Raw genomic sequence first — 113,296 nt, 5'->3', positions numbered from 1 at the left:
GGCGACAAGTCGGACGGATACAGCAGCCCGATGCTGGCCGCGCCGGACCCGCGCGGGGCGCAGGCCTGCGCCGAGGTGGCCGAAAAGCCCGTGTGCACCGGCCGGTTCGGATTGCCCGGCCGCTGACGACCGGACCGGCTTGCGCAACGCCCCCCGGCCGGCCCAAGGTCCGGAACATCCCCGCCTCCCCGATCGCTATACGGGCATGAGCGACTACCGCATCGAGCACGACTCCATGGGCGAGGTCCGCGTCCCCGCCGACGCCAAGTGGCGGGCCCAGACCCAGCGTGCCGTCGAGAACTTCCCGATCTCCGGCCAGCGCATCGAGCGCGCCCACATCGAGGCCCTCGCCCGGATCAAGGGCGCCGCGGCGAAGGTGAACGCGCGGCTGGGGGTGCTCGACAAGGACATCGCCGAGGCGATCCAGGAGGCGGCCGAGGAGGTCGCCCGGGGCGACTGGGACGAGCACTTCCCGATCGACGTCTTCCAGACCGGTTCCGGCACCTCGTCGAACATGAACACCAACGAGGTCATCGCCACCCTCGCGACCGAGCGGCTCGGCAAAGACGTACACCCCAATGACCATGTGAACGCCTCCCAGTCGTCCAACGACGTCTTCCCCTCCTCGATCCACATCGCCGCCACCGCCGCCGTCACCCGCGACCTGATCCCCGCCCTGGAACACCTCGCCGGCGCCCTCACCCGCAAGTCCGAGGAGTTCGCCGACGTCGTGAAGTCCGGGCGTACGCATCTGATGGACGCCACACCGGTCACCCTGGGGCAGGAGTTCGGCGGATACGCGGCCCAGATCAGCTACGGCGTCGAACGGCTGTACGCCGCGCTCCCCCGCCTCGCCGAGCTGCCCCTCGGCGGGACGGCGGTCGGCACCGGCATCAACACCCCGCCCGGTTTCTCCGCCGCCGTCATCGAGGAGGTCGCCCGTGTCACGGGGCTCCCGCTCACCGAGGCGCGCAACCACTTCGAGGCGCAGGGTGCACGGGACGGGATCGTCGAGACCAGCGGACAGCTGCGGACCGTCGCCGTCGGACTGACCAAGATCGCCAACGATCTGCGGTGGATGGCGTCCGGACCGCGGACCGGCCTCGCCGAGATCGCCCTGCCCGACCTCCAGCCCGGTTCGTCGATCATGCCCGGCAAGGTCAACCCGGTCATCCCGGAGGCCGTGCTCATGGTCGCCGCCCAGGTCGTGGGCAACGACGCCACCGTCGCCACCGCCGGAGCCGCCGGCAACTTCGAGCTGAATGTGATGCTGCCGGTCATCGCCAGGAACGTCCTGGAGTCGGTCCGGCTGCTCGCCAACGTCTCGCGGCTGCTCGCCGACCGGACCGTGGACGGCATCACCGCGAACCGGGAGCGGGCCCGCGAGTACGCCGAGTCCTCACCCTCCGTGGTCACCCCGCTCAACAAGTACATCGGCTACGAGGAGGCCGCCAAGGTCGCCAAGAAGGCGCTCGCGGAGCAGAAGACGATCCGCCAGGTCGTCCTGGAGAGCGGGTACGTGGAGCGCGGCGACCTCACGGTGGAGCAGCTGGACGAGGCCCTGGATGTCCTGCGGATGACGCATCCGTAACCATTCGCTGCACCGTCGCGAACCGTGACGCGCGCCGCAGCGTCGTATGCCCTGGGCACCTAATATCTGTTCATGGCAGAGGGTGGAGCGATGAGAGCGGAAGCGGACGCGGTTCCGGCGGTGCGGACGGGCTTCTGGGCCCCCGGGACACAGGTCCTGTGGCGCTACCGGGAGAACGCCGGCGAGCGCTTCCACATCGCACGCCCCGTCACCGTCGTCCGGGACGACGACGAGCTGCTCGCCGTCTGGCTGGCACCCGGCACCGAGTGCGTGCGGCCCGTCCTCGCCGACGGCACCCCGGTGCACGTCGAACCCCTCCAGTCCCGCTACACCAAGCCCCGTACCGTCCAGCTCGACCACTGGTTCGGCACCGGAGTGCTGAAGCTGGCCCGCCCCGGTGAGCCCTGGTCGGTGTGGCTGTTCTGGGAGCCGGGCTGGCAGTTCAAGAACTGGTACGTGAATCTTGAGTCGCCGCTGGTGCGTTGGGACGGCGGGGTCGACTCCGAGGATCACTTCCTTGACATCTCCGTGCACCCGGACCGCAGTTGGCACTGGCGTGACGAGGACGAGTTCGCGCAGGCCCAGCAGGACGGCCTGATGGACGCGCCGGCCGCCGAACAGGTGCGCAGGGCGGGCCGGTCCGCGGTGGAGGTGATCCGTGCCTGGGGCCCGCCGTTCAGCGACGGCTGGCAGCACTGGCGCCCGGATCCGTCCTGGGCTGTACCGTCTTTGCCGGAGGACTGGGACCGTACGCCCGCGCATGTGTCCACGTGAGACTCTTGATGCGCCCCCGGTCCACAACCGTAGGATCGTCCTCCGCAAGGTGCAGCAGCAACTGCCGGAGCATGCGCTGGGCTTGACCGATCGTCACCGAGGGGCGGCAGGACGTGAGCGAGGGGTACGAGGGCAACACCGCAGCGAGCCGTGAACGGTTCGCCGGTGGCACGACAACAGCCTCTGACCACGCGGGAATTCCGTTCCGGGGACACGTATTCCGGGTATCGGGATTCCTGCGGGACCAACTGCGCTCGCGATGCGCAGCCCCGGACGGACGGATTCGACACGCGTGACGGAGCACCCCATGTCCTTCGAGCGCCCGCAGCCGGGCGCCGACCCCGCGGACCCCCGCGGGGCGCTCCTGCACACCCAGACGCCCTCCCCCACGGCCGCTTTACCCGCACAGGCGCGCACCGGGGAGACGCCGTCGACACCGGGTACGGCCACGCCGTGCAGCAAGGGAAACAAGGGAAAGGACCCGGCCTCGCCCCCCTCGAACACCACCGGCCCCGAGCACTCGCAGCCCGCCGCCTCAGAAGCCGTGGAACCCGGCACACACCGCCCGCGCCCCGTCCCCGAGGCCATCCCGGACCAGCCGGACGGCGAGCAGGACCGGCCGCAGGGGGCCGGCGGCCAGGAGCGCCGTACCGGGCAGGGCATGACGACGCCCGGGCAGCCCACGCCGATGCGGCGGGACGGCGACCGGCTGCGGTTCGTCGGCGCCGCGACCCGGCGCATCGCCCGCGGCATCGACCTCGACGAGATCGTCATGGGCCTGTGCCGGGCCACCGTGCCGACCTTCTCCGACGCGATCCTCGTCTATCTGCGCGACCCGCTGCCCGTCGGCGACGAGCGGCCCACCGGCCCGCTCCTGCTGCGTCTGCGGCGCACCGACCGGATCCCGGCGGAGCGGGACACCGAGGGCGGCTTCTCGCCCGCCCTGCAGCCGGAGCCGCCGGAGATGACGGGGCTCGACGCGGTCGGCGCCGAACTGTGCGAGGTACGGCCGGGCAGCGCGCTCGCCGAGGTGCTGCGCGGGGTCCGCCCGGTCTTCACGGACGCGCCCGCAGCCCGTGCCGCCCTGCCCGAACTCCTGGGCGACGGCGGCGAGTTCGTCGTGCCCGGCGGACAGCGCGCGATCCTCGCCCCGCTGCGCGGCCGCCGCCGGGTGATCGGCGCCGCTCTCTTCCTGCGCCGCCCGGAGCGCATGGCCTTCGAGGCGGACGACCTGCTGGTCGCCGCCCAGCTCGCCACGCACAGCGCCCTCGGCATCGACAAGGCGGTGCTGTACGGCCGCGAGGCGTACATCGCCGACGAGCTGCAGCGCACCATGCTGCCGGAGACCCTCCCGCGGCCCACGGGCGTACGGCTGGCGTCCCGCTATCTGCCCGCTGCCGAGACCGCGCGGGTGGGCGGCGACTGGTACGACGCGATTCCGCTGCCCGGCAGCCGGGTCGCGCTGGTCGTGGGTGACGTGATGGGCCACTCCATGACGTCCGCGGCCATCATGGGCCAGCTGCGCACGACGGCCCAGACCCTGGCGGGCCTCGACCTGCCCCCGCAGGAGGTCCTGCACCACCTCGACGAACAGGCCCAGCGCCTGGGCACCGACCGCATGGCAACCTGCCTCTACGCCGTCTACGACCCGGTGTCGCACCGCATCACCATCGCCAACGCCGGCCATCCGCCGCCGGTGCTGCTGCACCTGGGCGGCCGCGCCGAGGTACTGCGGGTGCCGCCGGGGGCGCCGATCGGTGTGGGCGGCGTCGACTTCGAGGCCGTAGAACTGGACGCGCCAGCCGGAGCGACCCTGCTCCTGTACACCGATGGCCTGGTCGAGTCCCGGCTGCGCGACGTGTGGACCGGCATAGAGCAGCTGCGCGAGAAGCTCGCCGCGACCGCGCAGCTGACCGGCCCCGACCATCCGCCGCCCCTCGAAGCGCTCTGCGACGAGGTGCTCGACATGCTCGGCCCGGGCGACCGGGACGACGACATCGCGCTGCTCGCCGCCCGCTTCGACGGGATCGCGCCGAGCGACGTGGCGTACTGGTTCCTGGAGCCCGAGGACGCGGCACCCGGCCGCGCCCGCCGGCTGGCCCGGCGCGCGCTGTCCCGCTGGGGCATGGAGGATCTCAGCGACTCCGTGGAGCTCCTCGTCAGCGAGGTCGTCACCAACGCCGTCCGCTACGCGTCCCGCCCGGTCACGCTGCGGCTGCTGCGCACCGACGTGCTGCGCTGCGAGGTCGGCGACGACGTACCGCAGCTGCCGCGGCTGCGGCAGGCGCGGGCGACGGACGAGGGTGGTCGTGGGCTGTACCTGGTGAACAAGCTGGCCCGGCGGTGGGGGGCGACGCGGCTGAGCACCGGGAAGGTGGTCTGGTTCGAGCTGAACCAGAGCTGAGCGAGACACGCAAAGGGCGCCCGGTGACTGCCGGGCGCCCTTTGCTTTTGGCGGCTGTTACTGGCCGTTCGGGTCGAGCGGGTCCGCCGGGGGCGTCGGGGTCTGCGTCGGCGTCTGCGTGGGTGTTTGCGTCGGCGTCTGCGTGGGCGTCTGCGTCGGGGTCTGCGAGGGCGTCTGAGACGGCGTCTCGGACGGCTTCTGAGTGGTCGGTGACGAGCTGGGCGTCCGGCTCGGCGTCTGCGTGACCGTCGGCGTCCAGGTCGGCTGGACCGCCGCGCCCTGCGTGGTGTCCAGTTCGAACTTCAGACCGGTCTTGGAGACGCCGAAGGTGTACGCGGCCCAGATCCGCGCCGGGAAGGTACCACCGTTGACGCGGGGCAGTCCGCCCGCGTGGTACATCGAGACCTGTGCGAAGTTCTTGTGGTTCTCGCCGAACAGGCCCACCGAGGTGACCAGGTCGGGCGTGAAGCCGGTGAACCAGGCCGATCGGTTCTCGTCGGACGTACCCGTCTTGCCGGCGACCTTGCGGCCGTCACGGTTGGCGTTCTCCTGCACCGACTGTTTGGCCGTACCGTCGTCGACCACGCCCGTCAGCACCGAGGTGACCGTGTCGGCGGCCTCGGGGCTGATGACCTGGGCGCCGATCGGGTTCGGCAGGGTGACCGAATGCCTGCTGTTCTCCACGGACTTGATGATGCTCGGGGTGACCTGCTTGCCGTGGTTGTCGAGAGTCGCGTAGACCCCGGCCATCTGCAGCGGGCTCGCGCCCATGGTGCCGAGGGTCTGCGCGGGCACCGCCTTGAGGTCGGCGGTGTCCATGCCGAGCTGGCTCGCGACCTTGAGCACCTTGTCCATGCCGACGTCGACGCCCATCTGCGCGAAGACGGAGTTGACGGACTGGTTCATCGCCGTCTGGACGGTGATGGGGCCGTAGCTCTGGTCGTCCTCGTTCTCGGGGGCGAAGCCGACCTTGTTGCCGTTGCTGTCCACGACCTGGCGCTTGCTGGTGCCGTCGTAGATCGTGTTCGCGCCGATGGCCTTGCCGCTCTGTGTCTCGGCGGCCTCGTCCAGGGCGGCGGCGAGGATGACCGGCTTGAACGTCGAGGCGGGCTGGTAGTCCGTGCGGGTCGCGTTGTTGCGGAAGTGCTTGTAGTAGTCCTTGCCGCCGTACATCGCGACGACCGCGCCCGTCTTCGGGTTCACGGACGCGGCACCGGCCTGGACGTCCGCGTCGACCGAGCGCTTCTTCGGGTCGAGCTTGCTGGTCAGCTGCGCCTTGGCGGCCTTCTCCAGCGCCGCCTGCTTCTTCTTGTCGATGTTGAGCGTGATGGTCCAGCCGCCGGCCTTGACCATGTTCATGGCGTCGTTGAAGTTGTCGGCCGTGCCCTGGGTCACCAGCCGCTTCGCCAGCTGGTTGTTGGCCGCGTCCACCAGGTAGCCGGTCTGGCCGCCCATACCGGGCGCGGCCTTGGGGGCCTTCGGGGTCGGGAACGTCATGGCGTCGCGCTCGGCCTTGTTCAGCCAGTCCTCCTCGACCATGTTGTCGAGGACGTAGTTCCAGCGCGCCTTGACCATCCTCTTGCCGGTGTCGGACGCGATCGCCCAGTCGTACTGGTTCGGCGCCTGGAGGAGCGCGGCGAGGTAGGCGCCCTGCTGGACCGAGAGCTTCTGGGCGTCGACGTGGTAGTAGGCCTGCGCGGCGGCCTGGATGCCGTACGCACCGCGGCCGTAGTAGCTGGTGTTGATGTAGCCCGCGAGGATGAAGTCCTTGGACTTCGTGCGGTCCAGCTTCAGCGAGATGACCAGTTCCTTCAACTTGCGCGTGACGGTCTGGTTCTGCGTCAGGTAGTAGTTCTTGACGTACTGCTGGGTGATCGTCGAACCGCCCTGTGCGCCCTTGCCGGAGAGCGTGTTGAGGATGCCTCGGGCGGTGCCCTTGAGGTCGACGCCGTTGTCCTTGTAGAAGGTCTTGTTCTCGGCGGCGACGAAGGTGCGCTGGACGGGCTTGGGGACCTTGGAGAGGTCGACGATCTCGCGGTTCTTCTCGCCGTCGCGCGTCAGCATCGTGCCGTCGCTGTACTTGTAGACGTTGCTCTGCAGCGTCGCGTCGCCGTTGCCGACTTCGGGGACGGTGATCATCATGTACAGCGCGACGAAGGCGCCCATGCCGAGCAGGCACAGCGCGAAGAAGGTCCCGAGGATCTTCTTCCAGGTGAACAGCCGGCGTATGAAGCTCCTGCCGTCCTTGCCCGCCTTGCCCTTGCCCTTGCCCTTGTTCTTGCCCCGGCCCTGGGCCGCCCGGCGAGCCGCGGCCCGGCCGCCTATGACGGTGGGTTCGGTCCCGGACGACTCCATGCCGGACGAGCGCGTGGGGGGCGCCGCGCGGCGGCCACCACGCTGTCGCGCTCGTCTCTCTTCCGCTCGTCCCATGGGTCCGTTCCGCTCCGCTTCGTTCATGTGTGCTCTTCTGTCACACAGGTTCGCCGCACAAGTCAGCTCAGAAAGCTAACACCGGGAGATGTGACAAAGGTCGGTGGATCCGCTCTTTTGCGGACGTGACAATCAGCACCCGCCCCGATGGAACCGACGGCCGAGAAGGGTTCAGGGTTGCTCTGCGGGGTAAAGTGATATCACTTGGCTAGATACGTGCTTTCGCTTGAAGGCGCTGCCACCGGACCGCACCACGACAACGGGGGACCACCCATGCCCATGCACGACACCACTCCTGACGCCGACATACCGGAGATGCCCGCGCCCCGCGTCCGGGAGTTCACCGCGCACAGCATCGGCGGCGCGCTCGCACTGCTGCTCGGGCTGCTCGGACTCCTGGTCGCCGGCGCCCTGTTCGCGGCCGCGCAGGCAAATCCGGCCTTCGCGGCCGGCGGCGCCGTCGTCCTCGTCGCGGCGGTGATCTCGCTGCGGGGGCTGAACACCGTGGCGCCGGGCGAGGCCCGGGTCGTACAGCTCTTCGGACGCTACCGGGGGACGATCAGGCAGGACGGCCTGCGCTGGGTGAACCCCTTCACCTCGCGCACGAAGATCTCCACGCGGGTGCGCAACCACGAGACCGCCGTCCTCAAGGTCAACGACGCCTACGGCAACCCGATCGAGCTCGCCGCGGTCGTGGTGTGGAAGGTGCGGGACACCGCGCAGGCCACCTTCGAGGTGGACAACTACCTCGAGTTCGTCGCCACTCAGACCGAGGCGGCCGTGCGGCACATCGCCATCGAGTACCCCTACGACGCCCACGACGAGGGCGGGCTGTCGCTGCGCGGCAACGCGGAGGAGATCACCGAGAAGCTCGCCGCCGAACTGCACGCGCGCGTGGAGGCGGCCGGTGTGCAGATCATCGAGTCGCGCTTCACGCATCTCGCGTACGCTCCCGAGATCGCGTCGGCGATGCTTCAGCGACAGCAGGCCGGGGCGGTCGTCGCGGCCCGGCGGCAGATCGTCGACGGAGCGGTGGGGATGGTCGAGGCCGCGCTCGCCCGGATCGCGGAGCAGGACATCGTGGAACTGGACGAGGAGCGGAAGGCGGCGATGGTGTCCAACCTGATGGTGGTGCTGTGCGGGGACCGCGCCCCGCAGCCCGTGCTCAACACCGGGACCCTCTACCAGTGACGGATCCCTCCGAGGGGGCTTCGCCCCGGCGCCGGCCGCAGCAGCGCAAGCAGGTGCTGTTGCGGTTGGACCCGTCCGTCTATGAGGCGCTCGCCCGGTGGGCGGGGGACGAACTGCGTTCTGCCAACGCCCAGATCGAGTTCTTGCTGCGGCGCGCTCTCGCGGAGGCGGGGCGGCTGCCCGGGGAGGCGGGGCCGATTCCCCGTCGTGGGCGGCCACCTGGGGGCTCCGCCCCCAGACCCCCGTCGGCCTGAACGGCCTCGTCCTCAAACTCCCCCACTCTCGACTTCGCTCGAGCGGGGGGGACCCCCACGACGGGCTGAAAGACCAAACCCCGGGCAGGCTGGTGCACGGCGCGTGTAGCAGAACCGTGACAATCGGCCCCCACCTGCGAAGCTGTGCCCCGCCTGTACACCCCGCCATGATCTAAACACCGGGCGTATACACGAGGCGTATACACCCTGTGTAGAGTCGTGGACATGTCCATCGGTCACACCCTTCTAGGGCTCCTGGAGTCCGGGCCCCGCCACGGCTACGACCTGAAGCGGGCCTTCGACGACAAGTTCGGTCACGACCGGCCGCTGCACTACGGCCAGGTCTACTCGACGATGTCCCGCCTGCTGAAGAACGGGCTCGTCGAGGTCGACGGCATCGAGGCGGGCGGCGGGCCCGAGCGCAAGCGGTACGCCATCACCGACGCCGGGATCACCGACGTGGAGCGGTGGCTCGCGACGCCGGAGGCGCCCGAGCCGTATCTGCAGTCCACGCTGTACACCAAGGTCGTCCTCGCGCTGCTCACCCACCGCAACGCGGCCGACATCCTCGACACGCAGCGCTCCGAGCACCTGCGGATGATGCGGATCCTCACCGACCGGAAGCGGAAGGGGGACCTGGCCGACCAGCTCATCTGCGACCATGCCCTGTTCCATCTCGAGGCCGACCTGCGCTGGCTGGAGCTCACCGCCGCGCGCCTCGACAAGCTCGCGGAGGCGGTGGCCAAGTGACTCCCGCAGGTTCCCTGCTCGTCGCCGACGAGCTGCGCAAGTCGTACGGACCGACCACGGCGCTCGACGGCGCCGAGTTCTCCATCCACCCCGGTGAGGTCGTCGCCGTGATGGGCCCCTCCGGGTCCGGCAAGTCGACCCTGCTGCACTGTCTCGCGGGGATCGTGACGCCCGATTCGGGGTCGATCCTGTACGCCGGGCGCGAGATGGCGACCATGAGCGATGCGGAGCGCAGTGCGCTCAGGCGCTCCGAGTTCGGGTTCGTGTTCCAGTTCGGCCAGCTCGTACCGGAGCTGACCTGCGTCGAGAACGTCGCCCTGCCGCTCAGGCTGAACGGCACCTCCCGCAAGGAGGCCGAGCGAACCGCCCTGACATGGATGGAGCGGCTGGAGGTCGACGACCTCGCGAAGAAGCGGCCCGGTGAGGTCTCCGGCGGTCAGGGGCAGCGCGTCGCCGTCGCCCGGGCACTGGTCACCAACCCCCGTGTGCTCTTCGCGGACGAGCCCACCGGCGCGCTCGACTCGCTCAACGGCGAGCGTGTGATGGATCTGCTCACGGACGCCGCCCGGTCCACCAATGCCGCCGTCGTCCTCGTCACGCACGAGGCCCGGGTGGCCGCGTACTCGGACCGCGAGATCGTCGTACGGGACGGCAAGTCCCGGGACATGGAGCGCATCGTATGAGGATGCGGCAGTGGGCCGACGATCTGGCCATGGGGGTTCGGTTCGCCTTCACGGGCGGGCGCGAGGGATGGGTCCGGGCCCTGCTGACGGCCGTCGGCGTCGGGCTCGGGGTGGCGCTGCTGCTGCTCACGACGGCGATACCGAACGCACTGTCCCAGCGCGACCACCGCGGAAGCGCCCGGGACGACTTCACATACAGCCAGAAGCCGCTGAAGAAGGCGGACGACACGCTCGTCATCGCCGAAGTCGACACGGCGTTCCGCGGCAACGACGTGCGCGCGCGGCTCCTGGAGCCCGAGGGCGCGCGGGCGCCACTGCCGCCGGGCGTGGCGAAGTTCCCCGCGAAGGGCGACATGGTCGTCTCGCCGGCCCTGAAGAAGCTGCTCGAGTCCGGCTCCGGCAAGCTGCTGCGCGAGCGCATCCCCTACCGGATCACCGGCACCATCGCGCAGTCCGGACTGATCGGGCCCTCCGAACTCGCCTACTACGCGGGCGCCACGGGACTCCAGGACCATCTGGAAAGTGGCGTCGTCGAGCGCATCGACTACTTCGGGCCCGCCCACGGGAACCAGCAGGACTCGCTGGATCCGATCCTGATCCTGCTCATCATGATCATCTTCGTGGTGCTGCTGCTGCCGGTCAGCGTGTTCATCGCGGCGGCCGTCCGCTTCGGCGGCGAGCGACGGGACCGCCGGCTCGCGGCCCTCAGGCTGGTCGGCGCGGACGGCGGGATGGCGCGCCGGATCGCCGGCGGCGAGGCCCTCGCCGGGGCGCTGCTCGGGCTCGTCTTCGGCACCGGTTTCTTCCTGGTGGGGCGTCAGCTGGCCGCCCTGCTGAAGGTGCGGCAGATGAGCGTGTTCCCGAGCGACCTCAACCCGTCACCCGCGCTGGCCGCGCTCGTCGCCGTCGCCGTACCGGCCGCGGCCGTCCTGGTGACGCTGTTCGCACTGCGCGGGGTCGTCATCGAACCGCTCGGTGTGGTCCGTACGGCGAAGCCGCCGCGGCGCCGGCTGTGGTGGCGGCTGCTGCTGCCGCTGGGCGGCCTGGCGCTGCTGTACCCGATGATCGGGCAGGGCAGGAACAACGGCGACTTCAACCAGTGGATGGTCATCGGCGGCACCGTGCTGCTGCTGGTCGGCGTCACCGCCCTGCTGCCGTGGGTCGTCGAGGCCGTGGTGGCCCGGCTGGACTCCGGCTCGGTCTCCTGGCAACTCGCCGTACGCAGGCTGCAGTTGAGCAGCGGCTCGGCCGCCCGCATGGTCAACGGCATCGCGGTCGCGGTGGCCGGGGCGATCGCGCTGCAGATGCTGTTCGCCGGAGTCGAGCACGACTACACCAAGCAGACAGGCAACGACGTCAACCGGGCCCAGATGGACGTCTCCGTGAGCGGCGGCCACTCGCTGGCCGACGCCGGCCGGCAGCTCGCACAGACCAAGGGCGTACGCCGTGCCTCGGCCGTGGCCTTCGGCTCGGTCGGAGACCGGGCGAAGGATCCCAAGAACGAGCTGGAGGTGGCCGTCGGCAGCTGCGCCGAACTGCGCGAGGTGGCGCGTCTGACGTCCTGCCGGGACGGCGACACCTTCAAGATCGTCGGCGGTGAGTACGACAGCGAGACGGAGAAGATCACCAAGCCGGGCGGCACCGCGTACTTCGACCCGACCTACAGCGGGACGCAGCGCCACCCGGTGGCCTGGAAGGTGCCCGCCGGCATGAAGACGGCAGCGCAGCGCGAGGACCCGACCGGCTATGCGCGCAGCGGCCTGCTCGTCACCAGGGGTGCGCTGCCTCAGGCAGCGGCGGCCGGCCTGATCCAGAGGGTGTTCGTCTCGCTGGACCCGTCGGTGCCGGACGCCGGTGACTACGCGCGCAACACCGCCGCCCGGCTGGATCCGCTGGCCAATGTGTTCACCCTGGCGGCCAGCGAGCAGTCCAAGGAGTTCCGCTCCATCCGCAACGGACTGTTCGTCGGCGCGACCTGCGTCCTGCTGCTGATCGGCGCGAGCCTGCTGGTCTCCCAGCTGGAGCAGCTGCGGGAGCGCAAGAAGCTGCTGTCGTCACTGGTCGCCTTCGGCACCCGGCGGCGCACGCTGAGCCTCTCGGTGCTGTGGCAGACGGCGATCCCGATCGCCCTGGGCCTCGTACTGGCGTCGGTGGTCGGGCTGACGCTGGGCGCGGTCCTGCTGAAGATGACCGGCGAGACGGTGAGCGTGGACTGGGCGAGCGTGCTGTCGATGACAGCCATCGGCGCCACGGTCGTCTTCGCCGTGACCCTGCTCAGCCTGCCCCCGCTGCTGCGGCTGATGCGCCCGGACGGTCTGCGCACCGAGTGACCTCCGGTACGGCCCCTCCCCACGACGGGGAGGGGCCTTGCCGCGTTCACAGGCTGTATTCCCGCACCACCCGCCTCACCTGCGCGAACAGCATGCCCACATTGACCGACTTGCGGCAGACGACGACGGCGACGACGTCCTGCTGCTCATTCATGCGCACGAACAGGTGTGTGAGGTTCTCGCTGTTGACCAGGATCTCCTGGAAGAAGTGGTTGTCGCTCTGGATCCCGCGGCGCTCCTTGAAGACGTCCTCGATCATCGTGACCGTGCGTCCCTGGAACAGGTCGAGCGTCGCGCCGGCCAGCAGGTCCAGGACCTCGGGCGGGTGGTTGTCGACGGTCTCGTACGACAGCAGCATGCCGGTGGACATGTCGACGACGCCCGAGGCGACACAGTCGGGGGCATCGGTGCGGAGGGATTTGACCAGGCCCATCACCTGGTCGGAGAAACCTGGGGTCATGCGCTTCGTCGCCATCCCTTCAGACTCCTTCGGCTGTCTTGTTCTGGTGCATGAGGATCGAGCCGATCCGGTCCAGGGCGGGCCCGCTCGCCCGGTGCAGGAGATCCATGTCCATGCCCTCGTCGCCCAGCACGACCATCAGGGCGGTGTCGCCGACGGCGTAGAAGGCGGCACAGCCGTGGCTGCCGTACGTCACGGTCTGGCGCAGGGTGCCGCGGGCGGTCGCCTGGGCGGTGCGGCGGGCGAGACCGAGGCCGGCCGCGGCGAGGGCGGCGAGACCTTCCGGGTCGATGGAGTCGGCGGTGTCGGCGGCGATCAGCAGTCCGTCGGCCGCCGCGACCGCAGTGTCGGTGATTCCGGTCACCTGCTCCCGAAGGCCGCGCATTTCGAGCGCCAGGGCTTCGTGATCCATATGCTCAACTCCCCTATTCCTCTTCGCATTTCGCGTATCCGGCAACTGTTCGGCTGGTTCATTTCGGGGTTCCGTTCCGCAGCCGGAAGAAGCCGCCCGGTCTGCGGCGGGGCAGGTCGACGGGTGTCGGCGGCTGCGGTGGGGGTGGTGCGGGCGGTGGCGGGGTGCGGTGCCGGATACCGTCGGGGGCCACGCGAATCGGGATCGGCGCGGGCGCGGCGGGGCACTCCAGAAGCCCCTCGCCGAGCATCCGCGCGACCTCGACGGTGACGGTGTAGACACCGCGCCCGGCACGGAAGGCCAGATCGCGGGCGGTACGGCGGCCATCGGCGTGGTCGAGCAGCGCGCGTTGCAGCGCGGTGAGCGGGCCGTTGGACCGCCGGGCGGGGACGGGCCGTTCGCGGTCGGGGTGGACGGGGCGCGGCAGGGCCGCGAGGGCGGCGAGTTTGCGGGCAGCGTCCTCCAGGAGCCGGGCGGGCGGCTCGCCCACGGCGACCGGAGCGGGCGGCTCGGCGCCGTCCTCGGCGCGCTCGCAGCCGTCGACGCGGCCCGCGAGGATCGCGAACACCGCGTCCTGCAGCGCCAGCACGCACACCACCTTCAGCTGGGCGGCACCGGCGTACCCGTGGGCGATCAGCCCGGCGGCCGGCCAGCGTGCGCCCCCGGCCTCCCGGACAAGCCAGGCCCACTGCTCACCGTCCACCCTCCCGGACCGCAGCAGCAGCGTCTCGGGCCCCGGCGCCCCGGGCGACTCGGCGGCGACGACGAGCCCGTCCCTGAGGTGCAGGGCGCCGCCGGGCGCCCCGGACACGCGCAGGACACCGGTCCACCCTTCGCGCCCGCAGGCGGCGAGGGACCGCGCCAGCAGGTCGTAGCCCGACATCACGCGGAAGGTGTATCAGTCCGAACGCATATTCCGGACGCAGATTTCCGACCTGTCCCCAGGTGACGGAAGTTGAGCCATAGGCCCGTTCAAATCGCTTTGTTCGGTGCGCATTTGATCGAGCGGGGGGGCTCGTTTCAGCCGCCGTCACCGGGGGCTGCGCCCCCAGGCCCCCCTTCGGCCTGAACGACCTCGTCCTCGAACGCCGGAGGGGCTGGTTGTTGCTGATCGGCAGGGAGCAGTCCGGCCGAGTACGCCCTCAGGTACCCCACCACCGTGTTCGTCACGGCCACCAGCGGTACGGCGACCACCGCGCCGCCGATCCCTGCCACCATGCCGCCCGCCGCGACCGACAGGACCACCGCGAGGGGGTGGACGCGGACCGCCCGGCCGAGGATGAACGGCTGCAGGATGTGGCCCTCGATCTGCTGGACCGCGAGGACCACGAGGAGCGTCATCACGGCCGTGAACACGCCCTGGGTGACCAGTGCGACGACCACCGCCAGCGCTCCGGAGGCCACCGCGCCGACCAGCGGGATGAAGGAGAACAGGAAGATGAAGACGGCCAGCGGGACGGCCATGGGGACGTCGAGGAAGTAGATGCCCAGGCCGATGAAGATGGCGTCGATCAGGGCCACCAGCACCGTGCCGCGTACGTAGGCGGTCAGGGTGCGCCAGGCTCGCGGGCCCGCGCCCGCGACGCCGGGGCGGGCCGCCGCCGGCACCAGCTTCAGCGTCCACTCCCAGATGCGCCGGCCGTCGTAGAGGAGGAAGAGGGTCGAGAAGAAGGTCAGCAGGATGCCGGTGAGCGCCTCGACGACGACCTGGACGCCTTCCAGTCCCGCGGAGGTGATCTGGTCGGTGTTCGCGCCGACCGCCTCCCGCAGGTTCTTGGCGATCTGGTTGATCTGCTTGTCGGTGACGTGGAAGGGGCTCTTCAGCAGCCAGTTGCGCAGGTCGTCGATGCCGCTCTGGATCTGGTTGGAGAGGTTGTCGATGTTCTCCATGACCTGCCAGGTCACGAACCAGCCGATCAGCCCCATCACGACGAAGCCGAGGATCGCGGTGAGCGCGGTGGCGGGACCGCGCGGCACACCGTGCCGCTTCAGACGGGCCACCGTCGGCTGCAGCAGCGCCGTGATGAGCAGGGCGACGACGAAGGCGAACACGACGAGTTGTACGGCGCTGATGACCCGCATCAGCACCCAGACCGTGCCCGCGAGCACCAGCAGCCGCCAGCCGGCCTCGGCGGCGACGCGCACACTCCACGGCACGGCCTGCACGGGGTCGGGGCGGACGACGGGTGCGGGCGGCGGTGATTCGGCCGCGTGGTCCGGGGGCGGCGGATCCTCCGCGGCGGCCTTGCGGGGCGGACGCGGTGCGTCGTCCCCGGCGGCCTCCCGTTCCACCTCGGCGCGGCGCTCGTCCAACCGCTCACTCACCTCGGTCAGACCGGCGCCGATACGGCCGAGCCACCCTGGCACTCGCGACATGATCTGTCCTCTTCCCCCGCGTCCCCGGGTGCTCCACACCACTCCCCCCTGGAGTCGTCGAATCGACCGTACAGGGCAACAGCCCCTCCCCCTATGACGGGGAGGGGCTGCACAAGGTTGAGAGGCGAGACCGTGGGTCTCGGCGGCTGCGCGCCGGGCCTAGTACCAGTGGTTGGCGGCCCAGAAGGACTGCGCCGCGCACGGGCTGCCGTAGCGGCTGTTCATGTAGTTCAGGCCCCACTTGATCTGCGTGGCCGGGTTGGTCTGCCAGTCGGAGCCGGCCGAGGAGTACTTCGAGGCGGGCAGCGCCTGGAAGAGGCCGTAGGCGCCGGAGGAGGCGTTGACCGCGTGGTAGTTCCAGCTCGACTCGTGGTCCACGATGTAGCTGAAGCACTGGAACTGGCCGCTCGGCACCATCTGCCGCGCCATCGCCTGGATCTCGGCGATGGAGTACGAGCTCTGGACCGGGAAGTCGGCGCTGCTGCGGCTGGCCGCCTTCTTGGCCTCCGCGCGCTCCTTGGCTTCCTTGGCCGCCTTCTCCGCCGCTTCCTTCTTGGCAATGGCGGTGTCGGCGGCAGCCCTGCGGGCGGCCTCCTCGGCGTCCTTCTTGGCGCTCGCGTCGGCCTGGATCGCCTGGGCGTCGGCCTGCTGCGTCAGGGAGGCGGTCTGGACGTGGGCCTGCTGGCCCGCGGGTATGTCCGCCAGGAGCGTCGCGTCGCTTGCCGTCGCCTCGGCGTCGTTGGGCTGGGCGGTGCTGCCCGAGGCAACTCCGACAACGCTTCCGACGGCGGTGACCGCGGTGGCCGAGGCCACTGCGAATCCCCGGACCGAAATCCGGCTCACACGGTTTCCTTCCAGCATCGCCCGCTTCGGTGACCCTGGCGGACGCAATCGTGCCCCTGGCGCTGGCCTCCCAACTACGGGGTCACGGGAGGCGCGGGCCCGGTGGGCAACTCCCGCGAGGGGAGCGCCGCATGGTGCTCGGGCGGCATACGACGACGCTGTGGAGTTGGCTGTGGTGCTTCTGTGGTGCCGTACCGCTGGGGGTACAGATGTGTCGTATGCGGGGCCTGACAGGAGTGAGACTCTGCCGTAACCGGACGCCGGGTGGCAATTCTGAGTTGCGTGTGAAAGCTCACATCCCGTTTGACCCTAGGGATTTTGAGAAACAGCAACACGCGAAGGCGCCGCCCCGCTAGGCTCACAGCCTTTGCGGAACGGCGCCAACTGACCTGGAATTACCTCAGACTTGGCCGTCCACCTCAGATCTGTCCGTCTTCGAGCATTTCGGTCACAAGCGCCGCGATCTGGGACCTCTCGGACCTGGTCAGCGTCACGTGCGCGAAGAGCGGATGCCCCTTCAGTTTCTCGACCACGGCGACGACACCGTCGTATCGACCGACGCGCAGATTGTCCCTTTGTGCCACGTCATGGGTGAGAACCACCCGCGAATTGGCGCCGATTCGGGACAGAACGGTCAGCAGTACATTCCGTTCCAGTGACTGCGCCTCGTCCACGATCACGAATGCGTCGTGCAGCGAGCGTCCGCGGATGTGGGTGAGCGGAAGGACCTCGAGCATTCCGCGCGCGGTGACCTCTTCGATGACCTCGCGGCTGGTGACCGCGGACAGCGTGTCGAAGACCGCCTGCGCCCAGGGGCTCATCTTCTCGGACTCGGAGCCGGGCAGATAGCCGAGTTCCTGCCCGCCGACCGCGTACAGCGGACGGAAGACCATCACCTTCTGGTGCTGGCGCCGCTCCAGCACCGCCTCCAGACCCGCGCACAGCGCGAGCGCCGACTTGCCGGTGCCGGCCCGGCCGCCCATGGAGAGGATCCCGATGTCCGGGTCGAGGAGCAGATCGAGCGCGATGCGCTGCTCCGCGCTCCTCCCCTTGATACCGAAGGCCTCCCGGTCGCCGCGCACGAGGCGGATGTTGCCCTCGGCGGTGACCCGGCCGAGCGCCTTGCCGCGCTCCGACTGGATGGTCAGCCCCGTGTGCACGGGAAGGTCGGACGCTTCGGGCACATACACATGCCCTTCCTCGAAGAGGATGTCCACCTGCTCACCGGGCAGGGTCAGTTCGGACATTCCGGTCCAGCCGGAGGAGCCCGTGATGGCGAGCTCCGCGCGGTACTCCTCGGCGAGGAGACCGACGGAGGAGGCCTTGATCCTGAGTGGGAGGTCCTTCGACACGACGGTGACGTCGTACCCCTCGGCCTGCAGGTTGCGGGCGACCGCGAGGATGCGGGAGTCGTTGTCCCCCAGGCGGTAGCCGCTGGGCAGCACGCTGGGGTCCGAGTGGTTGAGCTCGACACGAACGGTTCCGCCCAGGTCCCCGATCGGGATGGGAGCGTCGAGACGGCCATGACGGACCCGGAAGTCGTCGAGCAGACGCAGGGCCTGCCGGGCGAAGTAGCCGAGTTCGGGATGGTGCCGCTTGGCCTCCAGTTCCGTCACCACGACGATGGGAAGCACGACCTCGTGCTCGTCGAAGCGGTTCAGAGCATTGGGGTCCGACAGCAGAACACTGGTGTCGAGAACATAAGTGCGCCGGTCTGGCTTGTGGCGCTTTGTGCTGGTCACCACGGAAGGACGTACCCCCTCGGATGAGGTCGGGGAGCGACGGAGTGGAGCTGGACCGGTCGACGGCCGCGATGCACGGGCCGAAAACCGGCCCTCCGCCTTGTCTTCCGTGCTGGAACCGCACGGTCGGGCTGGTGCAAAGGGCCTCCCGGGCGGACGGCCCCGTGCCGCCCGCTGAGATCCGACACCCGTGGTTCGGGCATCGACCTGACTGGCTTATGCCCTCGAACATGCGGTGCCATGCCGACGCATATGACGGCGCCCTGGTGAACTCCTCGTTACTTCCGCCCCAAGCGGGCAGGCCCGTCGCTCGTCAGCCGCCGTAACGGCGGTGGCGCGCCGCGTAGTCACGCAGGGCGCGCAGGAAGTCGACCTTGCGGAAGGCCGGCCAGAAGACCTCACAGAAGTAGTACTCGGAGTGCGCGGTCTGCCAGAGCATGAATCCGGACAACCTCTGCTCACCGCTGGTACGGATCACCAGGTCGGGGTCGGGCTGGGCGCCGGTGTAGAGGTGGCGGCCGATCATGTCGATGTCGACGGCCTCGGCGAGGTCCTCCATCGAGGTGCCCTTGTCGTGGGCGTCGAGGAGCATCGAGCGCACGGCGTCGGCGATCTCCTGGCGGCCGCCGTATCCGATGGCGACGTTGACCAGTATCCCGTCGATGCCTGCGGTGGCCTCCTCGGCCTCCTTCAGGGTGGTCTGCATCTGCGGCGGGAGCAGGTCGGGGGTGCCCACGTGGTGCACGCGCCAGCGGCCGTCGGCGGCGAGGGTCTTCACGACGTCCTCGATGATGCCGAGGAGCGGGCCGAGCTCGTCCTGGGGCCGGTCGAAGTTGTCCGTCGACAGCAGCCAGAGGGTGACGACCTCGACGTCCGTCTCGCTGCACCAGCCGAGGAACTCCTCGATCTTCTCGGCACCGGCCCGGTGGCCGTGCACCGTGGAGGAGCCGGCGGCCTTCGCCCAGCGTCGGTTGCCGTCCATGATGACGCCGATGTGCTTGGGCACCTGAGCGTGGTCCAGGTGGCCTTCCACCCGGCGTGCGTACAGCCTGACCAGCAGGCCGCGCAGCCTGTCGCGCAGGTTCACGTGATTGTCAGCCCCTCCGTACGGATCGGACAGGCGCGGCCCAGAAGTGTGGAGGGCGATCCTGTCCGTATGGCGGTCCCCGGGGGCGAAGCCTACCCCCGGCTCCGCCACGGCTCTCCCAAGGGTGGTTGGGGGCACAGAAAACGGGCCGGTCCGTGGGGGGGAGACGGACCGGCCCGAGGGGGGGTTTCCACCATAACCCTTCGTAAGTGCTGCTGGGTGCATCGGCGTGCCACAACTACTCTCCGAATTCGAACGGCGACGCGCCGATGGCCATGGAGAGGCGGTTTCATGGCGGGCTCATGGCCGGATCACGGCGGATTTCCAGGGGAAACGGGTGAGAAGCGGAGTGATCCGGAGGGTTTGCCGCGTCTTGGGTCCCGTTCGGCGAGTTGTCCCCGCATCCCCCAGCCGGGTGACCCGACCCGCGAACGCCGGTTTGACGTGGAGAGGGCACCGCGCAGCCCCCTCCACTGCGCGGTGCCGCCGCGCAGCTTTGCTCACGCGAATTACCTTGGTCTGAACTTACGTGACCGATGGGACTGAAATCGACTCGCGGGGATAACGATGTGAAAACCGCACACGTTCGCGCACGGAACGTCGATCTAGGACAGGAACTGTCCTGCTCCCGTCCTACGGTCGTCTCATGACCTTGAGGATCAGCTGGAACGAGGCGAGCGCGCGCCGACTGGAACGGCAGTTCCTGGCCAACCCTGCCGAGCCGGGTACGGCGGTCGCCGATGTCGTCGACGCGATGCTCGCCGCGCATGCGCAGGTGCTGTCGGCCGCCGAGGTGTCGGTGGGGGTGCGGACGGCCGGGACGACCCGCGCCGCGGTGCGCGCCGCCCTGTGGGAGGAGCGGACCCTGGTGAAGACGCACGGCCCGCGCGGGACCGTACATCTGCTGCCCGCGCGCGAACTGCCCCTGTGGTGCTCGGCATTGCCCGCTGTGCCGTCCAAGGCGAGCCCGTTCGCAGCGGACGCGCGGCTCACCGAGGAGCAGGCACAGCAGATCGTGGCGGCGATCGGGGACGCCCTGGAAGGCGCGTCCCTGACCGTCGACGAGCTGAGCGAGGAGGTCGTCGCCCGCACCGGCTCCTGGGCCGGCGACCGGGTGATGCCCGCGTTCCAGGACCTGTGGCCGCGCTGGCGGCAGGTGCTGCACCGGGCCGGCCAGTCCGGCGCCCTGTGCTTCGGCCCGAACCGGGGCCGCAAGGTGACGTACACCCGCCCGCCCCGCTTCACACCGCTGCCGCCGGACGAGGCGGTGAGCGAGCTTGCACGCCGCTACCTGCGCGCATACGGCCCGGCGACGCCGCAGGACTTCGCCAAGTGGCTGGCGGCGCCCGGAGGCTGGGCCGTCAAGCTGTTCGGCACGCTCGCCGGGGCCGGGGAGATCGAGGAGGTCGTCTTCGAGGGGGCCAGGGGGTGCTGGGTCGTGGCGGGCGACACGGAGTTCCCGGAGGGACGGGTGCGCGGGGTCCGGCTGCTGCCGTACTTCGACGCGTACGGCATCGCCGCGCAGCCCCGGGAGCTGCTGTTCCCGGGGGCCGCGTACCGACGTGCGCTGGCGGGCGGCCAGGCCGGCAACTACCCGGTGCTGCTGGTGGACGGCGTGGTGGCGGGGGTGTGGCACCAGCGGCGCCGGGGACGTCGTACGACCGTCACGGTGGAGCCGCTCGGGCGGCTGACGGCCCGGCAGGAGCGCGACTTGGGCGAGCAGGTGGAGCGGGTCGGGCAAGTGCTGGAGGCGGAGCCGGAGTTGGTGATCGGGGAGGTGACGGCGGGAGCGCACGCATAGGGCTCACCGGTGGTGCGGCCTGCGGGCCTCGACGAGGTGGCGGGTGCTGTGCGCGACGAACGGGCCCTCGGCCTCGATCTGTCCGTGCAGGGCGCGGAGCCGGTCCTCGTACGCCTCGACCGTGAAATCGGGGACCATCCAGATCACCTTGCGGAGGAAGTGGACGACGGCTGCGATGTCGTGGAACTCGATGCGGAGCCGTTCGGCGCGCAGGTCGACGATCTCCAGGCCGGCGGCTTCGGCGCGGGCGCGTTCGTGGTCGGGGTGGCGGTCGCAGCTCACCTCAGGCCCCAGGGGGCCGAGGAAGTGCTCGACGAGTTCGAAGACGCTGCGTGGGCCCACGTGCTGGGCGAAGTACGTGCCCCCGGGCTCCAGCACGCGCTGGATCTCCGCCCACCGGGGACTGACCGGATGCCGGCTGCTGACCAGGTCGAAAGCGCCGTCCGTGAAGGGCAGCGGCGCGTCCTCGGGCGCGGCGACGACCACCGTGCCGCGCGGGCGGAGCAGCGTGGTGGCCTTGGCGACGTTCGGCGGCCAGCCCTCGGTCGCGGCGGTGAGCACCGGCGCCTTCTCGGCCCGGCCGAGGGCGAAGTCCAGGACCTCCCCTCCCCCGGTCTGGATGTCCAGCGCTGCGGTGGCTCCGGCCAGACGGTCGGCGAGGGAGAGGGCGTATCCCCATGACGGCCGCTCCTCCGTGGCCCGGCCCTCGAACCAGGAGAAGTCCCAGCCCTCGGTGGGCACGGCGGTGCCTTCGGCCACGAGGTCCTCGAAGCGACGGTTTTCCCTACGGGGCATGAGTGATCTGTCCTGTCAGAGGTGGGGGGCATCTGCGGCGCCGTCGTGGCTGGTCGCGCCCACGCGGCGGAGCCGCACACCGATACGGCCCCGCGCCCCTTTCGGGGCGCTGCCGAACCGTCGTGGACTTGGCGAAACCTGCGGTCACGGGACCAGTGGCCTGACCTCTTGCGCTGCGAACCGTACGAAGCCCTCGGGGTCCGGCTCGTCGCCCGTCGGCTGGAGGATCACCCTGTCGGCGCCTGCGTCCGCCAGCCGCTGCACGGCCTTGGCGACGGCACCCGCGTCTCCGGCGACCCCCAGGTCGGGGACGGACTCGAGGCCCTCGTCGGCGAGTTCGGCGCGGAGGCGGGCAGCGGCGTCGGGGCCGGTGGCGGTGAGGAGGTACACGACCACCTGGTGCGGATCGGTCCGGCCGGCCGACTTCCGTCCCTCGTCGATGAGCCGACGGGCCCGCCGTACGCCGTCGGCCGTGGTCGACGCGGTGAGGATCGTGCCGTCGGCCGCCTCCCCGGCCAGCCGCAGCGAACGCGGCCCGGTGGCGCCGGCCAGAACGGGCACGGGCCCGGCGGGCGGCCAGTCGAGCGCGACGTCGTCGAGCCGGACGTAGCGCCCCTCGGTCGTCACCCGCTCACCGCCAAGGAGAGCCCGCAGCGCGACAAGGTGCTCACGGAGCAGCGTGACGGGCGACTCGACCCGCGCCCCCACCTGCCCCATCCAGTCCTGCACACCATGCCCGACGGCGAGGACGGCGCGCCCCGGGAACATCCGGTGCAGCGCGGCGGCCTCCATCGCGGTGATGGCGACGTTGCGCAGCGGCACGGGCAGCAGCCCGACGCCCACCCGCAGTCGCTCGGTCCAGGCGAGGGCGGCAGCGGCGGTGGAGATCCCGCCCTCCCGGAAACAGTCCTCCCAGAGCCAGAGCTCTTCGAGGCCGTTCTCGTCCGCGAGGCGGGCGACGTCCCTGAGGCGCTCGGGAGGCAGTTGGGGGCGGAACACGGCACCGAGTCCAGTCATGCCTTCTTCCTATCCGGGCGGGAACGAACCGGACAACTCCTTTATTCACCGCCTCCGTTGGTCTCCGGTGGTCTCCGGCTCGTAGTGCAGGAGTACGACGCCGTTGCCGAAGACACGGCTCTCGGCGAGCCGGAGCGACGCCGCGATGTCGGCCTCCGGGAAGAGCCGTGTGCCGTGCCCGACCAGGGCGGGATGGACGTACACCCGGTACGCGTCGACGAGTCCGAGCCGCAGGAACTCCTCGGCGATCGCCGCCCCGCCGAGCCAGAGATCCGCACCCGCCCGCTCCTTGAGCGCCCTGACCTCCTCGGGGACGACGTCCCGGTAGACGGTGGTGTTCCACCCGGCGTGCTCGATCGTCCGCGAGTACACGGCCTTGGGGATGTCCCGCCAGATCCCGGCGAACTCGACGGTGACGGCGGAGGCGTCGGGGTCCGCGTCCGCGGTGGGCCAGTAGGAGGCCATCCCCTCGTAGGTGCGGCGGCCGCTGAGCAGGCCGCCGAGTTGTCCGATGGTGTCGTTCATGTGCTGGTGGAGCTCGTCGTCGACCCTGTGCCAGGAGATGTCGTGGTCCGGGCCCTCGATATAGCCGTCGAGGGAGATGCCCATCGTCCACACGATCTTCGCCATCGGCCACCTCGCCCTGGTCAGTGCCCGGTGCGTCCCGCACAGGTCGTCGTGTTCACCGTACGCGCGGATCGTTCACCTGCGCGGTGTGCGCGCCGTCAGGCCGCCGCGAATGCGCCCAGCAGCAGCCCCGTGAACGCCCCGCCGATCATGAACGGGCCGAACGGAATGGCCGACTTGCGGCCCGCGCGGCGTGCGACGACCATCCCGAGGCCGTACACCGAGCCGTAGAGAAGGCCCGCGAAGGCCCCCGTCAGCAGGATCTGCCAGCCGTACCAGCCGAGGGCCGTGCCCAGGGCGAGGGCGAGTTTCACGTCGCCGAAGCCCATGCCGGACGGGTTGACGAGGAAGAGGACGAGGTAGGCGGCGCCCAGGGTCAGGCCGCCGAGGAGGGCCGTGGGCCAGGATCCCGTGGCGGAGGGGAGGCCGGTGGCGATACCGAGGAGGGCGGCGGTCGTGGCGGCCAGCGGCAGCGTGAGGACGTCGGGGAGGCGGTGGACCCGGTGGTCGACGAGGGTCAGCAGGACCGCCACCGGGGTGAGGATCACCCAGACCGCCGTCTCGGGGTGGGGCCCGGCTGCGGCGGCAAGGGCCGTACAGACGAGGGCCGTTGCCGTGGAGACGGCCACCGTGCTCGGGCCGTACGGACCGCACAACCCTGCTCCCTCGGCCCCTTCTGTCCCCCCGGTCTGCCGGCAGTCCGCTCGGCCCAGCCAGCCGGAGAAGGCGCCCGTGATCCGGTGGCCTCCGGGACAGCGGTCCCTCCACGGCCGACCCGGGTCCACCGAGAAGCGGTGGGCCGCGCGGGGCAGGAAGAGGCCCGTTCCCGCGCCCCACAGGGCCGCCACGAGGGTGAGGAGTGTGCGCACGGCGGGACCTTATGCCCGCCGTGGGCCGGGCGGCATGGGTCCCTGGGCCCACGGGGGGCCTACTGCCGTGCGGAGCGGATACGTTCAGTCCGGCAAGGAGACGGTGGCGGCGGTGGGAGGTGGCCTCGGGATGGGGCGGCAATGGCGGGACGGGCAGGGGAAGTTGATCGTGCGTACGGGGGGTGGTGCGGGCGCTTTCGCCGTTCCGCTGGAGATCGCCGCCTCCTACCGCGCCCGTACGAAGGGGTTGTTGGGGCGGGACTCGGTCGACGGGGCGATGCTGCTCTCCCCCGCCAACAGCGTGCACACGTTCCGGATGCGGATGCCCATCGATGTCGCCTACCTCGACCGCGACCTGACCGTCATCGCCGTACTCACCATGAAGCCCTGGCGGTTGGGGCTGCTCCGGGCCCGGGCGCGGCATGTGCTGGAGTCGGAGGCCGGGGCGATGGAGGGGTGGGGGCTGAGGGTGGGGGTGCGGGTGGAGGTGATTCCTGAGGTCCAGGCCGGGTCGTAGACGAGCCGTCCACGAGCCGTCACCAGGGAATGCTCGCGGGGCTCCGGTCCCGCCACCAGCGTTCGGTTTCCGTCGTCGGGGCGGCCTCGGTCGCTCTGCGGAAGTCGTCGTCCAGCCGGGCCAGGACCGCGCGCAGGCCATCCGTGTGCCGGTCGTCGACCTCGGTCACCAGCTGCGCCAGGTCGTCCCGGGCCTGGAGGTCGCGCTGGAAGAGGGCCTTGTGATAGCGCCCGCGCGGACCCCACCGGTCCGTGGCCACACGGCGCACGAGCCGCTCCCATACCCGCAGGCAATAGTGGACGCGCCCTTCGACACTCGCCGTCGTGCCCGTCGGGTACGTCGCCAGGAAGGCATCGGAGACAGGCGTCTCGATCCGTTCGTACTCGAGGACTTCGGGGAGGATCTCCACCCTCGCGCGGGGAAGATCGGCCACCTTCTCCTCCACCACGTCGACCCGGTACGTCGTGTCCTCGTCGGAGTCGACGGCCTCCAGGCGGCACCGGACGGCCCGTCCGTCCGGCGTCGCCACCCAGTAGGCGCTGTCCAGGTCGAGGTCCAGGGAGGGGTGGAGGACCGAGGCCGCCGCCCGGGCGGCGAGCCCGCGGGCCAGTTCCGCCTCGGTCAGGGCGCCGGACGTACCGTCCTCGACGGAGATGTCGAGTTCCAGCGCCAGATCACCGGGAGGCAGCACGCGGTAGGTGCACAGGACCCGTGAATCCCAGCGCCGCGCCTCCTGGTCCGCGTCCGTGTCGGCGACGTCGACCTCCTCCTCCGGCACGGCCAGCAGCTCTGCCAGTGCACTGCGGAGGCCGGCCTCCTCCACTTCCGCGACGGTGAAGAGATTCGCGATCACTTGTACGTCCCGTCGTACACCTGCTTGGCCTTCGCGACCTTGTCCGGGTTGTCGACGAACTTCGGATCGCGCCGCAACTGCTGCGACTTGCCGAGATCGCCCTTGTTCCGCACGATCTCCTTCAGGGCAGCGTATTCAATGCGGTCCATGTCGACCAAGCCAGGCCCCGACTTGGGGAAGACCGTCCCGGTGTCCTCGATTCCGTACTGCCGGCCGTTGATCTCGTACGTGTTTCCGTCCGGCAGGAGCTTGGCGCGGCCCTTCGCGATCGCCTCGATGTCCTCGCGGACCAGATCCTCGTTCCCCCGCAGGATCACGGTGTTGCGTTCCTTGACCAGACCGCTGCCCGCGCCGCCGACGGTGTGCCGTTTGTTGGGGAACCTCAGCGTCTTCCCGCCCGCCGGCCCGGCGACGTCGTCTCCCGCCTGCCAACGGTCCGCCGCCTTGTCCGCCTCGTCGGCCTGCCTGCGGGCCTCCTCGGCCTCCTTCTTGGCGTCCTCGTCGCATCCGTCCTCGGCGAGTACGACGTACGGGGAGCCGGAGGCTCCGGCGGCGAGGACGGTGGTGCCGGTGCCGGAGGAGCCGGTGAAGGTGGCCCCGCCGGTGGTGCCGTCGTACGGGACGCGGCGGCTCGGGGCGGAGATCGTGCAGCCGCTCTGCCTGGCCTTCTTCTCGGCCTCCTCCGCCGCGTCGTCGGCCTCTTTCGCCGCCTTCTCCGCGCCCGCCGCATCGCCTGCCCTGGCCGCCTTCTTGGCGTCCTCCGCCGCCTCGCCCGCCTTCTCCGCGAGCTCGCCGAGCTTTCCGAGCCGGCCCAGTTTGCCGAGGTCACCGACCTTCTCGCCGACCTTGGCAACGTCGTAGCCGGGGATGAAAAGGGAGCCGATGTTCCAGAGGACATGGCTGACGGCACGCGTCTGGTGGCCGTTCTTCCAGTCGCCCGCAGCGTCTTCGCCGATGAAAACGTCGTAGAGGACGGTCCCGCCGGTCTTCAGCGACGCGCCGCCCCAGCCCAGGACGGCGCCCAGGTAGTCGCCCCTGGACCACTTGTCCCGGGCGCCCTTGGAGTTCCCCATCCAGCCGTGGCCGAGCTGCTTGCCGTAGTCACCGATGCCCTTCACGGTGTCCAGCGGGTGGCGGACCAGGTCGTAGATGCCGGTGACGTCACCCCAGACGCCGTCGACGAACAGGCCCTGACCGGCCTGCTTGATCTGGTCGCCGGCGCAGCCGAAGAAAGCACCGACGCCGGAGAAGCAGCCGTCGTCGTTCTTGTCGCTGCTGTTGTCGGTCTTGTCGTCGGTCTTGTCGTCGGTCTTGTCGTCGGTCTTGTCGTCGGCGCCGTCGGTTTTCTGCTCCGGGGTGGCCGTGCCGTTGCCGTTCCCTGCCCTGACGTCCGTCCCGCCGCCCGACGGGGCCGGGCAGCCCATGCCGGTGACCTTGCAGACCTGGGTCTCGATGCCGCCGTAGATCTGAGTGCCGAGGCCGCTGACCAGCAACCCCGTGATGAGAGCGGCGACGATGGCGACGAGTCCGGCGTACTCGACGGCGGTCTGGCCGTCGTCACGGCGCCAGCGGATCATGCGGGGCAGGGAGAAGGGGCGGTGCTCTGCGCGGTCGGGTGCGGCGAGGTCGTACCACTGCCTGCTTTCCGGCTGGAGCAGGAAGCAGAGGGTGACGACCGGGAGGAAGAGCTGGAGACCGCCCCGGCCGGACCCGGCGGCGAGGTCTGCGAGGCCTCCGAGCACCAGCCACACCTGTACGGCGACGAGCCCGCGCCGCACCGGGGGCCCGCCCTGCCGGCTGCGCAGGGCGAGCCACCAGCCCAAGGTGCCGGGGGCGGCGGCGTACCCGACGAGGGCGATGACGCCGCCGTCGAGGGCGTCATACGAGGCGGCGGTGAGGAGGAGGCCGATACCGCCGAGAACGGTGAATGCGAACAGCGTGTGCACGAGCACCAGGGCCACTGACAGCGGCCGCGGCAGCTCCCGCCGTCCGCCACGCCCGGAGGGCCACACGGCCTCGGACTCCGGCACTCCCCCGATCGAGGCCATGGCCCCTCCTCAACTGCCTGTGGTCCCCTTGCTTTTGGTCCACGACATCGCCAGAGGGTAGGGAGGGCGGCCCGGCCTGAGATGGGTCCGTAGGCCCAATTGCGCACCCAATCGGGTCGTGGGCGGGAAGTCCTCCGAGTTGGTTGCCGTGCGTTGCTTGAGACGCAAACGACACTTGCCTTGCTGACACCGCGGCGTCGTGGGGGGGGAGCTCCGGGGTTATCCACAGGGGGGCGGGGTGCGTCGGTGGAAGCGTGGGGGTGTGCGGGAGTTGCGGGAGACGGCTGTGGGCGGGTTGTTGGTGGTGTCGGCCGCCGTGGGGGCGAGGTGGGGGCGGGCCACCCTCTTCCGGCGGTTGAGGGAGGAGGGTGGGCGTGTCTCGGTGGGGGTGTGTGGGCGCAGCCGGGGGTTCGGCCGGACTTTGCCGTACGGCTTCGGGCGGTGCAGCTTGCCGCGCCGGAGCTCGTCGTCAGTCACCGGGCTGCGGCCTGGGCTTGGCGGATCGAACTCCTCAGCGTCGAGGCGGAGTTCACCGACCTGGGGCGGGTTCGGCAGCGCAAGGGAGTGCGCGTGCACCGCGGTGCGCTCGGTGCCGAGGAGGTCGTCGAGATGGCCTCGTTCGGCGGGTTGCGCGTGACCGGCGCCGACCGCACGCTGGCCGACCTGCTGTTCTGCGGGCCTCGGGACGAGGCCTTGGTCGCCGTCGACTCCGCGCTCTCCTATCGCACGGTGACCGTCGGCGAGCGGCGTGTCCGCCGGGCGCCGCTCACCCGCCTCGACGCGCTCGCAGCCGCCCTCTCCTCTCGCTCGCGTGGCCTCGACCGGGCGCGCGCCTGGCTCACGCTCGCCGACCCCGCGTGCGGGTCCCCGGCAGAGACGGTCGCCCCGCTGCGGATGCACGACGCCGGGCTGCACCCCGAGACCCAGGGCGAACTCATCACCCACGGCGGACGCCTCCTGCGCCCCGACTTCCTCTTCCGGGCGCAGGGCGTCGCCGTGGAGATCGAGGGGTACGCCTACCACGGTCGCCGCGAGGACCATCGCCGTGACGTCGCCCGCTTCAACGAGTTCCAGCAGTGCGCCGAGGTGCGGATCACGCTGCGGTTCACGGCGGAGGAGGTCTTCCACTCGCCGACGACGATGATTAACACGGTGCGGCGGGCACTGGGTACCGCCGACCGTCGGTGGGCTTGATCGGCCGGGGGCCGACGGCCGGTTCACAGGCGCCCTTCCCTGGCTGTGACCTTCAGTTCTGCGGGACGGGCTCTCGCGTCCGAGGGGCTCGTTGCTCGTTCAGCTCTCCGTGCGCGGGAACGGGACCTCGACCTGGCGGTTCTTCCTGCGGCCGGCCTCCGTGGAGTTGTCGGCGATCGGGTACTGCTCGCCGTAGCCGCGTACCTCGAAGGTGATGTTCGGGTCGTGCAGTTTCTGGTCGCGGACGTCCTGTACGGCGTTGGCGTGTTGCCGCGAGAGGACGTCGCTTTGGGCCGCCGAGCCCAGGTTGTCCGTGAAGCCGAAGACGCGGACCTTTGTTGCCTTCTGCTTCTTGATCTCGTCGGCGATCGCGGCGATACGGGACTTCGACTCGCCGCTGAGTTTCGCGTTGTCCTTGCTGAACAGGGCCTCTGCTTGGAGGGCGAACTTGACGTCGGAGTTGGTGTCTTCGCCTGAGGAACAGGTCGTAGCGGTCGAGGGTGGCCAGGATGCCGTAGACCTGTCGCGCTGTCGTCTCCCGGTGCTCCCAGTTCGAGTCGAAGTCCCCGACGGCGCACAGCGAGTCGAACCACTCGAACGGCATGCCGTGGTCCGCCTCGTACTCGTGAGTGACCTACTTCGATCGCCACGTGCCCGAGGCTCGCCGCGTAGTCAATGAACTCGGCGCCCGCCAGTTCGAGGGGGACGGGACGGTTCTGCAGGCCGCGCCGACGTTGTCGAGGATGGGGCGTGAGGCTGACCGGGGTGAATGAAGACGTAGTGCTACGTGCTCACGTTTCGGGGAGCAGTCGGATAACGGGAAGCGCGGACGCTACGTCAATGGCACCCCAATCTCCTTCCAGGTGGAAGGCCGAACCAGTCCAGAAGAGCGCGTCGATGCCTCCATAGTCCTTGGATCCGGATGCGTCCACTGCGGGAGGGGTTCCCTGGCCGGACCACACGAGGTTGCGCACCTCCGGGAATTCGATAGTTGCTCGCGCATAGCAGGCCTGCTCACCAGGCGCGGGCGGATGGTAGGCCGGGTGCTGCGGGGTGAGGACCAGCTCGACATCGAAGGCCAGATACCCGGGAGTGGCCTTGACCTGCAGAACGAAACTGTCCTCCAGGTAGACGTTCGCGAACCCGTCCAGCTTCGGGTATTCGATCTTTTCAGCATTCATGGCAAGTCCCAGATGATCGATGTGTGGTTCCCTGGGCTCTTCCTTGCAACGAGATTGCCGGTCGGATCGATTCGCTCTCCCTGAGCATTACGGATTTCCACATGCGGCATGCCGCTTCCAGGTGCACGACTGCTTCCTTGCTTCAGCGTCACGCGGACGATCCCGTTCTCATCTATGAATTTCGGAGGACCATTTTCTGTCTGCGTCTCCGTCCATCCCTGTTCGCGGGCCCATTTTGCGATACCGGATGCCGTCCGGTGCCCCCCGATCGCGTCGCCCGAAGCCGAACCCTGCTGTGCGGGAGGGGGGTTCGCCCCCGGACCTGATCCGCCGCCCCCACCACCGGCACCCCCGCCGACGGCCCCGGCCGCCATGAGGGCAATACCCGCTGCACCAAGTCGCGCGGCAAGAGCAGACACCATTATCCCCTCGCCCGACACGGTGATGCCCGCGAATGCCAGTCCAGCTCCCGGCGGAAACAGTGCAAGCACGGAGAGGAGCAGCAGGGCGAAGCCGACGTAGGCCAGGAATTTGTCGAGGGCGTCAAGGAGATGTGCGACGGGGATGACCCGCCCCTCGGGTCCGGCGGGCCCGGTGCTCCGCCAGAGCAGGAGCGTTCCGATCGTCGCGGAAGCCAGCGCCGAGGAGAGGCGCAGGCGGTGGGCAGCGAGTTGCTCGCCCAGCGGATGGGCTGCTGTCTCCCGCCAGGTGCGCAGCAGGGTGGCCGACTGCCAGGCGATCCACACCAGGGCGGCCATCGCGAAACCCAGCAGGATCTTCGGGCCGACGCCGGTGGTGAAGTAATCCTGTAGCCCGGCTGTCGACTTGAACGAGCCGACGCAGAGGAAGAGGACAGACGGGAGCAGCAGGACGCAGGGGATCAGCGCCACTAGCCTTCTACGGCTTCCCACAGCGGATCTGGCCGCTCTCACGTGGGCGCGTATGTCGGCCGTACGCCAGGCCCGTTCATGGTCAGTGGCGTCGATCCGCGTGGCGATGTCAGCCACTGCCCGACGTAACGGCTCGAGGGCGGGCGAGAGGGTGCCGACCGCTGCGTAGCAGAGGGCACGCCGCAGGCGTACGAAGCGCAGCGCGATCAGGACGGTGCACGGGAGGCGTCGGCTTGCGTAGCGGATCAGCGCGGCCGCGCTGTCGCCGTCCTCCTGCTCGGCCGAAAGCAGCAGGCCGGGTATTCGCCGCTTCCCCCTACGCAGGCAGACCCAGTCGACGGTCATCGCCAGGAACAGCACCAGCAGGGGAGCGAGCCACAGCTTGCCGTCCAGGTGCTCCAGCCACTGCTTGGCCTGCCTGTCGGTCGGGTGCTGGACGACGTAGTTGTTCAGGGTGTGGTGCGCCACGGACGCGCCGAGCGGCACCATCGCCAGCGGCTTCACCCAACCCTTCGCCCGCCACAGGAGGCCAACTCCCAGTCCCGCCAGGGCCGTCCACGCCAAGTGGTTGAAGGTGGGGACGGTGATGTCACCGGTCTGTCCGAGGTCGAGTGAAGCCGCAGGGGAGGGCAGCCAGGAGGTGAGCACCTGGCCCGGGCCGGGGATGTAGGGCGGGGAGAGGCTGTCCGGGACGATCCAGCCGCCGTGGCGTGCGAGCGCCCGATCCGCGTCCAGGGAGTATCGCAAAAGCGACTCCAGCAGACCGAATCCGGCTCCCAGTGCCGCGCCCAGTACTGTGAAGTCGGCCAGCCCCCACTGCCGCCGTACTTTCGTGTACGCCCCGATCAGCAACAGCGGCGACACCTTGACCAGTTCCTCCACCCACGGAGCGGTGGTGAAGGATGTGGTGTTCACGACCTCGACCAGAGACTGGCCGGTCCGGTCGGCGATCGCCCTGGTGTACGTCACTTCCAGCAGGGCCGCGGCCGTTCCACAGACGTAGACACCCACGATGAGCGCCAGCAGCACCGTGGCAAGGCGCACCGAGCGCGTCGGATACGACAGCACGAACAGCTGGACGACCCCGTACACGGCCGCGACCATCATGAGTACGGTCACGCAAGCCCCGCTCCCCCCAAAGCAAAGTGTGCATTGCTAACGCGAACGACATGTTAGTTCGGCCAGCCAATGACTACAACGATTAACCAGCCTTTGCTTCAAGGGGATTAGCGGCGGGCTGACGACCTCAGAGCGGCAATCATTCGCTCACATGGACATGCATGTCAGCGAGAAGGCGATGGCACCACCGGTGCCGGCCGCCGACAACCCCGTCCCGGAGATGACCGCTGAACTTCGGAGACGGTCCTTACGAGTAGGAGTTCCCTGCTCCATACGTTCGTGCTCCTTCGTACGGCAACACCGCCCACATCCGCGTACCTCCGCCCGGCTCCCGCGCATCGCCGAAGCCCCAGTCCGCCAGGATGCCCACGGTGTCGCCATCGCGCACAGCGCACAGCACCGTCGTGGCGTCGTTCTCGAGGGCACGCACCCACATTTCCCGCCGTCTGGAACGTGCCTCACGAGTAATGAGCCCCGGCTCCGAGAATCCGCCTGCAAGGTAGTACGCGGTGCGTGCCTGAGTGTGCAGGTCGGTGATCCGGTCCAGGCCGTCGAGGCTCGCAGTTCGCAGCAGAGTCCGGGAAGGCGTCGTGATCGGACGACGCGGCTGGCTCGATGTGCGGTTCCGCTCTGAGTGGGTTGCCGTCGGGACCGCCTGACGGCAACGCAACAGACCGGCGGCCTCTCGGACGCCGCGGGTTACCTGCGATCGGGCCTGTCCAACTCGTCAGCGGTTCAGGTCCATGACTCCGACCCCGAGCCCGGAATAAGCCTCCGGCGCGACCGTGGCCACCACCGCTCCGTCAGGGAGCATCGGGTTCGGCCGTGCGGCATGTACGGCCGCCGCGACGCCGAAGCCGACGTCGTCGCGGCACAGCTCGGCCACAGTCACAGCCATTGCGTAGTCGTCATCGATGACGCGGAGTACATCCAGCAGCACACCGGCGTGGGCGACGATCCCCGCTCGTTCGCGCTCAGCCTCCAACAGACACAGGAGCGGCATCCACAGGTACACGTCATCACTGGCCGCCGCCGCATGGATGAGACCTGAGACCTGCTTGTTCCCGCCCATTGTCTGCAGCGTGGCGCTGTCGAGGCCATAGTGTTCGGTGAGGTTCAACGGGACGACTCCGCCTCCGCGAGCGCAGCCCGATGAGCAGCGGTGGCTTCACGCATCTTGCGCCGCATCTCCGCAGACTCCTCGTCCGTCACGTAATGCCCGAACCGCTCGGCAAGCAGGGCGCGGGTGCGGTCGGCCCGTTCCTTGATCTGCTCTGGAGTCAGTGTCTGAGCAGCTATCTCCTGTATGAGGGCACGGAGACTCGTCCCCCTTGCCTCGGCCACGGCGGCGAGCTGGTCACGGACTTCTGCGGGCACGCGGATCATGACGTCGGCCATACCCCGCGTATACGCGACGTATACGCCTCGTGCTCCCTGTCTGCAGTTGACCCGTCCCTCTCGGCATCCATCCGGGACGGGCTACGCCGTTCGAGGACTTGCTCAGCTCTCTGTGCGCGGGAACGTGACCTCGACCCGGCGGTTCTTCCTCCGTCCGGCCTCCGTCGAGTTGTCGGCGATCGGGTACTGCTCGCCGTAGCCGCGTACCTCGAAGGTGATGTTCGGGTCGTGCAGTTCCTGGTCCAGGACGTCCTGTACGGCGTTGGCGCGCTGCCGGGAGAGGACGTCGCCGTGGGCCGCGGAGCCCAGGTTGTCCGTGAAGCCGAAGACGCGGACCTTCGTCGCGTTCTGCTTCTTGATCTCGTCCGCGATCGCGGCGATACGGGACTTCGACTCGTCGCTCAGCTTCGCGCTGTCCTTGCTGAACAGGACCTCGGCCTGGAGGGCGAACGTGACGTCGGAGTTGGTGTCTTCACGGCGTTCCTCGCCGCCCTGGTCCTCCACGACGGACTTGATGTCCAGGACTTTGGCGGCGGCGAGGGTGGCACCCTCGGGGAGTTTGAGGTCGGGGTCGTTGGGGTCCACTTTGACCGGCGCCGAGGCTGTTGGTTCGGTGCCGGGTGGGACGCTCGGGGAGTCGTCCGCGTGGGCGGTCACGGCGCCGAAGAGGTTGGTGGCGACCATGAGGGAGGCGGCGGTGAAGGTGAGGGCGAGGCGGGGGGTGCTCGCTCGGGTCGGGGTTCGGGTGTTGGTCACGGCGAGCCTCACCCGGAGATGGTGATGGTGCCGGCAGCGAAGCCGGGGAGCTGGAAGCTGACCTCAGAGGTGTCGGTCGGCGGCGACGGGAACTGCATGAATACGGCCAGGCTCTCACCGGCCTTGACGGTCGAAAAACCCGTTGTCGTCAATGGGCGGCCGTCTGTGTCGCGCAGGACGTAGTACCGCTTCTTGCCCTTCGAGTCGACGAGTGTGGCGCCGCCGAGGGACCTTCCGTTCCTGGTGATCTCGGTTTCGTTGCCGCTCAACGCGGCCGGCACAACAATGGTCTTCGCCCCGTCGTTCTTCAGATTGCCGTTCACTGTGACGAAGCCACCGGAGTCACGTTGGGCCGAGGTGATCTGCAGAAGCAGACCGTCCGGCCCCTTCAACTCGGCCAGGGGCGTGTCCGACTGACCCTCCTGAGCACTCGGGTCGGAACCACTGCGCTTGGAAGCGGACGCCGACGTGTCCGGCTTCTTGTCGTCGCCACCACCACCGCTGCCGCAACCGGCCGCCCCGAGGGCCAAACCGGTCGCAACGGTCAACGCGACCATCCCCCTACGGGCCTTCGCAGTGAACCGAATGCTCATGACTCCGCTTCCTTCATCACTCGTCGTTCGCTTGTCAGTCGGCCAGATGGACATCGAAGAGGTCCTCGGGTCCCGGTAGACCGGTGGGGTCGTGCGGGTCCACGGGCCAGGTCCGGCCGTCCTTACAGGTGAGCTGCGGCAGCGTGGCGTCCCCGGCGCCCCCATGGAGGGGTGGGAACGTGCAGAGCGGATCGATCACGGCGGTGGCGGAGGCCTTTGAGTGCTTGCTCTCCGTGCCGGGAACGATGGACTCGCCGACGGACTTGTTCGTCCTCACCGTGACCGTGTAGGTCAGGGGTTCCGGACGCACGCAACCCTGACCGACCAGCGCTGCATCGTTCTGCTCGGCGAGTTGCGCGGCGCGCACACAGGCCCCGTCATCTGGCAGCTTGCCGTCGAAGATGTCCTGCCACTTGGTCGGGTCGAGTACGTCGTCCAGCCACTGGCCGGCGAGCTGGTGCCGGGTCTCCTGGGCGGCCGCAAGCGCGGCAGCGTCTGCCGCCGTCTGCGCACCGTTCCGATTCGCTGCGGCCTGGCCGACCGCAAGGTAAGCGAACGCGAGAAAGAGCAGGCCCCCCACCACCGTGATGTAGATGGGGAAAGCCTGCCCTGCGTCGTCGTACCTACCGAGTCTCATCAGCCACCGGTGACCTCGCCGATCTTCGCCGTGATGGCGTCGAAGATGGACTGACCGATGTCGGTACCCGTAATAGCCAACACGATCGCCACAACCACCGCGATGATCCCCAGATACTCCACCGCCGTCTGCCCCTTGTCGTTGCGGGCGGCGCGGGTCTGCAGGTATGCGACGGTGGTGTTGATCCAGTTGCTCATGGTGTTCCCCTCCGGGTCGGATCTCCGTGCCGCTCTCGGCACGAGAACCGTACGGCGCAACACCCCTCCCACCGAAGGGCCCCAGGGCCCAACCACGGGCCCAAAGAAAGACCCGGCCACGAGCTCGGTACTGCCCGTTCCCCCCTGCCACCACCTCAGGTCACCCCACCCCTCGGCCCGAACCGGGCGCCGTGCCGAGCCACTTGGCGGCTGCGTCCGAGCGGCTGGTGCTGTGGAGTTTCGCGAAGATGCGGTTGATGTGGTTCTTGACCGTCTTCTCGCTGATGAAGCAGGTGGCGGCGATCTGCTGGTTGTTCATGCCGGACGCGATGAGGTCCATGATCTCCGCCTCCCTCGTGCTCAGTTGGAACCTTGCCCTGTCGGGAGCAGCCACAGGACGGCCACTCGACCATCCAGACGACGACTGTCCCACATCCGGTTGCACCTGCGAAAGGTTTTCTGAAGAAATAGTGGAGGTGGGGGTGGGTGGAAGGCCAAAATCCGCTGGTGGAGTGCGGTGTTGAGTAGATGCATGCGAATGTGCGCGATTCTCATTTTCGTATGCAGTTGCACTACCCAGGCCCTCTGGGAGCGGAAGCCCTCCCTGCCCCTGGCGGAGCTGCGCCAGCAGCGCCCCCGCCGCCGTCGGCGTGAAGTGGGCCCTGCCCTCCTTGATGTCCCATACCGCTGATACGAGTTGCTCCGCGGTGAACTCGCCGTGGACCAGGTAGCCGCCCGCGCCCCGGCGCAGGGCCTCCTGAACGATCTCCGACTCCCTGCTGTACGTGAGCATCACGACCGGGGCGATCTGCACCAGGTACGGGAGCGCCGAGATGCCGTCCACGCCGGGCATGCGCACGTCCAGGAGGACTACGTCGGGGCGGTGTTGGAGGGCCGCTTCGTAGGCCTGGCGGCCGTCCGCCGCCTCCGCCACCACGGTGATGTCGGCGCGGCCGGAGAGGAGGGCCGTCAGGCCTGCGCGGACGACGGGGTTGTCGTCCGCCACCACGACCTTGAGCGGCGCAGGCGCCGGGGACGCCTCGAACGGGTTGTGGGGTGGCTGCTGTTGGGGGCCTGAGTGGGGAGTCGTGGGGTCCGGCATCGGGCGGCCTCCTCTCTGGGTGGAAGAACGGGACGGGGCGCGATGTCTCTACGTCGTCACTGCCGCCAGCGGGAGTTCCAGGCAGACCTCCGTGCCCTTGGGGTGGGCGCCGCGGCCGATGCGGATGCGGGCGCCCACCGACGCCGCGCGCTCCACCATTCCGACCAGGCCGAAGTGGCCTGCCCGGCGGAGCTGTTCGAGGGTGGTGCCGGAGGGCAGGCCGCGGCCGTCGTCGTACACGCTGATGCGGAGGAGGCCGCCGTGGACGCCTGCGTGTACGTCCACTCGAGTCGGGGCCGCGTGGCGGTGGGCGTTCTCCATCGCCTCCGCGGCGATGGTGAGGAGCTGGCGGGCCACCGCGGGTGGGACGGGCGGGACCGCGTCGTCGCCGGTGGGGCGATAGGCCGTCGGAACGCCGGTGCGGGTGGTGAAGTCCCTGGTGCGGGCGGCCAGTTCGGCCAGGACGTCGGTTGCGTGGTCCGGGTCGGATTCGCGGCGCAGGTCGGCCAGGAGCTCACGGGATTCGGCGGCGGCTCGGCGGGCCGAGCGGGCGACCAGTTCGGCTTGTTGTTTGACGAGCTTCGCGTCCAGTTGAGGGCTGCCCGCCGAGCCTGCGAGGCCGTCTGCGGCGAGGGCCACACCGTGGAGGGTTTTTGCCACGGAGTCGTGCATCTCCCTTGCGAGACGGGCGCGTTCGGCGCTGACCGCTTCCGTCACCGCCAGACGTGCCTGCACCGTGGTCAGGGCCTGTGTTGCGGCGCCGAAGCGGAACATGAGGTTGCGCAGGGCCGAGCCGACCGCGCCCGCGATCACGCACAGGCCGGGGAGGAGCAGGGTCTCTGCGGGACGGCCGGAGTGCAGGTCCCTCGACGCCGCGTGCACGAAGAAGAGGATCAGGGACTGGAGCGACGCGAAGACCGCGGCTCCTCGCCAGCCGTAGACGATGCCGGCCAGGAGCGGGGTGCAGACGCTGACGTAGGCGAGCGTGGTGTCCGGGCCCGCGGAGATGAGGAGCAGGGAGCCGAAGAGCATGTCCACGGCGAGGAGCGTGGGGTGCCTCAGGAGCAGGGGGCCGAAGCGCTCCCAGTCCCTGAAGAGGACGTAGGAGCCCATGAAGGTGACGACGACCGCGGCGCCCACGAGGCGGGTGGCCACGCCCGGTGCGGCATTGAGGAGGGCTGCGGGAGCGGCCAGGGCGATCATCGCGAGGCGGAAGCCGAAGACCTGGCGGCACATGGCCTGGAGGGCGTTGATCTGGATGGGGATCGTGGGGGATGTGCGGCTCTCGGTGCCCGGTGCGGGTGGTCCCGCCGACTCCACCAGAGCTGCCACCGGAGCGGAAACGGGTGCGGGTGCAGCCGAATGAGCGGGAGCCGGGGGGGCCGGCGGCCACACCCGGCCTCGGGGATCCGGCTGCGCCGGCAGACCCGGCAGACCCGGCAGCGGCGCGTCCGCCCGTTCCCACCCCGGCGGCAGCTGCGGTGTCGCCGACGTCACCGGGATGTCGGGCGCGCCCGTGCGGGCGTGGGGCGGCAGGACCGTGCCCGCCGGTGGGGTCGTGATCTCCGGGGTCCTCGGACGTCGTCGTAGCAGCCGGGTGCGTTCCTCGCGTCCCGCCCGTTCCTCTGTCGTCGCCATGGTCCTCGTCACCCCGTCCCTACTTGCCCGTGAGTGAGCCGAAGTCGGTGCCGGAGCCGAGGATCAGGCCGGCGCCGAGAAGGATCAACGTGGCCGGGACCATGAAGGTGGTGATCATCATGGTGGCCTTGGGGACCGCTCGGGCCGCCTTGCGGCGGGCGTTCTGCGCGTCCGTGCGGCGCATGTCCTTCGCCAGGGACACGAGGGTGTCGACGATCGGGGCGCCCAGTTCCTCGCCCTGCTGCAGCGCCGTCACGAACATCGCGACCTGTTCCGAGTCGTTCCTCCGCCTCAACTCCGCAAAGGCCTGTCGGCGGCTCATACCCAGGTCCATCTGGCGGAGGGTGATGCGCAGTTCGTCCGCCCAGGGGCCCTCGTACTTCGAGGCCACCCGGTCCAGGGCCTGGCGGAACCCGAGGCCCGCGCTCACCACGACCGCGAGCACGTCGAGGAAGTCCGGCAGTGTGCGCTCGATGACGTCCTTGCGGATGCGGATCGCCGACCAGATGCCGACCTCCGTCCAGAACGCGCCGAAGGCCAGCAGGAGCAGGGCGATGAGGTACTGGCCCCTCATCAGGAACACCAGGAAGCCGACGGCCCCCAGGAAGCCGTAGACCGCGCGGCGGGCCGCATAGCGGTCGATGGTCAGGCCGCCGGGGTTGCCCGCGAGGTCGATCTTGCGGCGGTACCTGGCGACCAGCTTCGGGCCCATCAGGCGCAGGACCGCGGGCGCGTACCGCATGCCGAGGCGGTCGATGAGCGAGTCGACCGCGCCCGTGCGGGTCGAGCCCACTTCCAGGGCGAGCACCAGGTCGCCGGGCAGTTTGGCGTCCGCGCGGTACATGCGGATGCCGGCGAAGATGCCCCAGACGCTGAGGCCCATCACCAGTGCCAGCAGAAGTCCCATGGTCGTCCTCCCTCCAGAGTTCTCGGAACGCTCGGGCGTCTCAGACGTCGATGCGGGACAGGCGGCGGATGAAAATGAATCCGACCGCGTAGAGCGCGAAGGCGATGATCACCGCCGCCTGGCCGACGGAGGAGCCCGTCATACGGTCCAGGGCGCCGTGCTTGACGCCGTTCATGAGGAACAGGGAGCCCACGCCGAGCACGGGGACGGCGTACGACGTCATGTTGACCTGGGAGAGCTGGGTGCGGACCTCGCGCCGCGTCTCCTTGCGTTCCTCCAGTGTGTCCGTGAGGTTGCGCAGTGCCGTGACCACCTGTCCGCCCGCCCGGTTCGACAGCACGAGCGTCGTCACGAGTACGACCAGTTCGCGCGACGGCAGCCGCTCGGCCAGTTCGCCCAGGGCGTCGTCCATGGACGCGCCCAGCGCCAACTGGTTGGCGACCTTGGCGAGTTCCTCCCCGGCCGGCGCCTCCAGTTCCTCCGCCGCCATCCCGATCGCGGTACGCAGCGCCAGGCCGGCCTGGGTGGCGTTGGCCATGATCCGTGCCAGCTCGGGCAGTTGGTTGATGAACTTCTCGATCCGCTTCTGCCGCTGCCAGTTCAGGAACTGCACCGCCACCCAGATGCCCAGCAGCCCGGCCAGCGGTCCGAAGAAGGGCGCCAGGGACGCCTGGCCGATCAGCCACAGGCCCGCCACCGTGGCGAGCATGTAGACGAAGAACTCACCCGGCGTGATGTCCAGGCCCGTTGCCGCCAGCCGCAGTTCCAGCTTCTTGCCCAGTGTCGTACGGCGCAGGCGGCGGTCCAGGTTGCGGAAGCGCCGGCGGCGGCCGCCCGCCGGTATCTGGCCGGCGGCCGAGAGGCGGTCGACGAGTGCCTGCCGCTGGGCCTTGCCCGTGGCGTAGGAGTGCAGGCCCATGACGGCCAGGACGCAGGTCAGCAGGGTGATGCCGGTGGTGAGCAGGACTAGGGTGTGCAGATCCATCGGGCGGTTCCTACCTGGGTTCCATGAGGACGGTTCCTACCTGGCTTCTCGGATGGCGAGCTGTGCTGTGGACTCGGCGACGCCGAACGCCTGAGGGACGGGCTGGCTCGCCATGTACAGGCGGTCCGCGGTACGGCGTGGGAGCGGGAAGTATTCGAAGGCGCCGTAGATGCGGCCGTCGGCGGCCATCGGCTGTGCGTTGAAACGGGCCACCGTCGCCAGGCGGTACGGCTCGCTGCCGTGGCTGTCGAGGATCGCGATCTCGGTGATGCGGCGGGCGCCGTCGGCGAAGCGGGTGAGCTGGATGATCACGTCGATGGCGCTGTTGATCTGGTCGTGGAGCGCCTCGAAGGGGACCTCGACCTCGGACATCGATGCCAGGGTCTTCAGCCGCATCAGCGCGTCCTCCGCGCTGTTCGCGTGCACCGTCGCCAGGGATCCGTCGTGGCCGGTCGACATCGCCTGGAGCATGTCGAGTGACTCGCCGCCGCGGACCTCACCGACGACGATGCGGTCGGGGCGCATACGGAGGGAGTTGCGCACCAGGTCGCGGATGGTGACCTGGCCCTTGCCCTCGACGTTCGGGGGGCGGGACTCCAGCCGGATCACATGGCTCTGCTGCAGCTGGAGTTCCGCCGAGTCCTCGATGGTGATGATGCGCTCGGTCTCGGGGATCAGGCCCGACAGTGCGTTCAGCAGCGTCGTCTTGCCCGTGCCCGTCGCCCCCGACACGATCACGTTGGACTTCGCCTGCACCAGCCCCGCCAGCAGGTACAGGATGGGCTCGTCCAGTGAGCCGAAGCCGATCATCTCCTGGAGCGTGAAGGAGCGCGGGAAGCGGCGGATGGTGAGGGTGGCGCCCGTGAGGGACAGGGGCGGGATGATCACGTTCACTCGCTCGCCGGACGGGAGACGGGCGTCGACCATCGGGTTCGACTCGTCCACTCGCCTGTTGACCGTCGAGACGATGCGCTCGATCGTCTGCATCAGCTGGTCGTGGGAGGGGAAGCGGAGGGGCAACTGCTCCACCCTGCCGCCTCGTTCGACGAAGATCGCGTCCGGGCCGTTCACCATGATCTCCGTGATCGACGCGTCCTCCAGGAGCGGTTCGAGGATGCCGAGGCCCAGGGCCTCGTCCACCACCCTGCGGATCAGCTGCGAGCGTTCGACCGTGGACAGCACCGGGCCCTCGCGGCTGATGATGTGCCCGAGCACCCGCTCCAGGCGGGCGCGGCGCTCGGCCGCGGCCAGCGCGCTCATCTCCGCGAGGTCGATCTCCTCCAGGAGCTTGGCACGGTACGAGGCGACCAGGTGGCCGTCCTCGCCCCGGTGGCCGTTCTCCTCGGGGGCGTTGATGCGTGCGCGCAGGCTCATCGTCGGTGCTCCTTGTTCCCGCGTCAGCCGGTGGTCGAGTCGGTCGAGTCGAGCGGCATGGTCGCGGTCTTCTTGGCGGGGCCGAAGTCCCAGCCGGGGACGATCTTCGGGATCTCGACGGTGGCGGTCACGGTGACGGTGTCGCCGTTCTGCGCGGGCACACACGCGACGGACAGCCAGTCGCTGATCGCGTTCACGCAGCCGTCCTGGGCCGTTCCCGGGTTCAGCGATTCCGCCCGCGCTCCGGCCCGGGCCGCCGTACCCGCCTGCTGTGCGGCGTAGGCGATCAGACCCAGCTGCACGACCGCCATGCCGACGATGAGCAGGATGGGCAGGAACCCCAGGTACTCGATGGCGACCTGGCCGCGGTCGCGGACCGTGCGGGCGTTCGGCATCTCAGTTCTTCGCCTCCTCTACGGCACCCGCATGGCCCCGCACGGTGAACGGGAGGCTGATCGCGCCCGGGAAGAGGACGGGGACGTGGATGGTGACGTCGGCTTTGACATAACCGTTCTCGGTCCCGCAGTGCGCGTCGGCACCCTCGCTCCATGCGCCCCCCAGCTTGTCGAGGCCCGCCTGCCGGCACTTGCCGTCACGGTCGTCCTTCGCCGCCGTCCCGGCCCGTACCGCCTCGTCCGCAGCATTCCCCGCCAGCGTGAACGCGTACCCCACCAGCACGAGCTGCCACAGCACCACCAGGGTGATGATGATCGTCGGCATCATGCCCAGGAACTCGATGGTGACCTGACCGCTGTCCCTCTCTTTCCAAGCCGTGCGCATCCCCATCCCCCTCAGTCCCTGCGCCGCCGGAAGCTCACCGACCCGCGGTCCCCCCGGAACCGCCCGCCGCCCCGCTGCGCCCCCTCGACCGCCTTGACCAGCCCCAGCTCCCCCGCCAGCGCCCACAGGGCCTGCTTCACCGCGCCCCTGCTGTCCAGCTCGTGGACCCGCCCCGCGTCCACCGCCCCCTGCAACTCCTTGAAGTTGGCGGGGATCACGGTCCCGGCGACCGCCGTACCCGTGATCTTCTGGATCAGTGGCGGCTGGATCTCGGTACTGCGCGAATGCCGGTTGACGACCACCGTGGTCTCCTCCGCCTTGCGGATCTGCAGCCGGTCCCACATCCGAACGGTCCGCTTGGCGCCGCGGACCGCGACCACGTCCGGTGTCGTGACCAGCAGGGCCGTGTCGGCCATCTCCACCGCGGCCGCTCCGGCCCCGCCGAGCTGCGCGCCACAGTCGATGACGACGACCTCGTAGCGGGAGCGCAGGGCGCTGACGATCTGCCGCGCGGCCCGGTCCGTCACCTCCTCGCCGCGCTCGCCCTCCCCCGGGGCGAGCAGCAGTGCAAGGCCCGTGTCGTGGCGGAAGACCGCGTCCGCGAGCACCCGCGGTGAGATGTCGGTGATCGCCGCCAGGTCCACCACCGACCGGCGGAACTGGACGTCCAGGTACGACGCCACGTCCCCCGTCTGCAGGTCCATGTCCACCAGCGCGGTGCTGCGCCCCGAGGCCTGTGCCGCCAGCGCCAGTTGGATGGCGGTCAGCGTCGCGCCCACGCCGCCCTTCGCGCCGCTCACCGTGACGGCGGTGCCGCCCACGCCGGTGAAGACGTCGCCGCCGGAGCCGAGATGGCGTCGTACGCCCACCGACCACTGCGCGACGGCCTGGACGCGGCTGGCCAGCTCCTCGTAGCTCAGCGGGAGCGCCACCAGGCCCCGCGCGCCGTAGTCCATCGCCGCCTGGAACAGGCCTGGGCTCGCGTCCGAGGTGACGAGGATGACCCCGACCGCGGGAAAGCGCAGGGCCACCTCGCGGATGAGCTCCAGCGCCGGGACCGGGCCGATCCGTTCGTGCACCACCACGACCTCGGGCAGCTCGTCGACGGACTCGGCGGCGAGCCGCGCGAGGGTGTCGACGAGCTGGGTCGAGTCGACGACCGGGGACACCGGCTCCGCGTCCGGGAGCTGGCTGAGCAGTGTCGTGATGGACCGGACCGCGTCCACGTCACCGACTGCCGGGAGGATCCTCGTGGGCATGGGGGCCTCTCACTTGTCCTTGGCGAGTTGGTACGTGCGGTCCTGCCCGGGGATGGTGCCGGTCTCGCCCGGCGCGACCAGCGCGAGCCGGACCCGCTTGGCGAAGGACTCCGCGTACGTCAGGCGCTGGGCGTCGAGCGCGGAGAGCGCGAAGGTGATGGGGACGGCCTTGGTGAGCTGGCCGGTGCGGTTGTCGGCATCGGGCTGGAGCGAGGTGAGGTCGCCGACGTCGAGGACCCTGGCGTTCGTTACGATGATCTTGGACAGGTCGGGGTCACCCTCCTTCTGTCCCTCGAAGGTGGCGTAGACGTTGACCTTGGAATCCGGCGTTATCTTGCCGGCGACGCCGGTCGCCGCATCGACCATGATGGCGACCTCCTGCTGCCCGGGCTGCAGAGCGGGCTGATCGGTGATCATGTCGCTCTGCAGCAGGGAGCCCTTCTTGAGGGCCGTCATGGCGACCTTGCCGCGGATGCCGGCGAGATCGGTGACCGCATTCGCCGACAGCCACCGCTTGGGCATCTCGGTCTTCTCGAACTGGGCCGCGCTGAGGCTGGTGTACGGCTTGATGTCGCTCTTGACCTCGTACGCCGTGACCTTGGGTCCGACCTGGGACTTCACGTCACTGATGACGGACAGGACGCCGACGAACGCGCCGAGGGCGCAGACGACCGACAGAAGCAGGAGTAGCACGCCACGGCGCTGACGGGAGTTCATGAACCGTACAACCTCATTGGGGGATATCGGTCGAGCGGACGGGATCGTGCGGGCGTTACGTCTGCGGCGGGGCCGGACGGCGGTTCACGAGCCTCTCCCCGCGGGGAGCTGGTTCTCCAGGACGGGCGGTGGGCCTGCGGAGCAGAAGACACAGCGGTCACCGATGACGTCGATGCCGCACCAGTGGCAGGAGCCCTGCCGTACCGATGTGACCAGCTGGTACAGCACGGACAGGTCGGGCAGGAAGGCGGCGAACTCGATCAGCTTGCCCGTCCCCCACCAGGCCGCGGACTCGGCCGGCAGCACCGCCTCCCGCAGCCCCTGGGCGTTCCACTGCGGGACGAGGCTCGCGGTGACCCAGTCCGACTGCAGCTGCCCCTTGGCGACCAGCATCGAGGTGCCGAACTCCGGCCCCGGGAGGGCGGCCCCGGGAGCGAGCTTCACCAACTGCGGCTCGGGGTGGGCGAGTACGGCGAAGTGCTGGCCCGGTACCCAGGACTTGGCGTGCTGCTTGAGTCCGACGTGGACGCGGTCGAGGCGGGCGACCGAGCCGAGCAGCGCTCCGGCGTGGATGTAGTGGGTGAGCAGGCGGCCGGCGGAGGCGAGCACCCCGGGGCTGAGGTCGCAGGAGGCCAGCTGCCTCAACTGGCGGGCCAGGACGGCCAGTCCGAGCGGGGGCAGAGCGGGCCGGAACAGGGCGATTCGGTCGGTCTCCAGCAGGGAGCGGATCGTGTGAAGCCGCCGACCCGTCTCCGCGGAGACCGCCTCTGAGCAGACGACGACCAGATGCCCGTGCTGGTCGATCAGGCTCTGCACACCCGCCAGCGCCTGCTCCAGTGGCTGCTTGTCCAGGTCCTGCAGGACGACGGCAGGCAGGGTCCGCTCGTCCTGCGGTGGCAGCGCCATGTCGGCACTGGTCACGGCGATGGCAGTTGGCACACGCAGCTCCCCGTGGTACGCCCGTCGGCGAACCGGCGCGTTACTCCGGTACACCGAGGTGACTTCACTCCGTGACTACCTCAGCACTGTATCCACGCCTCTGTGGCCGGAGAACAGCGTTTGTGTAGCTGATGAGCAACTGCCGTTTCACAAGTTGCGTCAAAACGGGGCAGGTTCGAGCATCTCGCCGATCCCTGAGCGAGACTGCGGGACATTTGGTCTGGACCTCTTGACAGCTGAATTGGTCTGGACCAACTTATTGTCATGTCCCCACAGAGACGATCCACGGCACGGCTGTCGACAGCACGGCTCTGGTCAGGAGCCGTCACCGCCGCCCTCGCCCTCACCTTCGCGGGCACGGGCCAGGCGTCCGCAGCGGACGTCAACAACGCGAAGAACCCCGGCTTCGAGTCCGGCCTGAGCAACTGGACCTGTTCCGCGAGCAGCGGTACGACGGTCTCCTCCCCCGTGCACGGCGGCGCGGCCGCGCTCAGGGCCACCCCGGCCGGGCAGGACGACGCCCAGTGCAGCCAGACGGTGGCGGTCAAGCCGAACTCGACGTACTCGCTGAGCGCCTGGGTGCAGGGCGGCTACGCCTTCCTGGGCGTGACCGGCACGGGCACCACGGACGTGTCGACCTGGACCCCGGACTCGTCCTCGTGGAAGCAGCTGACGACGAGCTTCACCACGGGGTCGGCCACGACCTCCGTGACGGTGTACACGCACGGCTGGTACGGCCAGGCGGCTTACTACGCGGACGACGTGTCGGTGTACGGCCCGGACGGCGGCGGAGGCGGCGACCCGGCCCCCACGGTCCCGTCCACGCCGAGCGGCCTCTCGGTGTCCGGTACGACCTCGTCCTCGGTCTCCCTCTCCTGGAACGCGGTCTCGGGCGCGACCGGCTACAACGTCTACCGGGACGGCACGAAGGTGACGGCGGTGACGGGCGCGTCGGCGACCGTGACCGGCCTCACGGCCTCGACGTCGTACGCCTTCCAGGTCACCGCGACCAACTCGGCGGGTGAGTCGGCGAAGTCGACGGCGGTGACGGGCACGACGGCCGCGTCCTCCGGGGGCGGCGGTGGCACCGCGCTGCCCAAGCACGCCGTCACCGGGTACTGGCAGAACTTCAACAACGGCGCGACGGTCCAGAAGATCTCGGATGTCTCATCTCAGTACGACATCATCGCCGTGGCCTTCGCGGACGCCACGACGACGCCGGGCGCCGTGACCTTCAACCTGGATTCGGCGGGGCTCGGCGGTTACACGGTCGACCAGTTCAAGGCGGACATCAAGGCCAAGCAGGCGGCCGGGAAGAAGGTCGTCGTCTCGGTCGGCGGCCAGAACGGCACGGTGTCGGTGAGCGACTCGACGTCGGCGGCGAACTTCGCGAACTCCGTGTACTCCCTGATGCAGACGTACGGCTTCGACGGCGTCGACATCGACCTGGAGAACGGCCTGAACGCGACGTACATGTCCCAGGCGCTGCGCTCCCTGTCGTCGAAGGCGGGCTCGTCCCTCGTGATCACGATGGCCCCGCAGACGATCGACATGCAGTCGACGTCGAACGCGTACTTCCAGACCGCGCTGAACGTGAAGGACATCCTCACGGTGGTCAACATGCAGTACTACAACAGCGGTTCGATGCTGGGCTGCGACGGCAAGGTCTACTCCCAGGGCTCGGTCGACTTCCTCACCGCCCTGGCCTGCATCCAACTGGAGGGCGGCCTCGCCCCGTCCCAGGTGGGTCTGGGGCTGCCGGCCTCGACGAGCGCGGCAGGCAGCGGCTATGTGTCTCCGACGGTCGTGAACAACGCCCTCGACTGCCTGACGGCAGGCACGAACTGCGGCTCCTTCAAGCCGTCGAAGACGTATCCCGGCCTGCGGGGCGCGATGACATGGTCGACGAACTGGGATGCGGCTGCCGGGAGTTCGTGGTCGAACGCTGTGGGGGCGCATGTGCATGGGCTGCCGTAGCAGCCTTTGACCGAGATGCTTCGGTGCGGCGCCGCGGGACATGCGGCGCCGCACTTGTGCGCAGGTGCAGCGGCTGCGAACCCAAGGGAGAGCGACCCGACCCGCGAAGCCCTCCGCACCATGATTCTCGACATCAAGGCGGGCAAGGCGGACCGCCTGCCGTGAAACATTTCCCTGGTCCCACCGCGTCAATGAAGTGAGAACGTGTGGACGCTGCCGGGTGCGGCGCGGTGGGCAGGGGGACGTGGATGAGACAGGCACGCGCGGACGAGTACGCGGAGTTCGCTGCGGTGCGGGCCGGGCATCTGTACCGGTCCGCCTGTCTGCTGACCGCCGGTGACACCCATCTCGCCGAGGATCTGGTGCAGGAGACCCTCGGGCGGCTGTACGTCAGTTGGAGGCGCGTGTCCCGCGTCGGGAACCCCGCGGGATACGCGCAGACCGTTCTCATGCGTACGTTCCTCACTCATCAGCGCAGGCGCAGCAGCACCGAGCGCGCCACCGACGTGCTGCCCGACGTGCCCGACGACGGCCGTGACATGCCGCTCAGGCTGACCCTGCTGGAGGCCCTGGCCCGGCTGCCCGCCAAGGACCGGGCCGTAGTCGTCCTGCGGTACTGGGAGGACCGCTCCATCGAGGAGACCGCCCAGGTCATGAACGCCAGTTCGGCGGCCGTGCGCACGCGGTGCGTCCGCGCCCTGGGGCGGTTGCGGGAACTGCTCGGCGAGGACCTCGGCGAGTACGCCCGCCCCTGAACGGCCCATGCGCCGCCCTGAGCAGCCGTCTTCTTCATCCTCTTCTCGACCTCTTCGCGAAACGGTGGTCCGTCATGCCCTTCGAGCAGCACAACAATCCCTTCGAGGAACGGCTCTCCGCCGACCTGCGGCAGGCCGGCGACACCTTCGACACCGACCGGGCCGCGCTCGTCACCGCCGGGGAACTGCGGGGGCGGCGCCGCCTGCTGCTGCGGCGGCGGGCCGCCGTCGTGGGTGGGGTCGCCTCCCTCGCCCTCGTCGGCGTGGGCGGCGCCCTGCTCCTGCCCGGCAGCGGATCGTCCGCGCACCAGGACGGAGCCTCCGTCGGCACCGGCAGGCACACCGCCGCCGCCACACCGGCCCCCTCGCCCGTCTCCGGCGACCAGATGATCCGCACCCTCGAAAATCTGCTGCCCAAGGGGGATTTCAGCAAGGCGGAAGCGCGCGGGACGGACGAGCGGCCGGGGCCGTACGTGCAGCTCGTGTACGACGACGGAAAGGGCGCGGCGGCCATCAGCGTCGGCCTGGGGCGGGTGGAGCCGGGGAGTGACGAGGCGCGGGGGACCACCGAGTGCCCGGGGAAGGTGTTCGTCCATTACGACGCCTGCAGCACGACCCGGCTGCCGGACGGCTCGGTGGTCATGGTGCTGCAGGGATACGAGTATCCGGACCGGCGGGTGGACACCAAGTGGTGGAGCGCCGAGCTCGTCACGCCTCAGGGTCAGCACGTCAGCGTGAGCGAGTGGAACGCGGCGGCCGAGAAGGACGCGCCGGTCAGCCGGGCCGAACCACCGTTGTCTGCCGCCCAGTTGAGGACGCTCGCCGCCGCCGGTGCCTGGCGGGACGCCATCGACGCGATGCCTCCGGACACGAACAAGCCTGCGCCGCAGCCGAGCGCGACCGGGACAGCCGGCTCCGTGGCGATCGCCCCGACACTCAAGTCCTTGCTGCCCAAGGGGGTGTTCAAGGTGTCGGACGACAGCGGTGAGGACTCCGCATTCGGCTACCTCGTCCTCGACGACGGCAAGGGCAAGAGCCTCGTCCAGGTCAACGTCCAGCCCAACATGTCGGACGTCGAGGGCGACCTCTTCGGATCCGGCGCGGAGGTCCTGGCCGACGGGACGAAGGTCGCCACGCACCAGGTGCCCAGCGAGAAGGGCGGCGCCGGAGCCGTGATGTGGACCGTCGACACCATCCGGACCGACGGCAGGCGGGTGGTGATCAGCGAGCTGAACTCCGGCGCCCCGCACGACGACGCGACCCGCAAGACCCCCGCGCTGACCATGAAGCAGCTGCGTGCGATCGCTCTCAGCCCCAAGTGGTGGCGGTGAACGGTCGGAAGAATCGCAGGGCACGAGGCAGTGCGGGCAAGAGGGCCGTCAAGGACCGCAGCCGTCCGCCCCGCACGTGCCGAGTTCGAACCACACCGTCTTGCCCTGTCCGTCCTGGTGGCAGCCCCAGCGCCTGGCAAGCGCGTTCACCAGGAACATCCCGCGGCCGCTCTCCGAGGCGCCCGCCTCGAGCACCTGCGGGGTGCGGCGGCCCCCGTCCCGCACCTCGCAGCGCAGGACGCCGTGCGCGGCGGACAGGGTGAGGCGGAAGCGGCTCGCGGAGTGCAGCAGGGCGTTGGTGGCCAGTTCGCTGACGAGGAGTTCGGCGACGTCCACCAGGTCTTCCCGGTCGGTCAGCCCCCAGACCTCCAGCTGTCTTCGGACCTCTGTGCGGGCCTCGCGGACGGCCGTCGGGCGGGGATCGTACTCCACGCTCGAGTGACCTGCCCGCAAGGGCGGTTGAGGGTACGCGGCGAACTGAGGGTCCGAGTCCGGGTGGGGGGTCCCGGAGAGATCCAGCATGGTTTCAGAGTGTCCTCCCCGGCGCCGCGGCAAACGGGGAGGACTACCCGTTTCCATACCTGCGTACGGGCAAGCGGTTACCCGTACTGCAGCCGTACGGTCGTCCCCGTCCCGTCGTCACGGATGTCGACGTAGGCGCACACCTGCCGGGTGAACCACAGGCCCTGGTCCGGTTCCAGTTCGGGGACGGGCGGGGGGACGAAGCCGGCCAGCGGGTCGTCGAGGCGGCGGGGAGCGCGCAGTTCGCAGACGCAGGCGGGTGCCTCGCCCCACATCAGGGCGCCCGTCACGGGGCCGAGAGCGGTGGCCGCGGCGGTGACCGCCTCCGCGAACAACTCCGCGTCCGCGGGCGCCAGCCCACGGGCGGCGGCCCCGCTGCGTACGGCCTCCGGGTACGGCTGCGCGAGCGGCTCCGCGGTGGCCGGGGGCAACGGCAACGGCACGGAGTCCAGTTCGGCCGTGAGGCGGACCGGGTCCTCGTAGACGGCGCTGTCGGGGTGGGCGCGGCGGGCCGCCTCGATGATGGCCGTGCCGGCGGTGCGGGTGTCGTAGGCGCACAGGGCCGTCGTCGCCAGCGGTGCGAAGAGGAGGTTGGCGAGCGCCTCGTACCGGATCCACTCGGTGGTCTCCCGGACGGAGCGTCCTGCGCGGCCGTTCCAGACGGGTTCCATGAGGAGGTGGATACGGCCGCCGGGGCCGGCGTGTGCGGCTAGGTAACCGGCGCCCTGGGCCACGGCGTTGGCGGCCGAGCCGGTGTACCACTCGGTGTGCGGGACGAAGGTGACGCTCTTCGTGTCACCGCCGAGCGCGTCGCGCAGCAGGTCCAGCTTGTCGGGGGCGGCGATGGCCACCGGCGGGGGTTCGCCGGGGGCGCCGAGGCCCTCGACGAGGAACGGCAGCGCGGCGGCCACGAACTCGTCGTCCGCGCCGTACACGGCCATGCGGTGGTCGAACGGGGTGGGGGCGTGTGCTGTGCTGGTCATGGTTCTCCGCTCTGTGGGGGGTGCGGGGGGGCCAGGAGGGGAGCCTGGACGGGGCTCAGTTCTGGGCGGTCACCCAGGCGGCGATCTGGCTGCGGTTGCTGAAGCCGAGTTTGCTGAGGATGCGTTCCACATGGCCTTCGGCGGTACGGCGGGCGATGACGAGCCGGTCGGCGATCTGCTGGTTGGCGAGGCCCTGTGCGACGAGTTCGGCGACCTCGGTCTCGCGGCGGGTGAGCGTGCTGTCCTGCGGGGGCCGGGATCTGCGGCGGCCACTCGCCGCCTTTGCCGGTGTGGGGCGTTGGGGCTCTTCGCCCTCCGTCGCGTACGCAACGAGCTCGGCGAGTCCGAGGGCGCCTCCCTTGTCGTACGACCGCTCGAAGACGGCCTGTCCCAGGGCGGCCAGAGTCCGCTCGCCGCTGTCGCGGCGGATGGCGCCCAGGTAGGTCGAGCCCCAGCGGTCCCGGTCGATGTCGGCCCAGGTGCGGTCGGCGCCGCCGAGCAGGGCGGCCGCGTGTTCGTGGGCGCCCGCCCGGGTCGCGATGTGGGCCAGCAGGTCGAGGGTGAGGGCGATGCCGGTGACGTCGTTGACGGCGAGCTTGAGGCGCAGGGCCTCGCGGGCGTGCCGTCCGGCCTCGTCCCAGTCCTCCTTGACGGTGTGGGCGAGGGCCAGCATCCGCAGCACGTACGAGCGCACCCACTCCTCGCCGTGCTCCTCGCACAGGCGGCGGGCGCGCTCGCAGACCTCGACGGCGCGGTCGGCCTGGCCCAGGAAGCCCAGGGCGCAGGCGAGTTCGACCTGGTCGAGGCCGTGCAGGCTGAGGTGCTGGCCGGGGACGGGGCCGCGGGCGACGGAGGTCTCGAAGTGGTCGAGGGCGGCGGGCAGTTCGTTGCTGAACAGGCGGATGACGCCGATGACGTAGGCCGCGTGGGCGGCCTCGGCCTTGTCGCCGAGGTGCTCGGCCAGCGCATGGGCGTCCCGTGCGCGGCGCAGGCCTCCGGTCATGTCCTGCGTGGCGGCCGCGAGGAGGCCGGCCACCCACAGCCCGCGGGCCCGCTCAGGGGTCGGTTCGGGATTGGCGTCGAGGGCCCGCTCCAGCCAGTAGCGGCCTTCGCGGGGTGCGCCGCAGGCGTGCCAGTAGAACCACAGGGTGCCTGCGAGGCGCAGGGCGGCGAGGCGTTCGCCGGGGGCGGTGAGGCTGAAGTCGAGGGCTGCGCGCAGGCTGTCCTGGTCGGCCCGCAGCCGGGCGACGATCTCCCGCTGCCCGGGCCCGAACCAGGCGCGTTCGCAGTCGGCGGCCCGCCGCTGCATCCAGTCGCGCTGACGGCGCCGGGTGGCGTCCTCCTCGCCCTCCAGCTGCCGCAGCCGGTCGAGGCCGTAGTGCCGCAGAGTGTCCAGCAGCCGGTAGCGCACCCCGTCCGGCCCCGTCTCCCGCCCCAGCACGGACTTGTCGACGAGCCCGGCGACCGCCTCCAGCACCTCGTGCGGCCGCACCCTCCTCCAGCCTCCGGCCGAGGGGACCCCCGTCTCGCTTCGCTCGCCGTCCGCGCACACCGCCTCCGCCGTCTCCAGGTCGAAGCCGCCGGCCAGGACGGAGGCCCGCGCCCACACCACCTGCTCCTGCCGCGTGCAGAGTTCGTGGCTCCAGTCGACGGCGGCGCGCAGGGTCTGGTGGCGGGGCAGGGCCGCGCTGCTGCCGGCCGTGAGGAGGCGGTAGCGGTCGTCGAGGCGCTCCAGGAGCTGTTCGACGCCGAGGACGCGCATGCGTACGGCGGCCAGCTCGATGGCGAGCGGGAGGCCGTCCAGGCGGCGGCACAGGCGGGCCACGGCGGCCCAGTTGTCGGCTGTGATGCGGAAGCCGGGGACCACGGCGGCGGCGCGGTCGGCGAAGAGGGCGAGGGCCGGGTAGCCGTCGGCGGCGGTGCGGGCCTGTCCGGGCGTCGCAGCGCCGGCGGAGGTCTGCAAACAGGCCCTCAGGTCGCCGTCCGGGTCGGGGACGGGTAACGGCCGTACCTCCATGAGGTGTTCCTCGGTGAGCGCGAGGCGGTGCCGGCTGGTGGCGAGGACGCGGACGCCGGTGGTGCCGTGCAGCAGGGCGGCGGCGAGCTCGGCGCAGGCCTGCAGCAGGTGTTCGCAGTTGTCCAGGACGAGCAGGAGGCGCCGGTCCCGTACCTGCTCGACCAGGGCGTCCAGCGGGGGCTGCGCGGAATGGTCGTGCAGGCCGAGCGCGTCGGCGGCGGCGAGGGGGACGAGCGCCGGGTCGTGCAGTCCGGCCAGGTGCACGAAGCGCACCCCGTCCGGGAAGGCCCGTTCGACGCGGGCCGCGATGCGTGCGGCGAGCCGGGTCTTGCCGACCCCGCCCGGTCCTGTCAGCGTGACCAGGCGCGCCTTGGCGAGCAGTTCGCGGCCCTCGGTCTGTTCGCCGCGCCGGTCGACGAAGCTGGTGGTCTCGACCGGCAGGTGACGGTCCCGTCGCGGCGCTGATCCGCCCATGATCAGCCTCCCTTGCTGCATTTTCCGGGGGCCGGCCCCCGGACCCCCAGCGAAAAGCAGGCTGGCCAGCGCGACCGGCGCGGACAGCGCAAGGCGAACCTGAGTGAAGCGGAACCTCACTCTTCTCCGCAATCGGCATATATGCACGTTCAGGTCACACCCGCGAGTGCACTTCGCCGGAGGGCACCTCTGTGATGACGGCTGCGCGTACACTCCGCGGCCGGTTTTCGCTCTCTTGACCTGCCCATGTCATTCCCTGACGATGGGCGGCACCCGCACAGGCACCTCACAGGCACGTCGCAGTGAACCACCCCCACCTCCCTAGGAGACTTCATGCGACTTCGGATACGAGGCTCCGGCGCCCGCAGCGGCAGACGCAGCGCCGCAATTGCCGCCCTGCTCGCCCTCGCCCTCACGGCACCCGTCTCGGCGACGGCCAACAGCGCCCACAAGGCGGCACCTTCGGCCGACGACGTCCGCCAGTACGAGATCCACGTGGACCACAACACCCCCGTCACCCGCACCGCCATCGCCGCGGCCGGTGTGACCGTGGACGAGGCCGACGAGGAGACGGTGGTGGTCTCCGGACGGGCGGCACAGATCAGCACACTCCGCCGACAGGGCTACGACGTCTCACCGTTGGGCTCGGCCCCGGACCGCTCCTCGCCCTCGGACGGCGTACGGCTCTACGACTTCCCCTCGGCCGACTCGAAGTACCACAACTACGCCGAGATGAACACGGAGATCGACCAGCGGCTCGCGGCCTATCCGAACATCATGAGCAGGCGGGTGATCGGCAAGTCGTACCAGGGCCGGGACATCGTCGCCATCAAGGTCAGCGACAACGTGGCGACGGACGAGAACGAGCCGGAGGTTCTCTTCACCTTCCACCAGCACGCGCGGGAACACCTGACGGTGGAGATGGCGCTGTATCTGCTGCGCGAGCTGGGCGCCGGTTACGGGAGCGACTCCCGCATGACCAACCTGGTGAACAGCCGCGAGATCTGGATCGTGCCCGATCTCAACCCGGACGGCGGCGAGTACGACATCGCGTCCGGCTCGTACCGGTCGTGGCGGAAGAACCGGCAGCCCAACTCCGGCTCCTCGTACGTCGGTACGGACCTCAACCGGAACTGGAACTACAAGTGGGGCTGCTGCGGCGGCTCTTCTGGCTCCACCTCGTCCGAGACCTACCGCGGTGCCTCGGCCGAGTCCGCGCCCGAGGTGAAGGTGGTCGCCGACTTCGTACGCAGCCGGGTGGTCGGCGGCAAGCAGCAGATCACCGCCGGGATCGACTTCCACACGTACAGCGAGCTCGTGCTGTGGCCGTTCGGGTACACCTACTCGGACACCGCGACCGGGATGACGGCGGACGACGCCGCCGCCTTCAAGGCCGTGGGGCAGAAGATGGCGGCGAGCAACGGGTACACCGCCGAGCAGTCGAGTGACCTGTACATCACGGACGGGTCGATCGACGACTATCTCTGGGGCAGCCAGAAGATCTTCGACTACACCTTCGAGATGTATCCGACGTCCAGCGCCGGGGGCGGGTTCTACCCGCCCGACGAGGTCATCGAGCGGGAGACGTCACGGAACCGGGATGCGGTGCTGCAGTTGCTGGAGAACGCGGACTGTATGTACCGGTCCATCGGCAAGGCGGCCCAGTACTGCAGCTAGCAGCTAGTCGACGTCCTCGACGTCGACGTCGGTGCCGTCGGTGTCCTTGGTTTCCTCGGCGCCTTCTTCGAAGTACGCGTCGAGGACCGCGTCCAGCTGTTCGTCCCACTCGCTGAAGCGCGCCCTGGCCGTCGCCTCGATCTCGATCGGGTACCAGCGGCGGTCAGGGGTGTGGACGGTGATGGTGAACCGCTTGCCGAAGCGGGGCGATTCGGTCTCCACGGCGCCGATCTCGTCCCAGCGGAACTCGCACTCCTGGTCGTCCAGGGTGAGCCGGACGCCCTTGTGATCGGCGACGATCTTCGCGCGCCGGTCGGAGGCCTCGAAGACGGGCCCTTCGGGGACCTCGTCCTCGTCCTCGTCCTCCGCGGCCGGCTCCTGCTCCTCGGCCTTGGCCTCCGCCTCCCCGGACGCGACATCCACGTCCTCGGGCTCGGCGGACTCGGCGTCCTCCGCCTCGACCTCCTCGACCTCCTCAGGCTTCTCGGAGACGGGTGAGGTGAGCCCGGGGATGAAGGCCGGGTCGAATCCGGCACCGGTCACGGGCTCGCCCTTCAGGGGCTGGCTGCTCGATCCTATGCGCTGCTCCACAGCGGGCAGTATGGTCGAAGATCCTGTGGCGGACACAGCCAGCCCCGACTTCGTTATCAGACGCCTACATGCGCCTACACGAACAAGCTCAGCACCGCCGCCACCACGAACCCCACGACCGACAGCACCGTCTCCAGCACGGTCCAGGTCTTCAGGGTGTCGCGCTCGCTGATGCCGAAGTACTTGGCGACCATCCAGAAGCCTCCGTCGTTGACGTGGGAGGCGAAGATCGAGCCCGCTGAGATGGCCATGATGACGAGGGCGACGAAGGCCTGGGAGTGGTGGCCCTCCGTGAGGAGGGGGGCGACGATGCCGGCCGTCGTGACGATCGCCACGGTCGCCGAGCCCTGGGCCACGCGCAGGACCACGGAGATCAGGTAGGCGAGGACGAGCACCGGGAGGCCCACGTCGTGGAAGGTGTCCGAGAGGGCCTGGGCGACACCGCTCGCCTTGAGGATCGCGCCGAAGACTCCGCCCGCGCCGACCACCAGCAGGATGTTGCCGACCGGCTTGAGCGAGGCCGTCGACACCGTCTCCAGGGACTTGCGGGACCAGCCGCGGCGGATGCCCAGCAGGTAGTACGCCAGGAGCAGCGCGATCGTCAGGGCCACGAACGGGTGGCCGAAGAACTCGATCACCGAGCGGCCGGTGGAGGGGTCCAGGGCGATGGAGGAGAAGGTGGCCGCGAGGATGAGGATCAGCGGGGTGCCGATGATGCCCAGCACCGTGCCCAGCGGCACCGGGTGCTCGCGCGGCTCCACCCCCTGCTCCCGCTGCTCGTTGACGATGGCCAGCTTCGCCTCCGCCGCCGCCTCCACCATGTCCTGCGGTACGGCGACGAAGATGCGGCGGCCGATCCATGCGGAGAACACCCAGGCGGCCAGTACCGCCGGGATGCCGCAGACGACGCCCATCAGGATGACCCAGCCGAGCTCCACGTGGAGCAGACCGGCCGCGGCCACCGGGCCCGGGTGCGGGGGCAGGAACGCGTGGGTCATCGACAGGCCTGCCAGCAGCGGCAGGCAGTAGAGCAGGATCGACTTGCCCGAGCGCTTGGCGGCGGCGTAGACGATGGGGGCGAGCACGAAGATGCCCACGTCGAAGAAGACCGGGATGCCGAAGATGAGGCCGGTCAGACCCATCGCGAGCGGGGCCCGCTTCTCACCGAACAGCCCCAGCAGGCGGGAGGCCAACACCTCCGCGCCGCCGCTGACTTCGAGGATCGCGCCGAGCATCGTGCCCAGGCCGATGATGATCGCGACATGGCCGAGGATGCCGCCCATCCCTGTCTCGATGGTGGACACCGCGTCCGAACGCTGGACCGTGCCGAAGAGCTCGGTGACCGAGAGGCCGGCGAGCAGGCCGACGGCTATGGAGACGGCCAGCAGCGCGACGAACGGCTGGAGTCTCACCTTGATGATCAGGAAGAGGAGCAGGGCGATACCGATGGCGGCGACGGTGAGGAGGCCGGCCGTTCCGTCGACCAGCAGGAGCAGGCCTCCGGTGTGGGGCGGGGGCACGGGGGCTGGGGCTGTTGCGGCGAGCGGGAGGGACATTTGGGGGTCCTCTACGTAAATGCATGGGCCTTCGGGCAGGGGGGATCGCGGCACGGCGCCCAGGGGATGGCGGGCGCCGCGCCGTGAGTGCGTACGGTGTGCGGGAGTTGAGAGACCGTCAGCCGAGTACGGCCAGCGCGTCGATCTCGATGAGGAGACCCGCGGGCAGACCGACGTAGACCGTCGTGCGCGCGGCGGGCGGCTGGGTGAGGCCCTGTTCCTCGAAGTAGGTGTTGTAGATGCCGTTCATCTCGGCGAAGTGGTCGACGTCCGTGAGGTAGACGCGGATCATCATCACGTCGTCCCAGCTCGCGCCGCCCTCCTCCAGGATCGCCTTCACGTTGGCGAGGGTCTGGAGGGTCTGTTCGCGCAGGGTCGGGCCGGCGGGCGTGGGGGGCTTGCCCTCCTCGGCGGGCAGGAAGCCGACCTGGCCGGCGACCTGCAGGATGTTGCCCTTCTTGACGCCGTGGGAGAACTTCGCGGGCGGAGTGGTGTGGGTCTTGGGGGTGAGGGCGATCTTCTCGGTCACGGGCTTTCCTTCACTGGCTGTTGTTCACTGACTGTCCTTGACCGGCGTTCTTCCGGAGTACTCCCCGCTGATCGCGTCGGCCGTGCGGCGCACCAGGGGGAGCAGGGTGAGGAGTTCGTCGGCGGTGACGACGACGTTCGGCGCGGAGACCGACATCGCGGCCACGACCCGGCCGTCGGCGCCGCGGATCGGTGCGGCGACGCAGTTGATGGACTCCTCGTGGCCACCGAGGTCGGTGGCCCAGCCCTGTTCGCGCACCTTGTCCAACTCACGCAGGAAAGCAGGGGCGTTGGGGGTGGAACGGGAGGTGTACATGGGGTAGTCGAGCTTGTCGGCGAGCGCCCGGCGCTCCCCTTCGGGCAGGTCGGCGAGGAGCAGTTTCGCCACCGCGGCGACGGTGATCGCGACCGGCTTGCCGATCCGTGAGTACATCCGGACCGGGTACCGGCTCTCCACCTTGTCGATGTAGAGGACCTCGGACTCCTCGTACACGGCGAGGTGGACGGTGTGCCCGCACCGCTCGTTGAGGCGTACGAGGTGGGGGTGGGCGATCTCGCGGATGTCGAGGTTCTCCATGGCCTCCTGGGCGAGGGCGATGAGGCGGGCGCCGAGGCGGTAGCGCTGGTCGGACTGGCGGTAGACGAGGCCGTGCTCGTGCAGCGTGCGCAGCAGGCGGAGGGCCGTGGACTTGTGCACGTCCAGGCGGTCGGCGACCTGGCCGAGGTCGGCGGGGCCCTCGGCGAGCAGCGGCAGGATGCTGAGCGCGCGGTCGACGGTCTGGCTCATGGCGTACGTACCTCCTCGTCGGCCCGATCGACGGCTCGCTCCAGGGCGTGATCATCGGCTTGCGTCCAGCCGGGGCCGAGTCGAAGTCTCCCCCACGCGTCGTCGTCGAGGGCGGCGAGGCGGTCGGCGTGGTGGCGGGTGGGGGGTGGGGCGAGGTCGCCCTGGGCGGTGAGGGTGGCTGCCGCGGTGAGGTGGCCGTGGCGCAGGCAGGTCCCTGCCGGGAGGCCGCGCAGGCTTGCCGACAGGAACCCGGCGGCGAAGGCGTCTCCGGCGCCGGTGGTTGCTACGACGTCCACGGCGAGGGCGGGGACGAAGGTGCTCGGCGGCGGGGCTGGGCGGAGGTGGGTTTCGCTCGCCCGCGCCGGCGGGGTGCCGCCTTTCTGCGGGTCGGGAGCCGCCCCGGCGGCACGACTGCCCGCAGGCTCCGCGCAGTGGCGGCCCGCAGGCTGCGCGGCGTGGCTGTCCGCTGGCGGCACGGCGTGGCCGCCGGTCGGATTCAGGGGCGCGGGGCTGCAGCCATCAGCGGCTCCGCCGCGATGGGGGTCCCCCCGCTCGAGCGAAGTCGAGAGTGGGGGAGCGACCAGCCCACGAGCACCCGCGGGCGACACGAAGGCTGTGGCCCCCACTCCTCCTTGCTTGACCACCAACACCTGTGGCTCGGGCAGCGCAGCGCGAACCGCCTCCGGTCCGCCCGTCACCCCCCACGCCTCCTCCGCCTCGTCCTCCCCCACGAACACGACGTCGGCACCGCGTGCCAGCTCCAGCAGCACCCCCGCTCCGTCGGCGTCCGGCCACAGGCCCGGCCTGTAGTTGACGTCGAAGGAAAGCAGCGGGCGACCGGGCCGCGGTGCGGTCAGCTCGCGCATCAGCCCCAGGCAGCCCTCCGACAACGCCGCCGTGATCCCCGACAGGTGCAGTACCCGGCCCGTGCGTACCGCGTTCAGGTCCGTGTTGGCGACGGTCATCGCGGAGGCCGCGGAGCCGGTCCGGTAGTACGCCACCTCGTGGGCGGCGGTCGACCGGTCGCCGGCCGTGCGGAAGTAGATGCCGGTCGGGCGTGCCGGGTCCCGTCGTACGGCGGTGACGTCGACGCCGTACGCGCCGATCGCCTCGACGAGGTGGTCGCCGAACCCGTCGGCGCCGACCCTGCTCACCCAGCGCACGGAGTGCCCGGCGGCCGCCAGGGTGCAGGCCACGTTGGATTCCGCGCCGCCGATGGCGCGGTCGAAGGAGGGGACGTCGGCGAGGCGGCCGGGCCGGGAGGGCAGGAACGTGACCATGGACTCGCCGAGCGTGACGACATCGACCACGCCGGGGTTGCAGGGTCCGCTGACGGTCACGATCGTCGTAGCTCCTAGGTCTGCGCAGGGTGGCGGCGGCTCCGTTGACCCCGCGTTGGCCGAGATGTTAGACAGCGGTAAGCGATATACGCAATGAGCGTTGCACATACTGCAACTCGCCTGATCAGGGAGGCCTCATGGGCACGGAAGACCTCGCCCGGCTCGCCGGGGAACGCGTCGACCACCGGTTCAAGGGCCTCCCGCCGGACGCCGACGGCCTGACCGTCGGCGAGCTGGCGGCCCAGCGCCGCAACCTCTTCACCGGCGGCTTCGCGACCCCCGTCCTCGCGCTGTCGGCCGAGCGCCTGGAGCACAACCTCGCACTCATGGAGGCGTATGCGACGCGCCACGGCCTCGCCTTCGCCCCGCACGGCAAGACCACCATGGCCCCCCAGCTGTTCCGGCAGCAGATCGAGCGCGGCGCCTGGGGCATCACGCTCGCGGTGCCCCACCAGGTGCGGGTGGCGCGGGCGTTCGGGATCCAGCGGGTCTTCCTCGCCAACGAGCTGGTCGACCCGGCCGCCCTGCAGTGGATCTCGGCCGAGCTCGACGCCGACCCCGAGTTCCGTCTCGTCTGCTACGTCGACTCCGTGCGCGGAGTGGAGCTGATGGACGCTGCGCTGCGCAGGGCAGCCCGGCCGCTGGACGTCGTCGTCGAGCTGGCGGCCGGTGAGGGCGCCCGTACCGGGGTCCGTACGGAAGCGGAGTGCGCGGCGATCGCCGATGCCGTGGCCGGGACGGGGACGCTGCGGCTCGTCGGGGTCGCGGGCTACGAGGGCGAGGTCCCGCAGGCCGACCCGGAGCGGGTGCATGCCTGGCTGCGGCGGCTGGTCGCGCTGGCCGTCGACTTCGACAGGGCGGGCCGTTTCAAGGACGCGGACGAGATCGTCGTCAGCGCGGGCGGCAGTGCCTGGTTCGACGCGGTGGCCGACGTGTTCGCGGAGATCCCCGAACTCTCCGTCCCGGTCCTGAAGTTGCTGCGCTCCGGCGCCTACGTCTCGCACGACGACGGCCACTACCGGAAGCTCACCCCCTTCAACCGGGTCCCGGAGGAGGGCGCCCTGGAGCCCGCCTTCCGGCTCTGGGCCCAGGTCGTCTCCCGCCCCTCCGCCGAGCAGGCCTTCGTCAACGCCGGCAAGCGGGACGCGGCGTACGACCTCGATCTCCCCTTCGCCCAGGTCGTCCGCCGGGACGGCGCCGAGCGTCCGGCGACCGGCATCTCGGTGACCGCGCTGTCGGACCAGCACGCCTGGCTGCGGACGACGGACGAGGCGGACCTGGAGGTCGGGGACTGGCTGGGCATGGGTCTGTCCCACCCGTGCACGTCCTTCGACAAGTGGCAGCTGATCCCGGTGGCGGAGGTCGACGGCACGGTGGTCGACTACATCCGTACCTTCTTCTAGGGGGCAGGCCGTGGAAGAGCTCGTCATCCGGGACGCGGACGTCGTGGACGGCAGCGGTGAGCCGTCGTACCGCGCGGACGTGGTGGTCGACGGCGGCAGGATCGTCTCGGTCGTCAAGGAGGCGGCCGCCGCGGGCTGCCAGCGCCCCGAGGCGCGCCGGGAGCTGGACGCGGAGGGGCTTGTCCTCTCCCCCGGCTTCATCGACATGCACGCCCACAGCGATCTGGCCGTGCTCCGCGACCCGGACCACAGCGCGAAGGCCGCGCAGGGGGTCACGCTGGAGGTCCTGGGTCAGGACGGGCTGTCGTACGCCCCCGTCGACGACCGCACGCTCGCCGAGGTGCGCCGCGCGATCACCGGCTGGAACGGGTACGGCGACGACATCGACTTCGACTGGCGTTCTGTGGGCGAGTACCTGGACCGGCTGGATCAGGGGATCGCGGTGAACGCGGCCTATCTGATCCCGCAGGGGACGGTCCGCATGCTCGCCGTCGGCTGGGAGGACCGCGAGGCGACCCCGCAGGAGCTCGACCGGATGCGGCAGTTGGTCGCCGAGGGCATGGAGCAGGGCGCGGTCGGCATGTCCTCCGGGCTGACCTACACGCCCGGCATGTACGCCAAGGACGCCGAACTGACCGAGCTGTGCCGGGTGGTGGCCGGGTACGACGGCTACTACTGCCCCCATCACCGCTCGTACGGGGCGGGCGCCCTGGAGGCGTACGAGGAGATGGTGGCCCTGACCCGGGAGGCGGGCTGCTCACTCCATCTCGCCCACGCCACCATGAACTTCGGCGTGAACGAGGGCCGGGCACCCGAGCTGCTGTCGCTGCTGGACCAGGCCCTGGCGGCCGGGGCCGACATCAGCCTGGACACGTACCCCTACACTCCCGGCTGCACCACCCTGGTGGCGATGCTGCCGAGTTGGGCGAGCGAGGGCGGGCCCGAGGCGGTCCTGAAGCGGCTGGCGGACGACGAGACCGCGGAGCGGATCCGGCACCACATGGAGGTCGTGGGCGCGGACGGCTGCCACGGCGTGCCCATCGAGTGGGACACGATCGAGATCTCGGGTGTGGCGGATGCGGGGCTGGGCGATTTCGTCGGCCGTACGATCCTGCAGTCGGCCCGGGCGCGCGGCGAGACTCCCTGGGCCACCGCCCGTCACCTGCTGCTGTCGGACCGGCTGGGCTCGACGATCCTCCAGCACGTGGGCCACGAGGAGAACGTCCGGGCGATCATGCGGCACCGCGTGCACACCGGCGGCTCGGACGGCATCCTCCAGGGCACGAAGCCGCATCCGCGCGCCTACGGCACCTTCCCGCAGTATCTCGGCCGGTACGTACGGGAGTTGGGCGTGCTGTCGCTGGAGGAGTGCGTCGCCCACCTCACGTCGCGGCCCGCCGCCCGGCTGCGGCTGCCGGACCGGGGCCTGGTCCGCGAGGGCTTCAAGGCCGACTTGGTGCTGTTCGACCCGCAGACGGTGGCCGCGGGGGCCACGTACGAGAATCCGCGCACGCTTCCGACGGGCATTCCGTACGTCCTCGTCGACGGCCGGTTCGTCATCGAGGACGGCCGGCGGACGGACGTGCTGGCGGGTCGGGCGGTCCGTCGCAGTCCCGTGCGACGGAACGCCAACCGGCAGTGAGCTACGGGACTACGGCTTGGGCAGGGTGCAGCCGGCGGCGCTCAGGTTCAGCTTGTTGCCGGTGGTGAAGCAGGCCGGGATCTGGTAGGTCTCCTCGGCGTAGTTGATGCCCTTGCGGACGGTCACGTTGCCGCTCGCGTCGACCTCGCAGGGGTTGTTCTCGGTGCAGCGCTCGCCGTCCTCGTTGCCGGTGTTGTTGACGGCGACGACCTTGCCGGTGGCGTTGTCGACGACGGGCGAGCCCGAGGTGCCGCCGATGGTCTGGCAGGCGGAGGTGTAGCGGAGCGAGTCCTTCCAGGTCCAGTCGCCCTCCTTGAGGCGGTAGACGAAGCCGTCGACGTTGCAGGCGTACGTCTTCTTCCAGTAGCCGGAGACGACCGTGATCGCGGTGCCCGCGGTCGGGTGCGTGTCCTGCACGGTGAGCGGGCTGATGCCGTACGTGCTCTTGATCTTCGCGTAGGTCGTGGTGAGCTGGTAGATCGTGACGTCCGTGTCCGTCATCGTCGAGTACACGACCTTGCTCGCGCGCAGCGTCCCGACCTTGGTGGCGGAGGAGTTGAGCAGGCTGAAGGTACGGCTGGAGGCCTGGTCGACGATGACCTCGCCCGGCTCCGGGAACCCGGTCTCCAGGCAGTGGCCGTTGGTCATGACGAGCGCCGGGTCGGTGTCCGCGGAGTTCGGGAAGCGGACGACGGACCCGGAGCAGTTGCTGAGCGCCACGGTGCCGGCGAAGTTGACGGCCTTGATCGTGGGCGTGGCCGTCTTCGTCGTCGTCTTCGTGGCCACGCCGTCCGTGAGCAGCGGCGCCGCGACGGCGGGCGCCATGCCCGCCCCGGTTATCACCAGGGTCGAGAGCACGGCGAGGAGAGGCTTCTTCATGTGGGGGTCCCCTCTTGCGACTTGGGCGACCGGAGATTTTCCGGCCGCCCATAGTTTTGACATGTGCATTGTGAGGGGAGAGGGGCGGTTGGGCAAGGAGTTGCTTTCGGACCGCAGTCGGCGCCCCGCGGCCGACCCGGCTGTATCGACATGCAGCGCGCCGCCGGGCGGCACAGCCCGCACATACCCCCGCTCCGCAGGATCAACCCATCGAGCCCTACGGCCACTTGGGACCCTTCGTGCCGCCATGACCGGGATTGCTGCCGGAGTTGCCCGGCCCCGAGATGCTGCTGGTGCTGGGAGCGGGTGCGGAGGTTGTCGTGCCGCCGGCACTGGTGGTGCCGGCCGAGGGCTTCGGGGCACCACCCCCGGAGGCGGTGCGGCTCGCGGACGCGCTCGGACTCGGGGAGGCCGTTGCCGACGGATCCGGCCCGCCTCCGGACGACGGACCGGCGGCCGCCCCATCGGAGGACTCCGGATTCGTGGGCCCGGCTGAGTCGCCGGCCGTCGGGGTCGTGCTCTCCTTCTTGCCCTGGGCACCGCCCGAAGGCCCGGAGGAAGACCCGGCGAAGGAGAAACCGGCGATCAGGGCAGCCGCCGACACCGCCCCTACCGCACCTGCGGCTACGGCGATACGCCGCGAGCGCCAGGGGCGGGGTTTCCGCCGGGCACGCCTGCCGGCCCCGGCACGGCGGACCTCGCCCGGCACCTCAGCCAGCGGGGGCATCTCGCCCGGCCCGCCCACCACCGGGGGCAGCTCGTGCGTCCCACCCGCCATCTGGGGCAGCTCGCTCGTCTCGTCGTACGCGTTCAGCCAGCCGTGCGCGACGGCCGGATCGGCGTACTCCTCATATGAGGGGGCCGACTCCGGCTGCGGGTGGTACACGTTCGGCGGGCCCTGAGGGGCGCCGCCGTCCGGGTGCGCACCGTACGCGCCGTACGAGCCGGTCGCACCATGCGCGTCGTTCACGCCGTTCGTCCCGTCTTCGTACTCAGGTGGCCTGGACATGGCCGCGCATTGTAGAGACGGGCGGGACCCGTGGGACAGCTACCGGCGATAACAGCCCAAACCCCACGTCTCACGTGGCGGATAACACGGGCCAAGACGCGTTACCGGGCCGTAAGCTCCCAGACATGCAGGTGATCCAGTCGACCAAGCTCGCCAACGTCTGTTACGAGATCCGGGGCCCGGTGCTCGAGGAGGCGATGCGGCTCGAGGCGGCCGGTCACCGCATCCTCAAGCTGAACACGGGGAACCCGGCGGCGTTCGGCTTCGAGTGCCCGCCCGAGATCCTGGAGGACATCCTCCGCAACGTGTCGACGGCGCACGGCTACGGCGACGCGAAGGGCCTGCTGGCCGCCCGCCGGGCGGTCGTCATGCACAACCAGACCCTCGGCATCGAGACGGACGTAGAGCACGTCTTCGTGGGCAACGGCGTCTCCGAGCTGATCGTGATGGCCATGCAGGGCCTGCTCGACGACGGCGACGAGGTCCTCGTACCGTCGCCCGACTACCCCCTGTGGACCGCCGCGGTCTCCCTCTCCGGCGGCACGGCGGTGCACTACCGCTGCGACGAGCAGTCCGACTGGATGCCCGACCTCGCCGACGTGGAGCGCAAGGTCACCGACCGCACCAAGGCGATCGTCATCATCAACCCCAACAATCCGACGGGGGCCGTCTACGACGAGGCGATGATCAAGGGGCTCACCGACATCGCCCGCCGCCACAACCTGCTGGTCTGCTCGGACGAGATCTACGACAAGATCCTCTACGACGGCGCCACACACACACCGACCGCCGCCGTCGCCCCCGACCTGCTGACCCTCACCTTCAACGGCATGTCGAAGGCGTACCGGGTGGCGGGCTACCGGGTGGGCTGGATGTCGATCTCCGGCCCGCGCGCCCATGCGGACTCGTACATCGAGGGTCTGACGATCCTGGCGAACATGCGCCTGTGCGCGAACATGCCGGGGCAGCACGGCGTGGTCGCCGCGCTGAGCGGGCGGCAGACCATCAACGACCTGGTGCTGCCGGGCGGGCGGCTGAAGGAGCAGCGCGACGTCGCATACGAGCTGCTCACCCAGATCCCGGGCGTGAGCTGCGTGAAGCCGAAGGGGGCGCTGTATCTCTTCCCGCGCCTCGACCCCAAGGTGTTCAAGATCAAGGACGACCGGCGGATGGTCCTGGACCTGCTGCGCCGCGAGAAGATCATGGTCGTGCAGGGGACCGGGTTCAACTGGTCCGAGCCCGACCACTTCCGGGTCGTGACCCTGCCGTCGGTCGGGGATCTGCGGGACGCGGTCACCCGGATCGGGAATTTCCTCGACGGTTACAGCCAACTTTAGACGAAATCTAAGCTAGGATGGTTTCCTGACTGCACAGGAGGCCATCCATGTACGAACCGATCCGCACCAAGTCGGTCCACAGCACGATGGCCGGCACCACCTCCGACTTTCCGCACCGGTCCCGTGAGGAGGAGCTGGACATCCAGCTCGCGGGTCATCTCGGGGCGCTGCTGGCCGTCACGGACGAGCTGCGCGCAGCGAGCCCCTCCGGGGATCTGGACACCGCGGCCGAGCGCCTCGCCGCGCAGGTGGCCCGACTGCGGGGCGGCATGACGCCGGTCCGCATGCCGGTCACGGCGTCCGAGGACGACCCCGCAGCCCTGCACCGCAGGGCCCACGCCCTCGCCGGGCGCGCACTGGTGGTCGCCGCCTCCCGCGCCGACACGGCGGCCGCGATTCTCGCCGCCGAGCAGATGGACGTCCACGCGGCGGCTCTGGAGCCGCGCGAGCTCGCGTCCCACTGAGCCCTCCGGGCTCCCTTGACGGCCCCGGTCCGCGTGCACCCGCAGCGACGCGCGGACCGGGAGCCACAGCACTGCGTTGGCTTGGGCCGGGGTGCCTATTCGCCGTTGGGTTCGTGTTGCTTGGCGGCTGCGGGTTCGTCGTGGCTTGTCGCGCAGTTCCCCGCGCCCCTGAAAGCCAAAAGCCGCTGCAGCACAGCCGCGCCCATAGGGGCGCGGGGCTGTATCGATGTGCGGCTCCGCCGCGTGGGCGCGATCAGCCACGACGGACCCGCACCCGGCAGAGCACCGGCACCCCAACGGCGAAGGCCCGCCGTGCCGGTTCCGTCGGGGCGGACGGAACCGGCACGGCGGGCCCGAGCCACGTACGCCGTTGTACGCGGCCTCGCCGTACCTCACCGCGGCCGGCCGTGACGATCACTGGTCAGGGCTCCCCCACTGCCTAAAGGACGTGGGAGGTACCCCCAGTGCCGACCGCGGAGTATCGGGGAGCGGGGCTCAGCCCAGGCGCTCGACCAGGGCGCGGTACTCGTCCCAGAGTTCCTTCGGGGTGTGCTCGCCGAAGATGTTGAGGTGCTCGGGGACCAGCGCGGCCTCCTCGCGCCAGACCTCCTTGTCGACCGTGAGCAGGAAGTCGAGGTCGGAGTCGGAGAGCTCGAGGCCGTTGGTGTCGAGGGCCTCCTTGGTCGGCAGGATGCCGATCGGGGTCTCGACCCCCTCGGCCTTGCCGTCGAGGCGGTCGACGATCCACTTCAGTACGCGGCTGTTCTCGCCGAAGCCGGGCCAGACGAACTTGCCCTGGTCGTTCTTGCGGAACCAGTTGACGTAGTAGATCTTGGGCAGCTTGGACTGGTCCTTGTCCTTGGCCACGTCGATCCAGTGACCCATGTAGTCGCCCATGTTGTAGCCGCAGAACGGCAGCATGGCGAACGGGTCGCGGCGCAGCTCGCCGACCTTGCCCTCGGCTGCGGCGGTCTTCTCGGAGGCCACGTTGGCGCCGAGGAAGACGCCGTGGTTCCAGTCGAAGGACTCCGTGACCAGCGGGACTGCGGTGGCGCGGCGGCCGCCGAAGAGGATCGCCGAGATCGGCACGCCCTTCGGGTCCTCCCACTCCGGCGCGATGATCGGGCACTGCGCTGCGGGGGTGGTGAACCGGGCGTTGGGGTGGGCGGCCGGGGTCTCGGACTCCGGCGTCCAGTCGTTGCCCTTCCAGTCCGTCAGGTGGGCCGGAGTCTCCTCCGTCATGCCCTCCCACCAGATGTCGTTGTCGTCGGTCAACGCCACGTTCGTGAAGACCGAGTTGCCCCACAGCGTCTTCATCGCATTGGCGTTGGTGTGCTCACCGGTGCCGGGCGCGACGCCGAAGAAGCCGGCCTCGGGGTTGATCGCGTACAGGCGGCCGTCCTCGCCGAAGCGCATCCAGGCGATGTCGTCGCCGATCGTCTCGACCGTCCAGCCGCGCACCGTCGGCTCCAGCATGGCGAGGTTCGTCTTGCCGCAGGCGCTCGGGAAGGCGGCGGCAACGTACTTGGACTCACCGGTCGGCGGGGTCAGCTTCAGGATCAGCATGTGCTCGGCCAGCCAGCCCTCGTCCCGCGCCATCACCGACGCGATGCGCAGGGCGTAGCACTTCTTGCCGAGCAGCGCGTTGCCGCCGTACCCGGAGCCGTAGGACCAGATCTCGCGGCTCTCGGGGAAGTGCGAGATGTACTTGGTCGAGTTGCACGGCCAGGGGACGTCCTTCTCGCCCTCCTCCAAAGGCGCTCCGAGGGTGTGCACGGCCTTGACGAAGAAGCCGTCGGAGCCGAGCTCGTCGAGGACCGGCCGGCCCATGCGCGTCATCGTGCGCATGGAGACCGCGACGTAGGCGGAGTCGGTGATCTCGACGCCGATCGCGGAGAGGTCCGAGCCGAGGGGGCCCATGCAGAACGGGACGACGTACATCGTCCGGCCCTTCATCGAGCCGCGGAAGACGCCCTTCTCGCCCTGGAAGATCTCGCGCATCTCCGCGGGGGCCTTCCAGTGGTTGGTCGGGCCCGCGTCCTCCTCCTTCTCGGAGCAGATGAAGGTGCGGTCCTCGACGCGCGCGACGTCGGTCGGGTCGGAGGCCGCGTAGTAGGAGTTCGGGCGCTTGATCGGGTCGAGTTTCTTGAAGGTGCCCTTCTCGACGAGCTCCTCGCACAGGCGCTCGTACTCGGCCTCGGATCCGTCACACCAGACCACGTTGTCCGGCTGGGTCAGTGCTGCGATCTCGTTCACCCACGAGACCAGTTCCTGATGCTTGGTGGGGATGACGGGGGGAGCCGCGATGTCGCGCGCCACGATTGCTCCTAAATGAGGGATTTTTGTTTTTGGAGGCCCCGTGGGGGCTGCGACCCGGATGCTTCGTGGCTGGATCCGCTGGATCTTCAGCGCTCATCCGGTGCCGACCGCACTCATTTGATCATCCGACGAGAGTGCCCATCTGTCCAGAGGGCCTCACAGGTGAGCGGAGTGGGGATCGTCACGCGACAGCGTGTTTCCAAGCGTGTTTTTGCGTGCACGTTGAGTTCATCTGAAGGTTCTTTTGCCTGACGGCCGAGGGCGTCAACTCCCGTGAGATGATGGCCACTCTTGGCCCGTTCTCGGCCCGCGCTCATCCGCAACTTACGGTCCCGTAGGTACGATGCAGGGCATGACTGCGCCCGTCCCCGACGCGCCAACGGACACGCCGGCCGCCGGCCGCGGCTCCGATGCGCCCTCCATCCCGCACCAGATCAAGCAGCACGCCCAGCAGCTCGCCGAGCCGATCAAGCCGAAGCTCCGCGGCTGGCTGCACCTGGGCATGTTCCCCGCCGCGCTCGTCTCGGGCCTGGTACTCACGGCGCTCGCGGACTCGACCAGAGGCCGCATCGCCTGCGGGATCTTTGCCCTGACGGCCTGTCTGCTGTTCGGCGTGAGCGCGCTGTACCACCGGGGGAACTGGAGCCCGCGCATGGACGGCGTCCTGCGCAGGCTCGATCACGCCAACATCTTCCTGATCATCGCGGGCACCTACACACCGCTGACGATGCTGCTGCTGCCGGGCGCGAAGGGGCAGTGGCTGCTGTGGGGCATCTGGGGTGCCGCGGCGGCAGGCATCATTTTCCGGGTCTTCTGGGTCGGCGCACCGCGCTGGCTCTACACCCCCTGCTACATCGCGATGGGCTGGGCGGCCGTCTTCTTCCTGCCGGACTTCATGCGCGCGGGCGGCATCGCGGTGCTGGTCCTGGTGATCGTGGGCGGCCTCCTCTACAGCGCGGGTGGCGTGATCTACGGCATCAAGCGGCCGAACCCGTCACCGCACTGGTTCGGCTTCCACGAGGTCTTCCACTCCTTGACGCTGGCCGCGTTCATCGTCCACTACGTGGGGATCTCGCTGGTGGCCTACCAGCACGGCTAGCCACTCGTAGCACCTCGCAGCACCCCAGGGTCACGGCTTCAGAGCCGTGGCCCTTTTTGCATGCCCAAACTGATTGACAGTAGCTATGTTTTGAGAGCTACTCTCATTTCATGGTTACTTCCACATTGGACCCTCGTCGCTGGTGGGCCCTCGGCGCCCTGGTCGCGAGCATGCTCACGCTCGGCTTCGACATGACGATCCTCAACGTGGCGCTGCCGACCATGGCCGGCGAGCTCGGCGCGACCACCGGCCAGCAGCAGTGGATGGCGGACGCGTACGTCGTCGTCTTCGCGGCGCTGATGCTCCCCGCCGGGCTGCTCGGCGACCGCTTCGGACGGCGGCGGATGCTGATCGCCGGGCTCGGCGTCTTCCTTGCCGGCTCGCTGGTCGGCGCACTGGCCGGGGATGTGAACTGGGTCATCGCGGCCCGGGCGTTCATGGGCATCGGCGGCGCGCTGATCACTCCGCTCGCGCTCTCCGTGCTGCCCTCGCTCTTCGGCCCCGACGAGCGCACCAAGGCCGTCGGCATCATCTCCGCCGCCTCCGCGCTCGGCCTGCCGCTCGGCCCGATCATCGGCGGCTGGCTGCTCAACCACTTCTGGTGGGGCTCGGTCTTCCTGGTCAACGTCCCGATGGCCGCGATCGGCATCGCCGCCTGCGTCTTCCTGCTCCCCGAGACCAGGGACCCCGCCTCTCCCCGGGTCGACGCCCTGTCCACCGCGCTCACCGCGACCGGACTCGGCGCCCTGATCTACGCGATCATCGAGGCGCCCGACCGCGGCTGGGGCGACCCCCCGGTGCTGGTCATGTTCGCCGCGGCGGTGGTCCTGATCGCCGCTCTGGTGCTGCGCGAGCGGCGTGCCGAGCGGCCGATGCTCGACATGACCCTGCTCGCCCACCGCGGCTTCCTGTTCAACACACTCGCCGCGACCCTGGTGATGTTCGTCCTGTCGGGCCTGCTGTTCGTGCTCCCGCAGTACCTCCAGGCCGTTCTCGGGCACGACGCCTTCGGCACCGGTCTGCGGCTCCTGCCGATGATGGGCGGTCTGATGGTCGCCGCGCGGGGTGCGGGGCCCGTCGTCGCCAGGTTCGGTCCGCGCGCGACGGTGAGCGCCGGTCTGGTGGTACTGGCCTTCGCCGCGCTGCTCGGCAGCCGTACGACGGTCGACTCCGGCTACGGCTTCACGGCGCTGTGGCTGTCGATCACCGGATTCGGCTTCGGTTTCTCCGTCGTGCCCGCGATGGACGGCGCCCTCGGCACCCTGCCCCGCGACCGCGCGGGCAGTGGCTCCGGGCTGCTCATGACGCTGCGCCAGGTCGGCGCCGCGATCGGCATCGCCCTGCTGGGCAGTCTGCTCTCCGGCATCTTCCGCGACCGGCTCGACGTCACGGGGCTGCCCGCACAGGCCGCCGACACTGCCGGGGACTCCGTGGTCGCGGCGCACATCATCGCCGAGAAGGCGCACCCCGAGAACGCAGCCCACCTGGCCGCCTCCGCGAACAGCGCGTACGTCCACGGCATGAGCGTCGTCCTGCTGGTGTGCGGTGTCGCCGCCCTGGTCTCCGCGCTGCTGGCGGCGGCCCTGCTGCCTCGGGGGACGGCCGAGCGGCAGGCGGACAGCGCCGAACCCGGCTTGGTCGCCGCCGCGGAGGATGCCTGACAATGAACCCCATGACGGCCGCACCCTCCCCCTTCTCCTCCCCCGCCGACCGACCCCAGCTCGGCCTGCGCGAACGCAAGAAGATCAAGACCCGCGAGGCGATCCGCGCCGCGACCTACGGGCTGATCAAGGAGCAGGGCTACGACGCCACCACGATCGAGCAGATCGCCGACCGGGCCGAGGTGTCGCCGTCGACCGTCTTCCGGTACTTCCCGACCAAGGAGGACATCGTCCTCACGGACGAGTACGACCCGCTGATGGCCGAGGAGTTGCGGGCACGGCCGGCCGGCGAGTCGTGGATCGACTCGGTGCGGCACGTGATGCACCTGGCCATCGACGCGAACAACCGGGAGGACCCGGAGGTGGCCCGCATGCGGGCCCACCTCGCGGTCCAGGTCCCCGCCGTCCGCTCCCGCATGGTCGAGAGCATGTCGGCCACCGGCCGCCTGCTGCGCGAGGTCATCGCCGAGCGCCACGGCCTGGAGCCGGACAGCATCGAGGTCCGCGTCTACGCGATGTCCTTCATCGGTGGCCTCATGGAGACCTCCATGTACTGGGCCGAGAACGGCTTCGAGGGCGAGCTGAGCGACCTCGTGGACCGCGCCCTGGACGTCCTGGAGCATGGCCTCCCCACCGAAAAGCCCTGAGCCCCGCGCTCTCACCCGTGACATCCTGACCGGGTGAACGGTCCCGAGATCCACGTCGAGTTCGCCCCCGACCTGGCCCTGTTCGTCCAGCGCGGGCCGCACCGGACGCTCGTCACCGACGGCGTCTCCTCCCTCGGCCACGTCGTCGAGTCGGCCGGCGTGCCGCTCACCGAGGTCGGGACGCTGTGGGTCGACGGCCGCAAGGTGCCGCACTCGTACGTCCCCGTCGCGGGCGACACCGTGGAGGTCCGGCCCGTCGACCGCCCCCAGCAGGTTCCCGGCGCTCCCCTGCGCTTCCTCCTCGACGTCCACCTCGGCACGCTCGCGCGCCGGCTGCGCCTGCTCGGCGTGGACACGGCGTACGAGTCCACGGACATCGGCGACCCCGCTCTCGCCGCCCGCTCGGCCGCCGAGCAGCGGGTCATGCTCAGCCGCGACCGTGGCCTGCTGCGCCGCCGCGAGCTGTGGGCCGGGGCGTATGTCTACAGCACCCGGCCCGAGGACCAACTCCGCGACGTCCTCGACAGGTTCCGGCCCGAGCTGCGGCCCTGGACACGGTGCACCGCCTGCAACGGGCTGCTGAAGGAGGCCACCAAGGAAGAGGTGGCCGACCAGCTGCAGGGCGGCACGCACCGGTCGTACGACGTCTTCGCGCAGTGCAGGGACTGCGGCCGCGCGTACTGGAAGGGCGCGCACCACGAGCAGCTGGTGGCCATCGTGACGCGCGCCCTGGAGGAGTTCGCGAGCTAGCTCTTCCTCAGATCCGCCTTTCCGCAGGCCAGGCCGTCCTTGTTCGGGTCGAGGCCCAGCGGGTCGTCCCGGCCGTTGACCTTCAGGCGGCCGTAATGATTCGTCCTCAGCCAGCTGCACCGTGAGGCCGTCGTCCTCTTCACGCCCTTCGGGAAGACCGTCGGCACGCACACGTTGACCGAGCCGTAGTGCCGGTCGCAGCCGGAGACGGTGACGGGGACCTTCACCGAGGTGCGCTTCTTGCCTGGCCCCGCGACCTCGCCCGACAGGGAGTCGGCGAAGGAGTGGATGTGGGCGTCGGCGGTGGCGGCGCTCAGTGCCTGCGGGCCCTGGAGGTGCACCCACTTGGCCACCGAGGGCACGCCGTTGGCATCGACCGCGAAGAGCATGTACCAGCCGGGCGGGGCCACATTGGGGTTGCTCGTCACGTTCAGGTCGACGTTGTTGCCGTCGACGGACAGCGGCAGGTCGACGAACCGCTGGTTCGGGTCGGAGGAGTGGGTGACGGCGGCCGGGCGGATCAACTCGGCCTTGACGACGGGGTGATCGACCGTGATCCGCTGGGTGTCGCCGTAGTGCCACTCCGAGTTGATCATCGAAGTGATCGTCGGGCGCTCGCCCTTGAGCAGATAGGGCGGGGTGTAGATCGACACGTTGTGGTTCCAGGTGCCGTTGCCCGGGTTGTCACCGGTCGCCATCACACGGCCGTCGGGCAGCAGGAACGCGGAGGAGTGGTAGCCGCGGGCCTGGGGGTCGGCGGCCACCGGGTCGAAGGTGTTGGTGTCGGGGTCGTAGAGCGAGGCCTCGTGGACCGGGTTGGCGCGGTTGTGCAGTCCGCCGCCGGTCTCCAGCACCTTGCCGTCGGGCAGCAGGACCGCGGAGACGTACATCTTGCCCTGGTTGCCGGTCTCGGCCACCGGACCGTTGCCGAGGTCGACCGTGCCCTGCGGGATCGGGGGTCCGGCGACGTACGACGGGTTGGCCTGCTTGAGGTCGATGACGTCGGTCAGGCGGTTGGCCTCCGGGTTGGACTCGATGTTGCCGCCGCCGAGAGTGAGGACCTTCTGGTTCTGCGCCGGGGGCAGCAGCACGCTCGCGGACTGGTCGCGCTGATCCTTGTTCTGCAGGCCGGGGACCTGCGTGACCGTGTTGGCGTTGTAGTCGTAGACCGCCGAACCGGTCCCCGGGATGTTGTTGCCGAAGACATGGCTGCCCGAGTAGAAGAGGCGGCCGTCCTGCATAAGGATCATCGACGGGTACAGACCCCAGTACGACCAGGTCTGGTTGACCTGCCACAGCGCCAGCCACTTCTGCTGGGCGTTCGACCAGTACTCGGCGGTCACCGAGCCGGTCGAGTCCTCGCGCAGACCGCCGAAGGAGACGACGTCACCGTTGCCGAGTTCGGTCGCCGACGGGTACCAGTGGCCGTCGTTCAGGTCGTTGGTCCTGCTGTACGTCTCGGTCTTCGGGTCGAAGATGTACGAGTCCTTGTAGCCCTCGTAGCCGTGCGAACCGTCCGCCGCCGGGAACGCCTTGTTGCCGCTCAGCACCAGGACCCGGCCGTCCTGCAGCTGGATGTGGCCCGAGCAGAACATGTCCTTCGGGGTCGGGATGACCTTGTAGGAGCCGTCGGCCGGGTTGTAGACGGCGGAGGTGAACGTGCCCGCGTTGAAGTTCTCCTCGCTGTTGCCGGAGCCGGCGATCAGCAGCACCTTGCCGTTGTTGAGGACGACGGAGTGCATGGAGCGCACCGGGTTCTGCGTGGGCAGCACGTCCCAGCGGCCGTTCGCGCACTCGTCCGCCGTACCGGTGCAGGTGGCGGGCGGGGTGACGTCGGGGACCTGGTCCATCGTGTAGTCGTCGGTGGTCGCCGAGCCGGTGCCGTAGACGGAGACACCCCAGGTGATGCGGTCGGTGCCGGCCGGGACCTCGGGCGTGCGGACGGTCGCCTGGGTCCAACTCCCCTGCATTTCCAGGGTTTTGAGGTCGGTCCAGTACTGCCAGCCGGCCGTCGTGTCGTGCCGGAACAGGGTGATGTTCGCGTCCGGTGTGGTGGTCTTGTACCAGAGCCCGAGATCGTACTGCTTGCCCGCCGTCACCACCGGCGCGCAGTCCGTCGACTCGGTGATCAGCGCCTTGCGGTCGCCGTCGACGCGGCGGGTGAGCGACACCTTCATCGCCTTGGACCCGCTGTGGGCGTCAGTCGTCGTCTCGAAGGTGAAGTCGTTGTCGCCCCAGCCGGACTTCTCCCAGCAGTACGGCATCCCTCCCGTGCCGTCCGTCTCGAAGCCGGGGTTCTTGACGAGGTTGGCCGCCTCGGCGGACTGGGGTGAGGTGAGGAGCAGACCGGCGGTGAGGGCCCCCACCCCGACCAGTGCGGTTCTCCTGCGGTGCTTTTTCACACGGCTCTCCTAGCGTGCGGTGCTCTTCCCGCGGCCCCTGCGCGGGAGGTAGACCAGCGCTTCGGTCCCTACGAAGCGCAGGACGAACGTCGTCACCAGCGCGAGGGCGGTGGCGGTGAGCGCACCCATCCCGAACCGGTTCACGAACAGTGCGATCAGCGGGATGCGCAGTACCAGGTCGGCGTTGGCGAGCAGCGCGAACCGGCCGAGGCGGTCCCACCAGCGCCGGTGGGCGCGGCGGTCGCGGAACAGCAGATGCTCGATGAGCACGAAGTTCCAGGCGACGCCGAACTGGTTGGCGAGGATCTCCGCCGGTACGTAGTGCAGGCCGGCGACCGTCAGCGCCCACAGCCCGACCAGGTTCGGCACAAAGCCGCTCGCGCCGATCAGGCCGAAGGCCACCATGCGGGCGACGGGCGAGGCGGTGCGCAGTCCGACGAGATGGCGCAGGAAGCGGAAGCCCTCCTGCGCGGACGACTTGGACTCCCCCGCGAAACGGTCCTGGAAGACGAAGGGCACCTCGGTGACCTGGCGGGGGCGGCTGCGGACCGCCAACTCCAGGAGGATCTTGTAGCCGAGGGGCCTCAGGGCCTCCGCCGCGATGTCGCTGCGGCGGATCGCGAAGAAGCCGCTCATCGGGTCGCTGATGCCGCGCAGTCTGCGCGGGAACAGGGACTTCGTCAGCCAGGTGGCCCCGCGGCTGACGGCCACCCGGTAGCTGCCGGCGAGTCCCGCGCGGCTGCCGCCCTTGATGTAGCGGGAGGCGACGACCAGCCCGGCGTTCGCTCGCTCGCCGGTGGCCACCAACTCCGGTACCAGCGAGGGTGGATGCTGGCAGTCGCCGTCCATGACGACGATCCAGTCCGACCCTGCCGCCTTCATCCCCTCGACGACCGCGCCCCCGAGCCCGCCGACCGGCTCCTCACGGTGCAGCACGGTGACCGGGAAGGGGCAGTCCCCGGCCGCCTCGCGGATCACCTCGGGGGTGTCGTCGGTGGAGTCGTCGACGAAGACGACCTCGCAGGGCAGGCGGGAGGGCACCGACTCGGTTATCTGGTGCAGGAGCCGACGGATGTTCGCGGACTCGTTGTACGTCGGCACGACGATGGTGACGGCGCCGGGTTCGGCGACTTCGACGCCGCGTACGGCGGGATCGTCGAGTTCCCCGGGGGCGGTGTACTCATGGGTCATCGGACGCCTCCGGAGGCGGTCTGGATCTGCCGGATCTCGATGCGGTCGGGACCGGTGCCGAAGGTGGCGACCGGCGTGGAGTGCTCGATGGCCGCCCTGACATGGGCCAGGTCCACCGCGTCGCGCCGCACCGTCGGGGAGGCGACCACGTAGTCGAGGTCCTTCCAGCCGTGCGGCATCGTCTTCGTGACGGCCGGGTCGAGGTCGGCCTTGTAGAACCAGATGACGCCGGGCCCGGGCCGGTATCCGTCGTGCACCAGGTCCAGCCAGAGCGCGTCGTCGACCAGGACGCGGGTGTTCTTCGGGTCCGTGACCTCGGTGGTCAGCCACTTGGAGGCGGACCGGTAGGGGGCGTTGGCGTCAGCGGTGACGGCGGTGTGGTCGCCGTCGTACCAGCGCGGGACGACGTACGCGCCGGCAGCGAGCGCGAGGACGGCGGCGAGCGCGTAACGGCTCCCGGTGAGAGACCGCTTCTCTCCGTCCGCCCGCCCTCTGCGCAGCACGGCGTGGGCCACGGAGGCGGTGCCCCCGGCGAGGACCAGGGCGAGGAAGGGCAGCGCCTGGATGACGTACATCGCGGGCAGATAGCCGTTGGGACGCAGGGCCAGCGCGGTGAGGATCGCGACCGTGAGGGCCGGTCCGGCGAGGGCGCGGGCGGTGACCGACCAGCGCCAGGTGGCCACCAGCAGCAGCGCCCCGGCGAGGCCGCCCAGCGGCAGCACGCGGTCGTAGTAGAGCCACGAGTGCAGTACGCCGTACGAGCCGGAGCCCTGGTCGAGGATGAAGCCCGAACCCGGCCTGGTCATCTGGTACTTGACGCCGTCCCAGAGCGAGACGTGCCCACCTCCGGGGAGCAACTCGCCCTTCAGGAGGGCGAAGAGCGGGTAGCTGAAGCCGATCAGCACGCAGGCCGTGACGGCTCCGGTCACCGCGAACTTGCGGGTGTCGCGGTGGCTGTGCCGCCACATCGTGACGAACAGCGCCGGGAGGACGACGAGCATCGTCTCCTTGGTGAGCACCGCCGTGGCGGCCGCGAGGCCCGCGCCGAAGTGGTGCCAGAGGTGGCGGCTCGGGGAGGCGGCGAGAGTGAAGGCGAGGAGCGTCCACATCACCGCGAGGTTGTCGAGGAAGATCTCGCGCTGGAGGACGACGGAGAGCGGCGAGAGGCCGAAGAGGGCCATCGCGAGCCCGGCGGCCCAGCGCGGCAGGGACAGGCGGCGGGCGAGGACGTAGACGAGGACCGCGCTGACCGCGGAGACGATCAGCATCACGACGCGCATGGAGCCGACGGTCATCGAGCCGGGGCTGAGCCAGGACGGGATCCAGGTGAGCACGGCTATCTGGATCCACCCGAGGGGCGGGTGGTCGTACCAGTAGGTGTAGTGGGCCAGGCCCTTGCCCTGCTGGACCGCCCAGGCCTGGGCGAGGTAGGTGCCCTCGTCGTCGCTGAGCGTCGGGTAGTCGGCGATGTTCCAGCCCTGCACGACGAGGATCGCCACGAGAAGCGCGCCGCACAGCAGGAGGTCGGGGCGGGAGGAGCGGAGGCGCCTGGGCGGCGCCGTCAGGCCGGTCGAACCGGTTTTGGGCGCAGGCTGCCGCTGCGCGGGGACCTTTGCAGTGGTCACCGCGGGAAGTGTGGAGGTCACGCAGGGACGTCCTCTCGGAGTACCGCTGTGTCGTTCAGATGTGCGCCGACGTGGCTGGTCAGCTCCCAGTCGTTGCGGCCGCGTTGCTCACGCCATACGGCGCGGATCGCGGCCCCGGCGAGGAGGACCTGGTAGAAGGGGCCGCCCACGACCAGCTTGAGGTAGTGGACCAGGCGGACGCGAAGCCCGTACTGCTTGCCGAAGTCGTGCAGTCCGACGACCTCGAAGACGAAGGTGACCGCCGCCGTGACCAGCGGCAGGAAGGTGAGGAAGGCGATCCCGACGGGCACGTCGAGGAAGAGCGCGACCGCCGCGTTGAGCGGGATGATCACCCCGGAGAAGGCCTGCAGGAACGGGGTCATCAGCGTGTACCGGGCGAGCAGCCGCTGCCCGAAGCCGGGGAGCTGCTTCCAGTCCTTCTTCCGGTAGACCTGGAGGAAGCCCTGGTTCCAGCGGGTGCGCTGCTTGAGCAGCGACATCAGCGAGCCCGGGGTCTCCTCCCGGGTCACCATGTCGGAGTCGTAGGCGACGACGACCTTCTTGCCGATGCTGGACAGCCGGACGCCCAGGTCGCAGTCCTCGGCGAGGCAGTTGGGATCCCAGCCGTCCGCTTCCCGCAGCACGTCCGTCCGTACGAAGACGGTGTTGCCGCCGAGCGGGATGAATCCCTTCTGCGCGTGCAGATGCAGCCGGGACCGGAACCAGAAGAAGTACTCCAGGCAGTTGCGCAGGGAGTACCAGCTGGAGTGGAAGTTGATGAGCTGGACGCCGCCCTGCACCACGTCCGCGTGCGTGGTGCGGAAGGCGTGGTCGACGTGCGCGAGGAGCTCGGGATGGACCTGGTCCTCGGCGTCGAAGACCCCGACGACATCGCCGCGGCAGTGCGGCAGCGCCGTGTTCATGGCCTTCGGCTTGTTCTTCTTCTCGTGGGTGTCGACGACGACCCTCACGCGCGGATCGCGCGCGGCCGCGTTTTCGGCGACCGCCGTGGTCTCGGGGTCGTCGTGCCCGACGATCACGATGATCTCGAAGTCGGTGTGCGTGGACTCCAGCAGCCGCTGGATCGTGTGGTCCAGCACGGCCTGCTCGTGCCGCGCCGGTAGCAGCAGCGAGAAGGAGACGTGCTCGGCCCCGTCCGGACTGCTGAACCGGGTGGAGGCGAGCACTTCAGGCGTTCGCCACGCGTGCATCTGCCACCACAGGGTGAAGGCAGCCATCCAGAACAGGGCCAGTGAAACGGCAGCGATGAAGACAGACGTCAGCAACAGATCCCCCCAGATCCCCAATGCCCCCAGCCGCAACAGACGTCACATCTGTCGCGGAACTGTGTAGACATTAAGGGTGATCTGTGAAGTCCGTAGGCCGTTTCAATGAAGAACGCATTTCTTCACAACGGGTCCCGAGAGTGAACAATTCGAACACCGGTTACGTAACTGTCCCTCGCCCGCTGCCGTTTCAGCTGGTCAGCGCGTTCCGCAACCGTTCCGGATCGGTGGTCGGGGCATCGCAGGTGAAGTTACGGCAGACGTAAGCCGCGGGTTGACCCTGCTGCAGCGGCCGGCCGGCGAGGAGCGGAAACTCGTCACTCTCCGCAGGCCCTACGGCCACGACCGCGCCCGGGGCGCTGCCCAGAAGTGCCGTGCGGTGCAGGGTCCTTGTGGCGGGATCGTCCAGCGCAGGGCCGACGATCGCGACCTCCCGCGGCCCGTCGAGAAGGGCCTCGGCGACCGCGAGCCCCCAGCCGATGAAGCGCGGCACCCGCGGCCCGAGCGCCTTGACCACGCCCAACGCCCTTTCGGCGGCGGTGCGATGGGGCTCGGCACCCGTGTGGGCGGCGTAGCTCAGCAGGGCGCCCGCGGCGGCGGTCCAGCCGGACGGCGTGGCGTTGTCGGTGGGGTCCTGCGGCCGGCGGATCAGCTTCTCGGCGTCGGCGGCGGTGTCGTAGAGGCTGCCGGACTCCGCGTCGACGAAACGGGCCAGGACATGGTCGAGCAGGAACCCGGCGAACTCGAGCCAGACACCCTCGCCGGTGACGGACGCGAGTGCGAGGAAGCCCTCGGCGACATCGGCGTAGTCCTCCAGCACACCTGCGTGGGCACCGGCGCGGCCGTCCTTGCTGGTGCGGGCGAGGCGGGCCTGCTCGTCCAGATGCAGCCGTACGAGGAGATCGGCGGCGCCGACCGCGGCCTCGACCAGGTCGGGGCGGTCGAAGTAGGCACCGGTCTCGGCGAGGGCGGCGATGGTGAGACCGTTCCAGGCGGCGACCACCTTGTCGTCGCGGCCGGGGGCGGGGCGCTCGCTCCGCTTGTCGAGCAGCCGCTCGCGGATGGAGGCGATCTTCCCGGCGTCGAACAGGCCGTCGTGCTGCGGGAGTTGGAGTACGGACTGGCCGTGCTCGAAGGTGCCTTCCTCGGTGACGCCGAAGTAGTGGGCGGCGAGCTGGGCGTCCTCCTCGCCGAGGACGTCGGTCAGCTGCTGCGGCGTCCACACGTAGTACGCGCCCTCGACGTGCCTGCCCGTCCCGTCGTCGCTGTCGGCGTCGAGCGCGGAGGCGAACCCGCCCTCGCCGGTGCGCAGTTCACGGACCATGAAGTCCGCGGTCTCCAGCGCGACGCGGCGGGCGAGCTCGGAGCCGGTGGAGCGCCAGAGGTGTGCGTACACACGACACAGAAGCGCATTGTCATAGAGCATCTTCTCGAAGTGCGGAACGACCCACTCACGGTCGACGGAGTAACGGGCGAAGCCGCCGCCGAGCTGGTCGTAGATGCCGCCGCGGGCCATGCGCTCGCAGGTGTCCACGGCCATCTGCAGGGCGCCCTCGGCCCCGGTCCTGGCATGGTGGCGCAGCAGGAACTCGATCACCATGGACGGCGGGAACTTCGGCGCGCCGCCGAAGCCGCCGCGCTGCGGGTCGTACTCGCGGGTGAGCCCGAGCAGCGCCTGCGCGAGCTCCTCCTGGCCCGGGACCTGTGCGTCGCCGTACGAGATCTCCCGTCCGGCGAGGTCCCGCACGATCTTCCCGGCGACCTCGGCGACCTCGTCCCGCCGGTCGGACCACGCCGAGCGGACGCCCTCCAGGACCTGCCGGAAGGAGGGGCTGCCGTGGCGGGGGGCGGGCGGGAAGTAGGTGCCGAAGTAGAAGGGCTCGGCGTCGGGCGTGAGGAACACGGTCATGGGCCAGCCGCCCTGGCCGGTGGCGGCCTGGACGGCCTCCATGTAGACGGCGTCGACGTCGGGGCGTTCCTCGCGGTCGACCTTGATGTTGACGAAGTGCTCGTTGAGGTAGTCGGCGGTGGCCTGGTCCTCGAAGGACTCGTGGGCCATGACATGACACCAGTGGCAGCTGGAGTACCCGACGCTCAGCAGCACCGGTTTGCCGCTCTTGCGTGCCTCCTCGAAGGCCTCGGCCGACCAGGGCCACCAGTCGACGGGGTTGTCGGCGTGCTGGAGCAGGTAGGGGGACGTCTCGTGAGCCAGTCGGTTCGGCATGAGGTCCATCCTGCCGCAGTACCCCGGGCACGGTGCGGCAGGCATGTCCCGGACGTCGGTGATCGCTGCCCTCTCGCGCTGACGGCTTCCCCGAAGGACACTCGTAGGCAAAGGAGTTGCCGCCGGAGGGGGACGTGACATGCGGGACAGCCATCGGGCGGATGCCGAACGGCTGTTGGCCCGGGCCGTGGAGGAAGAGGTACGACGTTCGGGCGGACGCACCGACGGAGCGGTGCTGCTGTCGCGGTCGCGGGGCGCGCTTGACGCGATGGCGGAGACGGCCGCCGAGGAGTACGAGGCCTATACGCGGGCGCTGGACGAGGCGGAGGGCGACCGGCTGACCTTCGGGCAGAGGTACGCGAAGGAGGGCTCCGGGACTCCCTTGCTGGTGGCGGCCGTTGCCGCGGTCGCGGCGGCGCTGGCCGACCTGGCCTTCGGCACGGACACCGGCACGGCCGTGGGAGTCGGCGTGACGGTCGGCGTGGTCGGTGCCGCGGCGACCGTGATCAAGGTGGCCGGTTCCCATCTGCCCGCCGCGCACCACCGGGCCGGCGCCGCGAGCCAGCCCGGCGGGCCGGAACAGCTGCGGCTGCAGTGGCTGACGGCGCTGGAGGTGCGCGGCATCCGGCCGTTCCTCGACCAGCAGCGGGTGCGTGCCGCGTCCACCGGCCCGAAGAAGCCGGGACCGCAGCTGCGCGGCACGGACAAGAGCGCGGCGGCCCGTGGGCGGAGTGTGCTGGCGCAGTCGTTCGCCCAGCTCCCGGAGCCCGCGGGGGCGTTCGCGGGGCGGCGGCAGGAGATGGCGCGGATCCGGCAGTGGGTGCAGGCGTCCCGCGCGAGTACGGACACCCGACCGACGGTGGTGATCCTGCACGGGACGCCCGGCAGCGGCCGGACGACCCTCGCGATGCGCGCCACGCACGACCTGAAGGACTACTTCCGTGGTGCCTGCGTGGTGGACCTGCGCGGCGGCAGCCCGGAGGAGCCGCCGCTGTCCACCCGGGACGCCCTGCTGCACCTGTTGAACCGGCTCGGCGCGCCCCGCGAACAGCTGCTGTTCCGTGAGCGTTCCTCCCCGGACCAGCAGGTCAAGCGGCTGAGCGAGCTGTATCACCAGCATCTGACGGGCCTGCCGGTCACGGTCGTCCTGGACGACGCCTCGGACCCGGAACAGATCCGTACGCTCGTCCCCGAGCGCTCCGACAGCCTCGTCCTGGTCACCGTCCGCGAGCCCCTCGAACTCCCCTCCGACCTGCAGGCCCATGTCCACGCGCTGCCGGTCGAGGCACTGGACCCGGCGGGCGCGGAGGAACTGCTGGACGCGGCCGCCCAGGACAGCTCGGGGCCGTACGACGCCGATTCGGCGGACCGGATCCGGGAGTTGTGCGGCGGCCTGCCGCTGGCGCTGAGCATCGCGGGTTCGTCGCTGGGCCCGCGCTCGCCGCGGCAGCTGGCCACGGATCTGGCGGCGTACGGCCCCGTGGAGCCGATCGAGCGCGTGCTGTGGCTGCGCTACACGGACCAGTCGGAGGCGGCCCGCCGGCTGCTGCGCAGGCTGGCCCTGGCGGGGCGCGCCTCCCTCGGTGCCGCCGCGGCCGCCTCCCTGCTCGCGACGGACGAGACGGAGGCGACCCGCCATCTGGTGGCGCTCTCCCGGGCGGGCCTGATCGACCATGTGCGCGGCAGCCGCTACCGCCTCCACGACCTGGTGCGTGCCTTTGCCCACGCCCGCCTGCTGGACGAGGAGGAGGCGGGCGAGCGCACGGCCGCGCAGGAACGCCTGATCGTGAACTACGCCGACCTGGCCGACTCGGTGCTGCGGCTGGTAGACGGCAACATGTCGACCCGCTCGGACCGCTTCAGCCCGCACGGCTTCACGTCCCTGGACGAGGCGCTGCGCTGGCTGGACGACGAGTCGAGCTTCATCACCTCCACGCTGCGGCACGCGGAGGGCGTGAACCAGGCGGCGGTGCTGAACCTCCTGGGTGCGCTGTGCGACTACTGCCTGCTGCGCGGCGACCTCTACCGGCTGGGCGAGATCAGCGAGCTGGCGCAGGCCGTCGACCAGGGTCTGCTGGTCCGCTCGGTGCAGTGGCGCACCGGCATCGCGGCCCGTCAGCTGGGCGAACTGGACAAGGCGCGGACGACGCTGACGTCGGTGGTCGACCTGTACATGGAGGCCCATCACGACGCGGGCGCGGCCCGTGCCCTGTGCTCCCTGGGCATCACCCTGCACCACCAGGGCAACCTCACGGAGGCGGCGGCGAAGCTCCGCGAGGCGCTGGAGCTGCAGGCCGCCCCCGAGCTGGCGACGGACCGCGGCTGGACGATGCACGCCCTGGCCGCGGTGGAACGGGACCGCGGCCATGTCCAGGAGGCGCTGCGTCTGCTCGCCGAGTCCCTGGTCCTGCACCGCGCCGGCGAGTCGGTGCACGGCGAGGCCTGGGCCCATTTCCAGCTCGGCCAGCTGTCCCTGCGCATGGGCGACGTCCCGCGCGCGGAGGCCGAGCTGAACGCGGCCCTCGACCGCTACGGCCGCACCCGTGACGCCCGCGGCGAGGCCTGGGCCCTCACCCAGCTGGCCCGCGCCCGCCTCGTCGCCGGCGACCCGTCCCAGGCGGTGGACGGCCTGCGGCAGGCGGCGTCCCGGCACCGCGACAACGAGGACGCACGCGGTGAGGCCTGGACGGTCTACTACCTGGGCCAGGCCCTGGAGGAGACCGGCAACCTCGACCACGCGGTCCGTGAACTGGAACGCTCCCGCACGATGTTCTCGCGGATGCGGGACGTGTACGGCCTGGCGTGCGCCCGGCACCACTCGGCGAGGGTCACCCGCGACCAGCGTGCCGCCCAGACGGGCTCCCTCAGGAACTCCGGTTTCGCCCGCCAGCTGCTGGTCGACGCCCGGGCAGACTTCCAGCGCATCGGCGTCGCCCACGGCGAGGCATGGACCTGCCTGGAACTGGCGGTCGTGGACGCGGGCAATGCCCGTAACCAGCAGGCGCTGGCGCTGTGCGACGACGCGGTGGACCTGTTCACGTCCTACGGCGACCAGCGCGGCGCGGACTGGGCCCGCTTCCTGCGCTGCACCCTGCTCCCCTACGCCGCCCCCGGCGGCGTGGAGATCGGCACGGCGGTCGCCCAGGAGGAACTGGCCCAGCTCTCCCGCACCGGCCATCCCCTGCGGGACCGGAAGCTCGACGACTACGTGGAGGCGTATCACCTGCTGCTGGAGCGGGGCGTGAACCTGGAGGAGGGCTGGCAGGCCTGGCGGCTGGGCATGGTGCCGAGCCGGCATGCCCGGGAGGTGATGGGGGTGGCGGTAGCGGCCAGTCACTGACCGCCGGCCACCCCCGGCCCCACTGCGTCAGCTCCGGCGCGCCTCGGAGTCGGCGGCGGACTCCGCGGACCCGGCGTCCGCCTCGGCCGACTCCTTGAACTTCACCTTGCCCATGTGCCGGTTCATGGACTTCATCAGGGCCCACACCGCCAGGGCCATCGCCGCGAAGACGATGAAGCCGAGGACTCCGGGGGTGACCTTGTTCTCGTCCACCTCCTTGGCGAGGGGGACGAGGTGCGTCATTGCCAGGCTCACGCTTGCGCTCATGTCAGGCATTGTCGCGGACGCCCGCGAAGAGGTCGTCCTCGGGGAGGGAGGTATCGACGAGGGACTTCGCGAGCTCGTACTCCTCCGTCGGCCAGACCTCCTTCTGGATCTCCATCGGGACCTTGAACCAGCCGCCGTCGGGGTCGATCTGCGTGGCGTGCGCGATCAGCGCCTTGTCGCGGATCTCGAAGAACTCGGCGCACGGAACATGCGTGGTCAGCGTGCGCTCGACGCGCTCGAACTCGCTCCAGCGCTTGAGCCAGTCCCCGTACGGCGACTCCAGGCCGCGGTCGAGCAGCGCGTTGTGCAGCGCCTCGGTGCGGGGGCGGTTGAAGCCCTGGTTGTAGTAGAGCTTGAGCGGCTGGTAGATCGGGCCGAACTCGGACTCCGGGTACTTCTCGGTGTCCGCCGCACCCTCGAACGCCACCATCGAGATCTTGTGGGTCATGATGTGGTCGGGGTGCGGATAACCGCCGTTCTCGTCGTAGGTGGTGATCACCTGGGGACGGAAGGAACGGATCTGCTTCACCAGCTCGCCGGCCGCCTTGTCGACGTCCTCCAGGGCGAAGCAGCCGTCGGGCAGCGGGGGCAGCGGGTCACCCTCCGGCAGACCGGAGTCCACGAAGCCGAGCCACTCCTGGCTCACCCCGAGGATCTCGCGGGCCTCGTCCATCTCCTTCTTGCGTACCTCGTGGATGTGCTCCTCGATGTACTTGTCGCCCTGGAGCTTGGGATTGAGGATGGAGCCGCGCTCCCCGCCCGTGCAGGTCACGACCAGCACGTCCACCCCCTCGGACACGTACTTCGCCATGGTGGCCGCGCCCTTGCTCGACTCGTCGTCGGGGTGGGCGTGCACGGCCATCAGTCGCAGCTGGTCAGTCAAGACTCAATCCTCGGTAAGTCGGCGCCCGGTGCGAACCGGCGCGATCGGCGGCTTCTATAGTGACCGAATCGGGGGGCGAAAAATTCCGGGGTCCGGTTTCGGAGAGGACGATCATGAGTACGGCGAGCACGCGGCTGCCCGAGGGCCGCTACGGCCGCTCCTCGGACGAGCGCGCCGACCGCAAGCTCAAGATCATCGGTGCCGTCCTCGCCGCGGCGCTGCTCGCCCTGGTCGGCTACTTCGCCTACCACTACGTCGCCGAGAACAAGATCAGCGCCGAGGTGATCACCTTCGATGCGCAGAAGGACTCCGTGAAGGTGCATCTGGAGGTCCGCAAGGACGCCGACGCCTCCGGCTACTGCACCATCCGCTCCCAGTCGAAGGACGGGGCCGAGGTGGGCCGGGCCGACTTCCGCTTCGGCGGGCACGCCACACGCATCGACCGGGTCGTCACGCTCCGTACGACATCCGAGGGCACCACCGCGGAACTGCTCGGCTGCCACGCCGACTGACCCCGCCCCGTCCGGCCCCGGTCGGAATACATGGGCCGTGACCTGCGTTGATGCAATTCTGATGGCTTATGTCCTCCCCCTTCAGCCGCTGAATTGTTAGGCTCGTGGTTTCGCCCATCCGTGAAGGAACATTCTTCTGGGTAGGGCGATGCTTTGTATTCCCAGTACCTACGAGGAGCACCTGTGACCCAGACCAGCGAGAACGTCACCTGGCTGACCCAGGAGGCGTACAACCAGCTCAAGGCCGAGCTGGAGTACCTGTCTGGTCCTGCGCGCACGGAGATCGCCGCCAAGATCGCGGCCGCGCGCGAGGAGGGCGACCTGCGTGAGAACGGCGGGTACCACGCGGCCAAGGAAGAGCAGGGCAAGCAGGAGCTCCGAGTGCGCCAGCTGACCCAGCTTCTGGAGAACGCCAAGGTCGGCGAGGCCCCGGCGTCGGCGGACGGCGCCGTGGCACCCGGCATGGTCGTGACGATCGCCTTCGACGGCGACGAGGACGACACGATGACCTTCCTGCTCGCCTCGCGCGAGTACGCGAGCTCGGACATCGAGACGTACTCGCCGCAGTCCCCGCTGGGTTCCGGCGTGATCGGCCACAAGGTCGGCGAGGACGCGGAGTACGAGTTGCCGAACGGTAAGAAGGCCTCGGTGACGATCCTGAAGGCCGAGCCCTACACCGGCTGAACCGGTCTGCACGTCCTGCGGTGCCCCCGGCGTCCTGGTGACGCCGGGGGCGTCGTCATTCCGTCGGTCATGCGGTCGCCGAGCGGTACTTCCGTACCGCCAGCGTCCTGAATATGACGATGATCAGGACCGAGTAGATCAACGAGGCCCACACGGGGTGTGCCATGGGCCAGGCGTCCGAGGGCGAGACGCCGGGGTTGCCGAAGAGCTTGCGGCAGGCCTGGACCGTCGCACTGAAGGGGTTCCACTCGGCGATGTGGCGCAGCCAGGGGGTCATGCGGCTGGAGTCCACGAACGCGTTCGAGATGAACGTGACGGGGAACAGCCAGATCAGACCGCCGGAGGTGGCCGCCTCGGGCGTGCGGACGGACAGGCCGATGACCGCGCCGATCCAGGTGAACGCGTACCCGGTGAGGAGCAGCAGGCCGAAGGCGCCGAGCACCTCACCCACGCTGGTGTGGGTACGCCATCCGACCAGCAGGGCGACCAGGGCCAGAACGAACAGCGTCAGCGCCGTCTGCACGAGGTCGGCCAGCGTCCGTCCGGTCAGCACCGCGCCGCGTGCCATGGGCAGCGAGCGGAAACGGTCGATGAGCCCCTTGTGCATGTCGTCGGCGATGCCCGCCCCTGCCCCTGCGGTGGCGAAGGTGACCGTCTGGGCGAAGATGCCGGCCATCAGGAAATTGCGGTAGACGACGGGGTCCGTGGTGCCGCCGATGTTCATGGAACCACCGAACACATAGCTGAACAGCACCACGAACATGATCGGCTGGATGAGGCCGAAGATCACCATCTCGGGGATCCGGGACATGCGGATCAGATTGCGTTTGGCGACGACCAGCGAGTCGCGGATCGACTGGCTGACCGGGTTCGCGGGCGGCGCGACCCGCACGGCGTCGGTGACGGCGCTCACTTGGCTGCCTCCTTCTTGTTCTTGCGGTCCTTCGTGTCCGTCGTCGTGCCGTTCTCCTCGGCCTCGACCTCTGCCACGTGTCCGGTCAGGGACAGGAAGACGTCGTCGAGGGTGGGGCGGCGCAGGCCGATGTCGTCTATCTCGATGCCGCGGGTGTCCAGCTCCCGGATGACCTCGGCGAGCAGCTTCGCGCCGCCGGTGACGGGCACGGTGAGTTTGCGGGTGTGCTCCTCGACGGTGAGCTCGCCCTTGCCGAAGCCGGTGAGGACCTCGCCGGCGGTCGTCATGTGCTCGCGCTCGTGCACCACGACCTCGACGCGCTCGCCGCCGGTGCGGGCCTTGAGCTGGTCGGAGGTGCCGCGGGCGATGACATGGCCGTGGTCGACGACCACGATGTCGTGCGCGAGGTGGTCGGCCTCCTCCAGGTACTGGGTGGTGAGCAGCAGGGTCGTGCCGCCGGAGACGAGCTGTTTGATGACCTCCCACAGCAGCTGGCGGTTGCGGGGGTCGAGGCCGGTCGTCGGCTCGTCCATGAACATCACGGGCGGTGAGACGACCAGGGCCGCCGCGAGGTCGAGCCGGCGGCGCATGCCTCCGGAGTAGGTCTTCGCGGGTCGGTCGGCGGCGTCCGCGAGGTCGAACTGGTCCAGCAGCTCGCCGGCCCGGGCCTTCGCGGCCCTGGCCTTCATCTGGTAGAGCTGGCCGACCATCTGGAGGTTCTCGCGGCCGGTCAGGTATTCGTCGACCGCGGCGAACTGGCCGGACAGGCCGATGGAGCGCCGCACCTCGTTGGGCTGCTTGAGGACGTCGAGGCCGGCCACGACCGCCCTGCCGCTGTCGGGGCGCAGCAGAGTGGTCAGGCAGCGGACCGCCGTCGTCTTGCCCGCGCCGTTCGGCCCGAGCAGGCCCAGCACGGTGCCCTCGGGGACATCGAGGTCGACGCCGTCCAGAGCCCTTACGTCGCCGAAGGTCTTGACCAGGCCTTCGGCGTAGATGGCGCCTGGCATATGAGTCTCCACGTCGTCGGGGATTCTTCGGAAAGCCTTGGTTTGCGCACTTGCTCCGCCTGTCGGGTGGCGTGGCAAGCGGCCACAACCCAGACCATAACGCGATGTATCGCGTCTCTCAACGCATTTACTCGATCGAGCGACGAAGAGCCTCTGAGCTGGTCTTCTTTCTCAGTCCGGGCCGCCCGGCGGCTCAGTCGATGACCGTGTAGCCCGCCTCGCGCAGCGCCCGGCCGACCTCGGCGCAGTGCTCCCGCCCCTTCGTCTCGAGGTGCAGCTCGACCTCCGCCTCCGTGAGCCCGAGCCGCGGATCGGTCCGTACGTGACTCACATCGAGGACGTTAGCGTCTACCACTGACAACACCCCGAGCAGCGTCGCGAGCGCCCCCGGCCGGTCCGTCAGCCGCAGCCGTACGGCCAGGTAGCGGCCCTGCGCCGCCATGCCGTGGCGCAGGACGCGCTGCATCAGCAGCGGGTCGACGTTGCCGCCGGACAGCACCGCCACCACCGGGCCCTCGAAGGCTCCCGGCTCGCTCAGCAGCGCCGCCACCGGGCTCGCACCGGCCGGTTCGACGACCAGCTTGGCCCGCTCCAGGCACAGCAGCAGCGCGGTGGACAGTGCGTCCTCGGAGACCGTGCGGACCTCGTCGACCAGCTCGCGGACGATGCCGAACGGCACGTCGCCGGGCCGCCCGACCTTGATGCCGTCGGCCATGGTCGCCGGGTGCTCGACCGACACCGGGCGCCCGGCCGCGAGCGAGGGCGGGTACGCCGCCGCGCCCTCCGCCTGCACGCCCACGATCCGCACGTCCGGCCGGAGCGCCTTCACCGCGATCGCGATACCGGCCGCGAGGCCTCCTCCGCCGATGCCGACGACGACGGTGCGCACCTCCGGGCACTGCTCCAGGATCTCCAGCCCGACCGTGCCCTGGCCCGCGATGATGTCCGGGTGGTCGAAGGGGTGGATGAACACCGCGCCGGTCTCGGCCGCATACGCCTGCGCGGCGGCCAGCGTCTCGTCGACCACCTGCCCGTGCAGGCGCACCTCGGCGCCGTACTCGCGGGTGGCGCTGATCTTCGGCAGCGGGGCGCCCTGCGGCATGAACACCGTCGCCCGCACGCCGAGCAGCGCGGACGCCAGCGCGACGCCCTGCGCGTGGTTGCCGGCGCTCGCCGCCACCACCCCGGCGGCCCGCTCCTCGGGCAGCAGTCCGGCGATCCGGACGTAGGCGCCGCGCAGCTTGAACGAACCCGTGCGCTGAAGGTTCTCGCACTTGAAGTGCACCGGGGCGCCCACCAGCTGGGACAGATGCCTGCTGCCCTCCATCGCCGTCACCCGCGCCACGCCCGAGAGCATCTTCTGGGCGCCCCGCACGTCGTCGAGGGTCACGGGCCGAAAGGAGTCAGCCGTGCTGTAGCTCATGACTCAAGCATCGCAGTTCACAGGCGCGCACGGTCGCTGTGACCAACGTCCGAGACTGGTTTGCGCAGCGCCGGTACGGCTTGCCCCCCGGCCGCGTACTCTGTCCCCCATTCCAGACAGCCCCCCTTCATGAAGTGAGCCTCCGGCCATGCCCACAACACCTGAAATGTCGATGGACATGACGACCGTCGGTGACACCGGTCTCCTCGACACTCTGCAGCACGAGGTGGCGGTCTTCGCCCGGCGTGCCGAACAGACCCGGCTCGGCGGGGTCGGGCAGGTGCGCAACTCCATGGACCGTGCCGCATACCTGCTGCTCAACCGCCTCGACAAGGAAGGCCCCATGGGCGTCAAGGCGCTCGCGGCGAGCATGGGCATCGACTCGTCGACGGTCACCCGGCAGGTGGCTCCGCTCGTGGACACCGGGCTCGTCAAGCGCACCTCGCACCCCGAGGACGGGCGCGCGGTGGTGCTTCAGCTGTCCCCGCGCGGGCAGTCGCGGCTGGAGGAAGTGCGCTCCTCGAGGCGTCAGTTGATGGCCGAGCTGACACACGACTGGGCGCCGGAGGAGCGCGAGGCGTTCTGCACGCTCCTCACGCGCTTCAACAGCGCGCTCTCCTCGCGAATGGCGGCCCAGGGGATGCCGGGGCCGGAGGCTTCGTCGGCCTCGTAGCCGCCGCACGCGCGCCTGCCCGCCATGCTCGGTACGCGCGCGTGCCGCGCAGCTCTTGACCGAAAGGCCACCCCTGGCCTCAGATGAGACCGGGACCCGTCGTACGCGGTTCTGCATCCCGTACGCGGCCGGGTCCCGTTCGGTCAGAGGCGCGTCAGGGCGGGAGGCGCGGTGCGACAGCGGCAGGCGTTCCAAGGCGCCCGCCGGGCCCGGGAGTTCGAGGCGTTCGTCGCGGGCGCGGCAGGGCGGCTGCTGCATGCCGCCACGCTGCTCACGGCGGAGGCCCCGGACGACAACCCCCGCGCGCGGCGCCTGCTGACGCTGGCCCTCGCGCACACGTACGCGTGCTGGGACCGGCTGCGCGGGGAGGACCCGTACGACCGTGCCCGCCAGTACCTGGCGACCCGCTTCGCGCGCGGGGCATGGCACCAGTACGGCGGTTTGGGGCGGGCCCGCCCGCACCCCGGCAGTCCGCTGGCCCGGCTGGCGCCGCAGGAGCGTCTGATCCTGGTCCTCAGGCTGTACGAGGGGGTCGGCGAGGAGCAGACGGCGGCGCTGCTCGGCCTGCCGGCGGAACGCGTCCGCGCTATCTGCGAACGGGCCACTGCGGCGCTGCTGCATCCGCCGCGCAAGCAGGCACCGGCGGTCGGCGGGGCGAAGGTGGCGCCGTCATGAGGCGCACAGGCGGAGAGGGACGCGCATGAACCGGGCCGAGCGCGAGGCCGCCGCACGACGGATCATGGAGCAGGTGCCGCCGCCGGTACCGCCGGACCTGTACGGGGAGGTCGTGCGCCGCGGTGCCCGCAGCCTGCGCCGCAGGACCCTAGCCCGCCGACTGATGTGGCTGCTCCTGTGCGCCGCAAGCGTCGCATTCCTCGTCTGGGCCATGATGGCCCGCCCCTGGGTGGAGCCACCCTCACAGACGACTCCCCCGTACACGGGATGGTGAGCGGGCGGGTCAGCCGCCCGAGCGCCTGCCGCAGCCCCCTCCACGGGAAGGCCGTACACCCCCGTGCCCGCAGCCTGCGCCGCAGAACCCTCGCCCGCCGACTGATGTGGCTGCTCCTGTGCGCCGCAAGCGTCGCATTCCTCGTCTGGGCCATGATGGCCCGCCCCTGGGTGGAGCCACCCTCACAGACGACTCCCCCGTACACGGGATGGTGATGCGGTCGGTCGGCCAAGGGGGCCGCCTGAACTCCGCTGCCCCGCGGCGGAGCCGCAAATCGACACCGCGGCCGAGCCCCAAAGGGGCGCGGGGCTGCATCAATGTGCGGCTCCGCCGCGATGGGGGTCCCCCCGCTCGAGCGAAGTCGAGAGTGGAGGAGCGACCAGCCACGACGGCGCCGCAGACAAGGCACGACCCATCGCGGCCCTTCCCGCGGAGCGACTAGCCGAGCGCCTGCTGCAGGTCCTCCAGGAGGTCGTCGACGTTCTCGATGCCGACGGAGAGGCGTACGAGATCGGCGGGCACCTCAAGGGCCGAGCCGGCCACGGACGCGTGCGTCATGCGACCGGGGTGCTCGATCAGCGACTCGACGCCGCCCAGGGACTCGCCGAGCGTGAACACCTTGGCGCGGTTGCAGACCTCGACGGCCGCCTCCTCGCCGCCCTCCACCCGGAAGGAGACCATGCCGCCGAAGGAGCGCATCTGCTTGGCGGCGACCTCGTGACCGGGGTGCTCGGGCAGGCCCGGGTAGAGAACGCGCGTCACGCGTGCGTGCCGGGTGAGCATGTCGGCGACCTTGGTGGCGTTCTCGCTGTGCCGGTCCATGCGCACCGACAGCGTCTTCGCGCCGCGCAGCACCAGCCAGGAGTCGAAGGGCCCGGCGACCGCGCCCATCGCGTTCTGGTGGTACGCGAGCTCCTCGCCGAGCTCCTCGTCGGCGACGACCAGCGCACCGCCGACGACGTCGGAGTGGCCGCCCATGTACTTGGTCAGCGAGTGCACGACGACGTCCGCGCCGAGCGCGAGCGGCTGCTGCAGGTACGGCGTGGCGAAGGTGTTGTCGACGACGAGCTTCGCGCCCGCGTCCCGGGCGATCTGGGCGACCGCGGCGATGTCGGTGATGCCGAGCAGCGGGTTGGAGGGGGTCTCCACCCACACGGCCTTGGTCTTCGGGGTGATGGCGGCCCGTACGGAGGACGGATCGCTGGTGTCGGCGACCGACCACTCCACCCCCCACCGGGCGACGACCTTCGCGAACAGACGGAACGTGCCGCCGTACGCGTCATTGGGGATGACCACGTGGTCGCCGGGGCTGAGCAGCGTACGCAACAGGCAGTCCTCGGCCGCCAGTCCGGACGCGAACGCGAGGCCGCGACGGCCGCCCTCGAGGGCTGCGAGGTTCTCTTCCAGGGCGGTCCTAGTGGGGTTGGCGCTACGGCTGTACTCGTAGCCGCCGCGCAGTCCGCCGACGCCGTCCTGTTTGTAGGTCGAGACCTGGTAGATCGGCGGGACGACCGCGCCGGTGAGGGGATCGGCGGTGTTGCCCGCATGGATCGCGAGAGTCTCGAAGTGCTGACTGATGTGCCTGTCGCTCATGGGCACCGAGGGTAGTGCGCTTGCGGGGCGCGCGCCGGACGGCGAGGTGCGGGAGGCCGTACTGCCGGGTTTTCCCTCGGTCCCGGCGCCGGGTTCACGGAGTTTTCCACAGGCCGCCGACCGGGTTCGCCAATTGTCACCGGCGTCTGGAACGCTTGAGCCATGGAATTTCTCTGGGTCCTGATCGCCGCCGTCATGCTGGGCTTCGTGCTGCTCCCCGTCCTGCGGCGCAGGCGGGGCATGATCGAGCAGGTCCCGGCCGGCCACCCGGACGCCGCCGACCCCGCGAACTACGGCTTCGTGCGGGAGGAGGAGCTGGACGTCCGCATGCCCGGCCCCGACCAGGACCTGCTGGACGTCCTGGACCTGGTGCAGCGCACGCAGGACTACCGCGCGGCCTCCCAGCTGCTGGCGGGCACGGAGGCGGAGGGCGAGCTGCGCTGGCAGCGCGTGCAGGCCTTCGCCGGCGCCGCGTCGCTGGAGCTGCAGCAGCGGCCCGGCGGAGTCAGCGAGACCCCCGGCGGCCAGTGGCTCAGGGTGTGGCGGGCCGAGCAGCCCAAGGACGCGGGCGGCGCCGCGGTGCACGCGGAGTTCCTGGTCCAGCAGGCGTGGCGGACGTCGACGCCGGGCACGGACGAGTTCCGGATCATCATGGAGGAGGCGAAGGCGGCGTGCGGCGATGCGGCGCTGCTCGCCCCCGGTGATCCGGTCCCGTACATCATCGAGCTGTCGGTGGCCCGCGGGCTGGCGTACCCCCGGCCGGAGTTCGAGGAACTCTGGCTGAGGATCCTGGACCGCGCCCCCGCCCACATGGGCGCCCACCTGGCCGCCCTGCACTACTGGTGCGAGAAGTGGCACGGCTCGCGCGAGGTGGCGAACTCCTTCGCAGAGGCGGCGGCCGCGCGCGCACCCCAGGGTTCCCTCCTCGCCGCGATGCCCCTGTTCGCGGTCTTCGAGCACCTCCCCGAGGTGAACCTGGTCAGCAGCTTCTACCGGAGCGAGGTCGTGACGAAGGCGATCCACGGAGCGCTGCACGCCGTCCACTCGGCCCGCCCCGACGACCCGATGCTCGCGCACGTACGCCACCTGCTGGTCTTCTTCCTGGTCCGCGCGGAGCGCTGGGCGGAGGCCATGAACCAGCTCATACACATCGACGGCCATGTCGGCGCCCTCCCCTGGACCCTGTCCGCCGACCCGGCGGCCGAGTTCGCGGTCTACCGGGCGCTGGCGGTTGCGGGCTACGAGGCGAACGGCGGCAGCCCGGCGACGCTGCCGCACTGAGGCCCGCCCGGGCGGCGGACGTGCGGGCCCTGTCGGTCAGCTCTCCGTGCGGGCGGGCAGCCGCCATCCCGGGCGCGGGAAGTGGCAGGTGTAGCCGTCCGGGTAACGCTGCAGGTAGTCCTGGTGCTCGGGCTCGGCCTCCCAGAAGGGGCCGACCGGCTCCACCTCGGTGACGACCTTGCCCGGCCACAGGCCGGAGGCGTCCACGTCCGCGATCGTCTCCTCGGCGATCCGCTTCTGCTCGTCGTCCACGTAGTAGATCGCCGAGCGGTAGCTGAGGCCGATGTCGTTGCCCTGGCGGTTCTTCGTGCTCGGGTCGTGGATCTGGAAGAAGAACTCCAGGAGCGTGCGGAAGTCGGTCTTCGCGGGGTCGAAGAGGATCTCGATGGCCTCCGCGTGCGTGCCGTGGTTGCGGTACGTCGCGTTCGGCACATCGCCCCCGGTGTAGCCCACCCGGGTCGCCGTCACGCCCGGAAGTCGGCGGATCAGCTCCTCCATCCCCCAGAAGCATCCGCCCGCCAGCACGGCCCTCTGCGTCTGCGCAGCCATTGCAGTCCTCCCATATCTGTCAGCTCGGTCACTCGGGCGACGCTGCTCGCACACCATCGGCATCCCGTGCCCACCCTCCTCAACACGCGAGGGTTCCAGGCGATTCCGTGCCCGCCCGGCCGGCCCTCCGGTCGAAAACCGGTCGCCGTCCGGGGCGGCCGTCCCCCACGCTGTATGCCATGGAAGATCCACAGCGCGGCATCCGTGCGGTCTACGCAGAGTCCACTATCACCGTCTACCAGGCGTACGCGCCGGAAATCGGCGGGCCCGCGGCCCGCAACGGACGTTTCCCCGCCGCGTGGAAGCGGGACCGGATGACGTGGATCAAGCCGTCGTTCCTGTGGATGATGTACCGCTGCGGCTGGGGCACGAAGGCCGGTCAGGAGACCGTGCTGGCTGTCGAGATCGCCCGCGACGGCTTCGAGTGGGCCTTGCGCCACGCGTGTCTGTCGAGCTACGTCCCCGCGGTGCACGCCGACCGTGCGGCCTGGCAGCGTGAGTTGAAGACGGCGCCGGCTCGTGTGCAGTGGGACCCCGAGCGGGATCTGCGGCTGCAGCCGCTGCCGTACCGGTCGCTGCAGCTCGGCCTCTCCGGTGAGGCCGTACGACGGTATGCGGACGAGTGGACGGTCGCCATCAGTGATGTGACCCCGCTGGCCCAGGAGATACGCGCGTACGTGGGCAGCGGCGACCTCGACTCGGCGGCCCGGCTGCTCCCGCAGGAGCGCCCGTACCCTGCGGCGGACGAGCTCCTGGCCCACCTGCGTCCGGCGGCCGGATCCGGCCGCCCCCTCGACGGGCAACCGCGGACGGCCGCAAATTCGGTTGCCGCAGCGCGTTCCGATGCGGGCTAATGCCACGCATGGCTGACATTCAGGGCTCGTACGACGGTCTGTTCACCGCGGTGCCCAACCAGCTGGCGGAGTTGCTGGACGCCGGAGACACGGGCGGCTCGGTGGCCGTCTTCGTGGACGGCGAGCCGGTGGTGGACGTGTGGGGCGGGTTCGCCGACGCCGAGCGCACCGTGCCGTGGGAGCGGGACACGATCGTCAACGTCTTCTCCGTCACCAAGACCATGACAGCGCTGTGCGCGCTCGTCCTGGCCGACCGTGGCGAGCTCGACCTGGACGCGCCCGTGGCCCGGTACTGGCCGGAGTTCGCCGCGGCGGGCAAGGAGCGGGTCCTGGTCCGGCATCTGCTCTCGCACACCGCGGGTCTGCCCGACTGGGACGGACCGGTCGAGGAGATCTACGACTGGCCGTCCGCCACGGCGCGGCTCGTCGCGCAGGCTCCGCAGTGGGAGCCGGGCAGCGCGGCCGGGTACCACTCGCTCACCCAGGGGTTCCTCGTCGGCGAGGTCGTCTGGCGGGTCGGCGGGCGGAGCGTGGGTGAGTTCTTCGCGGACGAGATCGCCGGGCCGCTGGGGGCCGACTTCCATATCGGGCTGGCCGCCGAGCACGACCGGCGCGTGGCGCTCACGGTGCCGCCGCCGGGACGGGACGAGGAGTACACCGCGAGTGCACCCGGCAGGGGTTCGACGCCCGCCGCGGGAACCGCCCTTCGGGTCCGGGACGGCAACAGCGTGGCCTGGCGCCGTGCGCAGATCCCCGCGGCGAGCGGATTCGGCAACGCCCGGTCGGTTGCGCTGGTGCAGTCGGCGATGGCCTGCGGAGGGGCGCTGCAGGGAGTGCGGCTGCTGTCGCAGGCGGGGTGCGACCGCGCCTGGGAGGAGCAGTTCAGCGGCGAGGACCGGGTGCTGGGCATGCCGGTGCGCTGGGGCCTGGGCTATGGACTGTTCGGCAACACCTACGGTTGGGGCGGCTGGGGCGGCTCGCTGGTGATGATCGAACCCGAGGCCCGGATGGTGGTGGCGTACGTGACGAACCAGATGCGCGAACCCGCCGACGACAACCGGGGGTTGGAGATCGTCATGTCCGCCTACGACGGTCTCGTGGGACTGCGGGCCTGACGGGAAGAGGGAAGAAGGTGGGGGCACTGATGGACGGTCGCAGCAGTCGTACGTTCCTGATCGGGGGTGGCTGGGACGCGTCGGCCGCGCGGGCCGTCTACGGGCCCTTCCTGCGGGCGGCCACGGGGCCGCGCATCGGCTGCGTCGTACTCGACGAGGGGGACGGCAACGAGCAGTTCGGCCGGTACGACGCCGTACTGCGCAAGGTCGCCGACTGCAGCCCCGTACCGCTGCTGGTGCCGCTCGGCGGGGAGTTCGACCTCGGCAGTGTGCAGGGCCTGGACGGGCTTCTGGTCTGTGGTGGGCTGACGCCCGCGTATCAGGAGGCGTTCGCCGGGTGCCTGGACCGACTGCGGTCTGCTCTCGCCGAGTTCGGTATTCCGTACGCCGGTTTCTCCGCCGGGGCCGCGGTCGCCGCGCGGCACGCTGTTGTCGGAGGGTGGCTCGACGACGGCGTACCCGTGTGCCACGAGGACACCGCCGAGGACCTGGAGGAGATCGGCGTACGGGCCGGGCTCGGGCTGGTGCCCTTCTCCGTGGATGTGCACGCCGCGCAGTGGGGGACGCTGCCGCGCATGATCGCCACCGTCGCGAAGCACGGACTCGCGCACGGCGTCGCCATCGACGAGAACACGGTCGTGGAGGTCGGCGCGGACGGAAGCGCCCGGGTCTCGGGGCTCGGGCGCGCGCACTCCGTGCGACCGTCCGCCGAGGGGAGTGTTCTCGTAAGGTCCTACGGAGCCGGCGGGTTCATCCCAGGCATCGCCGACGCCCCCGCCGGGTGAAGCGGCAGATCAACTCCCGCTGCCGTACGGCCTGGTGATGATCTCCAGGTTGTGGCCGTTGGGGTCGTCGAAGTACGCGCCCCGGCCGCCGTCGTTGTGGTTGATCTCGCCGCCGCGGTGGTGGTACGGGTCCGCCCAGTAGGTCAGTCCCGCTTCCTGGATGCGGCTGAAGATGGTGTCGAAGTCGTCCTCGGACACCAGGAACGCGTAGTGCTGCGGCGTGATGTCGCCGTCCGTCTCCATGTAGTCGAGGGTCACGCCGTTCGGGATCTGGACGGGGATGAAGGGGCCGAACGGCGGGCTGATTTCCAGCCCCAGGATGTCGGCGAGGAACTGGGCCGACGCCTTCTTGTCGTGAGCGGCGACGATGGTGTGGTTCAGCTGCACGTTCATCGTGTGGGCCTCCTCACGCCCAAGATAACTCCGAAGGGCAGACCAGGTAAGCCTCGCCTCACAACGGCGGGGGCCCCGGCGTCGCCTTCCGCCGGGGCCCCACGTGTCAGACCTGCCAGACCTGCCAGACCTGCCAGACCTGTCAGATCGTCGCCGTGTCGATCACGAAGCGGTACCGGACGTCGCTCGCCAGCACCCGCTCGTACGCCTCGTTGATCTGGTCCGCGCTGATCACCTCGATCTCGGCGCCGAAACCGTGCTCGGCGCAGAAGTCGAGCATCTCCTGGGTCTCGGCGATACCGCCGATCATGGAGCCGGCGAGGGTCTTGCGGCCGGCGATCACCGAGAAGAGGTTGAGGGCGATCGGCTCCTCGGGGGCGCCGACGTTCACCAGCGCACCGTCCCGCTTCAGCAGCGACAGGAACGCGCCGAAGTCGAGCGGGGCCGAGACCGTGGAGAGGATCAGGTCGAAGGAGCCCTGCAGGTCCTTGAAGGTCTGCTCGTCGCTGGTCGCGTAGTAGTGGTCGGCGCCCAGCTTGAGGCCGTCGTCCTTCTTGCGCAGGGACTGCGAGAGGACCGTGACCTCGGCTCCCAGGGCGTGCGCGATCTTGACGCCCATGTGGCCGAGGCCGCCCATGCCGAGGACGGCGACCTTCTTGCCGGGGCCGGCGTTCCAGTGCTTCAGCGGGGAGTAGGTGGTGATGCCGGCGCACAGCAGCGGCGCGGCCACGTCCAGCGACAGGGCGTCGGGGATGCGGACGACGAAGTTCTCGTCGACGACGACCTTCTCCGAGTAACCGCCGTAGGTGGGCTCGCCGTCCTTGCCGACGGCGTTGTACGTGCCGACGTTGCCGCCGGTGCAGTACTGCTCCTCGCCGGCCTTGCAGCTCTCGCACTCCCGGCAGGAGTCGACCAGGCAGCCGACGCCCACGCGGTCGCCGACCTGGTGCTTGGTGACGCCCGGGCCGACCTCGGAGACGATGCCCGCGATCTCGTGACCGGGGACCATCGGGAAGATCGCCTCGCCCCAGCCCTCCCGCGCCTGGTGGATGTCGGAGTGGCAGATACCGGCGAACTTGATGTCGATCAGGACGTCGAACTCGCCGACCTCGCGGCGCTCGATGGTGGTGCGCTCCAGCGGAGCCTTCGCGGCGGGGGCGGCGTAAGCGGCAACAGTGGTCATGCCGAGGGGTCTCCTAGCAGTGGTTACGCGCCCGGCTGCCTTCTGACCGGGCATGTTGCTCAGCATGCCGGACCGTACGGACTTCACCCAGGCCACGCTTCTGCATACGCCCACTGTGCCTACCACTGGCGGGGTCAGGATGGTGTGCGTACGACAGTGAATACTTGAGACATGGACGAACAGCCCGATGCCGTACACGAGCCCGCCGGGGCTCTGGACCGGCGTGCCGAGCTCAGCGAGTTCCTGCGCACCCGGCGCGCCCGCCTGAAGCCGGAGGACGTGGGGCTGCCGGACTTCGGCCGGCACCGGCGGGTGCCCGGGCTGCGCCGCGAGGAGCTGGCGCAGCTGGCGGGCGTCTCGGTGGCGTACTACACGCGGCTCGAGCAGGGCAACGGGCGGAACGTGTCGGCGGAGGTGCTCGACGCCATCGCGCGGGCGCTCAGGCTGACGGACGCCGAGCATGCCCACCTCACGCACCTCGCGAAGCCGAAGCAGCACAAGAAGAAGCCGGCGGCGCGGTCGCAGCAGGTGCGGGGCGCGCTGCGGCAGCTGCTGGACTCGATGGACGGGGTGCCCGCGTACATCTCCGGGCGGCGTTCGGACATCCTCGCGTGGAACGGGATGGCCGCGGCCGTCTTCGGCGACTGGGGGGAGCTGCCGGCGCAGGAGCGGAACTGGGCGCGGCTGGTGTTCCTGAGGCCGGAGTACCGGGAGCTGTTCTTCGACTGGGAGCAGAAGGCCAGCGACGTCGTGAGCTACCTGCGGATGGACGCGGGCTGCTACCCGGACGACCCGCGGCTGTCCGCCCTGGTGGGCGAACTCTCCGTGAAGAGCGAGGAGTTCAGGCGGCTGTGGGCCACGCACGACGTCAAGGAGAAGGGGTACGGCGTCAAGCGTCTGCACCATCCTCTGGTCGGTGACCTGACGCTCAGCTTCGAGTCGTTCCGGTCGGCCGACGACGACGGTCAGGCGCTGACGACGTACCACGCCGAGCCGGGGTCTGCGTCGGCGGAGGCGTTGCGGTTGCTGGCCAGTTGGGGCGCTGACGCTACTCGGGCGGGGCATTCGGCGCCGTCCGCCTGAACCGTTGCCCGGCGTCGGCGCACCCCTGCTGGGGGCTCCGCCCCCAGACCCCCGCTTTCGGCCTGAACGGCCTCGTCCTCAAACTCCCCCGCTCTCGGCTTCGCTCGAGCGGGGGACCCCCATGACGGGCTGAGTGATACCGGCCGGTGCTGAAAAGGGACCCTCGCCCCCGAGAGAAAACCCCTCATCCCCGGTACGGCGGCATGCTCCCCCAGCTCCACCTCGGCACCGGCTGCTCCGCCGGTGGCTTGGCATCCGGGCTCGAGAAATAGACGGCGAGCCGCGTTCCCCACTCCACATACGCCACGAACGCCGACCGGAACTCGGCATCTGTCGGGAGTCCTGCGTCGTCCGCGGCGTCCTGGATGAGGTTGACCCAGCGGCGGCGCTGCGGCTCGGTGATGTGTTTGCCGAAGTGCTTGGTGACCATGTGGCCGTGGCCGCCCTGGGTCAGGGAGTAGGTGGCGGGGCCGCCGAAGACCTCGCCGAGCCAGAGGGCGACGTGCTCGGCGTGGTCGGGGGCGAGGTCGGCGAAGAGCGGGGCGAGGAGGTCGTCCTTGAGGACCTTGTCGTAGAAGACCGACGTCAGACGGGAGAAGGCCTCGGCGCCACCGGCCCAGTCGTACAGCGTCGGCACCGACGAGCCCGTGCCTCGTACCGTCGTCGGCTTGTAGTGGCGCATCTCCTCGATGTTCTCCACGTACGGGCGGATCTCCGCGAGGAAGTCGGGGAACAGGTCCGAGCTGCGGAAACCCTCCATGTGGTCCTCGGTCGACGTCCAGGTGATGCGCAGGACGTAGTGCTCGAAGTCCTCCTCGCAGCGCGCGAGTTCGTAGTCCACGCACTGCGGTGCCGCAGCCAGCTGGACCGCGGCTCGCGTGTAGGCGGCGAGGAACTCCGCCGAGCGGTCTTCCGGGATGCGGTAGCGGATGTACTCGACGGTCTGTGTGGTCATGCGCCCACGGAAACACGGACCGCCCGCCGGAAGCTGTACTTCCGGCGGGCGGTTTGCTCAGCGCTCAGCGAACCTGCGGCTCACTTCGCGTAGTACGCGTTGTAGATCGAGATCGTCGACTTGTTGTTCTTCTTGTCGGTGATCTTGGCGTGGAAGGAGATGGCCTTCCCCTTCTCCGGGTTCTTCACCTTGATCTTGCCGCCCACGACGTCGAGCTTCGTCCAGGTCTGGCCGTAGTCGTACGACACGTACACGGACAGCGACTTGAGGTTGCTGCCCTTGGCGGCGCCCTCGACGGTGACCGGGATCGACACCGTCTTGCCGGCCTCCACCTTGTTGTCCAGGCCGGTGGCCGCGTTGAAGCGGACCGTGGACGCGGGCAGGGTCGCCAGGTCGGAGGTCTTCTTCGAGCGGAACGTCCAGCTCGCGTCGATGCGGGTCGAGGCCTCCGCGACCATGACGCTGCGCTTCACGGACGTCGTCAGCTTGTACTCGGCCTCGCCGGACGGGACCTTGAACTCCTTCTCACCGAACAGCGGGTCGTCGTTGGAGCCGACCTTGGTGCCGTTGCGGTACAGGGTCGTGGCGACCGCGGTGAGGTCCGAGGAGCCGGCGTGCCCTGCCCCGTCGGTGAACAGCGGCAGGGAGCCGTAGATGCTGTTGCCGTCGCGGAAGAGCCCGAAGTACTTGTTCAGGTGCGGGCCGAAGACCGCCGTGTTGAAGGTCTTCGTGTACTTCTGACCCGCCTTGAAGGTCTGCGGGTCGCCGAGCGTGGAGGAGGCCTCCGGGATCGGGAGACCGCTCGCGTCATGGCCCTTGATCTGCACGAAGTCCCACGTCCACTGGATCTTGTCGGACGTCGACAGGTACAGCGTGCGCGCACCCGGCAGCTTCTGCTCCACGCCGTCCGCGAAGACGGCGTCCTCGGGGAACAGCCCGATGGGCAGCAGGACACCGGTCTTCCCGGGGGCTCCCGAACCGAGGTTGTTCTTCACCGTGGCGAGCTCGCTCGCCTTGAAGTGGCGGACCTTGTCGCCCTGGATCTTCTTGACCTTGGCGGTGGTGGCCACGTCGTACTCGGCGTCGTCGCCCTTGGTCCACTGGCCGTTCCAGGTCTGGTGCAGGCCCGTGACCTCGCCGCCCAGCGGCGCCATGCGCACGTCGGCGAAGGACTTCAGGCCGAAGCCGAAGCCGCCCGCGGGGTCATAGCTGTAGCTGATCATCCCGAGCTGCTGCTTGGCCTGCGCGTCCGGCACCGTGATGTCGGCCGCCCTCGTCCTGCGGGCGTCGATCGTCACCGTGGTGTTCTTGGTGACGCTCAGCTTCGGCTGGACGAGCCAGTCGAGGCCGCCCTCGAAGTGCACGAAGTCCTTCGCGATCCAGGCGTCCAGCAGGTAGTCGCCCTTGGGCAGGCGCATGGTCGTCGTACCGGAGTCCGAGACGGTCACCGGGTAGCCGCGGCCCTCCGCCAGGCCCGAGTAGCCGAGCAGGATGTCGTTGTAGTTTCCGGTCGGCTGCCCGTCACGCCCGATGTGCTTGAACGTCACGCTGTACGACTGGACCTCGCGCTGCACACCGGCCGCGGTCCGCACACTCTGGCCGCCGCCCGTCGCCGTCACGTACGCGGAGTACGCGCCGTCGAGCGTGCCGCCCAGCTTGGTGTTGACCGTCAGGTTGACGGAGGCCTTGCCGCCCGCCGGGACGGTCACCTTCGTCGCACCGAGCTTGAAGAAGCCCGCCGGGGCCGCCTGACCCTTGGGGTTCGTGGCAGCGGCGGACAGGTTGAGCGTGACGTCCTTCGTACCGAGGTTGCGGTACGTCACCTTCTTGGTGACCGGCTTGTCGTCGGTGTGCGGCCACTGCTGCACACCGAAGCTCACCGACACCGGGTCGGCGATCACCGTCTGCTTGATGGCCTTGTCGACGGCGATACGGCCCGCACCCTGCTGGAACGCCGTGTACTTGCCGCCCTTCGCGGAACCGGTCAGCGCGCCCTTGAGCTCACTGAACTTCCAGTCCGGGTGCTCCTGCTTGAGGATCGCCGCCGCGCCCGCGACATGCGGCGTCGCCATCGACGTACCCGAGATGGTCAGGTAGCCGGGCGGGTTCTCGCCGACCTCCTGGTCGATGACGCTGCCCTTGGCCGCGGCCGCCGTGATGTCCACGCCGGGCGCGGTGACGTCCGGCTTGATGGTGCCGTCGACGGTCGGGCCGGTCGAGGAGAATTCGGCCAGCTTGTCGTGGTCGTCGACAGCGCCGACGGTGAGCGCGTCCTCGGCGCTGCCGGGCGAGCCGATCGACTCCGGGCCGGCGTTGCCCGCGGCGATCGCGAAGAGGATGCCCTTCTGCTCGGACAGCTTGTTGACCTCGGCCTCGAGCGGGTCGATGCCGGGCGCGTCCTGGCCGCCGAGGCTGAGGTTCACGACGTCGGCGCCCTGCTCGGCCGCCCACTCCATGCCGGCGAGGATGCCGGAGTCGTCACCGGAGCCGCTGTCGTCGAGGACCTTGCCGTTGAGGATCTTCGCGCCGGGCGCGACGCCCTTGTACTTGCCGCCCGACTTGGCGCCGGTGCCCGCCGCGATCGACGCGACGTGCGTGCCGTGCCCGAAGTGGTCGGTGGCGTCGGCGGCGGTGGAGAAGTTCTTGGACTCGACGACCTGGGTCGCCAGGTCCGGGTGGGTCGCGTCGACACCGGTGTCCAGTACGGCGATCTTGACACCCTTGCCGTCGTAGCCGGCGGCCCATGCCTTCGGTGCGCCGATCTGCGGGACGGACTTGTCGAGGCTGGCCTTGCGGGTGCCGTCGAGCCAGACGTGCGCGATGCCCGAGGCGGTCCTGCCGCCGTTGGTGACGGCGTCCCACAGCTCGGGCGTTTCCTTCTGCGGGGTCTGAACGGCGTCCGCGTTCAGGGACTTGAGGGTCCTGCGGAGCGTGCCCGCGTCACGGACGTCGGCCTTCGCTCCGGTTGCCGCGCCCTGGTAGCCGACGATGACCTTCAGTCCCTTGGCCTGGGACTTGCGGGTCGCGGACTTGTTGAGCTCGGTGATGTCGAACAGCCGCTGGTCGAGCTTGCCGGTGGCGACCAGCCGGGCCGCGTCCGCCGGTACGACGAGAGTGTGCCCGTCGGCCTTGCGGAACTGAACGGGTATGTGCTCGCGTCCCTTCGCCCGCTCCAGGCCGACGACACGGCCCTTGGAGTCGACGACCACGCGGTCGCCGGTGATCAGGGTGATGCGGTGCTTGGACGTGAGCTGAGTCTGCGGAGCAGTCGTCGACTGCTCCGGCTTCGCGGACGCCGGGCTGGTCATACCCGCCGCAAGGGCCACGGCGGCCGCCGTGGCAACGGTGGCCGCGCATGCTCTTTTCACTTGTCTGCGCAAGTCTCCCCCTGGAGATGAAGTACCGGGTGCTTTCCCCTGTCACCCGGCCGGGGGCGGTCCCGCACACATGAACGCATGCACCCCCCGGGATACGCAGTATGCCGGGGGGTGATCAGGGACCTCAATAGATGAGAGGAAGGTAAGAGGCGGGCCTGAGCACTGTTACGAGCCGGTCCCAAGGCCGTTACCGTTCCGCGTAGTTACGCGCCCGCGTTCTCCTTGACGGTGAGCTTGCCCTTGCGGATCGTCGCCAGCCGCGGGGCCTTCCTCGCGATCGCGGAGTCGTGGGTGACCATGATGAAGGTCAGCCCGAGCTCCTTCCACATGCGCTCCAGCACCTCCATGATCTCGTCGCGCATCGACTCGTCGAGATTTCCGGTGGGTTCGTCGGCGAGCAGCACCTTCGGCTGTTTGACGAGTGCTCTGGCTATGGCGACGCGCTGCTGCTGTCCTCCGGACATCTCGCCGGGCAGGTGCCCCAGCCGCTCGCCGAGACCGACCGAGGTCAGCGCCTCGGCAGCCCGCTCGCGCCGCTCCTTCACCTTCACTCCGAGGGGTACGAGAGCGGTCTCGACGTTCTCCTGGGCGGTGAGGGTCGGGATCAGGTTGAAGGACTGGAAGACGAAGCCGATGTTCTCGCTGCGGACCTTGGTGAGCTTGGCCTCGGAGAGCCTGGCCAGGTCGGTGCCGTCGAGGACGACTTCGCCGGAGGTGGGGCGGTCCAGACCGCCGAGCATCTGGAGGAGGGTGGACTTGCCGCCGCCGGTGGGGCCCTGGATGACCAGCCGGTCGCCGTCGGCGATGGAGAGGTCGACGCCGTCGAGGGCGTGGACGGTGTCCTTGCCTCGGGTGTAGCGCTTGGTGAGGTTTCTCAGTTCGTACATGGGGGCTCCTGGGATCGGTTCGGGGGTGGTGCGGGTTGCTTTTCGGCTGCGGGTGAGTGGGGGCCGGTCGCGCAGTTCCCCGCGCCCCTTGAAAGCCGCTGCAGCCGCGGCCAGTCGTATGCCGCCGTCCGCCGCAGCTGCGGGCAGTCGTGCCGCTAGGGGCGGCACCCGTCCCAAAGAGAGCGGCACCCCGCAAGCGCGGGCCGAGCACACCGCCCTGCCCCAGCGCAGCCGACGTCAGCTACTCGACGCGCCTGAGTGCATCCGCCGGCCGCAGTCGCGACGCCCGCCAGCCGCCGAACGCCCCCGCGATCAGACCCCCCGCAACCGCCAGGGCCACCGCCAGCGCAATGGTCGTAAGGTTCACCGGTGCCGTCAGCGCAACCTCCAGCGTCTTCGCCGCCCGTCGCCCGGGCCCACCGAAGCCGCCCCCAGGACCCCCGGGCCCGCCCGTACCGCCGCCGCCCAACTGCGCCTGCAGAGTGGGGCTGATGGCGGTCACGACGTACGCCCCCGCCAGACCGAGCCCGATGCCGAGCGCGCCGCCGACCAGACCGTTGACCATGGCCTCACCGACGACCTGCCGCGTCACCCGCCCCGACTTCCACCCCAGCGCCTTCAGCGTGCCGAACTCCCGCACGCGCCGCGAGACAGCAGAGGACGTCAGCAGACCCGCCACCAGGAACGCAGCCACCAGCACCGCGATCGACAGCCACTTGCCGACGTTGGCCGCCAGGGACGACGCCGTGGACAGCGACCCGGAGACCGTCTTCGCAAGGTCGGCCGACGTCGTGACCGTCGTACCCGAGACGTTCTTCTGGATGGTCGACTTGACGGAGTCGATCTGCTGGGAGTCGGTCGCCTTGACGTAGACCGTGGTGACCTTGTTCTTCTCGCCGGCCAGCGTCTGTGCCTGCTTCAGCGGGATGTACAGGTTGGCCGCCGCGTCACCGCTGTCCGCGGTGGCGATGCCGATCACCTTGAACTTGACGCTCTTGATGGTGACGGTCGAACCGACCTCGTACTTCTTCTCCTTGGCGTACGCGGAGTCCGCCACGACGACCTCGGCGTCGGTCTCGGTCGCCTTGAAGGTACGGCCGCTGGTGATCTTCGACGAGGTCAGCGGGCCGAGCGCGGTCTTGGTGACGTCGGTGCCGTACACCGTGTACTGGTTGATGTCGAAGTTGGCGCCGCCGCCCTGGACTTCGCCCTGCGCCTGCCCGGTGCCGCCGCCCGCCCCACGACCCCCCTGACCGTTGCCGGAGTTCTGGTTCTGCTGGAACTGCCCTCGGGTGAACCGGCCGTTGACCTTCACCACGTTGAGGCTCAGTCCGCCCACTGCGGACGAGACGCCCTTCTGGTCCCCGACCTTGGTGACGGTCGAGGAGGCCAGGGTCGTGAAGCCCTGCACCAGGACCCGGTCGCTGCTCTGCGTCGAGTCGTCGTCGTTGCCCCGCGCGTCGAACTGGAAGCGCGGACGCTGGGAGTTGCTCGCGGTCGGCGTCGCCGCCTTGGTGACCGTCATGTCCGTGCCCAGCCCGTACAGCGACTGGAGGACCTTGTCCTGCGCCTTGCCCATGCCGGACGACACGGAGCTGACCACGATGACGAGCGCGATGCCGAGGGCAAGACCGGAGGCGACGACGAGGGCCGCCTTTCTGCGGCGGCGCAGTTCGCGCCTCAGGTAGGTGAAGAACATGCGCCGCAAGCTAGGGAAGCCCCGTGATGACTCGATAAGCCCGGCATAAGAGCTGCATGAGAAGGCTGTCCGCAGGCCAGGAGTGAGCCCGCACGGGGCTGTCAGAAGGCGGAGCCGGGTGTCAGACTCGCCGCGTGCAGCACCGATACGCATACCAGTACCCATACCGAAGACGGCCGGTGTGGCCCGTTGTGCTGCTCGGCACGGTGTGCGGCCTGGCGGTCCTCGCCGCCGCCGGCCTGTGGGTGTACGGCGCCTACAGCATGTCCGACCCGGCCACGTCCCTCCTGTTCGGCATCCGGGTCGACGGCTCCCGCATCTCGGTCAAGGCTCCCACCTGCCCCACGGACGAGGTGACCATGGTCGAGGTGTACGACAGCGACTCCGAGGGGCTGCTCTGGCGGGCCCACGGTCCGAAGACGCCCGAGGGGATCCGGGGCTCGCTGACGCTCTGGAAGGCGGACGACTTCCGGAAGGCGGCTCCACGGACACCACCGGCCCGCTTGCCGACGAACCTCGATGTCTCCGTCACATACACGGACGGGGACGGCACGGGAGACGCCTTCGACCTCCGCAAGGTCAGGGCCGCCCATCTCCCCGAGGGACGCTATTGGACGTACGACGGCCCCAAGACCGCCGCCCAGCTCGACGCACAACTCGGGTGCCGCGCTTGAGGTGCGTCGGCAACACAAAGGCGGCCGCCCTGAGGGCGGCCGCCTTGTGTCAGTGAAATCGAGCGAGGCTCAACCAAGTTGCGGGATCAGACCGCCGAACCGGCCTTCCAGTCCGCCCAGCTGAGGTTCCAGCCGTTGAGGCCGTTGTCCGGCTGGACCGTCTTGTCGCCGGTGTTGGAGATGACCACGACGTCGCCGACGATCGAGTGGGTGTACATCCAGTAGCCGGCCGTGCCCGTGTCGTTGGCGCCCTTGGTGTCCGAGAGGCCCACACAGCCGTGGCTGGTGTTCACGGAGCCGAAGATGGACTTCGCGCCCCAGTAGTTGCCGTGCAGGAAGGTGCCGGAGTTGGTGAGGCGGATGGCGTGCGGCACGTCCTTGATGTCGTACTCGGCCTTGCCGTCGTTGTCCGTGAAGCCGACGGTCGTGCCGTTCATCCGCGTCTGCTTGTACTTCTCGGACATCACCATGACGCCGTTGTACGTCGTGTGCTCCGGCGAACCGGCCGAGATCGGGATGGTCTTGATCGTCTTGCCGTCCTGCGTGACCTTCATCTGCTTGGTCTTGGCGTCGACGTACGAGACCTGGTTGCGGCCGATGTGGAAGGTGACCGTCTTCTGCTGCACGCCGTAGACCCCGGAGGCGCCCTCGACACCGTCGAGCGCGAGCTTCAGCGTGACGGTGGAGTTCTCCTTCCAGTAGTTCTCCGGGCGGAAGTCGAGGCGGTTGGCGCCGAACCAGTGTCCGACGACCTCCTGGCCGCTGCTGGAGGAGACCGTGATGCCCTTCTGGACCGCGGCCTTGTTGGCGATCGCCTTGTCGAAGTTGATCGACACCGGCATACCCACGCCGACGGTGGTGCCGTCGTCCGGCGTGAAGGTGCCTATGAAGCTGTTGGCCGGAGCGACCGTGGTGAACGAGGCGTTCTCGTGCGCGACGCGACCCTCGGAGTCCTTCGCCACCGCCGCGACCTTGTAGGTGGTCGAGCGCTCCAGCTGGGCGTTCGGCTTCCAGCTGGTCTTGTCGGCGGAGAGCGTGCCGGCGACGGCGGTGCCGCTCTCGGTCGTCATGGTCACGCCCGTGAGCGTGCCCTTGCTGACGGTGACGGCCGCGGAGTTGTTGATGGAGGCGTTGTCGGAGCCGTCCTTGGGCGTGATCTTGATGTCGGCCTCGGACGGCTTCTTGGCCGCCGCCTCGTCGGCCTTGGCCTGCGAGGTGTCGTTGTTCCCGCCGGAGGCCTTGTCGCTGCCGCCCGAGCACGCCGAGAGCACCAGAACCCCGCCGAGCAGCGCGGACGCGGCCGCCAGGCCCTTGCGCCGCTTACTGTTCGTCATCACACGCTTCTCCATCGTTGCCGTATCCCCAAAAAACCCCGAGAGTCCCCGTTAACGAACTTCAACGCTACGACCGGTTGGTCCCGTTCCACATATCCCGTAGGTGTGGGGCACGCCACGTCCGCCGAGGCGTTTGGTGCGGGGCTCGGGACGAAAAAACCCCGGACGGCGATTGCCACCCGGGGTCACGTTTTCCCAAGCCGCTCAGGAGACGCCGTCGGCCCCCTCGTCTTCGTCGACATCATCCTCGTCCAGGTCCCAATCCGGCGAATCGGGGTCGTAGTCGATGGGCTCGCTCGACCAGGAGGCCTGCGCGAGGTCGACCCCCGGCACCTCGCTCACCAGGTCGAACGGGTCGACGAGAGAGGCCAGGGCCTCCGCCGTGTCTTCCGTCACAGCCCCCTCGGCGTGCACCCGCTCATCGGCCGGCATGTCGGTTTCGGCGGCGAGTCGCCGCAGCGCCGCCTTGGTCAGTGCGCCGGGGTCTTCAATTTCGAGGACGAGTTCCACCCGAAGGCGGACAAAACGTGATGTCTCTTCAGTGTTCATGCCCGGAGCGTAAGGCCCGGGGCTCCCGTGACTTTCCTGTGACCCGCGCCTTTCACTAACATCGCCCCACACGGCCAATTCGCCAGCGCCACAAGGGGATCGATATTCCGTGTCATCCGCTCGTCGTCCGTTGCTGACCGCCACCGCCGCAGGCACCGTCCTGTGCGCCCTGTGGTTCGTTCCCTCCGCCAAGGCGACCGGGGAAGAACCGGCGAGAACAGCCTCGTCGACGGCCCCGACCTCGCAGGTCACAGCGCAGGCACGGGCCGTCTCGGAGTCCACGGACAGCTCCGGCCCCCAGGCCCAACTCGCCGACACGGGAAGCCCCGACACCACCCCCTACGTCGTCGGCGGCACTCTCTTCCTTGGCATCGGCGCCGGGTTCGTGGCGTATTCGGTGCGCCGGGAACGCCTCGGCTTTTGAATTCACTTGACGCTTCCTTGACTCGGACCTCATAGTCCGCCCATGAAGAGATCATCGAGGGTGCGCGCGGGCTCCACGGTTGCCGTGAGCGTGCTGTCGCTCGCCCTCATCACGGGTTGCGGCGGGAATTCCGGAGACTCCAAGGGCTCCGGCTCCACGGACTCGTCCTCCTCGTCGACTGCGGCCGCGAAGGCGTTCAGCGCGGCCGAGCTGAAGAAGCTCATCATCAGCGGGGCGGACCTCGACGGCTACGACGTCAAGTCCGCGGACACCGGCGGCAAGTTCGCCGCCTCCAAGGACCAGGTGACGGTGGCCGACGCCAAGTGCGCGCCGCTCGCCTACGTCCTCACCGGGTTCGCACCGGGCGACACGAGCGCGTACGTCAACCGGATGGCCACGGAGAAGAACGACGAGCCCACGCCCACGGGCACCTCGGACGAGGACCTCGACGCCGCGATGAACGGCCTCCAGGACGTCCTGGAGTCCAAGTTGACGATCGTCTCGCTGTCCTCGTACGACGGCGGGGGTGCCCAGGACACGATGAAGTCGGTGTCGGACGCGGTGAGCGGCTGCGCGAACGGCTTCACCATCTCGGCCAAGGGCCAGGACACCCAGAAGTTCACGAAGGTCGCCGAGGAGAAGTCCTCCGGAAGCGGTGACGAGTCGGTGGCGTTCGCCGTGACCGGCAAGACCGAGGGCGACACGACGACGGTGCACGGCGAGGTGGTGCGGCACGGCTCCACGATCGCCACCTACTACTCGATCAGCCTGGCGGCCCTGGCCGGCAAGGGGGGCAAGTACAGCGTCCCCGCCGAGATCGTCAAGGCGCAGGCGGCCAAGCTCGCACGGAGCTGACGTGCAGGGAGGGCCGCCGCCGGGGGGAAACAGCGGCGGCCCTCGTACCAACAGGAGCGGTCAGGCGAGCGGTCCCGTCACACGCTCGACCGCGGCGACCAGACGCCCGTCGCGCACGAACGCGTCCGCGGCGGCCAGGTCGGGCGCGAGGAACCGGTCCGGACCCGGGCCCTGGACCCCCGCCTTCCGTGCGGCCGTGATGGCGGCCTGCGAGGCGGGCGCCGGGGCCAGGCCCTCGCGCAGTTCGATCGCGCGGGTGGCGGCGTACAGCTCGATGGCGACCACGCGCGTGAGGTTGTCGACGGCCGTACGCAGCTTGCGGGCGGCCGACCAGCCCATGGAGACGTGGTCCTCCTGCATGGCGGAGGAGGGGATCGAGTCCGCGGACGCCGGTACGGCCAGCCGCTTCATCTCGCTGACCAGCGCGGCCTGCGTGTACTGGGCGATCATCAGCCCCGAGTCGACACCCGCGTCGTCGGCCAGGAACGGCGGCAGACCGTGGCTGCGGTTCTTGTCGAGCAGCCGGTCGGTGCGCCGCTCGGCGATCGAGGCGAGATCCGCGGCGGCGATGGCGAGGAAGTCCAGGACGTACGCCACCGGGGCACCGTGGAAGTTGCCGTTGGACTCCACCCGCCCGTCGGGCAGCACGACGGGGTTGTCCACGGCCGACGCCAGCTCGCGCTCGGCGACGAGCCGGGCGTGCGCCATGGTGTCCCGTCCGGCACCGGCGACCTGCGGGGCGCAGCGCACCGAGTAGGCGTCCTGGACGCGCGGCGCGTCGTCCTGGTGGTGCCCGGTGAGCTCCGAACCCTTCAGCACGGCCAGCATGTTGGCGGCGGAGGCACCCTGCCCCGGGTGCGGACGGATGGCGTGCAGCTCGGGGGCAAGGACCTTGTCCGTCCCGAGCAGCGCCTCCAGCGACAGGGCGGCCGTGATGTCGGCCGACTTGTAGAGGGCGTCCAGGTCGGCGAGGGCCATGACCAGCATGCCGAGCATGCCGTCGGTGCCGTTGAGGAGGGCGAGGCCCTCCTTCTCCCGCAGTTCGACGGGGGCGATCCC

The 113,296-nt window shown here is 69.9% G+C and carries 103 protein-coding genes and 1 pseudogene (2 of these 104 cut by a window edge); 39 read left to right on the top strand and 65 right to left on the bottom strand.

Annotated elements, in window-relative coordinates; genetic code table 11:
• The 4 genes from EDD92_RS30095 to EDD92_RS30080 form a co-directional block, all read left to right on the top strand.
• On the top strand, positions 1–126 hold the end of the coding sequence (locus EDD92_RS30095) for an XRE family transcriptional regulator (RefSeq protein WP_185124165.1). The gene continues 675 nt to the left of window position 1, outside the view; 126 of the gene's 801 nt are visible here — the last part of the coding sequence; its start codon lies off the left edge, out of view; the stop codon is at positions 124–126.
• A 79-nt stretch (positions 127–205) separates the two neighbouring features.
• Positions 206–1,591 (top strand): aspartate ammonia-lyase, encoded by a 1,386-nt coding sequence (locus EDD92_RS30090; RefSeq protein ID WP_123967231.1) that lies wholly within the window; start codon positions 206–208, stop codon positions 1,589–1,591.
• A gap of 72 nt (positions 1,592–1,663) precedes the next feature.
• On the top strand, positions 1,664–2,365 hold the full coding sequence (locus EDD92_RS30085) for a DUF402 domain-containing protein (RefSeq protein ID WP_185124164.1): 702 nt from the start codon (positions 1,664–1,666) through the stop codon (positions 2,363–2,365).
• A gap of 307 nt (positions 2,366–2,672) precedes the next feature.
• Complete coding sequence (locus EDD92_RS30080) at positions 2,673–4,769, top strand: SpoIIE family protein phosphatase (protein ID WP_123967229.1); 2,097 nt, start codon at positions 2,673–2,675, stop codon at positions 4,767–4,769.
• A 57-nt stretch (positions 4,770–4,826) separates the two neighbouring features.
• On the opposite strand, the gene EDD92_RS30075 is transcribed toward EDD92_RS30080, so the two are convergent.
• Positions 4,827–7,199, bottom strand: coding sequence for a transglycosylase domain-containing protein (locus tag EDD92_RS30075; protein ID WP_123967228.1), 2,373 nt, complete (start codon positions 7,197–7,199; stop codon positions 4,827–4,829).
• A gap of 273 nt (positions 7,200–7,472) precedes the next feature.
• Here EDD92_RS30075 and EDD92_RS30070 point away from each other — a divergent pair, with 273 nt between their 5' ends.
• From EDD92_RS30070 to EDD92_RS30050, 5 genes are all read left to right on the top strand, one after another.
• Complete coding sequence (locus EDD92_RS30070; protein ID WP_123967227.1) at positions 7,473–8,390, top strand: SPFH domain-containing protein; 918 nt, start codon at positions 7,473–7,475, stop codon at positions 8,388–8,390.
• Entirely contained in the window at positions 8,387–8,644 is a 258-nt protein-coding gene (locus tag EDD92_RS30065; protein ID WP_078912344.1) for a hypothetical protein, read from the top strand. The genes EDD92_RS30070 and EDD92_RS30065 overlap by 4 nt, the downstream gene beginning before the upstream one ends.
• A gap of 225 nt (positions 8,645–8,869) precedes the next feature.
• Complete coding sequence (locus EDD92_RS30060) at positions 8,870–9,394, top strand: PadR family transcriptional regulator (protein ID WP_123967226.1); 525 nt, start codon at positions 8,870–8,872, stop codon at positions 9,392–9,394.
• The gene (locus EDD92_RS30055) at positions 9,391–10,077 is read left to right on the top strand and encodes an ABC transporter ATP-binding protein (protein ID WP_123967225.1); all 687 of its coding nucleotides are present in this window, start codon (positions 9,391–9,393) and stop codon (positions 10,075–10,077) included. Before EDD92_RS30060 ends, EDD92_RS30055 begins: the two co-directional genes overlap by 4 nt.
• On the top strand, positions 10,074–12,407 hold the full coding sequence (locus EDD92_RS30050; RefSeq protein WP_123967224.1) for an ABC transporter permease: 2,334 nt from the start codon (positions 10,074–10,076) through the stop codon (positions 12,405–12,407). The genes EDD92_RS30055 and EDD92_RS30050 overlap by 4 nt, the downstream gene beginning before the upstream one ends.
• Positions 12,408–12,453: 46 nt before the next feature.
• On the opposite strand, the gene EDD92_RS30045 is transcribed toward EDD92_RS30050, so the two are convergent.
• From EDD92_RS30045 to EDD92_RS30010, 7 genes are all read right to left on the bottom strand, one after another.
• A complete protein-coding gene (locus EDD92_RS30045) occupies positions 12,454–12,882 on the bottom strand; it encodes a hypothetical protein (RefSeq protein ID WP_099931065.1) in 429 nt (142 codons plus the stop codon).
• A gap of 4 nt (positions 12,883–12,886) precedes the next feature.
• The gene (locus EDD92_RS30040) at positions 12,887–13,279 is read right to left on the bottom strand and encodes a roadblock/LC7 domain-containing protein (RefSeq protein WP_185124162.1); all 393 of its coding nucleotides are present in this window, start codon (positions 13,277–13,279) and stop codon (positions 12,887–12,889) included.
• Between the two features lie 58 nt (positions 13,280–13,337).
• A complete protein-coding gene (locus EDD92_RS30035) occupies positions 13,338–14,162 on the bottom strand; it encodes a MarR family transcriptional regulator (RefSeq protein WP_123967223.1) in 825 nt (274 codons plus the stop codon).
• A 137-nt stretch (positions 14,163–14,299) separates the two neighbouring features.
• The gene (locus EDD92_RS30030) at positions 14,300–15,655 is read right to left on the bottom strand and encodes an AI-2E family transporter (protein WP_123967222.1); all 1,356 of its coding nucleotides are present in this window, start codon (positions 15,653–15,655) and stop codon (positions 14,300–14,302) included.
• Positions 15,656–15,814: 159 nt separating this feature from the next.
• Complete coding sequence (locus tag EDD92_RS30025; protein ID WP_123967221.1) at positions 15,815–16,498, bottom strand: transglycosylase SLT domain-containing protein; 684 nt, start codon at positions 16,496–16,498, stop codon at positions 15,815–15,817.
• Between the two features lie 419 nt (positions 16,499–16,917).
• Complete coding sequence (locus tag EDD92_RS30020) at positions 16,918–18,243, bottom strand: PhoH family protein (RefSeq protein WP_123967220.1); 1,326 nt, start codon at positions 18,241–18,243, stop codon at positions 16,918–16,920.
• A 310-nt stretch (positions 18,244–18,553) separates the two neighbouring features.
• Positions 18,554–19,327: an isoprenyl transferase gene (locus tag EDD92_RS30010; RefSeq protein ID WP_123967218.1), complete on the bottom strand. Its 774-nt coding sequence runs from the start codon at positions 19,325–19,327 to the stop codon at positions 18,554–18,556.
• Between the two features lie 646 nt (positions 19,328–19,973).
• Between EDD92_RS30010 and EDD92_RS30005 the strand changes: the two genes are divergently transcribed.
• A complete protein-coding gene (locus EDD92_RS30005; protein ID WP_123967217.1) occupies positions 19,974–21,128 on the top strand; it encodes a winged helix DNA-binding domain-containing protein in 1,155 nt (384 codons plus the stop codon).
• Positions 21,129–21,131: 3 nt separating this feature from the next.
• Here the strand turns inward: EDD92_RS30005 and EDD92_RS30000 are convergent, their stop codons facing one another.
• The 4 genes from EDD92_RS30000 to EDD92_RS29985 all read right to left on the bottom strand — a co-directional run bounded on the left by EDD92_RS30000 (position 21,132) and on the right by EDD92_RS29985 (position 24,436).
• Complete coding sequence (locus EDD92_RS30000) at positions 21,132–21,923, bottom strand: methyltransferase domain-containing protein (RefSeq protein ID WP_123967216.1); 792 nt, start codon at positions 21,921–21,923, stop codon at positions 21,132–21,134.
• A gap of 144 nt (positions 21,924–22,067) precedes the next feature.
• Entirely contained in the window at positions 22,068–22,940 is an 873-nt protein-coding gene (locus EDD92_RS29995) for an LLM class flavin-dependent oxidoreductase (RefSeq protein WP_123967215.1), read from the bottom strand.
• Positions 22,941–22,985: 45 nt separating this feature from the next.
• Positions 22,986–23,570: a dihydrofolate reductase family protein gene (locus tag EDD92_RS29990; RefSeq protein WP_123967214.1), complete on the bottom strand. Its 585-nt coding sequence runs from the start codon at positions 23,568–23,570 to the stop codon at positions 22,986–22,988.
• 95 nt (positions 23,571–23,665) lie between these two features.
• Positions 23,666–24,436: an A24 family peptidase gene (locus EDD92_RS29985; RefSeq protein ID WP_123967213.1), complete on the bottom strand. Its 771-nt coding sequence runs from the start codon at positions 24,434–24,436 to the stop codon at positions 23,666–23,668.
• 130 nt (positions 24,437–24,566) lie between these two features.
• Here EDD92_RS29985 and EDD92_RS29980 point away from each other — a divergent pair, with 130 nt between their 5' ends.
• The gene (locus EDD92_RS29980) at positions 24,567–24,953 is read left to right on the top strand and encodes a DUF192 domain-containing protein (protein WP_123970616.1); all 387 of its coding nucleotides are present in this window, start codon (positions 24,567–24,569) and stop codon (positions 24,951–24,953) included.
• Between the two features lie 19 nt (positions 24,954–24,972).
• Here the strand turns inward: EDD92_RS29980 and EDD92_RS29975 are convergent, their stop codons facing one another.
• Together EDD92_RS29975 and EDD92_RS50005 are read right to left on the bottom strand one after the other, a co-directional pair.
• A complete protein-coding gene (locus EDD92_RS29975) occupies positions 24,973–25,806 on the bottom strand; it encodes a hypothetical protein (RefSeq protein ID WP_123967212.1) in 834 nt (277 codons plus the stop codon).
• Positions 25,803–27,854 carry a hypothetical protein gene (locus EDD92_RS50005; RefSeq protein ID WP_185124161.1) on the bottom strand — a complete coding sequence of 684 codons (2,052 nt, stop codon included), beginning with the start codon at positions 27,852–27,854 and terminating at the stop codon, positions 25,803–25,805. The genes EDD92_RS29975 and EDD92_RS50005 overlap by 4 nt, the downstream gene beginning before the upstream one ends.
• Positions 27,855–28,295: 441 nt before the next feature.
• On the opposite strand from EDD92_RS50005, the gene EDD92_RS29965 reads away from it, so the two are divergent.
• Complete coding sequence (locus EDD92_RS29965; RefSeq protein WP_260326834.1) at positions 28,296–29,048, top strand: hypothetical protein; 753 nt, start codon at positions 28,296–28,298, stop codon at positions 29,046–29,048.
• A 99-nt stretch (positions 29,049–29,147) separates the two neighbouring features.
• On the opposite strand, the pseudogene EDD92_RS29960 reads toward EDD92_RS29965, so the two are convergent.
• The 19 genes and pseudogenes from EDD92_RS29960 to EDD92_RS29865 form a co-directional block, all read right to left on the bottom strand.
• Positions 29,148–29,519, bottom strand: a pseudogene (locus tag EDD92_RS29960) (OmpA family protein); the annotation flags it as partial.
• A 320-nt stretch (positions 29,520–29,839) separates the two neighbouring features.
• Positions 29,840–30,229 (bottom strand): hypothetical protein, encoded by a 390-nt coding sequence (locus EDD92_RS29955; RefSeq protein ID WP_123967211.1) that lies wholly within the window; start codon positions 30,227–30,229, stop codon positions 29,840–29,842.
• A complete protein-coding gene (locus EDD92_RS29950) occupies positions 30,226–32,238 on the bottom strand; it encodes a PrsW family glutamic-type intramembrane protease (protein WP_221268135.1) in 2,013 nt (670 codons plus the stop codon). The genes EDD92_RS29955 and EDD92_RS29950 overlap by 4 nt, the downstream gene beginning before the upstream one ends.
• 727 nt (positions 32,239–32,965) lie before the next feature.
• Positions 32,966–33,358: a hypothetical protein gene (locus EDD92_RS29940; protein WP_123967210.1), complete on the bottom strand. Its 393-nt coding sequence runs from the start codon at positions 33,356–33,358 to the stop codon at positions 32,966–32,968.
• On the bottom strand, positions 33,355–33,636 hold the full coding sequence (locus tag EDD92_RS29935; protein ID WP_123967209.1) for an Arc family DNA-binding protein: 282 nt from the start codon (positions 33,634–33,636) through the stop codon (positions 33,355–33,357). The genes EDD92_RS29940 and EDD92_RS29935 overlap by 4 nt, the downstream gene beginning before the upstream one ends.
• 102 nt (positions 33,637–33,738) lie before the next feature.
• Positions 33,739–34,320, bottom strand: a complete 582-nt coding sequence (locus tag EDD92_RS29930) for an OmpA family protein (RefSeq protein ID WP_123970615.1) — start codon at positions 34,318–34,320, stop codon at positions 33,739–33,741.
• An 80-nt stretch (positions 34,321–34,400) separates the two neighbouring features.
• Complete coding sequence (locus tag EDD92_RS29925) at positions 34,401–34,985, bottom strand: hypothetical protein (protein ID WP_123970614.1); 585 nt, start codon at positions 34,983–34,985, stop codon at positions 34,401–34,403.
• Between the two features lie 34 nt (positions 34,986–35,019).
• Positions 35,020–35,622, bottom strand: a complete 603-nt coding sequence (locus EDD92_RS29920) for a pilus assembly protein TadG-related protein (protein WP_185124160.1) — start codon at positions 35,620–35,622, stop codon at positions 35,020–35,022.
• The gene (locus tag EDD92_RS29915; protein WP_123967208.1) at positions 35,622–35,819 is read right to left on the bottom strand and encodes a Flp family type IVb pilin; all 198 of its coding nucleotides are present in this window, start codon (positions 35,817–35,819) and stop codon (positions 35,622–35,624) included. The genes EDD92_RS29920 and EDD92_RS29915 overlap by 1 nt, the downstream gene beginning before the upstream one ends.
• A 160-nt stretch (positions 35,820–35,979) precedes the next feature.
• A complete protein-coding gene (locus tag EDD92_RS29910; protein WP_123967207.1) occupies positions 35,980–36,921 on the bottom strand; it encodes a response regulator transcription factor in 942 nt (313 codons plus the stop codon).
• Between the two features lie 48 nt (positions 36,922–36,969).
• Complete coding sequence (locus EDD92_RS29905; RefSeq protein WP_123967206.1) at positions 36,970–38,559, bottom strand: sensor histidine kinase; 1,590 nt, start codon at positions 38,557–38,559, stop codon at positions 36,970–36,972.
• A 19-nt stretch (positions 38,560–38,578) separates the two neighbouring features.
• Positions 38,579–39,466 (bottom strand): DUF5936 domain-containing protein, encoded by an 888-nt coding sequence (locus EDD92_RS29900; protein ID WP_123967205.1) that lies wholly within the window; start codon positions 39,464–39,466, stop codon positions 38,579–38,581.
• A gap of 40 nt (positions 39,467–39,506) precedes the next feature.
• Entirely contained in the window at positions 39,507–40,451 is a 945-nt protein-coding gene (locus EDD92_RS29895; protein WP_123967204.1) for a type II secretion system F family protein, read from the bottom strand.
• Positions 40,452–40,487: 36 nt separating this feature from the next.
• Positions 40,488–41,825: a CpaF family protein gene (locus EDD92_RS29890; protein ID WP_123967203.1), complete on the bottom strand. Its 1,338-nt coding sequence runs from the start codon at positions 41,823–41,825 to the stop codon at positions 40,488–40,490.
• A 23-nt stretch (positions 41,826–41,848) separates the two neighbouring features.
• Positions 41,849–42,220: a TadE/TadG family type IV pilus assembly protein gene (locus EDD92_RS29885; RefSeq protein ID WP_123967202.1), complete on the bottom strand. Its 372-nt coding sequence runs from the start codon at positions 42,218–42,220 to the stop codon at positions 41,849–41,851.
• A gap of 1 nt (position 42,221) precedes the next feature.
• Positions 42,222–42,605, bottom strand: a complete 384-nt coding sequence (locus EDD92_RS29880) for a pilus assembly protein (RefSeq protein WP_123967201.1) — start codon at positions 42,603–42,605, stop codon at positions 42,222–42,224.
• A gap of 11 nt (positions 42,606–42,616) precedes the next feature.
• Positions 42,617–43,864 (bottom strand): AAA family ATPase, encoded by a 1,248-nt coding sequence (locus EDD92_RS29875; protein ID WP_123967200.1) that lies wholly within the window; start codon positions 43,862–43,864, stop codon positions 42,617–42,619.
• 9 nt (positions 43,865–43,873) lie between these two features.
• A complete protein-coding gene (gene cpaB, locus EDD92_RS29870; RefSeq protein WP_123967199.1) occupies positions 43,874–44,581 on the bottom strand; it encodes a Flp pilus assembly protein CpaB in 708 nt (235 codons plus the stop codon).
• Positions 44,582–44,665: 84 nt separating this feature from the next.
• Positions 44,666–45,487, bottom strand: a complete 822-nt coding sequence (locus EDD92_RS29865) for a hypothetical protein (protein ID WP_260327344.1) — start codon at positions 45,485–45,487, stop codon at positions 44,666–44,668.
• Between the two features lie 297 nt (positions 45,488–45,784).
• On the opposite strand from EDD92_RS29865, the gene EDD92_RS29855 reads away from it, so the two are divergent.
• From EDD92_RS29855 to EDD92_RS29840, 3 genes are all read left to right on the top strand, one after another.
• Positions 45,785–47,497, top strand: a complete 1,713-nt coding sequence (locus EDD92_RS29855) for a chitinase (RefSeq protein WP_185124159.1) — start codon at positions 45,785–45,787, stop codon at positions 47,495–47,497.
• Between the two features lie 248 nt (positions 47,498–47,745).
• Positions 47,746–48,252, top strand: a complete 507-nt coding sequence (locus EDD92_RS29850; RefSeq protein WP_123967197.1) for a SigE family RNA polymerase sigma factor — start codon at positions 47,746–47,748, stop codon at positions 48,250–48,252.
• Between the two features lie 74 nt (positions 48,253–48,326).
• Positions 48,327–49,583 carry a hypothetical protein gene (locus EDD92_RS29840; RefSeq protein ID WP_185124158.1) on the top strand — a complete coding sequence of 419 codons (1,257 nt, stop codon included), beginning with the start codon at positions 48,327–48,329 and terminating at the stop codon, positions 49,581–49,583.
• Positions 49,584–49,631: 48 nt separating this feature from the next.
• Here EDD92_RS29840 and EDD92_RS29835 read toward each other — a convergent pair whose 3' ends face one another.
• From EDD92_RS29835 to EDD92_RS29825, 3 genes are all read right to left on the bottom strand, one after another.
• Complete coding sequence (locus tag EDD92_RS29835) at positions 49,632–50,105, bottom strand: ATP-binding protein (protein ID WP_123967194.1); 474 nt, start codon at positions 50,103–50,105, stop codon at positions 49,632–49,634.
• 77 nt (positions 50,106–50,182) lie between these two features.
• The gene (locus EDD92_RS29830; RefSeq protein WP_123967193.1) at positions 50,183–51,088 is read right to left on the bottom strand and encodes an MEDS domain-containing protein; all 906 of its coding nucleotides are present in this window, start codon (positions 51,086–51,088) and stop codon (positions 50,183–50,185) included.
• Positions 51,089–51,143: 55 nt separating this feature from the next.
• Positions 51,144–53,579 (bottom strand): LuxR C-terminal-related transcriptional regulator, encoded by a 2,436-nt coding sequence (locus EDD92_RS29825; protein WP_123967192.1) that lies wholly within the window; start codon positions 53,577–53,579, stop codon positions 51,144–51,146.
• Between the two features lie 333 nt (positions 53,580–53,912).
• Between EDD92_RS29825 and EDD92_RS29820 the strand changes: the two genes are divergently transcribed.
• On the top strand, positions 53,913–55,256 hold the full coding sequence (locus EDD92_RS29820; protein WP_123967191.1) for a M14 family metallopeptidase: 1,344 nt from the start codon (positions 53,913–53,915) through the stop codon (positions 55,254–55,256).
• 3 nt (positions 55,257–55,259) lie between these two features.
• Here the strand turns inward: EDD92_RS29820 and EDD92_RS29815 are convergent, their stop codons facing one another.
• The 5 genes from EDD92_RS29815 to EDD92_RS29795 form a co-directional block, all read right to left on the bottom strand.
• The gene (locus EDD92_RS29815; protein WP_123967190.1) at positions 55,260–55,847 is read right to left on the bottom strand and encodes a hypothetical protein; all 588 of its coding nucleotides are present in this window, start codon (positions 55,845–55,847) and stop codon (positions 55,260–55,262) included.
• Positions 55,848–55,921: 74 nt separating this feature from the next.
• Entirely contained in the window at positions 55,922–57,403 is a 1,482-nt protein-coding gene (locus EDD92_RS29810) for a GntP family permease (protein WP_123967189.1), read from the bottom strand.
• A gap of 118 nt (positions 57,404–57,521) precedes the next feature.
• The gene (locus EDD92_RS29805) at positions 57,522–57,932 is read right to left on the bottom strand and encodes a RidA family protein (RefSeq protein WP_030929699.1); all 411 of its coding nucleotides are present in this window, start codon (positions 57,930–57,932) and stop codon (positions 57,522–57,524) included.
• A gap of 24 nt (positions 57,933–57,956) precedes the next feature.
• Positions 57,957–58,718 carry an IclR family transcriptional regulator gene (locus EDD92_RS29800; protein ID WP_123967188.1) on the bottom strand — a complete coding sequence of 254 codons (762 nt, stop codon included), beginning with the start codon at positions 58,716–58,718 and terminating at the stop codon, positions 57,957–57,959.
• Positions 58,715–60,058 carry a sugar kinase gene (locus EDD92_RS29795; protein ID WP_399184378.1) on the bottom strand — a complete coding sequence of 448 codons (1,344 nt, stop codon included), beginning with the start codon at positions 60,056–60,058 and terminating at the stop codon, positions 58,715–58,717. The genes EDD92_RS29800 and EDD92_RS29795 overlap by 4 nt, the downstream gene beginning before the upstream one ends.
• A gap of 137 nt (positions 60,059–60,195) precedes the next feature.
• Here EDD92_RS29795 and EDD92_RS29790 point away from each other — a divergent pair, with 137 nt between their 5' ends.
• Positions 60,196–61,461 carry an amino acid deaminase gene (locus tag EDD92_RS29790; protein WP_123967186.1) on the top strand — a complete coding sequence of 422 codons (1,266 nt, stop codon included), beginning with the start codon at positions 60,196–60,198 and terminating at the stop codon, positions 61,459–61,461.
• A gap of 10 nt (positions 61,462–61,471) precedes the next feature.
• On the top strand, positions 61,472–63,103 hold the full coding sequence (locus tag EDD92_RS29785; RefSeq protein WP_123967185.1) for an amidohydrolase family protein: 1,632 nt from the start codon (positions 61,472–61,474) through the stop codon (positions 63,101–63,103).
• 9 nt (positions 63,104–63,112) lie between these two features.
• Here EDD92_RS29785 and EDD92_RS29780 read toward each other — a convergent pair whose 3' ends face one another.
• Positions 63,113–63,982, bottom strand: a complete 870-nt coding sequence (locus tag EDD92_RS29780; RefSeq protein WP_123967184.1) for a serine protease — start codon at positions 63,980–63,982, stop codon at positions 63,113–63,115.
• A gap of 217 nt (positions 63,983–64,199) precedes the next feature.
• Entirely contained in the window at positions 64,200–64,991 is a 792-nt protein-coding gene (locus EDD92_RS29775) for a hypothetical protein (RefSeq protein WP_260326833.1), read from the bottom strand.
• A 125-nt stretch (positions 64,992–65,116) separates the two neighbouring features.
• Here EDD92_RS29775 and EDD92_RS29770 point away from each other — a divergent pair, with 125 nt between their 5' ends.
• On the top strand, positions 65,117–66,328 hold the full coding sequence (locus EDD92_RS29770) for a pyridoxal phosphate-dependent aminotransferase (RefSeq protein WP_123967183.1): 1,212 nt from the start codon (positions 65,117–65,119) through the stop codon (positions 66,326–66,328).
• Positions 66,329–66,375: 47 nt separating this feature from the next.
• Positions 66,376–66,792 (top strand): hypothetical protein, encoded by a 417-nt coding sequence (locus EDD92_RS29765; protein WP_123967182.1) that lies wholly within the window; start codon positions 66,376–66,378, stop codon positions 66,790–66,792.
• Between the two features lie 495 nt (positions 66,793–67,287).
• Here EDD92_RS29765 and EDD92_RS29760 read toward each other — a convergent pair whose 3' ends face one another.
• Positions 67,288–69,111, bottom strand: a complete 1,824-nt coding sequence (locus EDD92_RS29760; protein ID WP_123967181.1) for a phosphoenolpyruvate carboxykinase (GTP) — start codon at positions 69,109–69,111, stop codon at positions 67,288–67,290.
• Positions 69,112–69,463: 352 nt separating this feature from the next.
• Between EDD92_RS29760 and EDD92_RS29755 the strand changes: the two genes are divergently transcribed.
• The 4 genes from EDD92_RS29755 to EDD92_RS29740 all read left to right on the top strand — a co-directional run bounded on the left by EDD92_RS29755 (position 69,464) and on the right by EDD92_RS29740 (position 73,268).
• Positions 69,464–70,210 (top strand): hemolysin III family protein, encoded by a 747-nt coding sequence (locus EDD92_RS29755; RefSeq protein WP_123967180.1) that lies wholly within the window; start codon positions 69,464–69,466, stop codon positions 70,208–70,210.
• A 110-nt stretch (positions 70,211–70,320) separates the two neighbouring features.
• On the top strand, positions 70,321–71,871 hold the full coding sequence (locus EDD92_RS29750; RefSeq protein WP_123967179.1) for an MFS transporter: 1,551 nt from the start codon (positions 70,321–70,323) through the stop codon (positions 71,869–71,871).
• Between the two features lie 2 nt (positions 71,872–71,873).
• Positions 71,874–72,518 carry a TetR/AcrR family transcriptional regulator gene (locus EDD92_RS29745; RefSeq protein ID WP_185124157.1) on the top strand — a complete coding sequence of 215 codons (645 nt, stop codon included), beginning with the start codon at positions 71,874–71,876 and terminating at the stop codon, positions 72,516–72,518.
• Positions 72,519–72,551: 33 nt separating this feature from the next.
• Positions 72,552–73,268 carry a Mut7-C RNAse domain-containing protein gene (locus EDD92_RS29740; RefSeq protein ID WP_123967177.1) on the top strand — a complete coding sequence of 239 codons (717 nt, stop codon included), beginning with the start codon at positions 72,552–72,554 and terminating at the stop codon, positions 73,266–73,268.
• Here EDD92_RS29740 and EDD92_RS29735 read toward each other — a convergent pair.
• The 5 genes from EDD92_RS29735 to EDD92_RS29715 form a co-directional block, all read right to left on the bottom strand.
• A complete protein-coding gene (locus EDD92_RS29735; RefSeq protein WP_123967176.1) occupies positions 73,265–75,670 on the bottom strand; it encodes a galactose oxidase-like domain-containing protein in 2,406 nt (801 codons plus the stop codon). The two genes, EDD92_RS29740 and EDD92_RS29735, sit on opposite strands and share 4 nt — an antisense overlap.
• 9 nt (positions 75,671–75,679) lie before the next feature.
• Entirely contained in the window at positions 75,680–76,861 is a 1,182-nt protein-coding gene (locus tag EDD92_RS29730; protein WP_123967175.1) for a glycosyltransferase family 2 protein, read from the bottom strand.
• Entirely contained in the window at positions 76,858–78,507 is a 1,650-nt protein-coding gene (locus tag EDD92_RS29725) for a glycosyltransferase family 39 protein (RefSeq protein ID WP_123967174.1), read from the bottom strand. The genes EDD92_RS29730 and EDD92_RS29725 overlap by 4 nt, the downstream gene beginning before the upstream one ends.
• Positions 78,504–79,772, bottom strand: a complete 1,269-nt coding sequence (locus EDD92_RS29720) for a glycosyltransferase (protein WP_123967173.1) — start codon at positions 79,770–79,772, stop codon at positions 78,504–78,506. The genes EDD92_RS29725 and EDD92_RS29720 overlap by 4 nt, the downstream gene beginning before the upstream one ends.
• 190 nt (positions 79,773–79,962) lie before the next feature.
• Positions 79,963–81,996: a thioredoxin domain-containing protein gene (locus EDD92_RS29715; RefSeq protein ID WP_123967172.1), complete on the bottom strand. Its 2,034-nt coding sequence runs from the start codon at positions 81,994–81,996 to the stop codon at positions 79,963–79,965.
• Between the two features lie 139 nt (positions 81,997–82,135).
• Between EDD92_RS29715 and EDD92_RS29710 the strand changes: the two genes are divergently transcribed.
• Positions 82,136–85,336: a tetratricopeptide repeat protein gene (locus EDD92_RS29710; RefSeq protein ID WP_123967171.1), complete on the top strand. Its 3,201-nt coding sequence runs from the start codon at positions 82,136–82,138 to the stop codon at positions 85,334–85,336.
• 27 nt (positions 85,337–85,363) lie between these two features.
• Here the strand turns inward: EDD92_RS29710 and EDD92_RS29705 are convergent, their stop codons facing one another.
• Both EDD92_RS29705 and mca read right to left on the bottom strand, forming a co-directional pair.
• Positions 85,364–85,612, bottom strand: a complete 249-nt coding sequence (locus tag EDD92_RS29705) for a hypothetical protein (protein WP_078912346.1) — start codon at positions 85,610–85,612, stop codon at positions 85,364–85,366.
• Positions 85,605–86,486 carry a mycothiol conjugate amidase Mca gene (gene mca / locus EDD92_RS29700; RefSeq protein WP_123967170.1) on the bottom strand — a complete coding sequence of 294 codons (882 nt, stop codon included), beginning with the start codon at positions 86,484–86,486 and terminating at the stop codon, positions 85,605–85,607. The genes EDD92_RS29705 and mca overlap by 8 nt, the downstream gene beginning before the upstream one ends.
• A gap of 113 nt (positions 86,487–86,599) precedes the next feature.
• On the opposite strand from mca, the gene EDD92_RS29695 reads away from it, so the two are divergent.
• A complete protein-coding gene (locus EDD92_RS29695) occupies positions 86,600–86,998 on the top strand; it encodes a DUF4307 domain-containing protein (RefSeq protein ID WP_123967169.1) in 399 nt (132 codons plus the stop codon).
• A 183-nt stretch (positions 86,999–87,181) separates the two neighbouring features.
• Positions 87,182–87,682, top strand: a complete 501-nt coding sequence (gene greA / locus EDD92_RS29690) for a transcription elongation factor GreA (RefSeq protein WP_030929763.1) — start codon at positions 87,182–87,184, stop codon at positions 87,680–87,682.
• Between the two features lie 67 nt (positions 87,683–87,749).
• Here greA and EDD92_RS29685 read toward each other — a convergent pair whose 3' ends face one another.
• The 3 genes from EDD92_RS29685 to ilvA all read right to left on the bottom strand — a co-directional run bounded on the left by EDD92_RS29685 (position 87,750) and on the right by ilvA (position 91,025).
• On the bottom strand, positions 87,750–88,595 hold the full coding sequence (locus EDD92_RS29685) for an ABC transporter permease (RefSeq protein WP_123967168.1): 846 nt from the start codon (positions 88,593–88,595) through the stop codon (positions 87,750–87,752).
• Complete coding sequence (locus EDD92_RS29680) at positions 88,592–89,602, bottom strand: ATP-binding cassette domain-containing protein (RefSeq protein WP_123967167.1); 1,011 nt, start codon at positions 89,600–89,602, stop codon at positions 88,592–88,594. Before EDD92_RS29680 ends, EDD92_RS29685 begins: the two co-directional genes overlap by 4 nt.
• Positions 89,603–89,795: 193 nt before the next feature.
• Positions 89,796–91,025, bottom strand: a complete 1,230-nt coding sequence (gene ilvA / locus EDD92_RS29675) for a threonine ammonia-lyase (protein WP_123967166.1) — start codon at positions 91,023–91,025, stop codon at positions 89,796–89,798.
• A gap of 166 nt (positions 91,026–91,191) precedes the next feature.
• Here ilvA and EDD92_RS29670 point away from each other — a divergent pair, with 166 nt between their 5' ends.
• From EDD92_RS29670 to EDD92_RS51400, 4 genes are all read left to right on the top strand, one after another.
• Positions 91,192–91,698: a MarR family winged helix-turn-helix transcriptional regulator gene (locus tag EDD92_RS29670; RefSeq protein WP_030929805.1), complete on the top strand. Its 507-nt coding sequence runs from the start codon at positions 91,192–91,194 to the stop codon at positions 91,696–91,698.
• A 171-nt stretch (positions 91,699–91,869) separates the two neighbouring features.
• A complete protein-coding gene (locus tag EDD92_RS29665) occupies positions 91,870–92,373 on the top strand; it encodes a sigma factor-like helix-turn-helix DNA-binding protein (RefSeq protein ID WP_123967165.1) in 504 nt (167 codons plus the stop codon).
• A 25-nt stretch (positions 92,374–92,398) separates the two neighbouring features.
• Positions 92,399–92,647 (top strand): hypothetical protein, encoded by a 249-nt coding sequence (locus EDD92_RS29660; protein ID WP_123967164.1) that lies wholly within the window; start codon positions 92,399–92,401, stop codon positions 92,645–92,647.
• Positions 92,641–92,862 (top strand): hypothetical protein, encoded by a 222-nt coding sequence (locus EDD92_RS51400; protein ID WP_123967163.1) that lies wholly within the window; start codon positions 92,641–92,643, stop codon positions 92,860–92,862. Before EDD92_RS29660 ends, EDD92_RS51400 begins: the two co-directional genes overlap by 7 nt.
• A gap of 223 nt (positions 92,863–93,085) precedes the next feature.
• Here the strand turns inward: EDD92_RS51400 and EDD92_RS29645 are convergent, their stop codons facing one another.
• Complete coding sequence (locus tag EDD92_RS29645; protein ID WP_148096480.1) at positions 93,086–94,240, bottom strand: cystathionine gamma-synthase; 1,155 nt, start codon at positions 94,238–94,240, stop codon at positions 93,086–93,088.
• Positions 94,241–94,402: 162 nt separating this feature from the next.
• Here EDD92_RS29645 and EDD92_RS29640 point away from each other — a divergent pair, with 162 nt between their 5' ends.
• Positions 94,403–95,521 (top strand): hypothetical protein, encoded by a 1,119-nt coding sequence (locus EDD92_RS29640; RefSeq protein WP_123967160.1) that lies wholly within the window; start codon positions 94,403–94,405, stop codon positions 95,519–95,521.
• Between the two features lie 36 nt (positions 95,522–95,557).
• Here the strand turns inward: EDD92_RS29640 and msrA are convergent, their stop codons facing one another.
• A complete protein-coding gene (gene msrA / locus EDD92_RS29635; protein WP_123967159.1) occupies positions 95,558–96,070 on the bottom strand; it encodes a peptide-methionine (S)-S-oxide reductase MsrA in 513 nt (170 codons plus the stop codon).
• A 179-nt stretch (positions 96,071–96,249) separates the two neighbouring features.
• On the opposite strand from msrA, the gene EDD92_RS29630 reads away from it, so the two are divergent.
• The 3 genes from EDD92_RS29630 to EDD92_RS29620 are packed head-to-tail and all read left to right on the top strand — an operon-like array spanning position 96,250 to position 98,824.
• The gene (locus EDD92_RS29630) at positions 96,250–96,924 is read left to right on the top strand and encodes a DUF4291 domain-containing protein (protein ID WP_123967158.1); all 675 of its coding nucleotides are present in this window, start codon (positions 96,250–96,252) and stop codon (positions 96,922–96,924) included.
• Positions 96,925–96,932: 8 nt separating this feature from the next.
• On the top strand, positions 96,933–98,039 hold the full coding sequence (locus EDD92_RS29625) for a serine hydrolase (RefSeq protein WP_123967157.1): 1,107 nt from the start codon (positions 96,933–96,935) through the stop codon (positions 98,037–98,039).
• 29 nt (positions 98,040–98,068) lie between these two features.
• Complete coding sequence (locus EDD92_RS29620; RefSeq protein WP_123967156.1) at positions 98,069–98,824, top strand: Type 1 glutamine amidotransferase-like domain-containing protein; 756 nt, start codon at positions 98,069–98,071, stop codon at positions 98,822–98,824.
• Positions 98,825–98,833: 9 nt separating this feature from the next.
• On the opposite strand, the gene EDD92_RS29615 is transcribed toward EDD92_RS29620, so the two are convergent.
• Together EDD92_RS29615 and EDD92_RS29610 are read right to left on the bottom strand one after the other, a co-directional pair.
• Entirely contained in the window at positions 98,834–99,217 is a 384-nt protein-coding gene (locus EDD92_RS29615) for a VOC family protein (protein ID WP_123967155.1), read from the bottom strand.
• A gap of 142 nt (positions 99,218–99,359) precedes the next feature.
• Positions 99,360–100,400, bottom strand: coding sequence for an NAD(P)-dependent alcohol dehydrogenase (locus tag EDD92_RS29610; protein WP_123967154.1), 1,041 nt, complete (start codon positions 100,398–100,400; stop codon positions 99,360–99,362).
• A 171-nt stretch (positions 100,401–100,571) separates the two neighbouring features.
• Between EDD92_RS29610 and EDD92_RS29605 the strand changes: the two genes are divergently transcribed.
• Complete coding sequence (locus tag EDD92_RS29605) at positions 100,572–101,483, top strand: helix-turn-helix domain-containing protein (protein ID WP_123967153.1); 912 nt, start codon at positions 100,572–100,574, stop codon at positions 101,481–101,483.
• A gap of 184 nt (positions 101,484–101,667) precedes the next feature.
• Here the strand turns inward: EDD92_RS29605 and EDD92_RS29600 are convergent, their stop codons facing one another.
• The 4 genes from EDD92_RS29600 to EDD92_RS29585 all read right to left on the bottom strand — a co-directional run bounded on the left by EDD92_RS29600 (position 101,668) and on the right by EDD92_RS29585 (position 108,401).
• Positions 101,668–102,438 carry a group II truncated hemoglobin gene (locus EDD92_RS29600; protein ID WP_123967152.1) on the bottom strand — a complete coding sequence of 257 codons (771 nt, stop codon included), beginning with the start codon at positions 102,436–102,438 and terminating at the stop codon, positions 101,668–101,670.
• An 80-nt stretch (positions 102,439–102,518) separates the two neighbouring features.
• Positions 102,519–105,806, bottom strand: a complete 3,288-nt coding sequence (locus EDD92_RS29595) for a S8 family peptidase (RefSeq protein ID WP_260326830.1) — start codon at positions 105,804–105,806, stop codon at positions 102,519–102,521.
• 212 nt (positions 105,807–106,018) lie between these two features.
• Positions 106,019–106,702, bottom strand: a complete 684-nt coding sequence (locus EDD92_RS29590) for an ABC transporter ATP-binding protein (RefSeq protein WP_123967151.1) — start codon at positions 106,700–106,702, stop codon at positions 106,019–106,021.
• 241 nt (positions 106,703–106,943) lie between these two features.
• Entirely contained in the window at positions 106,944–108,401 is a 1,458-nt protein-coding gene (locus tag EDD92_RS29585; RefSeq protein WP_123967150.1) for an ABC transporter permease, read from the bottom strand.
• A 134-nt stretch (positions 108,402–108,535) separates the two neighbouring features.
• Here EDD92_RS29585 and EDD92_RS29580 point away from each other — a divergent pair, with 134 nt between their 5' ends.
• A complete protein-coding gene (locus EDD92_RS29580; RefSeq protein ID WP_123967149.1) occupies positions 108,536–109,075 on the top strand; it encodes a hypothetical protein in 540 nt (179 codons plus the stop codon).
• Between the two features lie 86 nt (positions 109,076–109,161).
• Here EDD92_RS29580 and EDD92_RS29575 read toward each other — a convergent pair whose 3' ends face one another.
• Positions 109,162–110,409, bottom strand: a complete 1,248-nt coding sequence (locus EDD92_RS29575) for an Ig-like domain-containing protein (RefSeq protein WP_260326829.1) — start codon at positions 110,407–110,409, stop codon at positions 109,162–109,164.
• A gap of 204 nt (positions 110,410–110,613) precedes the next feature.
• A complete protein-coding gene (locus tag EDD92_RS29570) occupies positions 110,614–110,958 on the bottom strand; it encodes a hypothetical protein (protein WP_123967147.1) in 345 nt (114 codons plus the stop codon).
• 109 nt (positions 110,959–111,067) lie between these two features.
• On the opposite strand from EDD92_RS29570, the gene EDD92_RS29565 reads away from it, so the two are divergent.
• Together EDD92_RS29565 and EDD92_RS29560 are read left to right on the top strand one after the other, a co-directional pair.
• Complete coding sequence (locus tag EDD92_RS29565; protein ID WP_030929859.1) at positions 111,068–111,382, top strand: hypothetical protein; 315 nt, start codon at positions 111,068–111,070, stop codon at positions 111,380–111,382.
• A gap of 42 nt (positions 111,383–111,424) precedes the next feature.
• Positions 111,425–112,237: a hypothetical protein gene (locus tag EDD92_RS29560; RefSeq protein WP_260326828.1), complete on the top strand. Its 813-nt coding sequence runs from the start codon at positions 111,425–111,427 to the stop codon at positions 112,235–112,237.
• A gap of 60 nt (positions 112,238–112,297) precedes the next feature.
• Here the strand turns inward: EDD92_RS29560 and hutH are convergent, their stop codons facing one another.
• A protein-coding gene (gene hutH / locus EDD92_RS29555) for a histidine ammonia-lyase (protein ID WP_123970608.1) crosses the window boundary here: on the bottom strand, positions 112,298–113,296 show its 3' portion. 540 nt of this gene lie beyond the right edge of the window; only the last 999 of its 1,539 coding nucleotides appear in the window; the start codon falls outside the window, past its right edge; the stop codon is at positions 112,298–112,300.

Origin of the sequence: Streptomyces sp. TLI_185 (genome assembly GCF_003814765.1) — a bacterium.
Taxonomy (GTDB): domain Bacteria; phylum Actinomycetota; class Actinomycetes; order Streptomycetales; family Streptomycetaceae; genus Streptomyces.
This window is presented reverse-complemented; position numbering and strand designations above follow the sequence as displayed.

Excerpts from the sequence above, each read along its gene's own strand:
- EDD92_RS30090 (WP_123967231.1), top strand. The coding sequence starts at position 206 with ATGAGCGACTACCGCATCGAGCACGACTCCATGGGCGAGGTCCGCGTC.
- EDD92_RS30085 (WP_185124164.1), top strand. The coding sequence starts at position 1,664 with ATGGCAGAGGGTGGAGCGATGAGAGCGGAAGCGGACGCGGTTCCGGCG.
- EDD92_RS30080 (WP_123967229.1), top strand. The coding sequence starts at position 2,673 with ATGTCCTTCGAGCGCCCGCAGCCGGGCGCCGACCCCGCGGACCCCCGC.
- EDD92_RS30075 (WP_123967228.1), bottom strand. The coding sequence starts at position 7,199 with ATGGGACGAGCGGAAGAGAGACGAGCGCGACAGCGTGGTGGCCGCCGC.
- EDD92_RS30070 (WP_123967227.1), top strand. The coding sequence starts at position 7,473 with ATGCCCATGCACGACACCACTCCTGACGCCGACATACCGGAGATGCCC.
- EDD92_RS30060 (WP_123967226.1), top strand. The coding sequence starts at position 8,870 with ATGTCCATCGGTCACACCCTTCTAGGGCTCCTGGAGTCCGGGCCCCGC.
- EDD92_RS30050 (WP_123967224.1), top strand. The coding sequence starts at position 10,074 with ATGAGGATGCGGCAGTGGGCCGACGATCTGGCCATGGGGGTTCGGTTC.
- EDD92_RS30045 (WP_099931065.1), bottom strand. The coding sequence starts at position 12,882 with ATGGCGACGAAGCGCATGACCCCAGGTTTCTCCGACCAGGTGATGGGC.
- EDD92_RS30040 (WP_185124162.1), bottom strand. The coding sequence starts at position 13,279 with ATGGATCACGAAGCCCTGGCGCTCGAAATGCGCGGCCTTCGGGAGCAG.
- EDD92_RS30035 (WP_123967223.1), bottom strand. The coding sequence starts at position 14,162 with ATGTCGGGCTACGACCTGCTGGCGCGGTCCCTCGCCGCCTGCGGGCGC.
- EDD92_RS30030 (WP_123967222.1), bottom strand. The coding sequence starts at position 15,655 with ATGTCGCGAGTGCCAGGGTGGCTCGGCCGTATCGGCGCCGGTCTGACC.
- EDD92_RS30005 (WP_123967217.1), top strand. The coding sequence starts at position 19,974 with ATGACCTTGAGGATCAGCTGGAACGAGGCGAGCGCGCGCCGACTGGAA.
- EDD92_RS30000 (WP_123967216.1), bottom strand. The coding sequence starts at position 21,923 with ATGCCCCGTAGGGAAAACCGTCGCTTCGAGGACCTCGTGGCCGAAGGC.
- EDD92_RS29995 (WP_123967215.1), bottom strand. The coding sequence starts at position 22,940 with ATGACTGGACTCGGTGCCGTGTTCCGCCCCCAACTGCCTCCCGAGCGC.
- EDD92_RS29990 (WP_123967214.1), bottom strand. The coding sequence starts at position 23,570 with ATGGCGAAGATCGTGTGGACGATGGGCATCTCCCTCGACGGCTATATC.
- EDD92_RS29980 (WP_123970616.1), top strand. The coding sequence starts at position 24,567 with ATGGGGCGGCAATGGCGGGACGGGCAGGGGAAGTTGATCGTGCGTACG.
- EDD92_RS50005 (WP_185124161.1), bottom strand. The coding sequence starts at position 27,854 with ATGGCCTCGATCGGGGGAGTGCCGGAGTCCGAGGCCGTGTGGCCCTCC.
- EDD92_RS29955 (WP_123967211.1), bottom strand. The coding sequence starts at position 30,229 with ATGAATGCTGAAAAGATCGAATACCCGAAGCTGGACGGGTTCGCGAAC.
- EDD92_RS29935 (WP_123967209.1), bottom strand. The coding sequence starts at position 33,636 with ATGGCCGACGTCATGATCCGCGTGCCCGCAGAAGTCCGTGACCAGCTC.
- EDD92_RS29930 (WP_123970615.1), bottom strand. The coding sequence starts at position 34,320 with ATGGTCGCCACCAACCTCTTCGGCGCCGTGACCGCCCACGCGGACGAC.
- EDD92_RS29925 (WP_123970614.1), bottom strand. The coding sequence starts at position 34,985 with ATGAGCATTCGGTTCACTGCGAAGGCCCGTAGGGGGATGGTCGCGTTG.
- EDD92_RS29920 (WP_185124160.1), bottom strand. The coding sequence starts at position 35,622 with ATGAGACTCGGTAGGTACGACGACGCAGGGCAGGCTTTCCCCATCTAC.
- EDD92_RS29915 (WP_123967208.1), bottom strand. The coding sequence starts at position 35,819 with ATGAGCAACTGGATCAACACCACCGTCGCATACCTGCAGACCCGCGCC.
- EDD92_RS29910 (WP_123967207.1), bottom strand. The coding sequence starts at position 36,921 with ATGCCGGACCCCACGACTCCCCACTCAGGCCCCCAACAGCAGCCACCC.
- EDD92_RS29905 (WP_123967206.1), bottom strand. The coding sequence starts at position 38,559 with ATGGCGACGACAGAGGAACGGGCGGGACGCGAGGAACGCACCCGGCTG.
- EDD92_RS29900 (WP_123967205.1), bottom strand. The coding sequence starts at position 39,466 with ATGGGACTTCTGCTGGCACTGGTGATGGGCCTCAGCGTCTGGGGCATC.
- EDD92_RS29895 (WP_123967204.1), bottom strand. The coding sequence starts at position 40,451 with ATGGATCTGCACACCCTAGTCCTGCTCACCACCGGCATCACCCTGCTG.
- EDD92_RS29890 (WP_123967203.1), bottom strand. The coding sequence starts at position 41,825 with ATGAGCCTGCGCGCACGCATCAACGCCCCCGAGGAGAACGGCCACCGG.
- EDD92_RS29885 (WP_123967202.1), bottom strand. The coding sequence starts at position 42,220 with ATGCCGAACGCCCGCACGGTCCGCGACCGCGGCCAGGTCGCCATCGAG.
- EDD92_RS29880 (WP_123967201.1), bottom strand. The coding sequence starts at position 42,605 with ATGCGCACGGCTTGGAAAGAGAGGGACAGCGGTCAGGTCACCATCGAG.
- EDD92_RS29875 (WP_123967200.1), bottom strand. The coding sequence starts at position 43,864 with ATGCCCACGAGGATCCTCCCGGCAGTCGGTGACGTGGACGCGGTCCGG.
- cpaB (WP_123967199.1), bottom strand. The coding sequence starts at position 44,581 with ATGAACTCCCGTCAGCGCCGTGGCGTGCTACTCCTGCTTCTGTCGGTC.
- EDD92_RS29865 (WP_260327344.1), bottom strand. The coding sequence starts at position 45,487 with ATGGCGCTGCCACCGCAGGACGAGCGGACCCTGCCTGCCGTCGTCCTG.
- EDD92_RS29855 (WP_185124159.1), top strand. The coding sequence starts at position 45,785 with ATGTCCCCACAGAGACGATCCACGGCACGGCTGTCGACAGCACGGCTC.
- EDD92_RS29850 (WP_123967197.1), top strand. The coding sequence starts at position 47,746 with ATGAGACAGGCACGCGCGGACGAGTACGCGGAGTTCGCTGCGGTGCGG.
- EDD92_RS29840 (WP_185124158.1), top strand. The coding sequence starts at position 48,327 with ATGCCCTTCGAGCAGCACAACAATCCCTTCGAGGAACGGCTCTCCGCC.
- EDD92_RS29835 (WP_123967194.1), bottom strand. The coding sequence starts at position 50,105 with ATGCTGGATCTCTCCGGGACCCCCCACCCGGACTCGGACCCTCAGTTC.
- EDD92_RS29830 (WP_123967193.1), bottom strand. The coding sequence starts at position 51,088 with ATGACCAGCACAGCACACGCCCCCACCCCGTTCGACCACCGCATGGCC.
- EDD92_RS29825 (WP_123967192.1), bottom strand. The coding sequence starts at position 53,579 with ATGGGCGGATCAGCGCCGCGACGGGACCGTCACCTGCCGGTCGAGACC.
- EDD92_RS29820 (WP_123967191.1), top strand. The coding sequence starts at position 53,913 with ATGCGACTTCGGATACGAGGCTCCGGCGCCCGCAGCGGCAGACGCAGC.
- EDD92_RS29810 (WP_123967189.1), bottom strand. The coding sequence starts at position 57,403 with ATGTCCCTCCCGCTCGCCGCAACAGCCCCAGCCCCCGTGCCCCCGCCC.
- EDD92_RS29800 (WP_123967188.1), bottom strand. The coding sequence starts at position 58,718 with ATGAGCCAGACCGTCGACCGCGCGCTCAGCATCCTGCCGCTGCTCGCC.
- EDD92_RS29790 (WP_123967186.1), top strand. The coding sequence starts at position 60,196 with ATGGGCACGGAAGACCTCGCCCGGCTCGCCGGGGAACGCGTCGACCAC.
- EDD92_RS29780 (WP_123967184.1), bottom strand. The coding sequence starts at position 63,982 with ATGAAGAAGCCTCTCCTCGCCGTGCTCTCGACCCTGGTGATAACCGGG.
- EDD92_RS29775 (WP_260326833.1), bottom strand. The coding sequence starts at position 64,991 with ATGTCCAGGCCACCTGAGTACGAAGACGGGACGAACGGCGTGAACGAC.
- EDD92_RS29770 (WP_123967183.1), top strand. The coding sequence starts at position 65,117 with ATGCAGGTGATCCAGTCGACCAAGCTCGCCAACGTCTGTTACGAGATC.
- EDD92_RS29765 (WP_123967182.1), top strand. The coding sequence starts at position 66,376 with ATGTACGAACCGATCCGCACCAAGTCGGTCCACAGCACGATGGCCGGC.
- EDD92_RS29755 (WP_123967180.1), top strand. The coding sequence starts at position 69,464 with ATGACTGCGCCCGTCCCCGACGCGCCAACGGACACGCCGGCCGCCGGC.
- EDD92_RS29750 (WP_123967179.1), top strand. The coding sequence starts at position 70,321 with ATGGTTACTTCCACATTGGACCCTCGTCGCTGGTGGGCCCTCGGCGCC.
- EDD92_RS29745 (WP_185124157.1), top strand. The coding sequence starts at position 71,874 with ATGAACCCCATGACGGCCGCACCCTCCCCCTTCTCCTCCCCCGCCGAC.
- EDD92_RS29730 (WP_123967175.1), bottom strand. The coding sequence starts at position 76,861 with ATGACCCATGAGTACACCGCCCCCGGGGAACTCGACGATCCCGCCGTA.
- EDD92_RS29715 (WP_123967172.1), bottom strand. The coding sequence starts at position 81,996 with ATGCCGAACCGACTGGCTCACGAGACGTCCCCCTACCTGCTCCAGCAC.
- EDD92_RS29710 (WP_123967171.1), top strand. The coding sequence starts at position 82,136 with ATGCGGGACAGCCATCGGGCGGATGCCGAACGGCTGTTGGCCCGGGCC.
- EDD92_RS29705 (WP_078912346.1), bottom strand. The coding sequence starts at position 85,612 with ATGCCTGACATGAGCGCAAGCGTGAGCCTGGCAATGACGCACCTCGTC.
- EDD92_RS29695 (WP_123967169.1), top strand. The coding sequence starts at position 86,600 with ATGAGTACGGCGAGCACGCGGCTGCCCGAGGGCCGCTACGGCCGCTCC.
- EDD92_RS29680 (WP_123967167.1), bottom strand. The coding sequence starts at position 89,602 with ATGCCAGGCGCCATCTACGCCGAAGGCCTGGTCAAGACCTTCGGCGAC.
- ilvA (WP_123967166.1), bottom strand. The coding sequence starts at position 91,025 with ATGAGCTACAGCACGGCTGACTCCTTTCGGCCCGTGACCCTCGACGAC.
- EDD92_RS29670 (WP_030929805.1), top strand. The coding sequence starts at position 91,192 with ATGTCGATGGACATGACGACCGTCGGTGACACCGGTCTCCTCGACACT.
- EDD92_RS29660 (WP_123967164.1), top strand. The coding sequence starts at position 92,399 with ATGAACCGGGCCGAGCGCGAGGCCGCCGCACGACGGATCATGGAGCAG.
- EDD92_RS51400 (WP_123967163.1), top strand. The coding sequence starts at position 92,641 with ATGGTGAGCGGGCGGGTCAGCCGCCCGAGCGCCTGCCGCAGCCCCCTC.
- EDD92_RS29645 (WP_148096480.1), bottom strand. The coding sequence starts at position 94,240 with ATGAGCGACAGGCACATCAGTCAGCACTTCGAGACTCTCGCGATCCAT.
- EDD92_RS29640 (WP_123967160.1), top strand. The coding sequence starts at position 94,403 with ATGGAATTTCTCTGGGTCCTGATCGCCGCCGTCATGCTGGGCTTCGTG.
- msrA (WP_123967159.1), bottom strand. The coding sequence starts at position 96,070 with ATGGCTGCGCAGACGCAGAGGGCCGTGCTGGCGGGCGGATGCTTCTGG.
- EDD92_RS29630 (WP_123967158.1), top strand. The coding sequence starts at position 96,250 with ATGGAAGATCCACAGCGCGGCATCCGTGCGGTCTACGCAGAGTCCACT.
- EDD92_RS29625 (WP_123967157.1), top strand. The coding sequence starts at position 96,933 with ATGGCTGACATTCAGGGCTCGTACGACGGTCTGTTCACCGCGGTGCCC.
- EDD92_RS29620 (WP_123967156.1), top strand. The coding sequence starts at position 98,069 with ATGGACGGTCGCAGCAGTCGTACGTTCCTGATCGGGGGTGGCTGGGAC.
- EDD92_RS29615 (WP_123967155.1), bottom strand. The coding sequence starts at position 99,217 with ATGAACGTGCAGCTGAACCACACCATCGTCGCCGCTCACGACAAGAAG.
- EDD92_RS29610 (WP_123967154.1), bottom strand. The coding sequence starts at position 100,400 with ATGACCACTGTTGCCGCTTACGCCGCCCCCGCCGCGAAGGCTCCGCTG.
- EDD92_RS29605 (WP_123967153.1), top strand. The coding sequence starts at position 100,572 with ATGGACGAACAGCCCGATGCCGTACACGAGCCCGCCGGGGCTCTGGAC.
- EDD92_RS29600 (WP_123967152.1), bottom strand. The coding sequence starts at position 102,438 with ATGACCACACAGACCGTCGAGTACATCCGCTACCGCATCCCGGAAGAC.
- EDD92_RS29590 (WP_123967151.1), bottom strand. The coding sequence starts at position 106,702 with ATGTACGAACTGAGAAACCTCACCAAGCGCTACACCCGAGGCAAGGAC.
- EDD92_RS29585 (WP_123967150.1), bottom strand. The coding sequence starts at position 108,401 with ATGTTCTTCACCTACCTGAGGCGCGAACTGCGCCGCCGCAGAAAGGCG.
- EDD92_RS29575 (WP_260326829.1), bottom strand. The coding sequence starts at position 110,409 with ATGACGAACAGTAAGCGGCGCAAGGGCCTGGCGGCCGCGTCCGCGCTG.
- EDD92_RS29570 (WP_123967147.1), bottom strand. The coding sequence starts at position 110,958 with ATGAACACTGAAGAGACATCACGTTTTGTCCGCCTTCGGGTGGAACTC.
- EDD92_RS29560 (WP_260326828.1), top strand. The coding sequence starts at position 111,425 with ATGAAGAGATCATCGAGGGTGCGCGCGGGCTCCACGGTTGCCGTGAGC.